The following is a 90,003-nucleotide window of genomic DNA, read 5'->3' as shown; positions in this document are numbered from 1 at the left end:
GTGAACCAAGCCGCAGACAGCGGCAGTCGTAGGCCGGTCACCACCGGCGAGAGGGGTCGGGTCACTGTGACCGCACCGATCGAGACCACCGCGGCGGCAACGGACGCGCAGCCAGAGGCTGTGCTCGCCGGAGTCGACAAGGGGCAGATCGAGGGCCGTTCCCTGGGACAGATCGCCTGGACGCGCTTCAAGCGTGACAAGGTGGCGGTCGCCGGCGGTGTCATCGTCGTACTGCTCATCCTGATGGCGATCCTCGCCCGGCCCCTCCAGTCGATGCTGGGGCTGGACCCGAACGCCTTCAACCAGGACCTGATCGACCCGAACACCTCGCTGCCCAAGGGCGACATGGGTGGCATGAGCGGTGCCCACCCGCTCGGTGTGGACCCGAAGTTCGGACGTGACATCGCCACCCGTGTCCTGGAGGGCTCCTGGGTGTCGCTGGTGGTCGCCTTCGGTGCCACCATCCTGTCGAACGTCATCGGCGCGATCCTCGGCGTCATCGCGGGTTACTACGGCGGGCGGGTCGACTCGATCATCAGCCGGCTGATGGACACGTTCCTCGCCTTCCCGCTGCTGCTGTTCGCCATCTCCATCTCCGCCACCCTGCAGGGCGGCGCGTTCGGTCTCAACGGACTGCCGCTGCACCTCGCCGTGCTCATCTTCGTGATCGGCTTCTTCAACTGGCCCTACCTCGGCCGGATCGTCCGAGGTCAGGCCATGGCCCTGCGGGAGCGCGAGTTCGTGGACGCCTCCCGCGGCATGGGAGCCAAGGCCCCGTACATCCTGTTCCGGGAGCTCATGCCCAACCTGGTCGGCCCGATCATCGTCTACTCGACGCTGCTCATCCCGACCAACATCCTCTTCGAGGCGTCCCTGAGCTTCCTCGGCGTCGGCATCCAGCCGCCGCAGGCGTCCTGGGGCGGCATGCTCCGCGAGGCGGTCACCTACTACCAGGTCGATCCCCAGTTCATGATCGTCCCGGGCCTCGCCATCTTCCTCACCGTCCTGGCGTTCAACCTGCTCGGTGACGGTCTCCGTGACGCTCTCGACCCGCGCAGTCGCTGACGACTGCCACCGAGAGACCGAAAAGTTTCCAACAATGGAGGGGAAAGCTCCCATCATGCGAAGGTCAGCGCTGGCCGCGATCGCGGCCATCGGCTCCGCCAGCCTGTTCCTCACGGGTTGCAGCAAGGCCGATGACAACAAGAACGACAACGGCACGAAGTCGGCCGGCGCCGACGCCGCGACCAAGGGCGTGGTGAACGCTTCGGACAAGAAGGGCGGGACGCTCACCTACGAGCTGTCCGACGTCCCGGACTCGTTCGACCCGGGCAACACGTACTACGCGTACATGTACAACCTGAGCCGTCTGTGGGCCCGCCCGCTGATGACCTTCCAGCCCGGCGCCGGCGAGAAGGGCAACACCCTCGTCCCGGACCTCGCGGCCGGCAAGGGTGTCCCGAGCGAGGGCGGCAAGGTCTGGACGTACAAGCTGCGTCCCGGCATGACCTACGAGGACGGCACGCCGATCACCTCGAAGGACGTCAAGTACGCCGTCGAGCGCTCCAACTTCGCGCGTGACGTGCTCTCCCTCGGCCCGAACTACTTCCAGCAGTTCATGGTCGGCGGCGACAAGTACAAGGGCCCCTACAAGGACAAGAGCGGCAAGGGCCTGTCCTCCATCGAGACGCCGGACGACACCACCATCGTCTTCCACCTGAAGCAGGCCTTCCAGGAGTTCGACTACCTGGTCGCCACGCCGCAGACGGCCCCGGTGCCGCAGGCGAAGGACACCGGCGTCGACTACGTCAAGAAGATCGTGTCCTCGGGCTCGTACAAGTTCGAGAGCTACGAGGAGGGCAAGCAGGCCGTCCTCGTCCGCAACGACAAGTGGGACGCGAAGACGGACCCGCTGCGCAAGCAGCTGCCGGACCGGATCGTCGTCAAGCTGAAGGTCAACGCCGAGACGATCGACAAGGACGTCCTCGCGGGCAACGCGATCGACCTCGGTGGCACGGGTGTCCAGGCCGCGACCCAGGCGCAGGCGCTCACCGACGCCTCGAAGAAGGCCAACACGGACAACACCTACGGTGGCCGTCTCGTCTACATGGCGATCAACACCACCGTGGCGCCGTTCGACAAGGTCGAGTGCCGCAAGGCCGTGCAGTACGCGATCGACAAGGTCTCGGTGCAGACCGCCGAGGGCGGCCCGATCCGCGGTGACATCGCCACCACGGTCCTCCCGCCGGACATCCCGGGCTACGAGAAGGCCGACGCCTACGCGTCCGCCGGCAACAAGGGTGACGCCGCCAAGGCCAAGGAGCAGCTGAAGGCCTGCGGCAAGGACAAGATCACCACCAACATCTCGGCCCGTTCGGACCGTCCGCAGGAGATCGACGCCGCCACGGCGATCATCAACTCGCTGAAGAGCGTCGGCATCACGGCCAACCTCAAGCAGTACCCGTCCGGTAAGTACTTCACCGACTACGCGGGTGTGCCGAAGTTCACCAAGAAGCAGAACATCGGCCTGGAGATGATGCAGTGGGGTGCCGACTGGCCCTCCGGCTACGGCTTCCTGCAGCAGATCCTGAACGGCAGCGCCATCGGCGAGTCCGGTAACACCAACCTGTCGCAGTACGACAACAAGGACGTCAACGCTCTGCTGGCGAAGGCGATCGGCACGCAGGACATGGCCGAGCGCAACAGCATCTACACGCAGATCGACAAGAAGACCATGGACGACGCCGTCCTCGTCCCGCTGACCTACTTCAAGGTCCTGCTGGCCCGCCCGACGAACTACACCAACCTGGTTTCCACGGCGGCCTTCAGCGGTCAGTACGACTACCTCAACATCGGCGTCGCGTCGAAGTAGCAGCCCCGGAAGGCAGGTGAAGGCATTGGTGCCCGTGGGCCGAGAGGCCCGCGGGCACCAGCGCCGATCCCCGTGATCTCGTACATCCTCCGCCGGACGTTCGCGGCAGTGATCCTGCTGCTGGTCGTCTCCGCGGTCACCTTCGCCATCTTCTTCCTGCTGCCACGGCTTGCCGGCCAGACAGCGGACCAGATGGCGCAGCAGTACATCGGCAAGAGTCCCTCAAAGGCGGACATCGCCGCTGTCAAGCACAACCTCGGTCTGGACCAGGCTGTCTACGTCCAGTACTGGCACTTCATCAAGGGGATCGTGGTCGGCGCCAACTACGACCTCGGCCCCACCACGGTGCACTGCGACGCACCCTGCTTCGGTTACTCCTTCAAGACGCACCAGGCAGTGTGGCCGGAGCTCACCTCCCGCCTTCCGATCACCTTCTCGCTCGCTGCGGGCGCCGCCGTGCTGTGGCTGGTCTCCGGTGTCGCGATCGGTGTCATCTCGGCGCTGAAGCCGCGCTCGCTCTTCGACCGCACCTTCATGGGCATCGCGCTCGCAGGTGTCTCGCTGCCCATGTTCTTCACGGGCAACCTGGCGATCCTGCTCTTCGTCTTCAACTGGCCGATCTTCGGGCGCGACTACGTCCCGTTCACCGAGAACCCCTCGCAGTGGGCCAACACCCTCATCCCGGCGTGGTGCTCGCTGGCACTGCTCTACTCCGCCATCTACGCGCGGCTCACCCGCTCGGGGATGCTGGAGACGATGAACGAGGACTTCATCCGCACGGCCCGTGCCAAGGGTCTGGGTGAGCGCACGGTCGTCGTGCGGCACGGTCTGCGGGCCGCCCTCACGCCGATCATCACCGTCTTCGGCATGGACATCGGTCTGCTGCTCGGCGGCGCCGTCATCACCGAGAGCGTCTTCTCGCTGCCCGGCATCGGCCAGTACGCGGTACAGGGCATCACCGACAACGACCTGCCCAAGATCCTCGGCGTGACCCTGCTCGCCGCGTTCTTCGTAGTCATCGCAAATCTTCTGGTGGACGTGCTCTACGCCGCTGCCGACCCGCGGGTGAGGCTCTCGTGACCGAACTCTCCAACACCAGTGCCGCAGTGGGCGAGCCCACCTCCGCCGGCACGGCGTCCGAGGCCTTCCTCCGGGTCCGTGACCTCAAGGTGCACTTCCCGACCGACGACGGTCTGGTCAAGTCCGTCGACGGGCTGACCTTCTCGCTGGAGAAGGGCCGCACCCTCGCCGTCGTCGGTGAGTCCGGCTCCGGCAAGTCGGTCACCTCGCAGGCCATCATGGGCCTGCACCGGCTGGGCACCCGCGGCAAGAACGTGCAGATGTCCGGTGAGATCTGGCTGGGCGGCAAGGAACTGGTCTCCGCCGCTCCGGACGAGGTGCGCAAGCTCCGCGGCCGCGAGATGGCGATGATCTTCCAGGACCCGCTGTCCGCGATGCACCCCTACTACACGATCGGCAACCAGATCGTGGAGGCCTACCGGGTGCACCACAAGGTCAGCAAGAAGGTCGCCCGCGCGCGGGCGATCGAGATGCTGGACCGGGTCGGCATCCCCGAGCCGGGCAAGCGCGTGGACAGCTACCCGCACGAGTTCTCCGGCGGTATGCGCCAGCGCGCCATGATCGCCATGGCGCTGGTGAACAACCCCGAGCTGCTCATCGCGGACGAGCCGACCACCGCCCTCGACGTGACCGTCCAGGCGCAGATCCTCGACCTGATCCGGGACCTGCAGAAGGAGTTCGGCTCCGCGGTCATCATGATCACCCACGACCTGGGTGTGGTCGCCGAGATCGCCGACGACGTCCTCGTGATGTACGGCGGCCGGTGCGTGGAGCGCGGTCCGCTGGCCGAGGTCTTCGAGAAGCCGCAGCACCCCTACACCTGGGGTCTGCTCGGCTCGATGCCCCGCATCGACCGCGAGACCTCGGAACGGCTCATCCCGGTCAAGGGCTCTCCGCCGAGCCTCATCAACGTCCCCTCGGGCTGCGCCTTCAACCCGCGCTGCCCGTACGCGGACCTCCCCAAGGGGAACGTCACCCGTACGGTGCGTCCCGAGCTCGAGCTGGCCGACGGCGGGCACTGGTCCGCCTGCCACCTCTCGACCGAGGACCGTACGCGGATCTGGACCGAAGAGATTGCGCCGAAGCTGTGAGTGAGACGAAGAAGACGGACGCAGGGGCCTCGGTCCCGCGGCAGGCGTCGGCTCCCGAGGACCGCGAGGTGCTGCTCCGGGTCGAGGGCCTGACCAAGCACTTCCCGATCAAGAAGGGCATCCTTCAGCGCCAGGTCGCGGCGGTGAAGGCGGTCGACGGCATCGACTTCGAGGTGCGCAAGGGCGAGACCCTGGGCGTCGTCGGCGAGTCGGGCTGCGGCAAGTCGACCATGGGCCGGGTCATCACCCGGCTCCAGGACCCGACCGGCGGCTCGATCCACTTCGAGGGCAGGGACATCACGCGGCTCAGCACCGCGAAGATGCGCCCGCTGCGCCGTGACATCCAGATGATCTTCCAGGATCCGTACGGTTCCCTCAACCCCCGCCACACCATCGGTTCGATCGTCTCGGCGCCCTTCCGGCTCCAGGGCGTCGAGCCCGAGGGCGGGGTCAAGAAGGAGGTCCAGCGGCTGCTGGAGCTCGTCGGCCTCAGCCCCGAGCACTACAACCGCTACCCGCACGAGTTCTCCGGCGGTCAGCGCCAGCGCATCGGCATCGCCCGCGCGCTCGCGCTGAAGCCGAAGCTCGTGGTGGCCGACGAGCCGGTCTCCGCGCTGGACGTGTCGATCCAGGCCCAGGTCGTCAACCTCATGGACGACCTCCAGCAGGAGCTGGGCCTGACGTACGTGATCATCGCGCACGACCTCTCGGTCGTCCGGCACGTGTCGGACCGGGTCGCGGTGATGTACCTCGGCAAGATGGTCGAGCTCGCCGACAGCACCAAGCTGTACGAGACGCCGATGCACCCGTACACCAAGGCGCTCATGTCGGCCGTGCCGGTGCCGGACCCGAACCGCCGGGGCGCGAAGAGCGACCGCATCCTGCTCAAGGGTGACGTTCCCTCCCCGATCAAGCCGCCGAGCGGCTGCCGGTTCCACACCCGGTGCTGGAAGGCCACGCAGGTCTGCAAGACGACCGAGCCGCTGCTCCTCGAGCTGAGGCCCGGTCAGCGCGTGGCCTGCCACCACCCGGAGGGCGCCCCGGACCAGGCTCCGCAGGACGTCGTCCTGCTCTCGGCCGCCCGGGAAGCGGCCGAGCTGGTGCCCGACGAGGTGACGGACAAGGCTCCGGCCGAGCCCGTCGCCACCGGTTCGGACAAGGCTCCGGCCGAGCCCGCCGCCGCCGAGGAGGCTGCCGTCACGGAGGAGCCCGCCGCCGAGAAGGCCGGCTCCGCGTCGGACTCCGCGGCCGCGGAAGCCGATCGTCAGGAGTCAACCGACCAGTAGGCCGTGACGACTTGGCAAAGTCATGAGCGTGTTCGAACGGGAGAGTGCAGAGTCCTGCGTGTCCGCCTGATCAGAAGTGATCGGTACACGTACGAAAGGGACGCTGATGGCACTCTCCCGTTCGGCACGTTTAGGGGCCCTCGCGACCGCGACGGCCTCCCTCCTTCTCGTCGCCGCCTCCTCCGCCCCCACCCCCGGTGCGGACGGCATCGGTGACACGTACTTCCCCCAGCTCGGCAACGGCGGCTTCGACGCCCGCCACTACGCCCTGGACGTGGCGTACGACCCCGGCACCGACCGCCTCGACGGCGTCACGACCCTCACCGCCCGCGCCACCCGCAACCTCTCCGCCTTCGACCTGGACCTCCAGAAGCTGGACGTCACGAGGATCGCGGTGAACGGCAGAACGGCCCGCTTCACGCGGGAGGGCGACGAGATCCACATCACCCCGCGGGGACCCCTGGCCAGGGGCAAGGACTTCACGGTGGCCGTCACCTACGGCGGAGTCCCCGAGGCCCTGAACGGACCGATCGTGTTCGGCTCCGACTACGGATGGATGAAGACCGCGGACGGCGTGTTCGTCGCCTGCGAGCCCAACGCCGCCTCCACCTGGTTCCCCTCCAGCGACCACCCGTCCGACAAGGCGACCTACGACATCCGCATCACGGCGCCCAAAGGCCTGACGGCGGTCTCCAACGGACGCCTGATATCCACCCGCGACAAGGGCGCGAACACGGTCACGCACTGGCGCGAGAGCCGGCCCATGGCCACCTATCTCGCCACGGCGACCATCGGGAAGTTCGACGTGAGGACCGGGAGGACCCCGGCCGGGACACCGATCTACGTGGCCGTCGACCCGGTGCTCGCGAACGGCAACAGCGTCGACGTGTACGCCGTCACCGCCGAGGCCACCGACTACTGGTCGCAGGTCTTCGGCCCGTACCCGTTCGAGGAGACCGGCGCCATCGTCGACGACATGCCCCAGGCGGGCTTCTCGCTGGAGGTCCAGTCGAAGCCCGCCTACTCGGCGGTGCGTTCGGAGTCGACCATCGTGCACGAGCTGGCCCACCAGTGGTTCGGCGACTCCGTCTCGGTGGAGCGCTGGAAGGACATCTGGCTGAACGAGGGCTTCGCGACCTACGCCCAGTGGCTGTGGGCCGAGCACAAGGGCGTCCGCTCGGCGCACGACTCCTTCCTCGCCGGGTACAACCAGCGGCCCGCGGACTCCGCCTTCTGGCAGACGAAGGTCGGCGACCCGCAGCGGGACACCATGTTCGCCTCGGCGGTCTACCAGCGGGGCGCGATGACGCTCCAGACGCTGCGCGAGCGCATCGGTGACGCCGCCTTCTTCAGGCTGCTGCCCGCCTGGACGAAGCTGCACCGGTACGGGAACGCGAACACCGCCCAGTTCATCGCCCTCGCCGAGAAGATCTCCGGGCAGCAGCTCGACGATCTCTTCCAGACCTGGCTGTTCACCACAGGCAAGCCCGCCCTCTAGACCTTCCTTCGTAAGGCGCACACCCCGCGACGGGTGAGAATGTGTGGGTGTTCCAGCATCTGTTCAACCCCTCCGTCCAGCACACGCTCGACCTGATCGGCATCTTCGTCTTCGCGATCTCCGGCTCCCTGCTGGCCGTCCGCAAGAACTTCGACGTCTTCGGGATAGCCGTCCTCGCGGAGATCACCGCGCTGGGCGGAGGGCTGCTGCGCGACATCATCATCGGTGCCGTACCCCCGGCGGCCTTCACCGACCTGGGGTACTTCACCACACCGCTCGTCGCCGCCCTCCTCGTGTTCTTCCTGCACCCGGAGGTGGAACGCATCCAGGTCGGCGTGAACGTCTTCGACGCGGCCGGGCTCGGACTGTTCTGCGTCACCGGCACCGTGAAGGCGTACGACTACGGGCTCGGCCTGACCGCCTCCGCCGCCCTCGGCCTCGCGACGGCCGTGGGCGGCGGCGTGCTGCGGGACGTCCTCGCCAACGAGGTCCCCTCCCTGCTGCGCTGGGACCGTGACCTCTACGCGGTCCCGGCGATGGTCGGCGCCACGATGGTGGTGCTCTGCATCCGCTACGACGCGCTCACCCCCCTCACCAGCGGCCTCGCCGTCGTCACCGCCTTCGTGCTGCGCCTGTTCGCGATGCGGTACCACTGGCGAGCTCCGCGCGCGTGGCACCGTCGCTCGACGGTGCGTGAGGAAGAGAGCTCCTGACCCGGTCGGCGTCGGCCGCCCGGTCGGCGCCGGCCGGGTCGCCGGTCGCGGGAGCGCGGCCGGACCCGGCGGCGCCCGTCCCGTCCGCCGCGCCCGACGTCCCGGAGTCGAGCTGCTCGGTCAGCCAGCGGAACACCTCCGGCACCTGGGGCCGCCACAGTCCCATGTCGTGGCCGCCCGCGCTGCGCGGCAGCAGCACCACCTCCACCCTCGTCGGCGGCTTCGCGACCGCCTGGACCGCGGCACCCGCCTGGTAGCCGTCGCCGGACTCGCCGGAGAAGTAGAGGGAGATCCGAGGGGGGACGCGGTCGGCTTGCAGCAACAGGCAGGGGTTGTTCCGGCGGCGCAGTTCGGGGTTGCGCCCGGCGAGCGAACTGCGTTCGCCCTTGGGGTCGTTGTAGCCGGACATGCTCACCGCGGCCCGGTAGCGGTCGGGATGGGCGACGGCCAGTTTGGTGGCGCAGTGCGCCCCGGCCGAGTAGCCGGCCGTGGCCCAGCCGTCCGGGGCGGACTCGGCCCGGAAGTTGTCCGTGACCATCCGCGGCACGTCGATGCTGAGCCAGCTGTCCGCGTTCACCGTTCCCGGGATGTTCGCGCAGCCGGTGTCCGCGCGGGCCAGCAGATTGGTGCGCGGCGCGACCAGGATGAACGGCGCGACGCGCCCGGCGAGCATCATCGGCCGCAGCTGCTCGTGCACGTGGGCGGATCCGAACCACGCCTTGGCGGAGCCGGGATACCCCGAGAACAGTTCCACCACGGGGAACTTCCGGTGCCGGTAGGCGGGCTCGTCGTACTGGGGCGGCAGCCAGACGTAGACCTCGGCGTTCACCCCCGACACCCGCCCTCTCAACTGGGTGATGCGCACACCGCCGGCCCGCCCCATGTGGGGTCCGTCGGCCGGCCGGAAGGTCTGCCGCACCCGGGGCAGGTCCTTCAGCGAGATGCCTCCGGTGCCGTCCGCGCCGAGGTCGGCGGCCCGCTGGACGTGGTTGCCGGTGCCGAGGAGGTCGGCCCAGTCGTCGTACAGGTTGTTGGCGTTGTTCACGAGGACGAACACGAGGCTGATCGCCGTTCCCTGGGCGAACAGCAGCATCAGAAGCCGGGCCGCGGCGCGCACCGGCGCCGGCCCGGACACCCGGGACCACAGGAGCAGGGGCAGCAGAAGGGCGACGGCGCACAGTACGAAGGAGGTCAGGAGGAACGTTGTCCCGGTGAGGCTCATATCCCATCAGAGGAGAACAGGGGCCGGTTGGTCACGGATGATTGAGGACACTTAACAAGAAATTGCCGAATCCTCACCTGGATGGCCGGAAGGCGACGGGGTGTCCGTGCGTCCGAAACGGTGAAAGCTACCGCTTAGTAATTTCCTGTTGTACGGTTCACGTATGGCAGAAGCAGCTTCGGTACAGGCCGTACGGGCCACGATCGGCGACAGCGAGTTCGACCGGGACACCGCCGTCACCCCGCGCGGGGCCGGCGTCTACGACGTCGACCTCTCCGCCGGGTGGACGATCATCAACGCCGTCAACGGCGGCTATCTGCTGGCCGTCCTCGGCCGGGCGCTCGCCGACGCCCTCCCGCACTCCGACCCGTTCACGGTCTCCGCGCACTACCTGACCGCGTCCCAGCCGGGCCCCGCGGTCGTCCGCACGGACGTCGTGCGCACCGGCCGGACGCTGTCGACCGGACAGGCGTCCCTCTTCCAGTACGACGACGAGGGCCGTGAGGTCGAGCGCATCCGCGTGCTCGCCTCGTACGGCGATCTCGACTCCCTGCCCGACGACGTCCGCACGACCGCGCTGCCGCCCGCGATCCCGCCCATGGACCAGTGCTTCGGTCCGCAGGACGCGCCCGCGCCGATCCCCGGCAGCTCGGCGATCACCGACCGGCTGTTCCTCAAGCTCGACCCCGCGACCCTCGGCTGGGCGCTCGGCGCGCCGTCCGGCAAGGGCGAGATGCGGTCCTGGTTCGGACTCGCCGACGGCCGGGACGCGGACCCCCTCTCCCTGCTCCTCGCGGTCGACGCCCTGCCGCCGACGGCCTTCGAGATCGGTCTCTCCGGCTGGGTGCCGACCGTCGAGCTGACCGTGCACGTGCGGTGCCGTCCGGCGCCCGGCCCGCTGCGCGTGTCGATCACCACCCGCAACCTCGCCGGGGGCTTCCTGGAGGAGGACGCGGAGGTCTGGGACAGCGCGGACCGTCTGGTCGCCCAGTCCCGCCAACTCGCCCGCGCCCGCCTCACCTGACCGGTCGCGGCTCCGCCCGGCCCTCCCGGCCGGCTCGTGCGACTCGCGCTCCGGAGCCGGCCGTGAGAGCGGCACGGGCCCGCCCGTGCCGCTCCCGGGGCTCCGGGAGCCGGCGGCCTCGGCTTCGCCCCCGGAAGCGCCGTCCCGTGCCCTCAGGCGGTCACCAGGGGGCGGCGGCCCATCCAGGCCGCCAGCCGGCCGTAGGCGTCGGCACCTTCGGGGACCGGCGCCACCGCGCCGAAGGGCAGCGCGGGGTCCTCGCGCCCCTCGTCGGGCAGCACGCGCTCGGCGATCGTGAGCGCGAACCCGGCCAGTTCCGGATCGAGTTCGAGGGGCCGGCCCAGTGCCTCCGAGAGGTCCCAGGTGTGCGTGACCGCCTCCATGACGTACCCGGCCAGCGCGATCCGGCCGGGGACCTCGCCCCAGGGCACCCGCACCACGGCGTCCAGCCGGGCGTCGTCCGCCCAGCCCGTGCGGACCAGCTCCCTGACCTCCTCGTACGCGGCGCTCCAGCCGTCGTCCGGCACACCGTCGGCGAACGGCCGCACCGCGAGCCCGTCGCCGCCCGCCCCGATCACGGCGATCCGCCGGGTGCCGCCGACCATGTGCGACAGCAACAGGCGCACGTCGAACTCGGTGCACGGAGTGGGGCCGTCCAACTGCTCCGGCCGCACGGTCGCGATCAGCGAGGCGATCTGCCCGGCGGCGCGGGCGTACAGGGGGCGGGGGTCCATGGCGTTCATGACGTACCTCTTCCGTGTCTCGGTGTGCCCCCACCCTCGGCGCATAACCTGACAGTTCCCGTCAACATTTGTGGACGGCTTCCGGTGGGCGCGATCCTGGGCGCGTGAAGTCCGACCGCCTGCTCTCGATCCTGCTGCTGCTCCAGACCCGGGGCCGCGTCCCGGCGCGCGAACTGGCCGACCGGCTGGAGGTGTCGGTGCGCACCGTCTACCGGGACATCGAGGCGCTGTCCGCCTCCGGAGTCCCCGTCTACGCCGAACGCGGGCGCCACGGCGGTATCGAGCTGCTCGCCGGATTCCGTACGGACGTCACGGGACTGACCGCGGACGAGTCGCGCTCGCTGTTCGTCCTGGCCGCGCAGGGCGCGCACGCCGCCCTCGGCCTGGACGCGGCGCTCGGCTCGGCGCTGCGCAAGGTGATGGCGGCACTGCCCGCCCCCTTCAGGCCCGCCGCCGAGGTCACCAGCCGACGGGTCCTCGTCGACGCCACGCGCTGGAAGGGCGGTCCCCGGCGGGCCGTGGACCTGGACGTGTTGCAGGACGCCGTCTTCTCCGACCGCAGGCTGCGGCTGCGCTACCGCCACGGCGGGGACGCCGAACCCCGTACGTACACCGTCGACCCCTACGGCCTCGTCTCCAAGGCCGGTGTCTGGTACCTGGTCGCCGACCGGCGCGGCGGGCCGCGGCTGTTCCGCGCCGACCGGGTCCGCTCGGCGACCCTCCTGCCGGATCCGGTGCGCCGCCGCCCGGGTGTCGAACTCGCCGACGTCTGGGAGGTGTTGCGCCGCCAGGTCGAGGAGCGGCCGGGGGGCGTCGACGTCACGGTCCGGGTACGGCGCTCCCGCCTCGACATGTTCCTGCGCCTCCACGCGGCCTCCCTCGCGCAGCTGCCCGAGGACGACGGCGCCGGTGAGTGGGTGACCGCGCGCCTGTGCCTCGGGTCGGTGCGCGAGACCCGCACGCTGCTGGCCTTCGGGGACGCGCTCGAGGTCCTCGCGCCGGCCGAGGCGCGGGAGGAGATGGCCGCGACGGCGGCGGCCGTCGGTGCGGTGTACGAGGGCGGTTGAGCCGCCGCGCTGGGCCGGCGCCGCACAGCAAGGCACAGCCCCGGCACAGCGTGGCCCTACGTGGATCTGGTGCTCTGGCTCCCGCCCGTCCGGCCGTCGTCGGCCGACCCACCTGATCCGACCGGGAGTTGCCCCATGAACCGTCGTGCACGACTCGTTCCCCTCGTCGCCCTTCTCGCGCTCTCGCCCCTCCTGGCGGCCTGCGGCTCCGGTGACACGTCGTCCTCGGACGGCAAGACCTCCGGGGGGCAGAACTGCACGCGTCCCTCCGGGATGCCGGGCGGTGCCTCCGGCCGCCCCACCGGTGCGCCGTCGGGCATGCCCACCGGGAAGGCGCCCTCCGGCATGCCGACCGGGAAGGCCCCGTCGGGCATGCCGACGGGGAAGGCTCCCTCGGGCATGCCGAGCGGCGCTCCCGGCGGAGGCGCGGGCGGCGGCCAGGGCGGCTGCGGGGGCGGCCCCGGCGGTCAGATGGGGCAGGGGCAGGGGCAGGGGCAGGGGCAGGGGCAGTCGGCCGCGCAGGGCTGACGCGCGATGAACCCCGCTTCCCCGTACGGCGGTGGTGACGCCGCGTACGCCGACAGGGCGCCGTGCGCGGGGGCCGGGACGGGGTGACGGCGCGGCGCGTCCGGGGAACGGGCGCGCCGCCGACCCGCGCCGACACACGGGCGCCGACGCCCCGGGAGGGGCCCCGCGCACGGCACGCTGTCGGCCGGTCTGCCGAGTCGGCAGACCGGACGGGCCGGCCGGTCAGCCGAGCCAGTGGCGGCGGCCGATGCTGATCAGCCGCATCTGTCGGCTCGCCATCCGGGCCACCCGTTCGCGTTCCGCCTCGGAGCCGTCCAGCGCCTCCAGGAACGCCGAGGCCGCCATCAGCATGTGATCGACGTACAGGCCCGCCAGCATCAGCAGATCGTCCTCGCTCCACCCCGCGTACTCGGGGTGCTCGGACAGTGCGTGCCCGACCTCCTCGGCGAACCGGGCCAGTTGCTCGCGGATCGCGTCCCGGACCGGCTGGACACCGCCGTGCCGCTCGCGCGCGATGAAGCGGACGTGCGCCGGGTGCGTCCCGACGTGACGGGCGATCAGCTCCACGGCACGGACGATGCGTTCGTCGCTGTCGCCGGCCGTGGAGACCGTGTCCTCGATCATCGGGTGCAGACTGCCGAGCGCCTCCTCGACCAGCGCCACGCCGAGATCCGCCGTCGAGCGGAAATGCCGGTAGAAGGCGGTCGGAGCGACTCCGACGGCACGGGTGACCTCGCGCAGCCCCAGGCTGCTCAGGCTCTGTTCCTCCAGAAGCCCCAACGCCGCGTCCAGCAGCGCCTGCCGGGTCTTCTGCTTCTGCGCCTGGCGGATGCCGAGAGTGTGACTCATGCCATGCAGTTAACAACTGTTCTCCGGAATTTTAAAGCCGTGAGCGCGCTAGACTCAAGAGTCAGTGAACAAGTGTTACTACAACCGTTCACCGAGTCGTCAAGTCCCGGAAACGGCGGGGCCTCACCGTTGAGGTCCCGGACGGACCGGGACCGGACTTCGAGACTTCTTCGAGAGGCATCTCATGCTGTTCCTCGTCGCCGCACTCCTGCTGCTCGGCGTCGTGATGGGCTCCGTGGCGCACGCGCCGCTGCCCGTCAGCCTCGTCGCCGCGGCCGTCATCGGCATCTGGCTGACCGTCTTCGCGCTGCGTGAGCGCGGCGCCCGCCGACGCCACCCCTCCGCCAACTGACCGTTGGTCCCGCACCTTTGCGACCGGCCGTTGGTCCCACCCTTCACCAACTGACCGTTGGGAGCTGACTCACGTCATGGAACTCACCGCGCGCACCACCGGCACGACCCGCACCGTCCGTACCTCCGGCACGATCCGCACGGCCGGAGCCGTCCGCACCATCGACGCCACCGAGACCGCCCGCGCCACCGAGACCGCTCGCGCCACGCGCCGGACCCGCGTCCAGGACGCGGACGGCATGGCCGTGGCCTCCTTCGTCCTCGGCCTGCTCGGCCTTCTCGTGCTGAACGTCTTCCTGGGCCCCGTCGCCATCGTCCTCGCCTCCGTCGCCCTCTGGCGCGGCACGGCCCGCCGGGGCCGCGCCTTCCTCGGCCTCGGCCTCGGGATCGCCGACCTGGCCGTCCTGATCGCCTTCATGCAGTTCGACAACACGGTGTCCTGGAGCTTCTGAGACGGCCGTGACGGCCGGGACTCCGGCCACGCCCGCGGCGAGCCGCGCCGGGCCACCGCACACGGGCCCGGCGCCGCGGGCGCGTCGTCACATCGCGCGAACCGGGCGGGCGGTCGTGCCCCCGGGGGCCGGACCGAGGGGGAGCGGGCCCGTAGAATCGAGCCCACCATGGCTTACCTCGACCACGCCGCGACCACCCCCATGCTTCCCGAGGCAGTAGAGGCTCTGACCGCCCGGCTGAGCGTCACGGGCAACGCCTCCTCCCTCCACGCCGCCGGCCGCACCGCACGGCGAGCGGTGGAGGAGGCCCGCGAGACCCTGGCGGAGGCCCTCGGCGCCCGCCCCAGCGAGGTGGTGTTCACCTCCGGTGGCACCGAGGCCGACAACCTCGCGGTGAAGGGCCTGTACTGGTCCCGCAGGGACGCCGATCCGGCCCGCACCCGCGTCCTCGCGAGCCCCGTCGAGCACCACGCCGTCCTCGACGCGGTCCACTGGCTCGGCGAGCACGAGGGCGCCACGGTCGACTACCTGCCCGTCGACGCGTACGGCCGTGTCCACCCCGGCGCCCTGCGCGAGGCCATCGCCCGCAACCCCGACGACGTCGCCCTCGTCACGGTCATGTGGGCCAACAACGAGATCGGCACCGTCATGCCGGTCCGTGAACTGGCGGACGTAGCGGCCGAGTTCGGCATCCCGTTGCACGCCGACGCGGTGCAGGCCTTCGGTCAGGTCCCCGTCGACTTCGCGGCCTCCGGTCTCGCCGCGATGACGGTGTCCGGCCACAAGATCGGCGGTCCCTACGGGATCGGCGCGCTGCTCCTGGGCCGCGAGTACAGCCCCGTGCCCGTGCTGCACGGCGGCGGCCAGGAGCGCCACGTCCGCTCCGGCACGCTCGACGTGCCCGCCGTCGCCGCCTTCGCGGTCGCCGGGCGGCTGGCCGCCGAGCGGCGGGAGCGGTTCGCCCACGAGATCGGCGCCCTGCGCGACGACCTGGCCGACGCCGTCGTCAAGGCCGTGCCCGACGCGATCCTCGGCGGCGACCCGGCCCCCGGTGGCCGGCTGCCCGCCAACGCGCACTTCACGTTCCCGGGCTGCGAGGGCGACTCGCTGCTCCTGCTGCTCGACGCGCAGGGCATCGAGTGCTCCACCGGCTCGGCCTGCACGGCGGGGGTGGCCCAGCCGAGCCATGTCCTCCTCGCCACCGGCACCGACCCGGACCTCGCCCGGGGCACCCTGCGCTTCTCGCTCGGCCACACCTCCACGCGGGCGGACGTCGACGCGGTGGCGCGGGCGATCGGCCCGGCGGTGGAGAGGGCACGCAGGGCGGGTCTCACCTGACCTCCGGCCGGTGAGGCCCGGTCCGTAAGGCTCCGGTCCGTAAGGCTCCGGGCCGGGAGGTTCGGGGCGTGAGGTCCGGAGCCTGGGGGCGGGACCGTCAGGCTCCGGGCGTGAGGTCCGGGGCGGAACCCGCAGCGGGATGCGCCGAGGCCGCGGGCGCGGACGGGCAGGCGCCGGGGCCGGAAGTCCGGACGGGGAGGCGCCGGGGCCGGGGAGTCGCCGTGACCGGACGCCGGGCGGCGGCGTCCGGGGCAGAGGGGCCTCGTCAGGCCGCCGCCGTCCGTGCCCGCCGTACGAGCCGTATGTACCGGTCCCAGTCCCAGTACCGTCCGGGGTCCGTGTGGTCCGTGCCCGGGACCTCGACGTGTCCGACGATGTGCTCGCGGTCCACGGGTATGCCGTACCGCCCGCATATCCCGGCCGTCAGCCGCGCCGAGGCCTCGTACATCGCGTCCGTGAACGACGAGGGGCGGTCGACGAAACCCTCGTGCTCGATGCCGACGCTGCGTTCGTTGTACGAGCGGTTGCCCGCGTGGAACGCCACGTCCAGCTCGCGGATCATCTGCGTGACATGACCGTCCCTGCGGACCACGTAGTGGGCGGCCGCTCCGTGCTTCGGGTCCTGGAAGACCTTCACCGCGCTCGCGAAGCTGCCCTGGGTGACATGGACGACCACGCGGTCGATCGTGTAGTCGTCGGGACGGTCGGCCCGCCGCCAGTTCGCCGCCGAGGCCTCCACCCACTGCGCGCCCCGGAAGTCCACCGCCCCCGCGACGCGCGGCTTCTCCACACCCGGCAGCCGCCACCACAGGTGCGACAGCTCCTCGCGGGCGAGTCCGGCCGCGCCCACGGCGGCCGCCAGACCGCCGACGATCAGCACCCGGCGGCCGACCGGCCTGTCGCCGTCCCCGGCTCCCGCTCCCCGGCTCAGTGGCCCGCCGGGCTTCCCCTTTTTCGCCCCCATGCGATCTTCAACGGATACTCGCGGGTCCCGGTTCCCGCGGCCCCGTACCCTGGAGGGGTTATGACTGACACCTCGCAGCGCCCCCTCCGCGTCCTCGCCGCCATGTCGGGCGGAGTGGACTCCGCCGTAGCCGCCGCCCGTGCCGCCGAGGCCGGGCACGACGTGACGGGTGTGCACCTCGCCCTCTCGGCGAACCCGCAGTCGTTCCGGACCGGCGCGCGCGGCTGCTGCACCATCGAGGACTCGCGCGACGCCCGCCGGGCCGCCGACGTCATCGGCATCCCGTTCTACGTCTGGGACCTCGCCGAGCGCTTCCGCGAGGACGTCGTCGAGGACTTCGTCGCCGAGTACGAGGCCGGCCGCACCCCGAACCCGTGCCTGCGCTGCAACGAGAAGATCAAGTTCGCCGCCCTGCTGGACAAGGCGCTCGCGCTCGGCTTCGACGCGGTCTGCACCGGCCACTACGCCCAGGTGATCGTCCGGGAGGACGGCACGCGCGAGCTGCACCGGGCCTCCGACATGGCCAAGGACCAGTCGTACGTCCTCGGCGTCCTGGACGACCGCCAGCTCGCCCACGCGCTGTTCCCGCTCGGCGACACGGTCACCACCAAGGACGAGATCCGCGCCGAGGCCGAGCGCCGGGGCCTGGCCGTCGCCAAGAAGCCGGACTCGCACGACATCTGCTTCATCGCCGACGGCGACACCCAGGGCTTCCTCGCGAGCCGGCTCGGCAAGGCCGAGGGCGACATCGTCGACGAGACCGGCGCCAAGGTCGGCACCCACGAGGGCGCGTACGGCTTCACGATCGGCCAGCGCAAGGGACTGCGCATCGGCACCCCGGCCGCCGACGGCAAGCCCCGCTACGTCCTCGACATCTCACCGGTGAACAACACGGTCACGGTCGGCCCGGCCGCCTCCCTGGACGTGTCCGCGCTGACCGCGATCAAGCCCCGCTGGTGCGGCGCCGCCCCGGAGGGCCCCGGCACCTACACCGCCCAGCTGCGCGCCCACGGCGGCGAGACCGAGGTGAGCGCCGGCATGGTCGACGGCGAGCTGCGGGTCACCTTCACCGAGCCGGTCCGCGGTGTCGCCCCCGGCCAGGCCATCGTCCTGTACGACGGCACCCGCGTGGTGGGCTCGGCGACGATCGCGACGACCACGCGCGCGACGGCGGACGCCTAGACCGGCCGGCGCGGCCGGCGCGCGAGGGATTCCCGTGGCCGGCCCGGCGGGTCCGTGAGGGACCCCGGTGAGCGCCCCCGGGCCGGGGCCCGTCTAGCCGCCCGTGCCGAAGAACTCCGCCAGCACCGGCGCGAGCACCTGGGGATCCACCACGTGGGTCTGCCCCTCCAGCGTGCGGTACGAGCCGTTCGGCGCCGCCTGAGCGATGCTCCACGCCGCCTCGCGCATCCACGCGGGGCTCGCGTCACCGGCGACCGACAGCAGGGGCACGGAGAGCGCGGCCAGCCGTTCGCGGGGCACCCGGTTCTCGCCCATCGCGGCGTCGTCGTACGCCAGGGTCGGTGCGATGGCCTCCATACCGGGCCAGGCGTGGGACATGCGCACTCCGGCGATCATCTCCGGGGGCGTGCCCACGTGGGTCAGGAACAGCTCCACCGCGTCGCTGTGCCGGCCCTGGCCGAGCAGTTCCGCCAGCCGTCCGGTGTACTCCGCCCGTTGCTTGCCCGCGATCTCGTCGACGGCGAACGGCGTCTCGTAGACGGCGACCTCACGGACGGGCAGTCCGCTCATGGCCGCCTCCAGGGCCAGCGCGCCGCCCGACGAGATGCCGTAGAGGGCCGCGCCGCCCCCGAAGGTGTCGATCAGCGCCGCGATGTCCTCGACCTCCCGGGCCACCGCGAAGGGAGCGGTGTCCCCGCTGTCGCCGCGGCCCCGCCGGTCGTAGGTGACGGCGCCGAAGCGGTCGGAGAGGGCCTCGGCGAGGGGCGCGAGCGTGGCGCCCGTGCACATGGCGCCGCCGACCAGGACGACCGTCGGGCCGTCACCGTGGCGTTCGTACGCGATGGGGGTCCCGTCGCGCGAGATGGTCTTCTTGTCCATGTCTGTAGAGACTGCCGGGCGCACGGGAACTCATCGCGTCACCACGCCCGCGCCCGCCCGGATCTCAGGACACGTCGGCCTCGTAGAAGCACAGGTGGTCCTTGATCTCGGCGACGTCGGGCTTCGGATCGGGATAGGCCCACACGAGATCGGCCGCTCCGGGACGCGACCAGTAGGACGCGGTGCCCTTGAACGGGCAGTACGTGTGGGTGTCGGAGGGCGTCAGCAGGTCCAGACGGACGTCCTCGGGCGGGAGGTAGTAGCGCACCGGACAGCCCGTCTCGCGCAGCACCAGGGGGCGGTCGCTCTCCGCCAGGACCTGGCCGTCGTGCGTGACGCGGACGTGCCGCGTGCCCTGCTCGATGGTGATCGTGTGTCCTTCAGCCATGTACGGAAAGCGCTCGCGGGCCCCGATTCGTTCCCGCGTACGGTGAGGGCATGAACATCTGCGTCTTCCTCTCCGCCGCCGACCTCGACGACCGCTACACGCGCCCCGCCCGGGAGTTCGCCGAACTCCTCGGCAAGGGTGGCCACACGCTCGTGTGGGGCGGCTCCGACGTCGGACTGATGAAGGTCGTCGCCGACGGGGTGCAGGAGGCGGGCGGACGGCTGGTCGGCGTCTCCGTGGACTTCCTGTCCGACAGGGCCCGTCCGGGTGCCGACGAGATGGTCGTCGCCCGTGACCTGGCCGAACGCAAGGCGCTGCTCCTGGCGAAGGCCGACGCGGTGGTCGTCATGGTCGGCGGCACCGGCACCCTCGACGAGGCGACCGAGATCCTGGAGCTGAAGAAGCACGGGAAGACCGAGAAGCCGGTGGTCCTGCTCAACACGGCCGGCTTCTACGACGGCCTCAAGGAGCAGTTCCGGCGGATGGACGCCGAGGGCTTCCTGCCGCGTCCGCTCACCGACCTGGTGTTCTTCGCCGAGGAGCCGGTGGGCGCGCTGGCCTACCTGGAGGAGAGCGTCGGCATCCGCTGAGGCACCGGCCTCCCGCCCGGGGACGGGACCCGGGGCGGGATTCGGAGAGGGGATCCGGAGACGGGACCCAGGGACGGGATCCGGGGACGGGACCCAGGGACGGGATCCGGGGACGGGGGCACCCGTCAGGGCCGGGTCCCGTGCCCGCCGGGCGTCCGCGCGCGGTTCGAGACCGGCCCCCGGTGATGCGAGCATGGCGTCCATGCCTACACATGTGATCACCGGGGCCGGTTCCGGCATCGGCGCGGCCGTCGCCCGCCGTCTGCACGCGCGAGGGGACGAACTCGTGCTCCACGCGCGCGACGCCGGCCGCGCGAAGGACCTGGCCGCCGCGTTCCCCGGGGCGAAGACCCTGGTGGGCGACCTGGCGGACCCCGACAAGCTCTCCTGGGCGTTCTCGCACCAGGCGCTCCCCGGCCACGTCGACTCCCTGCTGCACATCGCGGGCGTGGTCGACCTCGGACCGGTCGGCGAACTGACCCCGAAGGCCTGGCGCCACCAGCTCAACGTCAACCTGATCGCCCCCGCCGAGCTGACCCGCCACTTCCTGCCCCAGCTCCGCCTCGCCCAGGGCCACGTGGTCTTCGTGAACTCCGGCGCCGGTCTGAACGCCCACGCCGACTGGTCCGCCTACGCCGCCTCCAAGCACGGGCTGAAGGCCCTCGCCGACTCCCTGCGCCACGAGGAGCACGCGGCCGGGGTCCGGGTGACCTCCGTCTACCCCGGCCGCACGGCGAGCCCCATGCAGGCCAAGGTGCACCAGCAGGAGGGCAAGGAGTACGACGCCTCGCGGTGGATCGACCCGGAGTCGGTGGCGACGACGATCGTGATGGCGCTCGACCTGCCCCGGGACGCCGAGGTCAACGATCTGACGGTGCGCCCGGGACGCTGATCCGCCCGCCGGATTCCGTAGGCTTCCGGGGTGAGCGAAAACAGCGAGTTCAGGTTCGGCGCCGCCACCGGGGTCGGCTCCATGCCGGGCGGTGACGCGCGGGAGGCCGCCAAGACCGTCACCGGTTCCTTCGAGGACTTCCCCTTCCTCGCCGAACTGCCCGCGCGCGGGCCCGGGGCGGACATGATCGGCCGGACCGCGGGGATGCTCGTCGAGCTGTACGCGCGCGTGGAGCCCAGCGGCTGGCGCTTCGGGGACCGGCCGGGCCGGGACACCAAGCGGGCCAGGTCGTGGCTGGGGGAGGACCTCGACGCCCTGGAGGAGTTCACCCAGGGGTACGCGGGCCCCCTCAAGGTGCAGGCCGTCGGTCCCTGGACCCTGGCGGCCGCGCTGGAGCTGCGGAACGGCGAGTCCGCCCTCTCCGACCCGGGCGCCTGCCGCGACCTCGCCGGATCGCTCGCCGAGGGGCTGCGCCTGCACCTCGACGAGGTCCGCCGGCGGGTGCCCGGGGCCGAGGTCGTCCTACAGCTCGACGAACCCTCCCTGGTCGCCGTGCTCTGCGGCCGGGTACCCACCGCCAGCGGCTACCGCACCCACCGCGCGGTGGACCGCCAGATCGTGGAGGCCACCCTCCGGGACGTCATCGGGGTGAACGGCGGCGGCCCCGTCGTCGTCCACAGCTGCGCGCCGGACGTCCCCTTCGCCCTGCTGCGCCGGGCGGGCGCGGCGGCCGTCTCGTTCGACTTCTCCCTCCTCACCGAACGTGACGACGACGCGATCGGGGAAGCGGTCGAGGGCGGTACCCGGCTGTTCGCCGGTGTCGTCCCCGGCACGGACGTCCCATTGTCGGACCCTGCCGGTAGCGTCATGGGTGTCAGGACGTTGTGGCGCAGGCTGGGACTGCGGCCGGGTCTGCTCGCGGAGGCGGTCACGCTCACTCCGTCGTGCGGACTCGCGGGGGCCTCCCCCGACTTCGCGCGCAGGGCGCTGGCCCACTGCGTCCGGGCGGCGAGATCCCTCGCGGACAACCCAGAGTAACGGGAGGACACAACGGTGGCCGGCGACATGCACGCAGAGCCCACATCGGTACCCGCCGAGGCACGGGAGCGGCACGCGCGGCTCGCCGAGCAGGTCGAGGAGCACCGGGTCCGGTACTACGCGGAGGCCGATCCCGTCATCAGCGACGCGGAGTTCGACACCCTCCTGCGTTCTCTCGAAGCGTTGGAGGACGAGTACCCGGAGCTGCGGACACCGGACTCGCCGACCCAGAAGGTCGCCGTCGAGTACGAGACCGACCTCGCCAAGGTCGAGCACCGCGAGCGCATGCTCTCCCTCGACAACGTCTTCGACGACGCAGGGCTCGCCCTCTGGGCCAGTCGTGTGGCCAAGGACGTGGGCTCGTCGGACTACCACTTCCTGTGCGAACTCAAGGTCGACGGTCTGGCCGTGAACCTGACGTACGAGGACGGCAGACTCACCCGCGCGGCCACCCGGGGCACCGGCCGGACCGGCGAGGACATCACGCCCAACGTCATGACGATCGCGGAGATCCCGCACCGCCTGAAGGGCGATCACGTTCCCCGGCTCGTAGAGATCCGGGGCGAGGTCTACTTCCCGATGGAGGCGTTCGAGGGGCTCAACGCCCGTCGTGTGGAGGCTGGGGAAAAGCCGTACGCCAACCCCCGGAACTCGGCTGCGGGTTCACTGCGCCAGAAGGATCCCAAGGTCACCGCGACACTGCCGCTCCACATGGTCGTCCACGGCATCGGTGCCCTTGAGGGGTTCGAGGGGCTCGGGCGGCTCTCCGAGGCGTACAGCCTGCTGAACTCCTGGGGACTGCCCACCACGCGGTACGCCAAGGTAGTCGACGACCTTGACGAGGTAAGGGAGTTCATCGCGCACTACGGAGAGAACCGCCACTCCGTGGAGCACGAGATCGACGGGGTCGTCGTCAAGCTCGACGAGATCCCCCTCCAGGGGCGGCTCGGCTCCACCGCGCGCGCACCCCGCTGGGCGATCGCCTGGAAGTACGCGCCCGAGGAGGTCAACACCAAGCTCGTCAACATCCGTGTCGGCGTGGGCCGTACGGGCCGGGTCACTCCGTACGCGCAGGTCGAACCGGTCACGGTCGCGGGCTCCGAGGTCGAGTTCGCCACCCTGCACAACCAGGACGTGGTGAAGGCCAAGGGCGTGCTCATCGGGGACACGGTGGTGCTGCGCAAGGCCGGTGACGTCATCCCCGAGATCCTCGGTCCGGTCGCCAGCCTGCGTGACGGCACCGAGCGGGAGTTCGTGATGCCGGCCGAGTGCCCTGAGTGCGGTACGGCCCTGAAGCCGATGAAGGAGGGCGACGTGGACCTGCGCTGCCCGAACGGTCGTTCCTGCCCGGCCCAGTTGAGAGAACGGGTCTCCTATCTCGCAGGCAGGGAATGTCTCGAAATCGACCATTTCGGCGATGTGGCCGCAGCGGCGCTGACCCGTCCGCTGGCGCCCACGGCCCCGCCCCTCGTCGACGAGGGCGACCTCTTCGACCTCACGATCGAGCAGTTGCTCCCCATCAAGGCGTACGTTCTCGACCAAGCCAGCGGCCTGCCCAAGAGGGATCCCGAGACCGGTGAGGAGAAGATCGTCACGGTCTTCGCCAACCAGAAGGGCGAGCCGAAGAAGAACGCGCTTGCCATGCTGGACAAGATCGCCGAGGCGAAGAGCCGTCCGCTCGCCCGTTTCATCAACGGACTCTCCATCAGGCACGTGGGTCCGGTGGCCGCCGAGGCGCTGGCGCGCGAGTTCCGTTCCATCGACCGCATCGAGCAGGCCACCGAGGTGGAACTCGCGGCGGTCGACGGGGTCGGCGGGATCATCGCGACCTCGCTCAAGGAGTGGTTCGCCGAGGACTGGCACCGCGAGATCATCCGCAAGTGGAGGGCGGCCGGCGTCCGGATGGAGGACGAGGGTGCGGGCGAGGACGAGGGGCCGCGTCCGCTCGAAGGCCTCACCGTGGTGGTCACGGGCACGCTCGAACACCACACGCGGGACGGGGCGAAGGAGGAGTTGCAGAGCCGTGGAGCAAAGGTGACCGGTTCTGTTTCGAAGAAGACATCTTTCGTTGTAGTAGGTGACAATCCCGGCTCGAAGTATGAAAAGGCGATGCAGTTGAAGGTTCCGGTCCTGAACGAGGAGGGCTTCTCCGTCCTGCTCGGGCAGGGGCCGGAGGCGGCGGCGGAAGTCGCGCTTCCGGTCGAGGAATAGCGGCTGAAGACCACCCGTTCGGCGCATATCGGCGGCATACGGGTGGCTGGGTCGTAAACGGGCAACCGTCGACGACCGCTGCCCGTGGGAGCCTTCCGCGGCCTACTGTTGACGTGTGCGCCCACCGTGTCCGGCCTCGGTCGGCGCATCCCCCGCTCGCCACGAGCCGGGGGAAGGGTTTTCCGACGCGGCACCGTTGGCAGTCGTCGCCGGCAACGGATCGCGTGGCGTGGGCACCGCCGGCAGTGAGAGGGACGGGAATGGAACCGACCGAGAGCGCCGCTCCCGACTCACGGCTGCGCCTGCGCCGGACGACCGGCGCGTGGCTGACGGGCCTGCGGACGGGACGGCCGTCGGAGCGCTCCGTCCGCAGCGGACCCGGCGCCGCTCCGCCCGCCGCTTCCGGCGCCCTCACCGCAGAACGCGGCACCGGCCTGCCCGGCCAGGACCCCGAGCGCCACGCGTCCTGGCCCGCGCTGCCGTCGGCGGTCGTGGCCACCGCCGCGTTCGTCCTGGGCGCGGGCTTCTACCGGGCGTTCAGCGGTCATCACGCGCTCTTCCCGTGCGGCACCGTCGGCTGGTCGCTGGCGCTGCTGACCGGAGTCATCGTCGGCCACCTGGTCGCCCTCGGCCGCGCCCGCTGGTGGGGCGGCACCGGTTCCGGCGCCGCGCTCACCCTCGCGGTCCTGCTGCTCTACGGCTGGGTCCCCGCCGGGATGGTCAGCCTCACCGTCGTCGTCCTGGTCGGCACGGCCCGCCGCAACCGCTGGCGCCAGGGCGTCCTGCACGGGGCCGTCGACATCCTCGGCATCGGGGCCGGAGCCCTGGTCCTCGCGTCGTTCGGACGGTTCCCGAGCGTCGAGACCCCCTGGGACCCCGGCGCCTGGACGTTCTACGCGGCCCCCCAGGTGGTGCTGGTCGCCGGCGCCTACCTCGCCGTCACCCGCGCCCTGCTCTGGTACCTGAACACGCCGGGCGGCGGCCTGCCCACCGTCGCCCGTACGGCCCTGGTCAGACAGGGGCTCGTCGCCGTGGCGCTGCTCGGCATCGCGCCGCTGATCTGCGTCGTCGCGACGGCCCAGCCGATGCTGCTGCCGCTGTTCTCGATCCCGCTGATCGCCCTGGACTCCACCCTGTGGATAGCCCGCGCGCGGGCCGAGGAGCAACTGCGCGACCCGCTGACCGGGCTGCCGAACCGTCAGTGGCTGCTGGAGCGCACCTGGACGGCGCTGGACGACGCCGAGCGCATCGGCGCGCGCTCCGCCCTGATGCTCATCGACCTGGACCGCTTCCGTTCGGTGAACGACACGCTGGGACATCTCGCCGGTGACCGACTGCTCCTCCAGATAGCCGAGCGGCTGCGGCTCGCGCTGCCGCGCGGGGCGGAGGCCGCGCGGCTCGGCGGTGACGAGTTCGCCGTCTTACTGCCGGTCGCGGACTCCACCACGTCGGCCACGCGGGTCGCCCGCAATCTGGTCGCCGCCCTCGGCTCACCGCTCGACCTGGACGGACTCACCCTCGTCCTGGAGGCCAGCGCCGGGCTCGCCGTCTTCCCCGACCACGCGCTCGACGCGGAGGGGCTGCTGCGCCGGGCGGACATCGCGATGTACCAGGCGAAGCGGGACCGTACGGGCGTGGAGGTCTACGAGTCCAAGCGGGACTCCAACACTCCCGACCGGCTGGGCCTGCTGGGCGATCTGCGCCGGGCCCTGGACACCGGCGACGTGGAACTGCACTACCAGCCCAAGGTCCGCTTCGACGGACAGGTGGCCGGACTGGAGGCCCTGGTCCGCTGGGTGCACCCCGAGCGCGGCAAGGTGCCGCCGGACGAGTTCATCGCCATCGCCGAGTCGTCCGGGCTGATGCCCCACCTCACCGAGTACGTCCTGGAGACGGCCCTCGGACAGGTCGCGCGCTGGCGTGCGCAGGGGCTGTACGTGCCGGTCGCGGTCAACGTGTCGCCCCGCGACGTCCACACGCCGGGCTTCGCCGGTGCCGTCGCCGCCCGTCTGGCCCGGCACGGAGTCCCCGCGGGAGCGCTCCAACTGGAGATAACGGAGCACGTGCTCCTGGAGGACCCGCAGCGTGCCGCCGACACCCTCGCGGCTCTCACCGGGCACGGCGTGAAGATGTCGCTGGACGACTTCGGCACCGGTTACTCCTCCCTGGTCCATCTGCGCCGGCTCCCGGTCAGCGAGCTGAAGATCGACCGTTCGTTCGTCGCACGGCTCGCCGTGGACGCGGAGGACGCCGAGATCGTGCGCTGCACCGTCGACCTCGCCCATTCCCTGGGGCTCCTCGTCGTGGCGGAGGGCGTCGAGGACGACGAGACGTGGGAGCGGCTGCGGGACCTGGGCTGCGACGCCGTCCAGGGGTGGCTGGTCGCCGCGGCGATGCCGCCCGAGGAGGCCACGGCGTGGCTGCTGGCCCGGGGCGTCCGCGGCTGGCAGCGCCCGCGCGCCGCGCTGCCCGCGGCGGAGTAGCCGTCCCCGGCCTCCGGCCGGGTGTTCCCCCACCCACGCACCACCCGTTCGTCCCCGTCCGACAAGCCGGGCTCTCCCGTTCGGGCGTATCGCCGTCGGCGGCGATCGGCCGTGCGTCCCACGGACGCGCGGCCGCCGACGGCGGGACACCCCGGAGAGAGCCCACCTGCCCGGGAGACAGTCACGGGCGGCGGCGCGGGCGGGGAACGTCCGGCCGCGGGCCGGGAAGTCCCCGCCCCCAGGGCAAACCCGGGCGCGGGCATCGGCCCGGGCCCCATAGGATTGGGCCAAACCACACGCACTCACCCCAGAGGATCGCTGCATGCCTGGCATCACGCGCGAGGAGGTCGCCCACCTCGCACGGCTGGCGCGTCTGGAGCTGAAGGGCGAAGAGCTCGACCACTTCGCAGGCCAGCTGGACGACATCATCGGCGCGGTCGCCCGCGTCAGCGAGGTCGCCGACCAAGACGTACCGCCGACCTCTCATCCGCTGCCGCTGACGAACGTCATGCGCGTGGACGAGGTCCGTCCGTCGCTCACCCCCGAGCAGGCGCTCTCCGGCGCCCCGGCCCAGGAGCAGCAGCGTTTCAAGGTGCCGCAGATCCTGGGGGAGGACTAATCACCATGACGGACACCAACGTCAACATCATCAAGCTCACCGCGGCCGAGACCGCCGAGAAGATCGCGGCCGGCGAGCTGACCGCCGTCGAGGTCACCGAGGCCCACCTCGCCCGGATCGAGGCCGTCGACGAGAAGGTGCACGCCTTCCTGCACGTCGACCGCGAGGGCGCCCTCGCCCAGGCGCGCGCCGTGGACGCCAAGCGGGAGTCCGGCGAGAAGCTCGGCCCGCTCGCCGGCGTGCCGCTCGCGCTCAAGGACATCTTCACCACCGAGGGCATCCCGACGACCGTCGGCTCGAAGATCCTCGAGGGCTGGATCCCGCCGTACGACGCGACGCTCACCAAGCGGCTCAAGGCCGCCGACGTCGTCATCCTCGGCAAGACCAACATGGACGAGTTCGCCATGGGGTCCTCCACCGAGAACAGCGCGTACGGCCCGACCGGCAACCCCTGGGACCTCACCCGGATCCCCGGCGGCTCCGGCGGCGGCTCCTCCGCGGCCCTCGCCTCCTACCAGGCGCCCCTCGCCATCGGCACCGACACCGGCGGCTCCATCCGCCAGCCGGCCGCCGTCACCGGCACGGTCGGCGTCAAGCCGACGTACGGCGCGGTCTCCCGCTACGGCATGGTGGCGTTCTCCAGCTCCCTCGACCAGGGCGGCCCCTGCGCCCGTACGGTCCTCGACGCCGCCCTGCTGCACGAGGTCATCGCCGGGCACGACCCGCTCGACTCGACCTCCATCGACGCCCCGGTCCCGCCGGTCGTCGAGGCCGCCCGCAACGGCAGCGTGGCGGGCATGCGCGTCGGCGTCGTCAAGCAGTTCCGCGGCGAGGGCTACCAGGCCGGTGTCATCCAGCGCTTCGACGAGTCCGTCGAGCTGCTGAAGGAACTGGGCGCCGAGATCGTCGAGCTGGACTGCCCGTCCTTCGACCTGGCGCTCTCCGCGTACTACCTGATCGCGCCGTCCGAGTGCTCGAGCAACCTGGCCCGCTTCGACGGCCTGCGCTACGGCCTGCGGACGGGCGACGACGGCACGCGCTCCGCCGAGGACGTCACCGCCCTCACCCGTGAGGCCGGCTTCGGTCCCGAGGTCAAGCGCCGTGTCATGCTCGGCACGTACGCGCTCAGCTCCGGCTACTACGACGCGTACTACGGCAGCGCCCAGAAGGTCCGCACGCTCATCTCGCGCGACTTCGACAAGGCGTTCGAGCAGGTCGACGTGATCGTCTCCCCGACCACGCCCACCACCGCCTTCCCGATCGGCGAGCGCGCCGACGACCCGATGGCGATGTACCTCGCGGACCTGTGCACCATCCCGACCAACCTGGCCGGGAACTCCGCCATGTCGCTGCCCTGCGGTCTCGCCCCGGAGGACAACCTCCCGGTCGGCCTGCAGATCATCGCTCCGGCCCTCAAGGACGACCGCCTCTACAAGGTGGGCGCCGCCGTCGAGGCCGCCTTCGTGGAAAAGTGGGGGCACCCGCTGCTTGAGGAGGCTCCGTCGCTGTGAGCAAGGCAATGTCCAAGGCCAAGGGCTTCAAGAAGTCCAAGTCCGGCACGTATCTGTCCATGGCGGGCACGGCGTTCGGTGCCATCGGTGTCGCCAAGCAGGTCAAGAAGGCCCGCAAGGAGAACGACACGCTGCGCCTCATCGACGCGGCCCTGTCCGCCGCCGCCATCGTCACCGGCCTCGCCATCCTCTACCGGGAGCTCAAGCGCCTGGGCGACGACGACGTCCTGCTGGGCTGAGAGGGAAGTTTTCACCGTGACCACCACGATCGACCTGGTGTCGTACGAGGACGCGCTCGCGTCGTACGACCCCGTCATGGGCCTCGAGGTCCATGTCGAACTCGGCACCAAGACGAAGATGTTCTGCGGCTGTTCGACCGAGCTGGGCGCCGAGCCCAACTCGCAGACCTGCCCGACCTGCCTCGGCATGCCCGGCGCCCTCCCGGTCGTCAACGCGACCGGTGTGGAGTCCGCCATCAAGATCGGCCTCGCGCTGCACTGCGAGATCGCCGAGTGGTGCCGCTTCGCCCGGAAGAACTACTTCTATCCGGACATGCCGAAGAACTTCCAGACCTCGCAGTACGACGAGCCGATCGCCTTCAACGGCTACCTGGACGTCCAGCTGGAGGACGGCGAGGTCTTCCGCGTGGAGATCGAGCGCGCCCACATGGAGGAGGACACCGGCAAGTCGACGCACGTCGGCGGTGCCACCGGCCGCATCCACGGCGCCTCGCACTCCCTGCTCGACTACAACCGCGCGGGCATCCCCCTCATCGAGATCGTCACCAAGCCCATCCAGGGCGCGGGCGAGCGGGCCCCCGAGGTCGCCAAGGCGTACGTCGCCGAACTGCGCGAACTCATCCGGGCGCTCGGCGTGTCGGAGGCCCGCATGGAGATGGGGCAGATGCGCTGCGACGTGAACCTCTCCCTGCGCCCGCACGGGCGGGAGAAGTTCGGCACGCGCTCCGAGACGAAGAACGTCAACTCCCTGCGTTCCGTGGAGCGGGCCGCCCGCTTCGAGATCCAGCGCCACGCCGCGGTGCTGAACTCGGGCGGCACGATCATCCAGGAGACCCGCCACTTCCACGAGGACACCGGGTCCACGACCTCGGGCCGCGTGAAGGAGGAGGCGGAGGACTACCGGTACTTCCCGGAGCCCGACCTCGTTCCCGTCGCCCCGTCCCGTGAGTGGGTCGAGGAGCTGCGCGCCGGGCTGCCCGAGCAGCCGCTGGCCCGCCGCAACCGGCTGCGCGAGGAGTGGGACGTCAACGCCCACGACATGCAGTCGATGCTCAACGCCGGTGCCATCGACTCGATCGTCGCGACGATCGAGGCCGGCGCCGACTCCGCCTCCGCCCGCAAGTGGTGGATGGGTGAGCTGGCCCGCAGCGCCAACGAGTCGGGCACGGCCCTGGAGGACCTGCCGATCACCCCGGCGCAGGTCGCCCGGGTGTCCGAGCTGGTCGCCGCGGGCGATCTGAACGACAAGCTGGCCCGTCAGGTCATCGAAGGCGTCCTCGCCGGCGAGGGCACCCCGGACGAGGTCGTCGAGAAGCGCGGCCTGAAGGTCGTCTCGGACGAGGGCGCCCTGACCGTCGCCGTCGACGAGGCCATCGCCGGGAACCCGGGCATCGCCGACAAGATCCGCGGCGGCAAGGTCCAGGCCGTCGGCGCGCTCGTCGGCGCGGTCATGAAGGCCACCCGCGGCCAGGCCGACGCGGCTCGCGTCAAGGAGCTCATCCTGGAGAAGCTGGGCGTCACCGAAGGCTGACGTCAGGGTTTTCCCACATCCCGGGGGGTGCGTCGCTCGCGACGCACCCCCCGGGGTCTGTGTCGGCGTGCTCAGGTCAACGCGCTACGCTCCCGCGCCATGAGTGGAAGCACCGACTCCGAGACGTACGACCGCACGACGCAGGACCGTGGGACGCGTGACACCGGGGTCCCGGCCCCGGAAGCCAGGGACCGGGACGAGCAGGATCAGGAAGACCGGCGGGACCGGGAGGACCAGGACCCCGGCGGCCGGGACCGCGAGGACCGGGACGCGGGCGGTCCGGACCGCGACGAGGACCATGACCCGGCCGGTCCCGACGCCGAGGATCTCGGCGAGGACGAGGACGGGGATCTCGACGGGGCCGAGGATCTCGACGAGGACCCGGAGGCGCGCCGGGCGCGCTGGACCGCGGTCGCCACGGGAGTCCTGCTGACCGTCGCGGGGCTCGCCGCGTCGGTGATGCGCACCGCGGGCTCGGGCACCGCGCTCATCCCCCTCTCCTACGCTTCCGGGGCCGTCCTGTGCGCCGGAGCGTCCGTGCTCGGGGCCAGGGGCCGCACCCGGCGGGCCCTGTGGCTGATGATCGTCGGCGTGATGGTCATGGCCGTGGGTGACCAGCTGGACTGAGCCGTGACCTGCGAAGTGACACGCGCCACGCGCACATGCTGTGACATCGGTCGCAGTCCTGTGAGTAACCCCACGAATGGGGCAAAGGATCATTTCAGGCTGCAAGAGTGATGGCGCATTAGTCATGTGTTCTTTGCGGGCAGTTCCCGATAAAGATCCACAAAACCCCCGGGGAGCTCGCTCGTGGCAGCCCTTGCACGGTGGTGCGTCCAGCATCGCCTCGTCGCCGTTCTGCTCTGGCTTCTGGCCTTCGGCGGTGTGACCGCCGCCGCCGCCGTGACGGGTTCCGCGTACTCCAACGACTACGAGGTCCCCGGCACCGAATCGGGCCGCGCGACGCAGCTCCTGAACAGCGGCTTCCCCGGGTTCGGCGGTGACAGCGACACCGTCGTCTGGCACACGGACTCGGGCACGGTGCGTTCCGCCGGCGTCGAGCAGTCCATGACCCGGGCCCTGGACAAGATCGAGAAGCTCCCCGGAGTGGCCTCGGTCGACAGCCCGTACCGGCACCAGGGGTCGGGCGAGACCGGCGCGAGCGGCCGGATCAGCCAGGACGGCCGGACGGCGTACGCGACCGTCACCTTCGCCGACCGGGCCGAGAACCTCGACAAGGGCGAGGTCCAGGCCGTCGTCGACGCCGCGAAGACCGCCGAGGCCAAGGGGCTCGACGTCGAGCTGGGCGGTACCGCCGTCGCCCTCACCAAGCCGTCCGGCGGGCACACGGCCGAGATCGTCGGCGTGGCCGTCGCCGCCGTGGTCCTCTTCCTCGCCTTCGGCTCCCTCGCCGCCTCCATGCTGCCCATCGCCACCGCCCTGGTCGGCGTCGGCACGGCGTACTTCGGCATCGTCCTCCTCGGACACGCCATGACCGTCGCCGACTTCGCCCCCATGCTCGGCATGCTGGTGGGCCTCGGTGTCGGGATCGACTACGCGCTGTTCATCGTGACCAGGCACCGGCGTGGCCTCAAGCGCGGACTTCCGGTGGCCGAGGCGGCGCAGAACGCCGTCGCCACCACCGGACGCGCGGTCGTCTTCGCCGGCGCCACCGTCTGCATCGCCCTGCTGGGCATGCTCATCCTGCGGCTCAACTTCCTCAACGGCGTGGCGATCGCCGCCTCCCTGACCGTCGTCCTCACCGTCGCGGCCTCCGTGACCCTGCTGCCCGCGCTGCTCTCCTTCATCGGGCCGCGCGCGCTCAGCCGCCGCGAGCGGCGGCGGCTCGAGGAGCACGGCCCCGAGCCGGAGGTGGCCACCGGGTTCGCCGCCCGCTGGTCCGCCTTCGTGGAGCGCCACCCCAAGCTGCTCGGCGTCGTGGCCGTCGTCGTGATGGCCGTCCTCGCCCTGCCCACCCTCTCCCTCCACCTGGGCACGTCCGACCAGGGCAACGACCCGAAGACGACGACCACCCGGCAGGCCTACGACCTGATCTCCGAGGGCTTCGGTCCCGGCGTGAACGGGCCCCTGACCCTGGTCACCAAGGTCGGCGGCGCGGAGGACAGGCTCGCCCTGGACAACCTGGACGCCACGCTGCGGGCCACCGAGGGTGTCGCCTCGGCGACCCCGGTGACGTACAACGGCGCCGGTGACACGGCCTTCCTCACCGTCGTCCCGGCCTCCGCGCCCCAGTCCCAGAAGACCAGCGACCTCGTCGACCGGCTGCGCACCGACGTCCTGCCGCGCGCCGAGTCGGGCACCGGCCTCGACGTACAGGCCGGCGGTGTGACGGCGAGCTACGACGACTTCGCGGACGTCATCATCGGCAAGCTCCCGCTCTTCGTCGGAGTCGTGATCAGCCTCGGCTGCGTCCTGCTGCTGCTCGCCTTCCGTTCGATCGGCATCCCCCTCAAGGCCGCGGCCATGAACGTCGCCGCCGTCGCCGCCGCCTTCGGAGTCGTCGTCGCGATCTTCCAGTGGGGCTGGGGGAGCGAACTGCTCGGCCTCGGCCGCGCGGGCCCGATCGAGCCGTTCCTGCCCGTGATCATGGTGTCGGTGCTCTTCGGGCTCTCCATGGACTACCAGGTCTTCCTGGTCAGCCGGATGTACGAGGAGTGGCTGGAGACCGGTGACAACCGGCGCGCCGTGCGGGTCGGCCTCGCCGAGACCAGCCGGGTGATCAACTCCGCCGCCGTCATCATGATCTCGGTCTTCCTCGCCTTCGTGCTCAGCGGCGACCGCGTCATCGCGATGTTCGGCATCGCGCTGGCCTCCGCCGTCGCCCTGGACGCCTTCGTCCTGCGCACGCTGCTCGTCCCCGCCCTCATGCACCTGCTCGGCGACGCCAACTGGTGGCTGCCGCGCGCCCTCGACAAGAGGCTGCCGCGCATCAGCATCGAACCGCCGGAGTGCCGTGCCGCGCATGAGAGGCTGGCCGAGGCCACGGACGCCGAGGCGGCGGCCGTACTGGGCCGCGCGGCGGCGGGCACCGGACCGGGCGACCTCGAGCCCGAGGACGCCGGGGTGACCGAGGCCGGGGGGACGGACGTGACGACGAAGGAGCGGTGACGGGATGTACGCGATATCCCTGGGCGAGGACGGCGCGGAACTGCGGCCCCTGGAGCCCTGGCACGCCGAGGAGTTCCTCGCGCACCTGGACCGCGGGCGCGAGTTCATCGGGAGGTTCATCGCCTTCGGAGCCGGGTCCACGGACGTTCCGTCCGCACGGGCGCAGCTCCAGCGGTACGCCGACATGCGCGCCGCCGGCACCGGGTCGCTGCACGGCCTGTGGCTGGACGGGAAGCTCGTGGGCGGGGTGCTCTTCCTGAACTTCGACGCGGACCAGGGCAACTGCGAGGTCGGCTGCTGGCTCGAGCCCGCCGCCTCCGGGCGCGGTCTGGTCACCCGCGCGATGCGGATCCTCATCGACCACGCGGTCGAGGAGCGCGGGATCCACCGCGTCGAGTGGGTCGCCGCGGCGGGCAACGTCCCGAGCCTGAACGTGGCCCGGCGGCTCGGTATGAGCCGGGACGGGGTGCTCCGGCAGAAGCATCCCCACCACGGGGTCCGGCACGACCTCGAGGTGTGGTCCGTGCTCGCGCCCGAGTGGCGTGCCGCACGCGCGGACGCCGACGGCGAGGACCGTTAAGGAACCTCTCAGACAGCGTCCGTACGGTGCCCGCATGGGAACCAGGACAGTTGACGAGGCCGGGGCCGAGACCGGTACCGAGGCGAAGCGCGACGAGCGGGACGTGGACGTCACCGGGACCGGCGCGGCCGGAGCGACCACGGACGAGGGGACCGGGGCCGGGGTCCCGGCCGACGCCACGGAGCGGGACGGGACCGACGAGGACCTCGACGAACGGGACGGGACCGACGAGCGGGACGGGGCCGGTGAGGACCTCGCCGCCGTCGAGGACTCCGGGGCGGGAGGGGACGGCGGTGTCGGCCAGGGTGCCGCCGCCGTGGTGTCCGCCGCACTCGGCCTGGTGTCGCTGACCGGGAGCTGGGTCTCCACCGTCGCGGCCGCCCGCGAGACCCTGGTCGGCCAGCTCCAGACCTCGTCCACCGCGAGCGTCGCCAAGCAGGTCAAGGAGGTCTACGGCGACGCCTGGGCGACCACCGCGCTCGTCGGCGGCCTCTTCGCGCTGGCCGCGCTGATCGTCGGCGTCCTCGTGCTGGTCCGGCCCGCGTTCGGCGCCCCCGGCAAGCCGCAGGCCGCCTGGATCAAGTCCGTCGCCTGGGCGGGCGTGTCGCTCGGCGTCGTCGGACTGGTGCTCGCGGTCGCCAAGTACTCCGACCTCATCCTCGGACTGCCTTCCGCGGGCTGACCCCCGACGACCGGGACGACTCTGAGGGGCCTTAGGGCCGGCACGGGAAACCGGCCGCCGCCCTAAGGCCCTTCGCGTTCCCGAGATGCGGAACTCTCCCGATGTGGCGCACCCCCCTGGGAGACGAAGGTTGAGGCATCGCGAACGAGCGAGACCGAAACCGACTCTTCACCAGGGGACACGAGATGTTCGAGTACGAACTCCAGCAGATCCGGTCCGCGGAACTGATCCGCGAGGCCCAGAACCACCGGCTCGCCAAGGAAGCCGCGAGCGGCCGCCGGGCCGCCCGCCGCGCCGCCGCCCTCCGGTCCGCGCACGACGGCACCGACGAGCGGGCCCATAGGAACCGTCTCCGCCGGCACTGGTTCGCCCGCGCCGTATGAGCGCCGGGACGTCCGCGGACGGCCGCGCGGCATCCGGCCGTCCGCGGGACGCGCGGGACGACGGCCGTACGGGGGTCGGCCGTCTCCCGCTCGCCGACGGCCGGCCGCCGTACGCGGCACTGACCGCCGTCCCGCCGACGGACCCCTGTGCCATGCTCGGGCCCGTGGAGACCAGATCCGTCAGCCCGGTGTTCGTCGGACGCGCCGACGAGCTGGGGGTGCTGAACGACGCGCTCTCCCGCGCCACCGCGGGAGAGCCGCAGGCGTTGCTGCTCGGCGGTGAGGCCGGCGTCGGCAAGACCCGCTTCCTGGAGGAGTTCTCCGCCGCCGCCACCCGCGAGGGCGCCGTCGTCGCCTGCGGCGGCTGCGTCGAGATCGGCGCCGACGGCCTCCCCTTCGCGCCGTTCTCCACCGCCCTGCGCGCCCTGCGCCGCGCCCTGCCCGACGAGCTCGCCGCCGCGGCCGCTGGACAGGAGGAGGAACTCGCCCGCCTGCTCCCCGAACTCGCGCGGACGACCCGGGGACGGCAGTACGAGGAGGACGGCGTGGCCCGCCTCTTCGAGCTCACCGCCCGCCTTCTGGAACGCGTCGCCGCGGACCGCACGGTCGTCGTCGTCCTCGAGGACCTGCACTGGGCCGACGCCTCCACCCGCCATCTGCTCGCCTACCTCTTCCGCACGCTGCGCAGCGGCCGCCTCGTCGTGATCGCCACCTACCGTGCCGACGACATCCACCGCCGCCACCCCCTGCGCCCCCTGCTCGCCGAGCTCGACCGCCTCCGCACGGTCCGGCGCATCGATCTGGGCCGCTTCGACCGGGCCGAGGTCGGCCGCCAGATCGCCGGGATCCTCGCCCGCGAACCCGACACCGCCCAGGCCGACGAGATCTTCGCCCGCTCCGACGGCAACGCGTTCTTCGTCGAGGAACTCGCCGTCGCCGCCCGCGAGGGCTGTCCCACCGGGCTCACGGACACCCTGCGCGACCTGCTCCTCGTCCGTGTCGAAGGACTGCCCGAGAGCGCCCAGCGGGTCGCCCGGATCGTCGCCGAGGGCGGCAGCACCGTCGAGTACCCCCTGCTCGCCGCGGTGGCACGGCTCGCCGAGGACGACCTCATCGAGGCCCTGCGCGCCTGTGTCGGCGCCAACATCCTGATCGCCTCGCCGGGCGGCGAGGGCTACCGCTTCCGCCATTCCCTGGTCCGCGAGGCCGTCAGCGACGACCTGCTGCCCGGCGAGCGCTCCCGCTTCAACCGCCGCTACGCCGAGGCCCTGGAGGCCGCCCCGGCGCTCGTGCCGGCCGACGAGCGCGTCACCCGCCTGGCCAGCTACTGGTACCACGCCCATGACGCCGCCAAAGCCCTGCCCGTCGTCCTCGACGCCTCCGTCGAAGCCCGCCGCCGGCACGCCCACGCCGAGCAACTGCGGCTCCTGGAGCGGGCGATGGAACTGTGGGAAGCGGTCCCCGACGCCGTGCGGGCCGAACTGCGCCCCATCGACTACGTGGAGGCCTACCCGCCCCCACTGCCCGAAGGGGACGGGGAGCCCCCGGGCGGCCGTGACGTCGCGGCCACGCCCCTGAGCTACCTCGACCTGATGGCGGAGGCCGCCGTCGCCGGCCGGCTGTGCGGGGAACGCGAACGCGCCCTGAAGACGACCAGGCGGGCGCTGCACCTCCTGGAGGACGAGAGCGACCCGCTGCGCGCCGCCTGGTTCTGGATCCAGCGCTCCCGGCTCGTCCAGGCACAGGTCCGCGGCGACGGCTGGAAGGAACTCGCCACCGCCCAGGACCTGGTGCGCGGTCTGCCCCCCTCCCAGGTGCACGCCGAGGTCCTGTCCATGGTCGCCTCCTGGTGCATGGTGCACCAGCCGGGCCACAGCGCCCTCTCCGCGGCCGAACGCGCCGTGGAGTACGCGCACATGGTGGGAGCCAGGGACACCGAGCTGAACGCCCGGCTCACCCTGGGCGGCCTGATGGTCGACGCGGGGGACGTCGAGGCCGGGCTCGCCGAGATGTACCGGGTCAAGGAGCGGGCGGAGCGGCAGGGCGCCGCCTACGTCGAGGGCCGTCTGCACGTCAACCTGCCCTCCCACCTGGAGTCCGTCGGCCGCTCCCGCGAGGCCGTCGCCATCCTGCGCGAGGGCGTCGAACTCGCCTGCCGCAACGGCCTGCTGGACACCCAGGCCTGGATCTGGGGCAACCTCTCCGAATCGCTGTACGCGCTCGGCCGGTGGGACGAGGCCACCGAGGCCGCGCGCGACGCCCTGGCCGTCGGACTCGACGGCAAGGCCTCCGGCGTGGGCGCCTCCCGTCTCGTGCCCGTGGCCCTGGCCCGCGGCGACCTCGCCGAGGCCGGCCGTCAACTGGCCGCCGCACGCCGTCACTTCGGCACCCATGACCCGATGCCCCAGCACTCCCTGCCACTGCTGTGCGCCACCATCGGCATCGCCGCGGGCGAGGGCCGTCTCCTCGACGCCCGTACCGCCCTGGAGGAGGCACTGGCCGCGGGTTTCCCGCCCGGCACCCAGCGCTACGCCTGGCCGCTGCTGCTGGCCGCCGTCACCGCGGAGACCGGCACCGGCACTCCGCCCGGCGCCGACCCCGGCCGCGCCCCGGCCCTGGAACGCGTCCGCACGGCCGCGAGGGCCCTGGCCACCGGAGCGCCCGTCTGGATCGTCCACGCCGCATGGGTGCACGCCGAACTCCGGCGGGCCGACGGCGTGAGCACCCCGGACGAGTGGTCCGAGGTGGTCGAGGCCCTCGAACCCCTGGAGCGCCCCTACGACCTCGCCCGGGTCCGCCTCCGCCTCGCCGAGTCCCTGCTGCTCACGGGCGCGGACGACGAGGAGCGCGCCCGCGCCGCGGAACTCCTCCGGCTGGCCGGAGCCGCCGCCGGACACCTCGGCGCCCGCCCCCTCGCCGACGCCGTCGCCCTGCTGGCCCGGCGCGCCCGCCTCACCCCCGAGTCCGTTCCCGGAGGGTCCCGTACCGCTCCCGCCGACCCCGCGGCCGCGCTCGGCCTCACCGGCCGCGAGCGCGACGTCCTGCGCCTGGTCGCCGCCGGCCGCAGCAACCGCCAGATCGCCGAGGAACTCTTCATCTCCCCGAAGACGGCGAGCGTCCACGTCTCGAACATCCTGGCCAAGCTGGAGGTCTCGGGACGGGGGGAGGCGGCGGCGCTGGCCCACAGACTGCGGCTCTTCCCGCCGGACGCACCCGGCACCCCGGCCGCCCGGGCGGCCGGCTGAGGAGCGGCCCGGGGACGTCCTACCCGACCTCCAGCTCCAGGAGCCGGTCGTCGCCCTTCACGGGGGTGCCGCGGCCGTCGGTCTCGCTCGTGGTCAGCCAGAGCTTGTCGCCGCCCGCGGAGACGACCGTGCGCAGGCGGCCGTACTCGCCCTTCAGGAAGGACTCGGGGGCCGCGGACGCCTTGACGCCGTTCAACGGGATCCGCCACAGGCGCTGCCCCTTGAGAGCCGCCATCCATATGGACCCCTCGGCGTAGGCGATCCCGCTCGGGGAGGCCTCGTCGGTGTGCCAACGGGCCACCGGGTCGTGGTACTTCGGGTCGTGGCCGATGCCTTCCACCACCGGCCAGCCGTAGTTGTCGCCCGGCTTGATCTGGTTCAGCTCGTCCCAGGTGTCCTGGCCGAACTCCGAGGCCCACAGGCGCTGTCTGCCGTCCCAGGCGAGACCCTGGACGTTGCGGTGCCCGTACGAGTACACGACCGAGTCGGGGAACGGATTGCCCGGCGCGGGCTCGCCCTCCGGCGTCATGCGCAGGATCTTCCCGCCGAGCGACTCCTTGTCCTGGGCCAGGCCCCGGTCACCCGTCTCGCCCGTGCCCGCGTACAGCATCCGGTCCGGGCCGAAGGCGATCCGGCCGCCGTTGTGGATCACGCCCTTGGGGATGCCCTTGAAGACCGTGTCCGGTGCGCCCAACTGCTCGCCGGACGGCTTCCGCTCGTCGTACAGCATGCGGACGATGCGGTTGTCGGAGGCCGTCGTCAGGTACGCGTAGATCATGTGATCGGAGGCGTAGTCCGGAGAGAGCGCGATGCCCAGGAGGCCGCCCTCGCCGGCCGGGGCCACCCCGGGGACCTCGCCCAGCAGTGTCTTCCCGCCGGTCTTCTCGTCGATCCGGGTGATCGTCCCCTTGTCCCGCGAGGACACCAGCAGGCCGCTCCCGGGCAGCGGTGCCAGGCCCCAGGGGGTGTCGAGGCCCTCGGTGACGGTGCGCAGGACCTTCACCGAACCCTTCGCGGGCGGCGTCTCCTCGGGGGCGGCGCTCCGGGCGGGCGCCGATCGCGACGGCGTGCTCCCGGTGCCCGCGGACACGCTCGGGCCCGCCGGTTCCGGACGGCCGCCGGAGGAACAGCCGGCCGTCACCAGGAGCGCGGTCGTGGCCAACGCGACCGTCACTGCTCGAACCTGCACCATGAGTGTCCCTTCGACGCGGCGGTCCCCCTTGTTCATACGCCGCTCGCGGCCCTCGGGTTCCCGGTCCCGGCCGGGCGGTGCGTCCAGGGCTCCGAGAGCACCGCTCAGTCCCAGGATCCCAGCGCCCCCGGCAGCCCCGCCACCTCGGCGAGGTCCTCCGCGGTCAGCCGCAGTCCGGCCGCCCCCGCGTTCTCGGCGGCCCAGCGCTCCCGCTTGGTCCCCGGCACCGGGACGACGTGCGGACCCTGTGCCAGGACCCACGCCAGCGCCACCTGCGCGGGGGTGACGGGACGGACGCCGTCCCCGTGCCGCCGCGCGACACGCCGCAGGCCGACGACGATGGGCTGGTTCGCGGCCATCATCTCGGCGGTGAAGCGGGGATGGCGGGCCCGCAGGTCGTCGGGCTCGAAACCCTCGCCCGGGGTCAGCGTGCCGGTCAGGAAGCCGTTGCCGAGCGGCATCGCGGCGAGGAAGCCGACGCCGCGCGCCGCGCACCACGGCAGCAGCGCGTCCAGCGCCTCCGCCGACCACACCGACAGCTCGGCCTGCACGGTGCTCACCGGGAAGACCTGCTGCACCCGCTCCAGCAGCCGGATCGTTCCGTCGTGCAACCGCGCCCCCGCCCGGCGGCCGGACCGGGCACCCACCGCGCACAGCCCGAGCGAGCGCACCTTTCCGGCCGAGACGAGTTCGGCCATCGCGCCCCAGGTCTCCTCGACCGGCACCTCCGGGTCCGTGCGGTGCAACTGGTAGAGATCGATCACGTCCGTCTGGAGCCGGCGCAGCGACGCGTCGCACGCCCGTCTCACGTAGTTGGGGCGGCCGTTGGCCACGAGGTGCTGATCGCCCACCAGCAGACCGACCTTGGTCGACACGAAGGCCTCGGAGCGTCGCTCCTTGAGCACGCGCCCGACGAGCAGTTCATTGGTGAAGGGCCCGTACATGTCCGCCGTGTCGAGCAGCGTCGACCCCCGGTCGAGTGCCGCGTTCACCGCGCGCAGCGACTCCTCGCCGCGCTGTTGTGACCCGGTGTAAGCCCAGCTCATCGGCATGCATCCGAGTCCGACCGCCCCCACTTCGAGCGCCGCGGCCCCGATCGTTCTGCGCTCCACCTGGCCGTGATCCTCCTTCTGCTGGCCCCCAACCTAACCTCTGCGCGCATGGGCGCCTGGCATAACCTCCTGACCATGACCTTTGATGTCTGGCTCCCCTTTCACGCGGACGAGATCGACGGACTCCCCGAAGGGCCCGACTACCGTTTCTGGGACGGCGGCCGGGAGTTCCCCGCGGATCCCGCCGACTGCGCGTTCTACGTCGTGCCCTACATGAAGCCGTCCGAGGTCTCGCAGCGGCCGATGGCCGAAATGACGTCGGTCAGGGCCGTGCAGACACTCTCCGCCGGCGTCGACCACGTCCTTCCGAGCCTCGACTCCCTTCCCCCCGGTGTGGTGTTGTGCAACGCCCGCGGGGTGCACGAGGCGAGCACCGCGGAACTCACCCTCGCCCTGGTCCTCGCCTCGCTGCGCGGGATCCCCGACTTCGTGCGGGGCCAGGACAAGCAGGAGTGGCGCTCGGGGTTCCGTCCCTCGCTGGCCGACAAGTCCGTTCTCATCGTGGGGTACGGGTCGATCGGGTCCGCGATCGAGGACAGGCTCGCGCCGTTCGAGCTCGCGCGGGTCGCGCGCATCGCGCGCTCCGCCCGTGCCACGGCGCGCGGCCCCGTGCGCCCCCTGGCCGAACTCCCTTCCCTGCTGCCCGAGTTCGACGTGGTCATCCTGTCCACGCCGCTCACGGACGGCACCCGCGGCCTGGTGGACGCCGGCTTCCTGTCCCGGATGAAGGACGGCGCGCTCCTGGTGAACGTGGCCCGCGGTCCCGTCGTCGACACGGACGCGCTGGTCGGCGAGCTGAAGAGCGGGCGCATCACCGCGGCCCTCGACGTCACCGACCCCGAACCGCTGCCCGCGGGGCACCCGTTGTGGCATGCGCCCGGTGTGCTCATCAGCCCCCACGTCGGCGGGCCGACCTCGGCGTTCTGGCCGCGCGCCAAGCGACTGCTGGCGGATCAGCTGACCCTCTTCGTGAACCGGGAACCGCTGCGCAACGTGGTCCTTACCACCGGCACCTGAGCAACCGCCCGTCGCCCTCCGTCCGCTTCGGGCACCCTCCGCAGTCCTCCGGATGCGGGCAGTGCCGGCATAGTCCCTGGTCGTCACGGAGAGTAGAGGAACTATGTCCCTGAGTGACGATACTGGTGTATCGTCCCGACAGGGGCTGCGCCGCGCACCGTTCGGCGCCGGGGACGGACATTGAGACTGCGAGGGGGGCGACGGGCGATGCACGGCCTATGGACCACCGATCCGACGCGGCGGGGCCGCCGCCGACGACCCTGGCGCGCGGCCACGCACAGCCGCGGCCACGGCAGCCATCACCACCGCAGACATCAGAGCCGCCGGAGGCACGCGCACCCGGCGTGCCGGGACCAGCGGGACTCCGGGGCACGGACCGGGTGGGCCCGGTGAGCTCCCCAGGGGCGCTGCTGACCCGTCGGGCGGTCTTCGACGGCGGGACGGGCCTGTTCTCGCAACTCGTGCTGGCCCTGGTGTGCGCGGCCTACGCCGTGGGTTCCGCGCTCGGCTGGGGCTCCACGAGCCTGGCGCTGGTCATGGGCGACTTCGGGCTGAGCGTCGCGGCGGGCGCCGCGGCGGTCTCCTGCTTCCTCTACGCCCGTAGCCGCCGCAGCCGCTTCCGGCCCGCGTGGCTGCTGTTCGCGCTCTCCTCGGCGATGGCCTCGCTCGGAAACCTGGTCTGGGGGTGGTACGAGGTCGTCCTCGACCGCCCCGTGCCCACCCCGAGCTACGCCGACCTCTTCTTCCTCTGCTTCGCGCCGCCCGCCATCGTGGGACTGCTGGTGCTCGCCAAGCGGCCCGTCACCAGGGCGGGCTGGGTGTGTCTCGGGCTGGACGCCTGGCTGATCGGCGGATCGCTGCTCACCCTGTCCTGGAGCCTGGCGCTCGCCCAGGCCGCGAAGTTCGACGGGCCGAGCGTCGCGCACACCGCGCTGTCGCTCGCGTACCCGCTGCTGGACATCGCGCTGGTCAGCATGGTTCTCGCGCTGCACTTCAGGCGCTCGTCGGTGAACAGGTCGGCGGTGAACACGGCGATCGGGGCGCTCGCGCTGACCGTGATGTGCGACGCGCTGTTCACCTCGCCCCTCCTGCACAACAGCTACCACTCGGGCCAGCTCCTCGACGCGGGCTGGTTCGCCGGCTCGCTGCTCCTCGCCTACGCGCCCTGGGTCGTCACCCGGCACGGGAACGAGCCCGAGGAGCACGGCATCGACGCGTACGGACCGGACCTGGGCGACCCCGACCCGCGCGGACCCGACGGGCAGGGTTCGGAGGAGCACGCGCGCGTGGCCCACGAGGGCATCCCGGGGCAGCGCAGGGAAGGGCAGCACGGGCCCCCGGGGAGCCATGCGTCGCCCGCACCCCGGGAGACCCGCCCGCCGTACGGACCGGGAGCCGGGCAGGAGGGCCCCGGGTCCCACGAGGACCGGGAGCGGCACGAGGAGCCGGACGATCCCCACGGGCGGCAGCGGGGCGGACCCGCGAACGCCCAGGCCCCCGGACCGGACCGCTCCCCGGCGGCGGCGCGTCCGATCACCGGATCGCTGGCCGCGCTGACGCCCTACCTGGCCGCGGCCGTCTGCACGCTGGGGATCCTCTACAACATCCTGAACGGGCGCAGGGTGGACCGCGTGGTGCTCGTCACCGCCGGTCTCGTCGTGCTCGCCCTCGTGGTGCGCCAGGGCATCATGCTGCTCGACAACATCACCCTCACCCAGGAGCTGGCCCAGAAGGAGAACCACTTCCGCTCCCTGGTGCAGGGGTCGAGCGACGTCATCATGATCGCCGCCCCGAACGGCATCCTGAGATACGTCAGCCCGGCCGCCGCCGGGGTCTACGGCCGTGACGCCGAGGAACTCGTCGGCTCCGAACTCGCCTCGCTCATCCACCCCGAGGACCTCGGCTGCGTGGTCCACGAGGTGCGGCGGTTCCTCGCGGCCAGCCACAGCGAGGAGCCCACCACCCGGATCGAGTGCAGGTTCCGCTCCGGCGACGGCGGCTGGCTCAACGTGGAGTCCACCGTCAACCGGCACCACGGCGGCCTCATCTTCAACAGCCGTGACGTCACCGAACGCGTGCGGCTCCAGGCCCAGTTGCAGCACAACGCCGAGCACGACCCGCTCACCGACCTGCCCAACCGCGCGCTGTTCACCCGGCGCGTCCAGCAGGCCCTGTCCGGGCGCCGCTCCACCGACCGGGGCACCGCCGTCCTCTTCATCGACCTCGACGGCTTCAAGGCCGTCAACGACACGATCGGGCACCAGGCCGGCGACGAACTGCTCGTCCAGGCCGCCCGCAGGCTCCAGGACTCCGTCCGGCACGGCGACACCGCCGCCCGGCTCGGCGGGGACGAGTTCGCGGCCCTCATCGTCGGTGACGGAGGACGTGACCGCACCGCCCGTGAGCAGCAGGTACGGGAACTCGCCGACCGTCTGCGGATCAGGCTCTCCCAGCCCTACTGCATCGACGGCAACGATGTCCGGGTCGCCGCGTCCATCGGCGTCGGCTTCGCCGAGCCGGGCCTCGGCGCCGGGGAACTGCTGCGCAACGCCGACCTCGCCATGTACCGCGCCAAGGCGGCCGGAAAGGGCCGTGTCGAGCTGTACGCGCCCCAGATGCAGCAGGACGTGGTCCGCAGGGCGGAGCTGGCGACCCGGCTGCGCTCCGCGCTCCAGGACGGCGAGTTCGCCCTGCTGCACCAGCCCGTGGTGTCGCTGGAGGACGGCCGGATCGCGTCGGTCACCGCACAGGCGCGCTGGCGTTCCTCCCAAGGGGTGCTTTTCACGCCCGCCGAGTTCCTGCGGGTGGCCGAGGACAGCGAGAGGACCGCCGAGCTGGGCCGCTGGATGCTCGACGAGGCCGTCGGACAGGCCGCCGAGCGCACCGCCGCGGGGATCGCCGTGCCGGTCACGGTCCGGATGACCGCCCGGCGTCTGGTGGACCGCTCGATGCCGCTGGGCTCCGTGGAGTCCCTGCTCACCCGGCACGGGCTCGCCTCGGGCGGACTGATCATCGAGCTGTCCGACACCGATCCGAGGGTCCCCCTGGACGAGCTGGAACGCCGGCTGAACGCGCTCAGGCGCCTCGGCGTGCGGATCGCCCTGGACGGCTTCGGCAGCGGCTACGCGGCGATCACGGCGCTGCGGCGGCTCCCGGTCGACGTACTGCGTCTCGACCGGAGTCTGGTCGAGGGGGTCGTCGAGTCCGCCCGGCTGCACAAGATCACCAGCGGGCTGCTGCGGATCGCCGCCGATCTGGGGATGCAGTCCGTGGCCGACGGGGTGGATCTTCCGGAACAGGTCGTCGCCCTGCGCGCGATGGGCTGCACCCACGGGCAGGGCATGGCCTTCTCCGGGCCGCTGGACGAGTACCGGCTGCGCAGAGCGCTCTCTTCCGGCCACTATCCCGTGCCGAACGGCCCTGTCGAGCCGGTGTTCGCCGGTGGAGGCGGTGCGGGGGTGTATACGAGTGGTGTGCCCGCCGTCCTGGGAGGCGGAACAGCTCTCCGCTCACATAATGAGACGCCCGTCCCACCCACTTGACAGTCGGTGCGTGCCGGGGGGAGGGTCAATGCCATGCGCACCCGAATTCTCGTACTTGGAAAGCGCGTCGGCTGAAGCCAGGTGGTCCCCGGGAAGGTCCGGGACACCCGGCGACCGCACCCGGCGCGCTCCCCTCGCTTGCCTCCCGGCACGAGGGGTTTTTTGTTGCACAGGCATCAGTCGTACACCGCACAAAAGTCGCAAAAACCCTCAGCATCGAGAAGAGAATGCCGATGACCGAGCAGGCCACCGGGGCCCACCATCCGCAGCCGCGGCCCCGTTCCGGAGGACAGCAGTCCGCACCCGAGCACGTCACGGGCGCGCAGTCCCTCATCCGCTCGCTCGAGGAGGTCGGGGCCGAGACCGTATTCGGCATCCCCGGCGGCACGATCCTTCCGGCCTACGACCCGCTGATGGACTCCAAGCGGGTGCGGCACGTGCTCGTGCGGCACGAGCAGGGCGCCGGCCACGCGGCCACCGGATACGCGCAGGCCACAGGCAAGGTCGGCGTCTGCATGGCGACCAGCGGCCCCGGCGCCACCAACCTGGTCACCCCGATCGCCGACGCCAACATGGACTCCGTTCCGCTGGTCGCGATCACCGGGCAGGTGGTCTCCTCCGCGATCGGCACGGACGCCTTCCAGGAGGCGGACATCGTCGGCATCACCATGCCGATCACCAAGCACAGCTTCCTGGTCACCAAGGGCGAGGACATCCCCCGGGTGATCGCCGAGGCGTTCCACATCGCCTCGACCGGCCGCCCCGGACCGGTCCTGGTCGACATCCCCAAGGACGTCCTCCAGAAGAAGACCACCTTCTCCTGGCCGCCGGTCATGGACCTGCCCGGCTACCGTCCGGTGACCAAGCCGCACGCCAAGCAGATCCGCGAGGCGGCCAAGCTGCTCAGCCAGGCCAGGCGGCCCGTGCTGTACGTCGGCGGCGGCGTCCTCAAGGCGCACGCCACCGCCGAGCTGAGGGTCCTCGCGGAACTCACCGGAGCGCCCGTCACCACCACCCTGATGGCGCTCGGCGCGTTCCCCGACAGCCACCCGCTGCACGTGGGGATGCCGGGCATGCACGGTTCGGTCACCGCCGTCACCGCGCTGCAGAAGGCCGACCTGATCGTCGCCCTCGGAGCCCGCTTCGACGACCGCGTCACCGGCAAGCTGGACAGCTTCGCCCCGTTCGCCAAGATCGTCCACGCCGACATCGACCCGGCCGAGATCGGCAAGAACCGCGCCGCCGACGTGCCGATCGTCGGGGACGCCCGCGAGGTCATCGCCGATCTGGTCCAGGCGGTCCAGAAGGAGCACAGCGAGGGCAACGCCGGCGACTACACCGCCTGGTGGAGCGACCTCAACCGCTGGCGCGAGACCTACCCGCTCGGTTACGAGCAGCCCGACAACGGCCAGCTCTCTCCGCAGCAGGTCATCGAGCGCATCGGACAGCTCGCCCCGGAGGGCACGATCTTCGCGGCCGGCGTCGGCCAGCACCAGATGTGGGCCGCGCACTACATCCAGTACGAGCAGCCCTCGACCTGGCTGAACTCCGGCGGCGCCGGAACGATGGGGTACGCGGTCCCGGCCGCGATGGGCGCCAAGGCCGGACAGCCGGACCGCACGGTCTGGGCGGTCGACGGCGACGGCTGCTTCCAGATGACCAACCAGGAACTCACCACCTGCGCCCTGAACAACATCCCGATCAAGGTCGCCGTCATCAACAACGGTGCCCTCGGGATGGTCCGCCAGTGGCAGACCCTCTTCTACAACCAGCGCTACTCCAACACCGTGCTGCACAGTGGCCCGGACGCGGACGGCAAGCAGCCGAGCGCCGGCACCCGCGTCCCCGACTTCGTCAAGCTGTCGGAGGCCATGGGCTGCTACGCGATCCGTTGCGAGAGCCCGGAGGACCTGGACAAGGTCATCGAGGAGGCGAACTCGATCAACGACCGCCCGGTCGTGGTCGACTTCATCGTCCACGAGGACGCGATGGTGTGGCCGATGGTCGCCGCCGGCACCTCCAACGACGAGGTCATGTTCGCCCGGGACGTCCGCCCCGACTTCGGCGACAACGAAGACGACTGAGAGAGAGCCGAGTCAGACCCATGAGCAAGCACACCCTCTCCGTCCTCGTCGAGAACAAGCCCGGTGTCCTCGCCCGGATCACCGCCCTGTTCTCCCGGCGCGGCTTCAACATCGACTCCCTCGCCGTCGGTGTCACCGAGCACCCCGAGATCTCCCGCATCACCATCGTGGTGAACGTGATCGAGGAACTCCCGCTCGAGCAGGTCACCAAGCAGCTCAACAAGCTCGTCAACGTCCTGAAGATCGTCGAGCTGGAGCCCGGTTCGGCCGTTCAGCGGGAACTCGTTCTGGTGAAGGTGCGCGCCGACAACGAGACGCGCTCCCAGATCGTCGAGATCGTTCAGTTGTTCCGTGCCAAGACCGTCGACGTCTCCCCGGAGGCCGTCACCATCGAGGCCACCGGCGGCGCCGACAAGCTGGAGGCCATGCTCAAGATGCTGGAGCCGTTCGGCATCAAGGAGCTGGTCCAGTCCGGCACGATCGCGATCGGACGCGGGGCGCGTTCGATCACCGACCGGTCGCTGCGCGCGCTGGACCGTTCGGCCTAAACCGGAGAACACCGGTGCACGGGCGGGCCGCCCACCCCGGCCCGCCCGTATGCCGAGACCCGAGAACCTCACTTCACCCGCCCGCCGTACGGTGGGACGCAACACCGGAAATACCGGAAAACAAGGAGAACCCCAGTGGCCGAGCTGTTCTACGACGACGACGCAGACCTGTCCATCATCCAGGGCCGCAAGGTCGCGGTCATCGGCTACGGCAGCCAGGGCCACGCCCACGCGCTGTCCCTGCGTGACTCGGGTGTCGACGTCCGCGTCGGTCTGCACGAGGGCTCCAAGTCCAAGGCGAAGGCCGAGGAGCAGGGCCTGCGCGTGGTGACCCCGGCCGAGGCCGCGGCCGAGGCCGACGTCATCATGATCCTGGTCCCGGACCCGATCCAGGCCCAGGTCTACGAGGAGTCCATCAAGGACAACCTGAAGGACGGCGACGCGCTGTTCTTCGGCCACGGCCTGAACATCCGCTTCGGCTTCATCAAGCCCCCGGCCGGTATCGACGTCTGCATGGTCGCCCCCAAGGGCCCGGGCCACCTCGTGCGCCGTCAGTACGAGGAGGGCCGCGGCGTCCCCTGCATCGCGGCCGTCGAGCAGGACGCGACCGGCAACGCCTTCGCGCTCGCCCTCTCGTACGCCAAGGGCATCGGCGGCACCCGCGCCGGCGTCATCAAGACGACCTTCACCGAGGAGACCGAGACCGACCTGTTCGGTGAGCAGGCCGTCCTCTGCGGTGGCACCGCCGCCCTGGTCAAGGCCGGCTTCGAGACGCTGACCGAGGCCGGCTACCAGCCGGAGATCGCGTACTTCGAGTGCCTCCACGAGCTGAAGCTCATCGTCGACCTCATGTACGAGGGCGGCCTGGAGAAGATGCGCTGGTCCGTCTCCGAGACCGCCGAGTGGGGCGACTACGTCACCGGCCCGCGCATCATCACGGACGCCACCAAGGCGGAGATGAAGAAGGTCCTCGCCGAGATCCAGGACGGCACGTTCGCCCGCAACTGGATGGACGAGTACCACTCGGGCCTGAAGAAGTACAACGAGTACAAGACCCAGGACGAGAACCACCTCCTGGAGACCACCGGCAAGGAGCTGCGCAAGCTCATGTCGTGGGTCAACGACGACGAGGCGTAAGCCGCACGACGAGGGGCCGGGGCGGCATGCTCCGGCCCCTTCGTCGAACCCCGGGTAACCCCCGTGGGCGCGGTGTTGGACATCCCGTCCAGCCACGGACGGGTGATCCTTCCGCGGAGGCGCAGGACGACCTCTCCGGCGCCACTACACTGCTCCACATCACCAACGCGTCAGGCCCACAGCGTCGTGCGTCTTCCACGCGGCTCGAGCGACCCCCCAAGAAGTGCAGGTACATTCCGGGGCCGCTAAAACCCTCCACCGCCTGCGGCCGTCGGGACGGCCGTCCGCATTGGACTTGTGAGGACTCACGTGAGCTCGAAACCTGTCGTACTCATCGCTGAAGAGCTGTCGCCCGCGACCGTAGACGCCCTGGGCCCGGACTTCGAGATCCGGCACTGCAACGGCGCGGACCGTGCCGAGCTGCTGCCCGCCATCGCCGACGTCGACGCCATCCTCATCCGCTCGGCCACCAAGGTCGACGCCGAGGCCGTCGCCGCCGCCAGGAAGCTGAAGGTCGTCGCACGAGCCGGCGTCGGCCTGGACAACGTCGACGTCTCCGCCGCCACCAAGGCCGGCGTGATGGTCGTCAACGCCCCCACCTCCAACATCGTGACCGCGGCCGAGCTGGCCTGCGGTCTGCTCCTCGCCACCGCGCGCCACATCCCGCAGGCCAACACGGCGCTGAAGAACGGCGAGTGGAAGCGCAGCAAGTACACCGGTGTCGAGCTGGCCGAGAAGACCCTCGGTGTCGTCGGCCTCGGCCGCATCGGCGCGCTCGTCGCGCAGCGCATGTCGGCGTTCGGCATGAAGGTCGTCGCCTACGACCCCTACATCCAGCCCGCGCGGGCCGCGCAGATGGGCGTGAAGGTCCTCACCCTCGACGAGCTGCTCGAGGTCTCGGACTTCATCACCGTGCACCTGCCGAAGACCCCCGAGACCCTCGGTCTCATCGGCGACGAGGCCCTGCACAAGGTCAAGCCGACCGTGCGCATCGTCAACGCCGCGCGCGGCGGGATCGTCGACGAGGCGGCGCTGTACTCGGCGCTCAAGGAGGGTCGCGTCGCCGGCGCCGGCCTCGACGTGTACGCGAAGGAGCCCTGCACGGACTCCCCGCTGTTCGAGCTCGACGAGGTCGTCTGCACCCCGCACCTCGGCGCCTCGACGGACGAGGCCCAGGAGAAGGCCGGCATCGCCGTCGCCCGCTCGGTGCGCCTCGCCCTCGCCGGTGAGCTCGTCCCCGACGCGGTCAACGTCCAGGGCGGCGTCATCGCCGAGGACGTCAAGCCCGGTCTGCCGCTCGCCGAGAAGCTCGGCCGCATCTTCACCGCCCTCGCGGGCGAGGTCGCGGTCCGCCTCGACGTCGAGGTGTACGGCGAGATCACCCAGCACGACGTCAAGGTGCTCGAACTCTCCGCGCTCAAGGGCGTGTTCGAGGACGTCGTCGACGAGACCGTGTCGTACGTCAACGCCCCGCTGTTCGCGCAGGAGCGCGGCGTCGAGGTCCGGCTGACCACGAGCTCGGAGTCCCCCGACCACCGCAACGTGGTCACCGTGCGCGGCACGCTCGGCGACGGCCAGGAGGTCGCGGTCTCCGGCACGCTGGCCGGCCCGAAGCACCTGCAGAAGATCGTCGCCGTCGGTGAGTACGACGTGGACCTCGCGCTCGCCGACCACATGGTCGTCCTGAGCTACGAGGACCGTCCCGGCGTCGTCGGCACCGTCGGCCGCATCCTCGGCGAGGCCGGCATCAACATCGCCGGCATGCAGGTCGCCCGCGCGGCCGTCGGCGGCGAGGCCCTCGCGGTCCTGACCGTCGACGACACCGTGCCGCAGAGCGTCCTCACCGAGCTCTCCGAGGAGATCGGCGCGACGTCGGCGCGTTCGGTCAACCTGGTCTGAGGCCGCGTCGCGACGGCTTCCCGTACGACGGCCGGGGGCCGGGACACCAGCTGGTGTCCCGGCCCCCGGCCGTTTCCGTCCGATCACGCGGAGGGGGTCGTCTCCGGCTCGATCAGGCCCTCGCGGTAGGCGATGGCCACGGCCTCGGTGCGGCTCGCGGCGCCCAGCTTGGCGAGGATGTTGGAGACGTGGACGCTCGCCGTCTTGCCGCTGATGAACAGCTCCTCGCCGATCTGGCGGTTGGTACGGCCCCGGCCGAGCAGCCGCAGCACGTCGCTCTCCCGGGCGGTCAGCGCGGCGATGCGCTCCCCGGCGGCCGGTGCCCCGTCGAGGCGGCCGCGCCGGACGAGCGAGTCCAGGGCCTCGAGCAGCGGCACCGCCCCGAGGCGCACGGCGGTCTCGCGGGCCGCGCGGGCCTGCTCCGCGGCCTCCTCGCGGCGGTCCGCGGCGAGGAGGGCCTCCGCGAGCCGCCTCCTGCACCGGGCCAGTTCGTACGGGTCGCCGTAGCCGAACGCCGTCACGGCCAGGTCCCAGGCCGCGACGTCCGGGCCGGTGCGGGCGCGCAGCCACTCGGCCTCGGCGCGGGCGAGCCAGGCCATGCCCTCGGGCCCCTGCCGGGTGCCGTCCTCGCCCCGGGCTGCCGACCCCCGGGCGAGCTCCACCAGCTCGGCCGCGGTCCGGGCCCAGCGGTCGGCGCCCGCCGGGTCGCCGGACAGCCGGGCCTCCTCGGCCGCGTCCGCGACCGCCGCCAGGGCGAGCGCGGCGAGCCGCACCACGACGTCGGGCCGTCCGGAGCCCGAGGTGTCGGTGAGCGTCCCGACCGCGGTGCGCAGCCGTCGTACGGAGTCCTCGGCGTCGCCCTCGAGCGCGGCCGAGTCGGTCAGCACGATGTTCGCGATGAGCGCCGACATCCAGTCGAAGGGCCGGTCGAGCAGCGCCCGGGCCCCGGCGACGGCCGCGTCGTGCTCGCCGCGGGCCAGCGCCACGTACAGTGCGGGCCCGGTCGCGAACCCGGCCGCCACCGGCAGCAGCTCGGCGTCCTCGGCGGCCGCCCGGGCGCACTCGTCCCAGCGGCCCAGCGTGTACAGCACCAGGGACTGGAGGTAGCGGAGCTCCAGGGCGTACGGCGAGGAGAGGAGTCCGGTGCGGCGGGCCCGGTCCACGCCGTCGCCGAGCCAGGTCAGGCACTCGTCCAGGGCGCCGGATTCGTAGGCGCCGAGGGCCAGGTTGAACAGCGCCCGCATCTCCACCGGGAAGTTCCCGGCGCCGTGGGCCAGTTCACGGGCCCGGCGCAGGCGTTCGCGGCCCTTCGGGGTGCGCCGGTTGTCCGCCTCCATGCCGACCAGGGAGATCGTCAGGTCGGCCTGGGCGTCGGCCAGCCGGAGCTGTTCGGCGGTGGCGAGCGCCTGCCGGGCGACCCGCTCGGCGTCCTCCTCCCGCCCCACGTAGCGGGCCGCCATGACATGGGTCGCCGCCGCCCACACCCAGGTGTACGAGGGCGGCTCGGCGGGGATCATCGCGAGTGCCTCGCTGCTGTAGGCGAACGCGTCCTTCAGGCTGTCGATCCGCATCAGGTTGCCCGCGAGGGTGTACCGGACCCGGGCGGCGAGCTCGGAGTCGGCGTCCGAGCCGGCCCTGGCGAGCGCGTCGCGGGTGAGGTGGACCGCGCGATGGCTCTCCCCGGCGCGGGCGGCGGCCGCCGAGGCGCGCAGGGTGAGGGCGACCGTGCCGCCCTCGGGGCGGGCGCCGGAGTCCACCGCGGGCCACAGTTCGAGCGCGGCCTCCAGATGGCGCAGCTCCTCGGCGGGCGCGCCGACGCGCTGGGCGTGATCGGCCGCTTCGAGGGAGGCGGTGAGCGCGTCGGCCAGGTCGTGGCTCTCGCGCGAGTGGTGGGCGCGCTCCGCCGCGTTCTTCGCCGAACGGGCGGCTCCCGCGAGCAGTCCGGCGAACTGGCCGTGCAGCCGGACCCGTTCACCGGGCAGCAGGTCCGCGTACACGGCCTCCCGGGTGAGCGCGTGACGGAACGAGTACGTCGCGTCGTCCCCGGGCACCAGCAGTTGGTGGCCGACGGCCTCGCGCAGCGCCGACTCCAGCTCCTCCTCGGGGAGTTGTACGGCGCCGCGCAGCAGTTCGTGCTCGACGCGGCGCCCCGCGACGGCCGCCGTGCGCAGCACCTGCTGGGCGGTGTCGGAGAGTTGCTCGATGCGGATGAGGAGGACGTCGGCCAGCCCGCTGGGCATGGCGGGGGAGACGGGGGCCTCGTCACCGGGCAGCGCGGCGAGCAGCTCCTCGGCGTAGAAGGCGTTGCCCTCGGCGCGCTCGACGATGCGGCGGACCGTGACGTCGGAGACCGGGCCGGTGCGCAGCGCGCGCACGAGCCGGGCCACGTCGGCGTCGGCCATCGGCCGCAGCTCCAGCCGGTCGACGGCCGGCAGCCGGATCAGCTCGGCGAGCAGGGGGCGCAACGGGTGGCGGCGGTGCAGGTCGTCCGCGCGGTACGAGGCGAAGACCGCGAGGCGCCGGGCGGGGCCGTCGGGGGAGGGCCGCTGGAGCACGCCCCGGCTGAGCAGGAAGCGGAGCAGGTCGCGGGAGGACTGGTCCGCCCAGTGGAGGTCCTCGAGGACCAGCAGGAGCGGGGTGATGTCGGCCAGGTCGGCGAGGAGGGCCGCGACACCCTCGAAGAGCCGGAGCCGGCCGCCGGGGTCGGGTGCGCCGTGTCCCGGACCGGAGCCGGTCAGCCGGTCCACCGCCGGGTGGGCCGCGAACGCCGGGGCGAGGCGGTCGTCGGCGGCCGCCGCGCCCAGGATCTCCGTGAACGGGAGGTACGGCAGGCCCACGTCGCCGAGGTCCACGCAGTGTCCGGTCAGGACCGTCGTCCCGGCGGCGGTCGCGTGCGCCGCCGCCTCCGTGAGCGTGCGGGTCTTGCCGACACCGGCGTCCCCGGCCACCAGGACCGCGCGCGGCTCGCCGTCCCTGGCGCGCTCCAGCACGCCGGTGAGCCGGGCGAGTTCGTCACCCCGGCCGATGAACGGCGTACCGAATGTCTGTGTCACAGGCCCATCCTGGCACGCTCCGCCGACAACTCCCCGGCGTCGCCGTCCTGATCGGGAGGGGTGGGCCCGGGAGTCGACTCGACGGGCGTCCCCGGGCACGCGGGCCGGAGGACGTCCGCGCGCATGCCGGTGCCGGGCGGGCCGGAGTGCTCCGGCCCGCCCGGCGTCCGGGCGTCAGGGCGGTCCTCCGCCCGGTGGGCGGGTGTCAGTGCTCGGCCGCCGGCGCCTGGAGCGGCTGGGCGGTCCCGGCGTCGAGGGCGTCGCCGTCCTCGCGCACCGTCACCTTGCGCAGGCTCACCGTGGCGAGGACCGCGGCGCCCAGCAGCAGGACCGCGCCGGCGACGGCCGCCGCCTGCATGCCGTGGGTGAACGCCTCCCGCGCGGCGGCGGCCAGTGCCTGTCCGGCATCGCCCGGCAGCTGTCCGGCCACGGCCAGCGCGCCGCCCAGCGTCTCGTGCGCCGCGGCCGGGACGCCGGCCGGGACGTCGTGGCGGTAGACCGCCGTGCCGATGGAGCCCAGGACCGCCATGCCGAGGGCGCCGCCGAACTCGGCGCCGGTCTCCAGCAGGGAGGCGGCGGCGCCCGTGTTGCCGAGGGGGACCGTGCCGAGGGCGAGGTCCATCATCTGGGACATCACGGTGACGATCCCGGAGGCGAGGACACCCGCGCCGGCCAGCACGAGCCACAGCGAGTCGGTGCCGGCGCAGGCCAGCAGTCCGTAGCCGCAGGCGGCGATGACGAACCCGCCGGAGACGACGTGGGCGCGGTGGACGCCCTTCTGCACGAGCTGGGCCGCGACCGGCGCGGCCACACCGACCAGGACGGTGGGGAGCAGGGACCACAGGGCGGCGGCCATGGAGCTCTTGCCGAGCACCGACTGGAGGTACTGGGTGGTGAAGTACGCCGAGCCCATCATGCCGAAGGACGAGACGAGGTTGAGGACGACGGCGGGTGCGAAGCCGCGGCCGCGGAACAGGGCGGGGGAGATGAGCGGGGACTTCGCGGTGCGCTGGCGGTGGACGAACAGGGCGGTGAAGACCAGGCCGACCAGGACCGAGACGACGTACTCGGTCCGCCAGCCCTCGGCCGGGATCTCCTTGACGCCGTAGATCACCGGCAGGACGGCGGCCATCGACAGCGGCACGCTCAGCAGGTCGAACCGGCCCGGCTCGGGGTTCTTCGACTCGGGCAGCAGGATCGGGCCGAGGACCAGCAGCAGCACCATCGCGGGCAGGTTGACCAGGAAGACCGACCCCCACCAGAAGTACTGGACGAGCACACCGCTCATCACCGAGCCGAGGGCGATACCGCCGGTCATGACGCCGGACCACAGACCGATCGCCTTCGTGCGCTGTCCGGGGTCCGTGAACATCGTCCTGATGATCGCCATGGTCGAGGGCATCAGGGTCGCGCCGCCGACGCCGAGGACCGCGCGGGCCGCGATCAGCATCTCGGCGCTGTCGGCGTAGGCGGCGAGCACGGAGGCGGAGCCGAACGCGGCGGCGCCGAACAGGAGCAGCTTGCGGCGCCCGATGCGGTCGCCGAGGGAGCCCATCGTCATCAGCAGCCCGGCGAGCACGAACGCGTAGATGTCGAAGATCCACAGCTGCTGGGTGCCGCTCGGCTCCAGGTCCGCGCTGATCGAGGGGATCGCGAAGTAGAGGACGGAGACGTCCATCGAGACCAGGAGCAGCGGAAGCATCAGGACGCCGAGGGCGGTCCATTCACGGCGGCCGGCCAGAGCGCCGGGGGCGCCGGAGGCGGGAGTCGTGCTCGTCGGGTTCGTCATGCCAGGGACTGTACGCACGTCTTAAACGCTTGTCTAGTACGCTCGTATAAGACGTTCGTTTCACACGCCCGTCCTTGACGGTTGTATGGGACGCTTGTCTGAATCGAGGTAGGGTGGCCGGCATGGGACACCGTGAGGATCTGCTCGAAGGCGCCAAGCGCTGCCTGCTGGAGAAGGGCTTCGCGCGCACCACGGCGCGCGACATCGTCAAGGAGTCGGGGACGAACCTGGCGTCCATCGGCTACCACTACGGCTCGAAGGACGCGCTGCTCGCGCAGGCCTACGTGGAGCTGATCTCCGACATCGGTGAGACGTTCGGCGCGTTCGCGACCACGGACAGCGCGAGCGCGCCCGGCTCCCTGGAACGCTTCCAGGAGGCGTGGGAGAGCATCACCCGCTCCTTCGTCGAGGACCGGGCCATCTGGATGCTCACCTTCGAGGTGATCACCAACACGGACCGGCTGCCCACGGTCCGCGACCATCTGGCGAAGGCCTCGGACGAGGGGCGGCGCGGGCTCGTCCCCATGCTGGCCGGCGGATCGGAGGCCGACGTGGACGACGCCACGATGCGCTCGCTCGGCGGCTTCTACCAGGTCCTGCTCAACGGCCTCAGCGTGCAGTGGCTCTTCGACCCGGACTCGGCGACCGACGCCGCCGAACTCACCGAGGGGCTGCGCCGGGTGATCTCCGGAGCCGCGAAGGCGCAGGGCAGCTAGAGCAGTTGGAGCAGCCAGAGCAACCGGGGCGTCAGTCCGCCGTCGGCGCCGGCCGCTTCGCCGGGCATCCGGCCGGGACCGGGGGAGTGGCCGCCGCCGCGCGGTCCCGCAGGGCCGGGACGAGCGCCGCCGGCATCAGGACGCCCGTGGCGGCGAAGGCCGCCGCGGGGCCCGCTGGCGCCGCCAGGAGGCCGAAGCCGAGGGCGCCGACACCCATGCCGCCGTCGTAGGCGAGGTTCCACAGCGCGCTCACCGTGCCGTAGCCGGAGGCGGGGACCCGTGCGTACATCAGGCTGAGCGTGGCGTTCTGGGCGATGCCGAAGCCGGTTCCGAGGACGGCCACTCCGGTCAGGACGGCGGCGGCGCTCCCCGTGAACGCGGTGATCAGCATGCCGGCGGCCGAGAGCAGCAGACCCGGCAGCACGAGCCCCGCGGGCCCGCGCCGGTCGCCGTACCGGCCCGCCGCCCACCGGGCCGCGGTCGACGCGGCGGGCTGGACGAAGAGGGCCACCGCGACGACCCCGGACGAGCCGGCCGGGACCGCCAGGGGCAGGAACGTGACGATGATGCCGGTCGCCAGGGCCGTGGTCGCGAAGACGACGGCGGGTCGGACCAGGGCACCGGTGCGCAGCGCGGCCACCATTCCGACGGGTTCCCCCGGCGCCCGCTCCCGGCCGGGCAGGCCCGCCACCGACGCCACGGCGGCGAGCGCGGCCACGCCCGCGGCGAGGGCGACCGGGGTGAAGCCCACGCGCCCGGCCAGCCACACGCCCAGCGGCAGCGCGATCAGCGACGGCACACCGGAGACCACGCCCACCAGGGCCAGCCCCTCGCCCCTCCGCCCGGCCGGGATCAGCGAGGCGGTCAGCGCCCCTCCGGCCACCAGCGTGAGGGCGAAGCCGAGACCGCGGACCAGGCAGACCAGCACGATCCAGGCCAGGGAGTGCGACAGGGTCAGGACGAGCGCGGGCGCTCCGAGGAGCACGAGACCGGCGGTCAGCGCCGCCCGGTGGCCGTAGCGTCCGACCAGACGGGGACCGGCCAGTTCACCGAGCACGGTGGACAGCATCAGGGCACCCGTGGCGAAGCCGGCTCCCGACGCCGTCGCGTACGCGGGGACGACCGACAACAGCAGGAAGAAGCTCACCGAGGCTCCGATCATGCTCACGAAGCGGAGCATCAGGGGCCGGGTCAGCAGCGGCGGTCGGCCGACGGACCGCCGCGGAGGCGTCCGGGAGGTCCGGGGCGTCGAGGAAGGCGTCATGGGAACGACGCTAGGTTCCCGGCGGACCCCCGGTAAGCTCCAATTCCATGCCTCCCGAGTGGGCCGGTCTGTCGCCCGAGCTGTTGCTGTCCGTCGACTGGGACAGCGGTGAGCAGCTGCGCGCCCAGCTGGAGCGGCAGCTGCGCGAGGCGATCCGCACGGGCCGGCTCGGCGCCGGGGAGCGCCTGCCCTCCTCCCGCGGACTCGCCCGCGAACTCGGCCTGTCGCGTGGCCTCGTCCAGGACTGCTACGCCCAACTCCAGGCAGAGGGCTACCTGGTGACCCGGACCGGCTCCGCCACCCGGGTCGCGGAGGGGGCGCACGTGCCGCCCGCGCCCGCGTCCCGGGAACGGCCCGCCCCGCGCCTGATCGCCGACTTCCGGCACGGAGTACCGGACTTGGGGAGCTTCCCGCTCGCCGACTGGCTCTGGGCGACCCGTGAGGCGGCCCGCGCGATGCCGACGGCGGACCTCGACTACGGCGATCCGCGCGGGAGCTCGGTGCTGCGCGAGGTACTGGCCGGCTATCTGCGCCGGGTGCGCGCGGCCGCCGCCGACCCCGAGCGGATCGTCGTCTGCTCCGGCTACGCCCAGGGGCTCGGACTGACGCTGCGCGCCCTGGCGCTCGCCGGTGTGCGCGCGGTGGCCTACGAGGACCCGGGCGGACCCGCCACCGCGTCGGCCGCCGTAGGCGTCGCGGGCCTGCGGGCCGTGCCCGTCCCGGTCGACGAGGGCGGCGTCGACGTACGGGCGCTCGACGCGACCGGGGCCCGCGCGGTCATCGTCACCCCGGCCCACCAGTGGCCCACCGGCGTCGTCCTGGCCCCCGAACGCCGGACCGCCCTGATCCGGTGGGCCATGCGGCGGGACGCGTACGTCATCGAGGACGACTACGACGCCGAGTTCCGCTACGACCGGGAGCCGGTGGGTGCCCTCCAGGGGCTGGCCGCCGACCGGGTCGTCTCGATCGGCACCGTCAGCAAGTCGCTCGCCCCGGCCCTGCGCATCGGCTGGATCCTGTGTCCGCCCGCCCTCGCCGCCCCGCTGACGGAGGCCAAGCGCCTCGCCGACCGCGGCTCCCCGGCCCTCGACCAGCTCGCCCTCGCCCGGCTGATCGAGTCCGGGCGCCACGACCGCCATCTGCGCCGGATGCGCACGGTCTACGCGGCCCGGCGCGCGGCCCTGGTCGCCGCGCTGGCCGCGCACGCTCCCGGGGTCCGGCTCACCGGGCTGGCCGCGGGGTTCCACGCGGTCCTGCACCTGGAGCCGGCCGCCGACGAACGGTCCGTGATCGCCGCGGCCCGGGAGCGTCTCGTCGGCCTGTACGGCATGAGCGCGTGCCGCTCGGACGGGGCGGCGACGCCGCCCCGTCTGGTGCTCGGCTTCGGCGCCGTGGGGGAGCGGGCGATCACCGAGGGCGTGGCGGCGGTCGCCGGCCTGCTGACCGACGCGCCCCGCCCACCGCACCCCGGCTGAGCCGGCCCCACCCCTCCGGGGCGGACCCGCCCCCTCGGACCCGTCCCGCCCGGCCGCGGTTGAGCCGGATCAGCCCCTCCCGGGTCTGCCGGGCAGGCCCCGGCCGCCGGATCGCACCCCACAGGCTCCCCGCGCAGGGGCCCGCTAGAGCCGCGCGCCCTTCAGCGCCATGTGCAGCAGCAGCCGGTCCTCGCCGTCGTCCAGGTCGAGGCCGGTGAGCTGCTCCACGCGGGACAGGCGGTAGTAGAGCGTCTGGCGGTGGATGCCCAACTCGGCCGCCGTGCGCCCGGCCTGGCCCGCCCGGTCGAGGAACACCTCGGCCGTGCGCGCGAGTTCGCGGTGGGCGGTGCCCAACAGGGCCTTCACGGCCGGGTCGTGGGCCACGTCCGGCGGCAGGGCGGTGAGGAGCCGGAAGGGGCCGATCGCGTCCCACTCGGCGACCGGACCGAGCCGGGGCTCGGCCAGCACCGCACGCGCGGCCGCGGCGGCCTCGCGCCAGGCGGCCCCCAGCTCCCCGAGTCCTTCCCGGGCCGCGGCGACCCCGGCCGCCGCTCCGGCCGGGGAGGCGGTTCCCGGACCGCCGCCGGGGGCGGTCCCCCCGCCACGGACGCCCGCAGCCTCCCGCACGAACCGGCCGGCCGCCGTCAGGGCCGGGGTCAGGACGTCCGGCGAACGCAGCCGGACCAGCAGGGCCAGGCTCTGGGCGGTGGTGCCCCACGGGATGGTGCACAGCGCGGTCGCCCCCGGCACCGTGCGGGCGGACGGCGCGTCGTCCGGGTCGGCCGAGGGCCAGGGCGCCACGCACACCACCGTGTGCGGTCCCTCGCCGCGCGGGCCGAGCGCCGTACGCAGCTCGGCCACCGCCATGTCCCGCTGCCAGCCCCGCTCGGCGGTCAGGACGGCCCGCAGCTCGCGGGTGAGGTCGGCGCCGGCCTGGGCCTCGTCCGCGAGCAGCGCGCCGATGCGGGAGGCCACCTGCATGGCCCCGGCGAGCTGGGCGTCGGTGGGGCCCGGGTCGTCCTCGAGCAGCCAGACGTAACCGAGGACGACGCCCCGATGGCGTACCGGCAGACAGATCCGTCCCCGGTAGACCCCGGCCTCGGGGGTCGGCGGGATGCGCACGGGCCCGGTCGCGCGGGTGATGCCGAAGCCCTCGAACCAGGTGCGGACCGCGGTGGTGGACCGCCGGGTGAGGATCGAGCGGGTGCGCACGGGGTCCAGGGCGGACGGGTCGAGGTCGCCCTCGCTGTCGTACGCGCCGAAGGCGATCAGCTCGAAATCGCGGTTCTCCAGCGTCGCGGGGACGCCGAGGAGCGCCGAGATCTCGTCGACCAGCTCCTGATAGTCGCCTCTGTGTTCACCGCTCACGCCCGTATTCTCGCGCATTTCCGCGAGGCCTTCATACATATGTCTGAGATCTGGGGCAGGGATGCGTGACAGCTGTCGATGGCCCACGATCGGAGATATCCCTAGGTTTCACGGTGGTTCTCCGTGCCGTACCCGAAACGTCGGGATTCGGCCTCCTGCTGATCTCGTTGTGGAGGTGCCCCGTGCTGGGTCCCGTGATTCTCGCCGCCTCGCGCAGCGACAAGATGCGCCGTCTGATCTCGGCCGCCCCGGTGACCAAGCCGGTCGTCGACCGCTTCATCCCCGGTGAGACCGTCGACCAGGTCGTCCCGATCATCGAGGACCTCACGGGCAAGGGCCTCGAGGTCACGATGGACGTCGTCGGCGAGGACATCACGACCCCCGAGCAGTCCTACGCCGCCCGTGACGCCTACCTGGAGCTGATCGGCCGCCTGAAGGAGCTCGGCCTCGGCACGAAGGCCGAGATGTCGGTCAAGCTGTCGATGTTCGGCCAGGCCCTGGAGGGCGGCCACGAGCTCGCCCTGGCCAACGTCCGTCCGGTCGTCGAGGCCGCCGCCGCCATCGGCACCACCGTCACGCTGGACGCCGAGGACCACACCACCCTCGACTCGATGTTCGCCATCCACGAGGAGCTGCGGAAGGACTTCCCGGGGACCGGCTGTGTGATCCAGGCGTACCTGTTCCGCACCGAGGCCGACGCCCGCCGCCTCGCCGAGAGCGGCAGCCGCGTCCGTCTGGTGAAGGGCGCCTACAAGGAGCCCGCCGAGGTCGCGTACCAGCAGAAGTCCGAGACCGACAAGGCGTACGTCCGCATCCTGAAGATCCTGATGGAGGGCGAGGGCTACCCGATGATCGGGTCCCACGACCCGCGCCTCATCTCCATCGCGCAGGAGCTGGCGCGCAAGGCCGGGCGCAAGCTGGACGAGTACGAGTTCCAGATGCTGTACGGCATCCGCAGCGACGAGCACGTGCGGCTCGCCGCCGAGGGCCACCGCATGCGCGTCTACACCGCGTACGGCACCGACTGGTACGGCTACTTCATGCGCCGCCTGGCGGAGAAGCCGGCCAACCTGCTCTTCTTCGCGCGCTCGATCCTCACCAAGGGCTGAGACCGAACCACCCGCTCGACTCAAGGAGTTACGGAAACCATGGACGCTGTGACCCAGGTCCCCACCCCCGTCAACGAGCCGGTGCACGGCTACGCCCCCGGTTCGCCCGAGCGTGCCCGCCTGGAGGTCAAGCTCAAGGAGCTGGCCGAGAACCCGATCGACCTGCCGATGACCATCGGCGGCGAGAAGCGCATGGGCGGCGGCGAGCGTTTCGACGTCGTGCAGCCGCACAACCACAAGGCGCGCATCGGCACCTACGCCAACGCCACCCAGCAGGACGCCCAGGACGCCGTCGACGCGGCCCTCGCCGCCGCCCCCGCCTGGCGCGCGATGTCCTTCGACGACCGCGCGGCGATCATCCTGCGCGCCGCCGAGCTGCTGGCCGGCCCCTGGCGCGAGACGCTGGCCGCCTCCACCATGCTCGGCCAGTCGAAGACCGCCCAGCAGGCCGAGATCGACACCCCCTGCGAGCTCGTCGACTTCTGGCGCTTCAACGTCCACTACGCCCGCCAGATCCTCGCCGAGCAGCCCCCGGCGAACTCCCCGGGCGTGTGGAACCGCATGGACCACCGCCCGCTGGAGGGCTTCGTCTACGCGATCACGCCGTTCAACTTCACGGCGATCGCGGGCAACCTGCCCACCGCCCCGGCGCTCATGGGCAACGTCGTCGTGTGGAAGCCGTCCCCGACGCAGACCCACGCCGCCGTGCTGCTGATGCAGCTCCTGGAGGAGGCGGGCCTGCCCAAGGGCGTCATCAACCTCGTCACCGGTGACGGCATCGAGGTCTCCAAGGTGGCGCTGGTCCACCGCGACCTGGCCGGCATCCACTTCACCGGCTCGACCAAGACCTTCCAGTACCTGTGGAAGACGGTCGGCAACAACATCGAGAAGTACCGCTCCTACCCGCGCCTGGTCGGCGAGACCGGCGGCAAGGACTTCGTCGTCGCCCACCCGTCGGCGGACCGCGCGGTCCTCAAGACCGCCCTGACCCGCGGTTCCTTCGAGTACCAGGGCCAGAAGTGCTCGGCGAGCTCCCGCGCCTACGTCCCGGCCTCCATCTGGAACTCCGGTTTCAAGGAGGAGTTCGCGGCCGAGGTCGACTACCTGACCATGGGTGACGTCACCGACCTGTCGAACTTCATCGGCGCGGTCATCGACGAGCGCTCGTTCGCCAAGAACAAGGCGGCCATCGACCGCGCGAAGGCCGATCCGACCTGCACGATCGTCGCGGGCGGCTCGTACGACGACTCCGTCGGCTACTTCGTGCGCCCGACCGTCGTCGAGTGCACGGACCCGGAGAACGAGGTCTTCACGACCGAGTACTTCGGCCCGTTCCTCGCCGTGTACGTCTACGAGGACGACAAGTACGACGAGATGCTGACCCAGATGGAGTCGGCGTCCGACTACGCGCTCACCGGCTCGGTCATCTCCGGTGACCGCGCGGCGGCCGCGTACACGATGGAGAAGCTCCGCTACGCGGCGGGCAACTTCTACATCAACGACAAGTCGACCGGCGCCGTCGTCGGCCAGCAGCCCTTCGGCGGCGGCCGCGCCTCCGGCACCAACGACAAGGCCGGCGCCCCGCAGAACCTGATGCGCTGGACGCTGACCCGCGCCATCAAGGAGACGCTGGTCCCGCCGACCGACTACGGCTACCCGCACATGGGCTGACAGCCGAACGAGGCCGCCGGTCCCCGCACCGGCGGCCCGTCACCCGCTCCGCCCCCGCCCCACGGTCTCCCCCGGCCGTGGAGCGGGGGCGGTTCCACGTTCCCGGCCCGCACGGACGGGCGCGGCGCTATCCGGGGAGCTCCGTCCGCTCCCACCACTCGTACACGGGCAGCGTGCCCTCCGACGAGTCCGCGTGACGCGAGGTCGGCCTGAAGTGTTCGTATCCACCGCGGAACTCGATCTTCACGTCCGATCCGGGGTCCGGGGCGGGGACGATCCGTTCGGGCAGGTCTTCCGGTCCGCCTTCGAGCAGTGCTCTGGTCGTGTCGCTCATGACGTGACCGTTCCCTGCGCCGGAGCCCGATGTGGCACGCCGCGCGGAGGATCAGTCGTGCGGGTGATCCGCCTCCCCGTCGCCGGCCGTCAGATCCGGCCGAGGAAGTCCCGGATCAGGGCCGCGATCTGGGCCGCGTGCGTCTCCAGGGCGAAGTGCCCGGTGGGGAGCAGATGGATCTCGGCGTCCGGGAGGTCGCGGCGGAAGGCGAGGGCGCCCTCGGGGACGAAGATCTCGTCGCCGCCGCCCCAGACGGCCAGGAGCGGGACCCGGCTGGTGCGGAAGTACTCCTGGAACGCCGGGTAGAGCGCGATGTTGGAGCCGTAGTCGGAGATCAGGTCGAGCTGGATCTCGCCCTGCCCCGGACGGGCCATCAGGGCCGCGTCGTGCTCGTAGGCGTCGGGGCTGACCAGGGTCGGGTCCGCCACGCCGGTCAGGTACTGCCACCGGATCCCGTCCGGGCTGCTGATCGCCCGGACCGGGGCCTCCGTCTCGGGGGTGCGCTCCGCGATCAGCGCCAGCACCGGTGCCCAGGCGTCGGCGCCCAGCCCTTCCTCGTACGCGTTGCCGTTCTGCGTGACGATCGCGGTCACCCGCTCGGGGTGGGCGAGCGCCAGGCGCAGGCCGATCGGGGCGCCGTAGTCCTGGATGTAGAGCGCGTACTCCTTCAGGCCGAGCTGCTCCGTGAACCGCCCGGTGATCTCGGCGAGCCGGTCGAAGGAGTACGGGAAGTCCCCGGCGGCCGGGGCGTCCGAGCGGCCGAAACCGAGGTGGTCGGGGGCGATCAGGTGGTAGCGGTCGGCGAGCAGCGGCAGCAGGTCCCGGAACATGTGCGAGCTGCTCGGGAAGCCGTGCAGCAGGAGCAGGACGGGCGCGTCCGCGGGGCCCGCCTCGCGGTAGGCGATCACGTGGCCGTCGACGGTGGTGGTGCGGTGGTGGACCGGGTGGCTGCTCATGATCGGATCCCCTAACCCCTGAAAGCCTTCTTGGTGGTGAGAACAGTTCAGCATGCTCACGCCTAACTGGTCAAGATGTTTTTGGGGGTTAGAAGAGTGAAGGGGGTCTCTCGTCGTGCGCCGGCCGCGTGGAGGGGGGCGGCGCGCCTGTGAGAGGGCATCGCGTCCCGGACGAAATCCCAGGTCGCGGCCGTGTGACGCAATCCGCCGTCTCAGATAGTAGGAAGTCCGAGTAATTGTGGAGACAGATGGCCGGTCCTCGCCTAGCTTGGTAGGAGCCGAACGTCTCGCTCGACCAAGCGAATGGCGGTCGTGAGCCGGAGCCCCTGGCAGGCAACCCCTGCGGCACCGCTCCCCGCCCCTTCCGGCGTCTCGTAAATCCCTCACCGCACTTCCGGCCGCCCGTTCGGGCGCCACCGGGGGCAAGGAGTCGATTCATCATGGCCGAGACGACCGTCCGCCGAGTCCGTCACCTCTCTCGCACGAGCAGCGAGTCCGACCGCAAGAACGCCGCCGCCGCGCTCCAGCGCGCCCTCGACCGCAGGGACAACGGCGGAGCGACGGGCCACTGAGGCCCGCCGCCCTCCGAACCGGGAGCCGCACCCCGGGGGTGCGGCGCGGGGCGGTGCCCCGCGCCGCACCTCGGCCCCCGGCACCGGCCGCCGCGCGCTGTCGCGGTGTTCAGGTCCCGCGCCGTACCTCGAAGTGGTCGATGCGCTCGCCGCTCTGGGCCAGCGCCGACACCTTGAGCCGGGGCGAGGGACCCGCCTGCGCCTCCACCGAGAGGAAGGAGAAGCCGGTGTACCGGACCCGTGACCACTCCACGGTGTCCGCCTTCTTCCGACTCGACTTCGTCCAGTGGAAGGTCTCGACGGCCTCGTGCCGCGTGGCCTTGCCCTCGTGGCTGTCCTCGACCCCGTCGGGGAAGCTGTAGAGGCTCTTGCCCGCCCCGCCGGCCGTGACGTAGACGATCCCGTCCCGGGTCGGATCGGTCGAGGCGCCCACCGGCACCTGCCGGCCCACCTTGCCGCCCTTGATGGCGTCGGTGCGCTCGTACACGTGGTTGTGCCCGTTGATCACCAGGTCCACCTGGTGCTTGGCGAACAGCGGTACCCAGGCGTCGCGCACCCCTCCGTCGGAGGCGTGCGTCGACGTCGAGTAGGCGCAGTGGTGGAAGAAGACGACCACGAAGTCGACCTGCTCGCGCAGCTCCCCGAGCCGTTTGTCGAGCCAGGCCGTCTGCCTGCCCTCCGAGTAGCCCTTGTTGGCGGGGATCTCGTACGACACGTCGTTGGCGTCCAGCGCGACGACGCCGACGTTGCCGTAGACGAACGAGTAGGCGCCGGGCGCGTGCCGGGGGTCGAAGCCGTTGCCGGGGAGCGTCCAGCGCGCCGACTGGCCTCCGTAGCCGTTCGGCGAGTACCAGGCCTCCATGTCGTGGTTGCCGGTCGTCACCATCCACGGAACGGTCCTCGCGACCGTCTCGGTCTGCTTGAGGAACAGGTCCCAGGCGGCCGGGTCGTAGATGTCCGACTTCTGGCCGTGCCCGGTCCCGTCCGCGTAGCAGATGTCGCCCGCGTGCAGATGGAAGGCGGGACCGCGGCCGAGGAGCACCTTGTCGTTCGCCAGCGCGTCGGGGGTGACGCCCTGGTCGCCGAAGGCGGTGAACACGAACTTCTCGGGGTGCGCGGGCGCCGTGCGGAAATGGCCGATCGTGGAGTGCCGCTCCCCGCTCGCCGGGTCGAAGCCCTCGTGGCCGACGCCGTAGTAGTACGTCGTCCCCGGGTGCAGCCCGTCGAGCGCCGCGTGCAGGTAGTACTGGTCGAGGGCCGCCCGCTGCCCGGCGAGGCCGGGGGTGTGCAGATGGCGGACCTCGGCCTCGATCCGGCGGCTGAGGGTCCAGGGTGTCGGGCCCACCCGGATGTACGGCTTCCTGACCGCGAACGGCACCTGCCAGGAGATCCGCATCTGGGACTTCGGGTTCGCGCCGAAGGCGAGGTGGCGGCCGAACGGGACGACGGCGGCGCCGGGCACGCGGCTGGTGGCCGGGCTCGGCGAGGAGCCGGACGCCGTCCGGGAGGGGCCCCGGGTGCCCTGGGCGCAGCCGGCCAGCAGTCCGCCGCCCGCGAAGGCGCTCGCCGCCACGAGGGCCCGGCGCCGGGTGAGGCGTGTCCTCAGGTACTCGTACTGCTCCGCCATGCTCATGCCGCGCGCGAGCTCGTACGGGATGCCGACGTCGGGGACGGGGGACTCGGGGGAGGTCCCCGGGGAGGGAGCGGTCATGTCTGGAAAGTTCCCAGCCCGCACCAACGGCGTTCATACGTACGGGTGAACGTGGGTCGAAGGGTGGACGTGGCGCGACACCATATTGTCCGTATGGCGGACATCGTGTGTCATTCCATGGGACAAGGAGTACGGTGCCGTCATGTCTCGCAGCATCGATCTCGCAGTGATCCCCGGTGACGGCATCGGCCAGGAAGTCGTGGCCCAGGGGCTCAAAGTCCTCTCCGCCGTCCTCCCGCAGGACGTGAAGCTGGAGACCAAGGAGTTCGACTTCGGCGCCCGGCGCTACCACGCCACCGGTGAGACCCTCACCGACGCCGACCTCGAAGCCCTGAAGGGGCACGACGCCATCCTGCTCGGCGCGATCGGCGACCCCTCGGTCCCGTCCGGCGTCCTGGAGCGCGGCTTCCTGCTCAAACTCCGCTTCGCCTTCGACCACCACGTGAACCTGCGTCCCTCGAAGCTCCTGCCGGGCGTCGCCACGCCGCTGGCCGGTCAGCCCGAGATCGACTTCGTCGTCGTCCGCGAGGGAACCGAGGGCCCGTACACCGGCAACGGCGGCACCATCCGCAAGGGCACCGAGCACGAGGTCGCCACCGAGGTCTCCGTCAACACGGCCTTCGGTGTCGAGCGCGTCGTCCGTGACGCCTTCGCCCGCGCCCAGGCCCGCCCGCGCAAGAAGCTGACGCTGGTCCACAAGAACAACGTGCTGACCTTCGCGGGCCACCTGTGGACGAACATCTTCAACAAGGTGGCCGAGGAGTTCCCCGAGGTCACCACCGACTACATCCACGTGGACGCGGCGACGATCTTCCTCGTCACCCAGCCCGAGCGCTTCGACGTGATCGTCACCGACAACCTCTTCGGCGACATCATCACCGACCTGGCCGCGGCCGTCTCCGGCGGCATCGGCGTCGCCGCCTCCGGCAACATCAACCCCAGCGGCGAGTTCCCCTCGATGTTCGAGCCCGTGCACGGCTCGGCGCCCGACATCGCGGGCCAGGGCAAGGCCGACCCCAGCGCCACCGTCCTGTCCGTCGCCCTGCTGCTGCGCCACCTCGGCTACGAGGCCGAGGCCGCCCGGATCGAGGAGGCCGTCTCCGCCGACCTCGCCGAGCGGGTCGGCAAGCCCGCCCGCAGCACCGAGGAGATCGGCGACGCGCTCGCCCTGCGTGTAGCCGGCTGACCCGGCGCACCACCCACGTTCCGTGACAGCCGCCGGGTCGCATCCGCACCCGGCGGCTTTCGCCGTTCCCTCGCCGGGTGCCACCATCAATCCCCTGGGTCATTCCCTGGGCCGTATTCACACCGTTTCGTCCACGGTCCTCCGCGCGCGATAATCGAAGGCGGAGCCGCGGAACGAGGGAATGCTCGGACGTCCTAGCACTGGCCACGGACGGTCCGGGTGTGAGCGCGGCCCGTCACATACAACCGGTGAAGGACAAAACCACTCATGACGCAGCCCACGATCGAGCTCAAGCCCTCCGCCAGTCCGCTCGCCGCCGCCGAGCGCGAGGCGATCCTGGCCAACCCGGGATTCGGCCGCCACTTCACCGATCACATGGTGACCATCAAGTGGACCGAGGGCCGCGGCTGGCACGACGGCCAGCTCGTTCCGTACGGACCGCTCTCCCTCGACCCGGCGAACATGACCCTGCACTACGCGCAGGAGATCTTCGAGGGCCTCAAGGCCTACCGCCGGCCCGACGGCTCCGTCGCGACCTTCCGCCCCGACAAGAACGCCAAGCGCTTCCAGGCCTCCGCCCGTCGGCTCGGTATGCCCGAGCTGCCCGTGGAGACCTTCATCGAGGCCTGTGACGCGCTGGTCCGCCAGGACCGCGACTGGGTTCCCGCGCACGGCGGCGAGGAGTCCCTGTACCTGCGTCCCTTCATGATCGCGACCGAGGTCGGTCTCGGCGTGAAGCCCGCCAACGAGTACCTCTTCCTCGTCATCGCCTCGCCCGCCGGCGCCTACTTCGCGGGCGGCGTGAAGCCCGTGAGGATCTGGCTCTCCGAGGACCGCGTCCGCGCCGTCCCCGGCGGCATGGGCGACGCGAAGACGGGCGGCAACTACGCCGCCTCGCTGCTCGCGCAGAAGGAGGCCGCCGCCAAGGGCTGCGACCAGGTCTGCTACCTCGACGCGGTCGAGCACAAGTGGATCGAGGAACTCGGCGGCATGAACCTGTACTTCGTGTACGGCGACCGGATCGTCACCCCGTCCCTCACCGGCTCGATCCTGGAGGGCGTCACCCGCGACTCCCTGCTGACCGTCGCCCGCGACCTCGGCTACACCGCCGAGGAGGGCCGCGTCTCCATCGACCAGTGGCAGACCGACGCCGAGAACGGCACCCTCACCGAGGTCTTCGCCTGCGGCACGGCCGCCGTCATCACCCCCGTCGGCACGGTCAAGCGCGAGGGCACCGAGTGGCTCCAGTCCGGCGGCGAGCCCGGCAAGGTCACCCTCCGCCTGCGCGAGGCCCTGCTCGACATCCAGCGCGGCGTCACGGAGGACAAGCACGGCTGGATGCACCCCCTGGGCTGATCCCTCCCGCACCCCTGGCCGGTCCCCGCATCCCGACAGGGTTGCGGGGACCGGCTGTTCGTTCGACGCGTAGGGCCCCGGAGGCGCGGGTATCCACTCAGTCCACGGGGGGAGCGTGTCCTCCTGTGCGCCCGCACGGCCACGGGAGGGAGCGCAGGTGAGCGCAAGGTCGCCGCTGGCACGGCCGCGTCGGCTGTTACGGGCCCTGCGCACCCCGCGGCGCCCCCAGAGCCTCACGGTCCTCGGCCTGCTCGCCGCCGTCGCCGCCCTGCTGCTCTGGAGCAGCAGCCGGATGGACAACTACGGGGAGAACCTGACCCTCAACCTCGGCACCGACATCGTCGGCGTCGTCGTCACCGTCTTCGTGATCGGCCCGCTGATCAGCCGTGCCCAGGAGGGCCGCGTCCGCGAGCACACCCGGCTGGACTACGAATGGTTCAGCGCCCAGGTCCACGGCGCCACCTCGAACGTCAAGGTGCTCGACACCTTCTCCAGCGTCTTCGGCCCGCAGTTCTCCGAGCGGCTCTTCCGCGGCGTCAAGGCGGCCACCGGGCACGGCGCCCGCGTCCAGATCCTGCTCCTGGACCCGGACTCCCTGGCCGTCATCCTGCGCGGCCGTGAACTGGGCGAGCGGAGCGCCGACATCCGCCGCGACATCATGCGCAACCTGCGCACCCTGGACCGCTTCGCGCAGCGGCTGGACGAGGAGTCCCGTCACCTCCTCGAAGTGCGCCTGTGTTCCACGTCCCCCGGGGTGACCCTCTACCGCTGGGACGACCGTTCCCTCGTCTCGTTCCTCACCGTCGGCCGGCTCTCCGGCGAGGGCGTCCAGCTCGAAGTGGCCGTCCGCTCCCCGCTCGGCACCTTCGTCGAGCAGCGCTTCGACGAGCTGTGGCAGCAGAGCAAGCCCATGGAGGAGTTCACCCATCTGCCGCTGACCCTGGTCGACGCGACCGACGGGCGCAGGGCGTTCAGCTGCCGCTTCGTCCGTGCGGACGACGCCCTGTACGTCGCCGGGCACGACCTCGTGTCGTACATGGCACGCCACCGGCTGGACCAACTGTCGGCGCACAGCGACGCCTTGAGCGCCCCCGGCGCACACGAACTCGTCGTGGTCGACGACGAAAGCGAGCTGCACGCCTTACTCATCCAGCACTTCACGGAGAAGTACGATGCGACGGCGACGGCTTTCGTCGAACTGCGGCCTACGGCGCCGTTGACGGAATAGAGGCTCCGGCACCAATGAGTTCAACGCTCGACCCGGCTCCCACGAGCACCCGATCCCCGGACACGAGCCCCCGCTTTCGTGCCTTCACCCCCCGTGACCTCGACGGCCTGCTCCAGCGGGTGTCGCTGCCGCCCGACGAACGCCTCGCCCTGCGGGCCGTGGCCGCCGTCCTGCCGTTCCGCACGAACAGCTACGTGGTCGACGAGCTGATCGACTGGACGGCCGTGCCCGACGACCCGATCTTCCGGCTGACGTTCCCGCAGGCCGAGATGCTGCCCGAGTCCGACCTCAAGCAGATGACGGACCTGCTCCGCCACGAGGCCCCGAAGGCCGAGGTGCTGCGCGCGGCCCACGAGATCCGGATGAGGCTCAACCCGCACCCCTCCGGTCAGCTCGACGCCAACGTCCCCGTGCACGAGGGGCGCCGCCTCACCGGCCTCCAGCACAAGTACCCGGAGACGGTGCTGGTCTTCCCGCGCCAGGGCCAGACCTGCCACGCCTACTGCACGTACTGCTTCCGCTGGCCCCAGTTCGTCGGCGAGTCCGACCTGCGCATCGCCACCGACGACATCGCCGCCACGTCCGCCTATCTGCGCGCCCACCCCGAGGTCACCAGCACACTGATCACGGGCGGCGACCCGATGGTGATGAGTACCGAGGTGCTGCGCCGTTACGTCGAGCCGCTCCTGGAGATCGACACGGTCCGCTCGATCCGCATCGGGACCAAGTCGCTCGCCTTCTGGCCGTACCGTTTCCTCACCGACCGCGACGCCGACGACCTGCTGCGGCTGCTGGAGAAGGTGGTGGCGAGCGGCCGGAACCTCGCCCTGATGGCCCACTTCACGCACCCGCAGGAGCTGCGGCCCCCGGCCGTGCGCGCGGCGATGCGCCGGGTGCGCGACACGGGGGCCGTGATCCGCTGCCAGGGTCCGCTGGTCAGGGGGATCAACGACAGCGCGGAGGCGTGGGCCGAGCTGTGGAACGAGACGACCGCGCTCGGGGCGGTCCCGTACTACCAGTTCGTCGAGCGGGACACCGGCCCGCAGGGCTACTTCGGGGTGCCGCTGGCCCGCTGCCACCAGATCTTCCGCGACGCCTACGCCCAGGTGTCCGGCCTCGCGCGGACCGTGCGCGGCCCGGTCATGTCGGCGATGCCCGGCAAGGTCTGCGTGGACGGGACGGCGGAGGTGGCCGGGGAGAAGGTCTTCGTGCTCCACCTCATCCAGGCCCGCGATCCGGACCTGGTGGGGCGCCCGTTCTTCGCCGCCTACGACGAGCGCGCCACCTGGTTCAGCGACCTAAAGCCGGCTTTCGGCGCGAGCCGGTTCCTGCCCGGGCTCGACCTGGTGTGACACCGGCTGAGCCGAAGCCGATCTAGTCCTCACGCACAGCGACACACTTGGTCGTCCGACCGACGTGTCAACTCACCTGATGCCGCCAATCCCTGGAAGGACGCTGCCGTGAATCTGTCGTCAGCCCAGCTGGGCGTAACCGCTGTCTGGCTACTCGTCGCTGTCCTGCTTGCCATAATCGTTGCACTCGTTGCATCGCTCCTGAAGATCAAAGAGGGTGCCGGGGTCACCGCCATCGTCACCTCTGCGGCTGTCGCTTTCGGGGGCGCGATGGGTCTGCTCGTGGTGACGTTCAGCGCTGTGGGTCTGTTGCGAGGCTGATCTCTGTCTGGGCGGACGCCGGGTTGTTCGTGCCCGAGGCTGCCTTCGGGGTAAGGGCCAGGTAGGCGGCGCCGCCGACCAGGCCCGACAGGATGAAGCTACATCCACCCCGCCCGTCAGGGACAGCAGCGGGCCCTCGTAGGAGGGCAGGGAGACGGCCAGCAGGCCGACGACGGCGCCCAGCGCCCAGGACGCGGTGGCCCGGACGTTCCAGCCGGACCGGTACCAGTAGACGCCGCCGCGGGAACGGCGGTTGAAGACCTGGAGGGCGTCGGCGTCGTAGATCCCGCGGCAGCGGACGAAGCCGATCAGGGTGATGACCGCCCACGGGGTGCCGATCGCGGTCAGCAGCAGCACGAACGACGTCATCGCGGACTGGGCGTTCCAGGCGTAGTGGCCGACGAACACGCAGAGCATGGCGACGACGGCGACGGCGCAGGTGGCGCGGGCGCGCGAGGCGCGGGGCAGGATCGCGTCGAGGTCGAGGCCCATCGAGTAGAGCATCAGGCCGGCGTTGCCGACCGAGCCCGCCGAGGCGGCCAGCAGCAGCGGGATCAGGTACCAGGTGGGGGACGCCGAGACCAGCGGTCCCGCGTAGTCGAGGGCCGCGCGGGCCCCGTACGCGGTGAAGGTGCCGAAGAGCTGGGGGACCAGCAGACCGGCGATCAGGCCGAGCCAGGTGCCGTGCAGGACCGTGCGGGAGGAGTGGCGCTCGGGCGATATGTAGCGGGTGTAGTCGCCCAGCAGCGTGATGAACGCGATCGGGCCCGACAGACCGGCCGCGACGGCCGCGAGCAGCCAGGTCGGCCAGTAGGAGCCGAGCAGGTAGCCGCCGGCCTCCGGGAGCGCGGCCGTGCTGAAGTGCGGGGCGTACGCGACCACGCCGGCCACCAGCAGGGCCGACATGCCGATGGCGAGGGCGCGGGACATGGCGAGCAGCACCCGGTAGCCGTAGACGGCGCCCGCGACGGTGGCGGCGGCCAGCACCGTGTACACCACGGCGTACGACAGCCCGTCCGCGTCGAGGCCGAAGAGGCGGCCGAGGACGCCGACCATCACGTCGCCGCCGATCCACACGGTCAGCGCGGTGTAGCCGAGCGCGAGGAGCAGGCCGACGACAGAGCCGACCAGTCGGCCGCGCACGCCGAACTGCGCGCCGGAGGAGGTGGAGAGGTTGGTGCCGGTCCGCAGCGAGACCAGCGCCAGCGGCGCGGTGAGCGCCGTCCCGACGACCGTGCCTGCCACGATCGAGCTGATCGAGGACCACCAGTCGAGCCCGAACGAGGGCGGCAGCCAGCCGAAGATGATCACCCCGAGGCAGAGGTTGGAACCGAGCAGGATCGACACGAGGTCGCGCGGCCCGCTGGTGCGTTCCTCGTCCGGAATGGTGTCGACTCCGCGCTGTTCGATCGGCATGGCTGGTCTCCTTCGACGGCCGCCTGGCGTGGTGCGGGAAAGCATCAAGAGTTTGAGCGACGTTCAATGTGACGTCTTCGATGTCCCCTCGTCAATGATTCCCTTCCATGAATCCGGCGTTTAGAGTGATGCTCTAAACGAAGGAAGGCGAGGAGGTGTCGGGGCGTGCGACTGACCCCCACGGAACGTGACCGGCTGCTGCTGTTCTCGGCCGCCGAGCTGGCCCGTGCCCGCCGGGCGCGGGGACTGCGGCTCAACGTGCCGGAGGCCACCGCGCTGATCGCGGACACCGTCTGCGAGGTGGCCCGCGACGGCGGACGGCTGGCCGAGGCCGTCGAGGCGGCCCGGTCCGTCCTCGGCCCGGGCGACGTCCTGCCCGGTGTCGCGGACATCGTCACCGAGGTGCACGTGGAGGCCGTCTTCGACGACGGCTCGCGCCTCGCGGTGGTGAGCGACCCCATCGGCGGCGGCCTCGGCGAGCGGGCGCCCGGCGCCCTGCTCCCGGGCCCGGAGCACGCCGAGCCCGAGGCCGCCGTCCGGCTGACCGTGACGAACACGGCCGCCGTCCCGGTCTCCGTCACCTCCCACTTCCACTTCTTCGAGGCCAACCCGCGCCTCGACTTCGACCGTGCCGCGGCCTACGGCATGCGGCTGGCCGTGCCCGCCGGCTCCTCCGTCCGCTTCGGTCCGGGGGAGAGCGCCGAGGTGGGGCTGCTGCCCATCGGCGGGGCGCGCGTCGCGATCGGCTTCGCCGGTCTCGTCGACGGGCCGCTGGACGCCCCCGGGGCCAGGGAAGAGGCCCTGCGCCGGGCCGCCGCCTGCGGCTACCTCGGCGTACCCGAGACCCGTGACCAGGAGACCGAACGATGAGCCGCCCCGGAGGCCACCCCGCCGAGGCCCGCCGCCTCACCCCCCACGAGTACGCCGCCACCCACGGCCCCCGCGCCGGGGACCGCATCCGGCTCGGCGACTCGGGGCTGACCGTCCGCGTCGAGTCCGACGCCCAGCTCCCCGGGGACGAGTTCCTCGCCGGATTCGGCAAGACCGCCCGCGACGGACTGCACCTGAAGGCCGCCGCCGTCCGCGAGACCTGCGACGTCGTCGTCAGCAACGTCGTGGTGATCGACGCCGTCCAGGGCATCCGGAAGGTGTCCATCGGCATCCGCGGGGGCCGCATCTGCTCGATCGGGCGGGCCGGCAACCCCGACACCCTCGACGGCGTCGACGTCGTGGTCGGCACCGGCACCTCCATCGTCTCCGGCGAGGGGCTCATCGCCACCGCCGGAGCCGTCGACACCCACGTGCACCTGCTGTCGCCGCGCATCATGGAGGCCTCGCTCGCCTCCGGCGTCACCACGATCATCGGCCAGGAGTTCGGGCCCGTGTGGGGCGTCGGCGTCAACTCGCCCTGGGCGCTGGGCCACGCGTTCTCCGCCTTCGACGCCTGGCCCGTCAACATCGGCTTCCTGGGCCGGGGTTCGTCCTCCCACGCCGCTCCGCTGATCGAGGCGCTCGCCGAGGGCGGGGCCAGCGGCTTCAAGGTCCACGAGGACATGGGCGCGCACACCCGGGCCCTGGACACGGCCCTGCGGGTCGCCGAGGACCACGACGTCCAAGTGGCCCTGCACAGCGACGGGTTGAACGAGTGCCTGTCGGTCGAGGACACCCTCGCGGTGCTCGAGGGCCGCACCATCCACGCCTTTCACATCGAGGGCTGCGGCGGCGGCCACGTCCCCAACGTCCTGAAGATGGCGGGCGTCCCGAACGTCATCGGGTCCTCCACCAACCCCACCCTGCCCTTCGGCCGGGACGCGGTCGCCGAGCACTACGGCATGATCGTCTCCGTCCACGACCTGAAGACCGACCTGCCGGGCGACGCCGCCATGGCCCGCGACCGCATCCGCGCCGGGACCATGGGCGCCGAGGACGTGCTGCACGACCTGGGCGCCATCGGCATCACCTCCTCGGACGCCCAGGGCATGGGCCGCGCCGGCGAGACCGTGCGCCGCACCTTCGCCATGGCCGGGAAGATGAAGGCGCAGTTCGGCGCCCCCGAGGACCACGACAACGAACGCGTCCTGCGCTACATGGCCAAACTGACGATCAACCCGGCCGTCGCGCACGGCCTCGCCCACGAGGTCGGCTCCATCGAGACCGGCAAGCTCGCCGACATCGTGCTGTGGCGCCCCGAGTACTTCGGCGCCAAACCGCAGCTCGTCCTGAAGTCCGGCTTCCCCGCCTACGGCGTCGTCGGCGACCCGAACGCCGCCACCGACACCTGCGAACCCCTCATCCTCGGACCGCAGTTCGGGGCACACGGCGCGACCCCCGCGGAGATCTCCGTGGCGTTCGTCGCGCAGGCCGCGCTCGACCAGGGCAACGACACCATGCCCACCCGCCGCCGCCGCGTCGCGGTCCGCGGCACCCGCGGCATCGGCCCCGCCGACCTGCGCCTCAACTCCCGTACCGGAGCGGTCGACGTGGACGGGGACACCGGACTGGTCACCCTCGACGGCGAACCGCTGCGCTCCGAGCCCGCCGACTCGGTCTCCCTCAACCGCCTGTACTTCTTGTGACCGACACAGCCCACAGCCGACACCGCCCACAGCCGACACCGCCCGTAACCGACACAGTCCGTAACCGACACAGCTCGTAAGGATCCCCCATGTCTGCTGCCGCCGACGGCTTCCGCATGCCCGCCGAGTGGACCCCGCACGAGCGCACCTGGATGGCGTGGCCGGGCCCCAACCCCACCTTCGACAGCCCCGAGGACCTCGCCGCCTCCCGTGCCGCCTGGGCGGCGGTGGCCCGCGCGGTCCGCCGCTTCGAGCCCGTCACCGTGGTGTGCGGCCCGGGCCAGTCCGCGCCGGCCGCCGAACTCCTCGGCCCCGGCGTCGACACCGTCGAGCGGGAACTCGACGACGCCTGGATGCGCGACATCGGCCCCACCTTCCTCACCGACGGGCAGGGCGGACTCGCCGCCGTGGACTGGACGTTCAACGGCTGGGGCGCCCAGGAGTGGGCCCGCTGGGAGCACGACTCCAAGATCGGCGCCGAGGTCGCGGGCCTGGCCGGCGCGAAGACGTACGCCTCCCGGCTGGTCAACGAGGGCGGCGCGATCCACGTCGACGGCGAGGGCACCGTGCTGCTCACCGAGACCGTGCAGCTCGGCCCCGAGCGCAACCCCGGCTGGACCCGCGAGCAGGTCGAGGCGGAGATCCACGCCCAGCTCGGCACCGAGAAGGCCATCTGGCTGCCGCGCGGACTGACCGGCGACTACCCCCCGTACGGCTTCGGCACCCTCGGCCACGTCGACATCGTCGCCGCCTTCGCCCGGCCCGGCGTGATCGTCGCGCACTCCCAGCAGGACCCCGCGCACCCCGACCACGAGGTCAGCCGGGAGGTCATCGGGCTGCTGAGGGCCCAGACCGACGCGCGCGGCCGCGCCATCGAGGTCGTCGAGGTCCCCGCCCCGACCGTCCTGGAGGCCGACGGCCACTGGGCCGACTACTCCTACATCAACCACTACCTCTGCAACGGCGGCGTCGTCCTGTGCGGCTTCGACGACCCGCGCGACGAGACCGCGGCGGACATCTTCCGGCGGCTCTTCCCCGAGCGGACCGTGACCCTGGTGGACGCACGTACGATCTTCGCGGGCGGCGGTGGCATCCACTGCATCACCCAGCAGCAGCCGAAGGTCTGACGACGGGAGTCAGGGATGGCCGGTGCGCGGAGGAACGCGCCACCGCGCGAGGAGGTCCTCGCCGCCGCCATGGAGATGATCGCCGAGCGCGGTCTGGAGAAGCTCACCATGGCGGCGCTCGGCCGTGAGGTCGGCATGAGCAGCGGCCATCTCCTCTACTACTTCCGCTCCAAGGACGAGCTGCTGCTGCGCACCCTGGAGTGGAGCGAGGGCCGCCTCGGCACCGAGCGCGGCCGGCTGCTCGCCGCGCCCACGACCGCCCGCGAGCGCCTGGACGCCTACGTCGACCTGTACGTCCCCGACGGTCACCGGGACCCGCACTGGACCCTGTGGCTGGAGGTCTGGAACCACTCCCAGAGCGCGGACGACGACGCCCGCGAACGGCAGGCCGCCATCGAGGGAGCCTGGCACCGGGACCTCGTCGCGCTGCTCGCCGAGGGCGTCTCGCGCGGCGAGTTCCGTCCCCTCGACGCGGACCGCTTCGGCGCCCGGCTGCGCGCCCTGCTGGACGGCTTCTCCATCCACGTGGCGATCGGCCTGCGCGGCACCAGCCGCGAGCAGGTACTGTCCCACGTGAAGGAGTTCCTCGACACGTCGCTGGGCTGAACGTCCGCCGTCCGTCGGTCACGTAGCCCAGTGCTCGCATCCTGAGACACCGTGTGATCGCGGAGGCGGAATGTGCCAGACTGCCCCCGTGCTCTCGTTCGCCATGATTATTGGCAGCAGGCGCGCCGGTCCGCAGTGACCGCCACGCACGACCAGGTGCGGGCGGACACCGTCGTCCTCGACCCGCGCGCAGACCTCTCGCACCCGCGAGGGGTTTTTCGCGTTTCTGGCCCACCTTCAGCCGGGAGCGCGGCGCGCGCGGGATCATTGGGGACGGTGGAGCCGGTCATTCCGGTAGACCGAGTTTCAATACAGGAGCCTTGAGACCATGACCGAGACCAGCGAAGTCGACGATTCCTTCCACGTCTTCGACACGACGCTGCGCGACGGCGCGCAGCGCGAGGGCATCAACCTCACCGTGGCGGACAAACTGGCCATCGCGCGGCACCTGGACGACTTCGGGGTGGGCTTCATCGAGGGCGGCTGGCCCGGCGCCAACCCCCGCGACACCGAGTTCTTCGCCCGCGCCGCCCAGGAGATCGACTTCCGGCACGCGCAGCTCGTGGCCTTCGGCGCGACCCGTCGGGCCGGCGGCAAGGCCTCGGAGGACCCCCAGGTCAAGGCGCTCCTGGACTCGGGCGCCCCGGTGATCACGCTGGTCGCCAAGTCCCACGACCGGCACGTGGAGCTGGCGCTGCGCACCACGCTGGAGGAGAACCTGGAGATGGTCCGCGACACCGTCTCCCACCTGGTCGCGCAGGGGCGGCGGGTGTTCGTGGACTGCGAGCACTTCTTCGACGGCTACCGCGCCAATTCCGCCTACGCCAAGTCCGTGGTGCGGGCCGCCCACGAGGCCGGCGCCGACGTGGTCGTGCTGTGCGACACCAACGGCGGCATGCTCCCCGCCCAGGTCCAGGCCGTGGTCTCCACCGTCCTGGCCGACACCGGGGCCCGGCTCGGCATCCACGCCCAGGACGACACCGGCTGCGCGGTCGCCAACACCCTGGCCGCCGTCGACGCGGGCGCCACCCACGTCCAGTGCACCGCCAACGGCTACGGCGAGCGGGTCGGCAACTCCAACCTCTTCCCTGTCGTCGCCGCCCTGGAACTCAAGTACGGCAAGAAGGTGCTCCCGGAGGGCGCGCTGCGCGAGATGACCCGGATCTCGCACGCGATCGCGGAGGTGGTCAACCTGACCCCCTCCACCCATCAGCCCTACGTGGGAGTGTCGGCCTTCGCGCACAAGGCGGGCCTGCACGCCTCCGCGATCAAGGTCGACCCGGACCTGTACCAGCACATCGACCCCGAACAGGTCGGCAACACCATGCGCATGCTGGTCTCCGACATGGCCGGCCGCGCCTCCATCGAGCTCAAGGGCAAGGAGCTCGGCGTCGACCTCGGCGGCGACCGCGAACTGGTCGGCCGGGTCGTCGAGCGCGTCAAGGAGCGCGAGCTCAAGGGCTACACCTACGAAGCCGCCGACGCCTCCTTCGAGCTGCTGCTGCGCGCCGAGGCCGAGGGCAGGGCGCGCACCTACTTCGAGGTCGAGTCCTGGCGGGCCATCGTCGAGGACCGCCCCGACGGCAGCCACGCCAACGAGGCCACGGTCAAGCTCTTCGCCAAGGGCGAGCGCATCGTCGCCACCGCCGAGGGCAACGGTCCGGTCAACGCCCTCGACCGCGCCCTGCGCGTGGCCCTGGAGACGATCTACCCGCAGCTCGCCAAGCTGGAGCTGGTCGACTACAAGGTCCGCATCCTGGAGGGCAAGCACGGCACGCAGTCCACGACCCGCGTCCTGATCTCCACCTCCGACGGCACGGGGGAGTGGTCCACGGTCGGCGTCGCCGAGAACGTCATCGCCGCGTCCTGGCAGGCACTGGAGGACGCGTACACCTACGGGCTGCTGCGGGCCGGGGTGGAACCCGCGTCGTGACCGCCCCGAACGCCGGAGGGCGGGGCCGCCCCACCCTCCGGCGTTCACGGCGTCCCTGCTCCTCCGTTCCGCCGGACGGCTACCGCAGCTGCCATTTCTGATTGGCGGCCCCGGTGCAGGACCAGATCTGCGCCCGCGCCCCGTTCGCCGACGAGTTGTCCGTCACGTCGAGGCACCTGTTCGCCGCGGTGTTGACCACAGCACCCGTCGAGGAGTTGTACGACCACCGCTGGGCGCCCGAGCCGTTGCAGTCGTAGAGCTGGACCTTGGCGCCGTCGGAGATCGACCCCGACGTGACGTCGAGGCACTTCCCGAGCGCACGCACCGATCCGTCGGCCCCCACGGTCCAGGACTGCGCCGCGGTCCCGTTGCAGTCGTAGAGCTGCACGGCCGTGCCGTTGGCGTTCGACGCGCCCGCCACGTCGAGGCACTTGCCCGCCAGCCCGACGAACGCCCCCGTCCGACCGTCCCCGCCCGACGGCGTGCCGGACCAGGTGAAGGTCGCCGAGGTCCTGCCGGGCAGCGAGTACGTCGCGTGTTGCCCGCCCCAGTTGACGGTGACCGTCTTCGCCCCCGTGCCGTCGTTGTAGGCGATCAGCGCCTTCGACCCGTCGGGGTTGCGCCAGGCGACGTTCGGGACGGCCGACGACGCGGTGGAGGCGATCCGCTGCGCCCCGGGCCGGACGAACTTCGTCAGGTGCCCCATCGTGTAGTACTCGACCGTGTAGTCGACGGTCCCGCTCGCCCCGTCCCCGTTGTGCACGGTGATCAGTCCGGTGCAGGTGCCGCAGCCCCCGTTGTGCGGACCCTTGTTCTGGTCCACGGCGAGCGACCACTTGGTCACCGACTTCGCCCAGTTGCGGGTGTAGTCGACGATGTTGAGCATGTCCTCGCGCTGCTGGTTCGCGATCCAGGTGCCACCGGAGTGCTCGGTCCCGAAGGCGTCGAGGCCCGGGTACTGGTTGTGCACGCTCGTCTGCTTGGCGATGTCACCGCCGTACCCGTGCCAGGCGATCCCGCCGAAGTTCGGGTGCGAGCGGACCGCCGCGTCGTCGACCGTCGCCGCGGCGTAGGAGTCGTACACGTCCCAGTTCCAGTCGTGGGCGAGCACCTTGGTGGACAGCCCGGCCGCCTGGAGCTTCGGCAGCAGCTCGCTCTTGGTGAAGTAGGCGAGCCCCGAGGCGTTCCAGCTCATCGACGGGTAGCCCGAGCAGCAGGTCGGCTCGTTCTGGGCGGTGACGTACGAGACGGGGACGCCCTGGTCCCGGTACGCCTGGAGGTACTTCACGAAGTACGAGGCGTACGCGCCGTAGTCCTCCGCCTTCAGCCAGCCGCCGTTCAGCGACCCGCTGTCCTTCATCCAGGCCGGCGCCGTCCACGGCGAGGCCATCACCGTCAGGGAGGGGTTGAGCTGGAGCGCCTGCTTCGTGAGGGGCACCACGTCGGCCAGGTCGTGCGCGATGGAGAACTGCGCGAGGTTCGGGTCGCTCTGCCCGGCCGGCACGTCGTCGTAGGTGTAGCCGTAGCGGGCGAGGTCCGAGGCGCCCATGGGGTTGCGCAGGAAGGACAGCCCGATCCCGTCCGTCGGCGAGAACAGCTTGCGCATCGTCGCGTCGCGGGTGCTCTGTGACAGGGCGCCGCTGCTGTTCATCAGCCAGGCCGCGGTGTCGGTGAAGGACGCGCCGCCGCCGGTGAAGGTCTGGTACCGGGTGTTCTCGTCGACGGTGATGTTCTCGCCGTTGCCGCCGCTGCCGGACTGGAAGGCGAACGGCGCCTGGGCCTGGAGCCCGCGCACGACATGGCGTCCGCCGTCGTCGTCCGTCGTCGTGAGATAGGCGGTGACCTGCTCGCCCGCGGCGTGCGCGGGCGCGGCCGCGGTGAATCCCGCGGTGGTGAGCAGCCCGGCGAGGATCAGCCGGGCCGCCCGAATGGATCTCCTCATGGAGCGCCGCCCTTCTGGAGGTGGGGGTGGGTGGCGTGCGAGGCGTGAGTAAATGACGGCTGCGGACCCGCGTCAAGGGGGTGCGCGTTCAGATTCTGAAGGAACAACTGCCCTGATCCGGCCGTGACTTGAGTCTGTACCGGTTCTGGCGTGAAGTCTTGACGGGTTGCCGGGACACCAGTTAACTCACGCCGTGATCTAAGTCGTGAGACCGGAAGGCGCACGAAGAGAACCCGAACGGAAGCAGCACCCCGTCGGACGTACGTCGTCAGAAGAAGCACGTCGTCAGAACCACGTGAGAGTCGAGGGGAACCCCATTGACCGGGCTCGATCGGAATTCCGTACGAAGAACCGCTCTGCTGGCCGGTGCCGCGCTGATCGCCGGACTGCTTCCGCTCGCCTCGGCGGGAACGGCGGCGGCCGATGAACCCGCGCCCGTCCCGGTCGACCGCTTCGAGGGCGAGGTGCCCTTCGCGACCCAGCCCGCCGAGGGCATCTTCACCTGGGGCGGCGACAGCGACGATCCGCCGAAGCTCGCCCTGACCGCGCGGTCCGACGCGCCCGAGGGCGCCAAGGTCCTCACCGGCGACTACGACATCAGCGGCTACGGCGGCTTCACCCACGACTTCGCGGCCGGTGAGCCGGCCCACGACTGGTCCGCGCACAAGGGCATCCGCTTCTGGTGGGACGGCCGGAACACCGGCAAGAAGCTCGCCTTCGAGATCAAGGACGGCGGAGCGAACGGCGAGGCGTCCGAACTGTGGACCACCTCCTTCACCGACGACTTCACCGGCTGGAAACAGATCGAGATCCCCTTCGCCGACTTCGTCTACCGCACGGACTACCAGCCCGTCGGCGGGATCGACCACGTCCTCGGCCTGACCCAGATGTGGGGCTACGCCCTCACGCTCCCGGTCGGCGCCCCGGGACAGTTCGCCCTGGACGACGTCGAGCTGTACGGCAAGGCCGACCAGTCCCTGCGGGCCTCCGTCACCACCGACGCCGCGGTCCACCCGGTACGGGAGGGTGCCACGGCCGCCGTGAAGGTCTCCGTCGCCACCACCGGCTCCGCCCCGATCGACGAGCCCGTGACCGTCGCGTACGAGAGCGCGGGCGGCACCGCCACGCCGGGCCGGGACTACACCCCGGTCCGCGGCGAGATCACCTTCCCGGCGGGCACCGTGTCCGGAGCCAGTCGCACCGTCAAGGTCCCGACCCTGCGCGACAAGTCCGCCGAGGCGGCCGAGACCATCTCGCTCAAGCTCACGGTGACCGGCGCCAAGGCTCCCGCCGAGACCCCGCAGGTCGTCGTGGACGCCCACGGACTGCCGTACCTGGACCCGAAACTGCCCGTGCGGAAGCGGGTCGCCGATCTCCTCTCCCGGATGTCCCTGGAGGAGAAGACCGGGCAGATGACCCAGGCCGAGCGCGGCGCGATCGGCACGGGCGGCGACATCGCCTCCTACGACCTCGGCTCGCTGCTCTCCGGCGGCGGCTCCACGCCGACCCCCAACACCCCCGAAGCCTGGGCGAAGATGATCGACGGCTACCAGCTGCGAGCGCAGGCGACACGGTTCCAGATCCCGCTGATCTACGGCGTGGACGCGGTGCACGGCCACAACAACCTCGCCGGCGCGACGGTCATGCCCCACAACATCGGCATCGGCGCCACCCGTGATCCCGCGCTCGCGGAGCGGACGGGAGCGGTGACCGCGGCCGAGGTCCGCGCCACCGGCATCCCCTGGGACTTCGCCCCCTGCCTGTGCGTGTCGCGCGACGAACGCTGGGGCCGCTCCTACGAGTCCTTCGGCGAGGACCCGGCGCTCGTCGAGTCCATGGAGACGGTGGTCCAGGGGCTCCAGGGCGCCCGCGACGGCAAGGACCTGAAGCGCGGTGACAAGGTCCTCGCCACCGCCAAGCACTTCGTCGGCGACGGCGGCACCGGGTACGGCACGTCCACGACGGGCTCGTACACGGTGGACCAGGGCGTCACCAAGGTCACCCGACAGGAGCTGGAGGCCGTCCACCTGGCCCCCTTCAAGACCGCGATCGACCGGGGCGTCGGTACGGTCATGCCGTCCTACTCCTCGCTCGACATCGTCGGCGACGGCCTCGGCCCGGTGAAGATGCACGCCCGCGCCGACATGATCAACGGTGTGCTCAAGGGCCGGATGGGCTTCGACGGCTTCGTCATCAGCGACTGGAACGCCATCGACCAGCTCCCCGGCGACTACGCCTCGCACGTCCGCACCTCGGTCAACGCGGGCGTGGACATGATGATGGTGCCGTACTCGTACAAGGACTTCCGCACGACGCTCACCGACGAGGTGGAGGAGGGCCGCGTCACCCGGAAGCGGATCGACGACGCCGTCTCCCGCATCCTCACCCAGAAGTTCGAGCTGGGCCTCTTCGAGAAGCCCTACGCGGACACGAGCGGCGCGTCGCGGATCGGCTCGGCCGCGCACCGGGCCGTGGCGCGGCAGGCCGCGGCCGAGTCCCAGGTCCTGCTGAAGAACGCCGGGGGCGTACTGCCCCTGAAGAAGTCCCAGAAGGTGTACGTCGCCGGTTCGAACGCCGACGACCTCGGCAACCAGACCGGCGGCTGGACCCTCACCTGGCAGGGCTCGTCCGGCCCGATCACCAAGGGCACGACGATCCTCCAGGGCATGCGGAACGCCGGCGGTGACGTCACCTACTCCAAGGACGCCTCGGCACCGACCTCCGGATACGACGTCGGTGTGGTCGTCGTCGGCGAGACCCCGTACGCGGAGGGGGTCGGCGACGTCGGCAACGGCAACGACCTGGAGCTGACCGCGGCCGACAGGGCGGCCGTCGACAAGGTGTGCGCGGCCATGAAGTGCGCGGTGCTGATCGTCTCGGGCCGCCCGCAGATCGTCGGCGACCGGCTCGGTGACATCGACGCCCTCGTCGCCTCCTGGCTGCCGGGCACCGAGGGCGACGGCGTCGCGGACGTCCTCTACGGGAGGCGCGCCTTCACCGGGCAGCTCCCGGTCACCTGGCCGAAGTCCCAGTCCCAGCTGCCGATCAACGTCGGTGACGCCTCCTACGACCCGCAGTTCCCGTACGGATGGGGTCTCACGACGCTGACGAAGTCGCCGAGGGGCGGTGCCGCCACGCTGCACGAGCTCGCCCTGGTGGCCGCGGCGGCGGAACGGTCCGGCGCGGACCAGGTCGCCCGCAGGGTCGTGACGAAGGCCCGGCTGCTCGTCCAGCAGAAGATCGGTTCGTCGGTCACCGCGGCGAACGCGGGACACTTCGCGGACGCGGACCACCTGCTGCTGACCGGCCACTACGCGAAGGCGGTGGCCGAGCTGACGAAGGCGTACCGCGCGGGGTGAGGAAGCCGTAGCGCGCGGACCGGGGGAACGGACGGAGGGCCGGCCGGGGCTGAGCATCAGCCCCGGCCGGCCCTCCGTCCGCCTCCGTCCGCCTCCGGCGCCTCCGTCCGCCTCCGGCGCCTCCGTCCGCCTCCGGCGCCTACGGCGTCTGCGGTGCGGCCGCCGGCGCGGCGCTCTCGAGTTCCCTCGCGAGCCTGCGGGCCCGCAGCGCCTTGATCACGGTGTGCACGCGGAACGCGGTGACCGCGAGCACCACGACGCCGAGGAACGCGCCGAAGGCCGATCGGTCCCGGGCCGCGGCGTGGAAGAGGAGGCCGCTGAAGGGGAAGCCGACGACGATGAGCAGCGGTTCGCGCACCCAGAACGGGAGAACGCGAAGGAAGAGTCCGACCATCCGGCCGCTTCATCAGGTTCATGCCATCCTTGGCCGTGACGGAGGCCGCACTTCCGGAAGGTGGAACCGAATCGTTCCATGACGCCGGCCCGGTCCCGCGCGGCGCGACGGACGGGGCGGGTGCCGAGGCGCCGGGCCGGGTCCCGGTCGCGGGGGCGCCACTCTCCCGATGTCCCGTTTCGCTCCGGTTCGGGTAGCTTCAAAAGCATGAGGGCCGCACGCACCCGAGGACGTCCAGGCCTGTTGGTCGCACTGATGCTCGCGGCCCTGGCGATGGTGTGGCTCCCGGCGCCCCGGGCCCACGCCGCCGACGACGTCTCCACCGTGGCGGCGGCCCTGCGCGAGGGGCCCGTCTACGTGGACCCGGCCGCCTCCGGCCAGCTCTCCGCGGCGGAGGCCGACGCCCTCGCCGCCAAGATCAAGAAGGCGGACAAGCCGGTCTTCGTCACGGTGCTCCCCGCGAACTACCCCACCCAGGACCTCTTCCGGAACCTGCGCACCGCCACCGGTATCACCGGCCTCTACGCGATCAGGCTCGGCGACCGCTTCGACGCCCGCGCCGACTCCGTGGTGATGTCCCGCTCGGCCGTGCAGAACCTCGTCACCAGCGTCCAAGGCGTCTCGGACGCGAACACCCAGCTGAACGAGTTCACCGACCGCGCGCTCGCCGGTGTCCACGGTTCGGCCCCCGCGAGCTGGGGCGGTGGCATGGACAGTGGAGGTGTTCCGACGGGAGCGCTGATCGCGGTCGGCGCGGTGGCCGTCGTCGGCGGCGCGGGCGCGTACGCGGTCGTGCGCCGCAACCGGCGCCGCGAGGAGGAGGAGCGGCGGGCCGCGCTGGAGCGGCTCCGCGTGGTCGTGGACGAGGACATCACCGCCTTCGGCGAGGAACTGGACCGGCTCGACTTCCATCCCGCGGAGGCCGGCGCCGACGACGCGATGCGCGCGGACTACGAACGCGCGCTGGACGCCTACGAACAGGCGAAGTCCTTCATGGCCGGGGCCCGGCGCCCCGAGGACGTGCGCGCCGTCACCCAGTCCCTGGAGGGGGGCCGCTTCTCCCTCGCCGTGCTCGCGGCGCGCCGCGAGGGCCGTCCGGTCCCCGAGCGCCGCGCGCCCTGTTTCTTCGACCCCCGGCACGGTCCGTCCGTCGCCGACACGGCCTGGACGCCCGCCGGGGGCGCGCCCCGCGAGGTCCCGGTCTGCAAGGCGGACTGGATGCGTCTCGTCGGCGGCGAGGAACCGGCGGTCCGGGAGGTCGAGACGGAACACGGCCGCCGCCCGTACTGGGACGCGGGCCCGGCGTACGGCCCCTGGGCGGGCGGCTACTTCGGCGGCGGCGTGCTGCCGGGCCTGCTCGTCGGGACCGTGCTCGGCGGCATGATGGCGAGTCCCGGGTACGGAGCCGCCTACGGAACCGGTTACGGCTACTCCGGCGGCGGCCCCGACGGAGGCGACGTCTCCGGTGCCGACTTCGACCCCGGGGACTTCGGGGGCGGCTTCGGTGACGGCGGGGGAGGGGACTTCGGCGGTGGCGGCGGGGACTTCGGCGGCGGCTTCTGAGGGGGACGGCTTCCGCGGGGGCGGCGTACGGGCGGCCCCGGCGCGCACGGGGCGGCCGCGCTCCGCGCGCACGGCGGCGCCGAGCGCCCCTGTGCGGGGGCTCGGCGCCGGGGGAAGCGTGCGGCGACGCGGGGCCTGCGGCCCGGATCTCAGCCGGCGTTCCGGATCGCCGAGATGTCGAAGTTCAGCTTGATCTTGTCGGAGACGAGCACGCCGCCGGTCTCCAGGGCCGCGTTCCAGGTGAGGCCCCACTCGGAGCGCAGGATCTCGGCCTTGCCCTCGAAGCCCACGCGCTCGTTGCCGAACGGGTCCTTGGCCGCGCCGTTGAACTCCAGGTCGATGCTGATCTGCTTGGTGGTGCCGAGGATCTCCAGGTCGCCGGTGATCCGGTAGTCGTCACCGCCGAGCGCCTCCGCCTTGACGGAGCGGAAGGTCATCGCCGGGAACTCGTCGGTCTTGAAGAAGTCGGCGCTCTTGAGGTGGCCGTCACGGTCGGCGGACCCGGTGTCGATGCTGTCCATCTTGATGTCCAGGGACGCCGTCGACCGGGCCGGGTCGGTGCCGTCCAGGTGCAGCGTGCCCTCGAAGTCCTTGAACGAGCCCTTGACGTTGGTCACCATCGCGTGCCGGGCGACGAAGCCGATCGTCGAGTGGGCCGGGTCGATGGTGTAGTCGCCGGTCAGGGCGGCCAGGTCCGGGTTGACGGCGGTGGCCGTGGCGACGGCGGAGGTGTTCTCGGCGGTGTCGGTGGTCTTGCGGCCGAAGATGCCCATCAGATGCTCCTTGGGGGGACGGGCCGAGGTTCAGGGGAGAGCCACGGCGTCATTCTGTTGAATGTTCAACGAGGTCAACACGGGCAACCGTAGACCTATTCCGTTCAAGTTTCAACAGTGTCCGGAGTGTGCTCGGTGCGTGACGGTGGGTCGCGCACCTCCGCCTCGGCGGTGTGTCCGGAGCCCGGAGGCCGCTCCCGCGTGTCCGCGTACAGTCGGCCCGGCAGCGGATGCGGCGCTATGTCCGTGCGGCCGCCGGGGTGGCTCCTCCGGGGTGCGCGGGCCGCCGAACGGGGGGCCGCGTCACTCCGGTGATGGCATGTGCCACTCATGAATATGAGGCGGCACTCGGTGGAACGGTTTGTGAGACCCCCACAAGCCCGAACCCCTCCGGACAGTCGGATCGCCTGCATGTGATGGTGGTTCTGTTCAGGGGCACCAGGAAAACGGTCCGGAGACTGTGCAGAGTCGACGGGCCTGTTTCCTCGGCGGGCTTCGTATGGTCACTACATGACCGTTTTGGACGAGGCCGACACCGCGAACTCCGTGATCCCCACGGGCGAACCGACCGACGCGCGTGGCCGCGTGGCGGAACTGCACGCCATCCGTGCGGAAGCGCTGCGGGGTCCCAGCGAGAAGGCGACCGAGGCGCAGCACGCCAAGGGCAAGCTGACCGCCCGGGAGCGCATCGAGCTGCTGCTCGACGCGGGCTCGTTCCAGGAGGTCGAGCAGCTGCGCCGGCACCGGGCGACCGGGTTCGGCCTGGAGGCCAAGAAGCCGTACACGGACGGTGTGATCACCGGCTGGGGCACGGTCGAGGGCCGTACGGTCTTCGTCTACGCGCACGACTTCCGGATCTTCGGCGGGGCGCTGGGCGAGGCCCACGCCACGAAGATCCACAAGATCATGGACATGGCCATCGCGGCCGGTGCCCCGCTGGTCTCCCTCAACGACGGCGCGGGCGCCCGGATCCAGGAGGGCGTGAGCGCGCTCGCCGGCTACGGCGGCATCTTCCAGCGCAACACCAGGGCCTCCGGCGTCATCCCGCAGATCAGTGTGATGCTCGGCCCCTGCGCCGGCGGCGCCGCCTACTCCCCGGCGCTGACCGACTTCGTGTTCATGGTCCGCGAGACCTCGCAGATGTTCATCACCGGCCCCGACGTGGTCAAGGCGGTCACCGGCGAGGAGATCACCCAGAACGGCCTGGGCGGCGCCGACGTGCACGCCGAGACCTCGGGCGTGTGCCACTTCGCCTACGACGACGAGGAGACCTGCATCGCCGAGGTGCGCTACCTCCTGTCGATGCTGCCGCAGAACAACCGCGAGAACCCGCCGCGCGCCGAGTCCTCGGACCCGGCCGACCGCCGCAGCGAGATCCTTCTGGACCTGGTCCCGGCCGACGGCAACCGCCCCTACGACATGACCAAGGTCATCGAGGAGCTCGTCGACGACGGCGACTACCTCGAGGTCCACGAGCGCTGGGCCCGCAACATCATCTGCGCGCTGGCCCGCCTCGACGGCCAGGTCGTCGGCATCGTCGCCAACCAGCCGCAGAGCCTGGCCGGCGTCCTCGACATCGAGGCCTCCGAAAAAGCTGCACGCTTTGTCCAGATGTGTGACGCTTTCAATATTCCGATCATCACGCTGCTGGACGTGCCCGGG

71 protein-coding genes and 1 pseudogene are annotated in these 90,003 nt (G+C 71.7%); 53 read left to right on the top strand and 19 right to left on the bottom strand.

Features of this window, described 5'->3' with window-relative positions:
* Window positions 1-66: 66 nt before the first annotated feature.
* From CW362_RS18070 to CW362_RS18040, 7 genes are all read left to right on the top strand, one after another.
* Window positions 67-1,065 carry an ABC transporter permease gene (locus tag CW362_RS18070; protein ID WP_103550521.1) on the top strand — a complete coding sequence of 333 codons (999 nt, stop codon included), beginning with the start codon at window positions 67-69 and terminating at the stop codon, window positions 1,063-1,065.
* A 55-nt stretch (window positions 1,066-1,120) separates the two neighbouring features.
* Complete coding sequence (locus CW362_RS18065) at window positions 1,121-2,872, top strand: ABC transporter substrate-binding protein (RefSeq protein WP_446459444.1); 1,752 nt, start codon at window positions 1,121-1,123, stop codon at window positions 2,870-2,872.
* Between the two features lie 72 nt (window positions 2,873-2,944).
* Window positions 2,945-3,952 carry an ABC transporter permease gene (locus CW362_RS18060; protein WP_103550519.1) on the top strand — a complete coding sequence of 336 codons (1,008 nt, stop codon included), beginning with the start codon at window positions 2,945-2,947 and terminating at the stop codon, window positions 3,950-3,952.
* Window positions 3,949-5,043 (top strand): ABC transporter ATP-binding protein, encoded by a 1,095-nt coding sequence (locus CW362_RS18055; protein WP_103550518.1) that lies wholly within the window; start codon window positions 3,949-3,951, stop codon window positions 5,041-5,043. The genes CW362_RS18060 and CW362_RS18055 overlap by 4 nt, the downstream gene beginning before the upstream one ends.
* Window positions 5,040-6,329 (top strand): ABC transporter ATP-binding protein, encoded by a 1,290-nt coding sequence (locus tag CW362_RS18050; RefSeq protein ID WP_103550517.1) that lies wholly within the window; start codon window positions 5,040-5,042, stop codon window positions 6,327-6,329. Before CW362_RS18055 ends, CW362_RS18050 begins: the two co-directional genes overlap by 4 nt.
* A 106-nt stretch (window positions 6,330-6,435) precedes the next feature.
* Window positions 6,436-7,827, top strand: coding sequence for a M1 family metallopeptidase (locus CW362_RS18045; protein WP_103550516.1), 1,392 nt, complete (start codon window positions 6,436-6,438; stop codon window positions 7,825-7,827).
* Window positions 7,828-7,874: 47 nt separating this feature from the next.
* Entirely contained in the window at window positions 7,875-8,540 is a 666-nt protein-coding gene (locus tag CW362_RS18040) for a trimeric intracellular cation channel family protein (protein WP_103550526.1), read from the top strand.
* Here the strand turns inward: CW362_RS18040 and CW362_RS18035 are convergent.
* A complete protein-coding gene (locus tag CW362_RS18035; RefSeq protein ID WP_103550515.1) occupies window positions 8,440-9,762 on the bottom strand; it encodes an alpha/beta hydrolase in 1,323 nt (440 codons plus the stop codon). The genes CW362_RS18040 and CW362_RS18035 overlap by 101 nt on opposite strands.
* Window positions 9,763-9,925: 163 nt before the next feature.
* On the opposite strand from CW362_RS18035, the gene CW362_RS18030 reads away from it, so the two are divergent.
* Window positions 9,926-10,786 (top strand): thioesterase family protein, encoded by an 861-nt coding sequence (locus CW362_RS18030; RefSeq protein WP_103550514.1) that lies wholly within the window; start codon window positions 9,926-9,928, stop codon window positions 10,784-10,786.
* A gap of 152 nt (window positions 10,787-10,938) precedes the next feature.
* On the opposite strand, the gene CW362_RS18025 is transcribed toward CW362_RS18030, so the two are convergent.
* The gene (locus CW362_RS18025) at window positions 10,939-11,529 is read right to left on the bottom strand and encodes a TIGR03086 family metal-binding protein (RefSeq protein WP_103550513.1); all 591 of its coding nucleotides are present in this window, start codon (window positions 11,527-11,529) and stop codon (window positions 10,939-10,941) included.
* Between the two features lie 104 nt (window positions 11,530-11,633).
* On the opposite strand from CW362_RS18025, the gene CW362_RS18020 reads away from it, so the two are divergent.
* Window positions 11,634-12,596 carry a helix-turn-helix transcriptional regulator gene (locus CW362_RS18020; protein ID WP_103550512.1) on the top strand — a complete coding sequence of 321 codons (963 nt, stop codon included), beginning with the start codon at window positions 11,634-11,636 and terminating at the stop codon, window positions 12,594-12,596.
* 135 nt (window positions 12,597-12,731) lie between these two features.
* Window positions 12,732-13,124 (top strand): hypothetical protein, encoded by a 393-nt coding sequence (locus CW362_RS18015; RefSeq protein ID WP_103550511.1) that lies wholly within the window; start codon window positions 12,732-12,734, stop codon window positions 13,122-13,124.
* A 222-nt stretch (window positions 13,125-13,346) separates the two neighbouring features.
* On the opposite strand, the gene CW362_RS18010 is transcribed toward CW362_RS18015, so the two are convergent.
* Entirely contained in the window at window positions 13,347-13,973 is a 627-nt protein-coding gene (locus CW362_RS18010; protein WP_103550510.1) for a TetR family transcriptional regulator, read from the bottom strand.
* A 184-nt stretch (window positions 13,974-14,157) separates the two neighbouring features.
* Between CW362_RS18010 and CW362_RS43790 the strand changes: the two genes are divergently transcribed.
* The 3 genes from CW362_RS43790 (at window position 14,158) to CW362_RS18000 (ending at window position 16,114) form a co-directional block, all read left to right on the top strand.
* Complete coding sequence (locus tag CW362_RS43790) at window positions 14,158-14,325, top strand: hypothetical protein (RefSeq protein ID WP_167455623.1); 168 nt, start codon at window positions 14,158-14,160, stop codon at window positions 14,323-14,325.
* A 238-nt stretch (window positions 14,326-14,563) separates the two neighbouring features.
* Window positions 14,564-14,776 carry a DUF4190 domain-containing protein gene (locus CW362_RS18005; RefSeq protein WP_162684116.1) on the top strand — a complete coding sequence of 71 codons (213 nt, stop codon included), beginning with the start codon at window positions 14,564-14,566 and terminating at the stop codon, window positions 14,774-14,776.
* A 168-nt stretch (window positions 14,777-14,944) separates the two neighbouring features.
* Window positions 14,945-16,114, top strand: coding sequence for a cysteine desulfurase family protein (locus tag CW362_RS18000; protein ID WP_103550509.1), 1,170 nt, complete (start codon window positions 14,945-14,947; stop codon window positions 16,112-16,114).
* A gap of 265 nt (window positions 16,115-16,379) precedes the next feature.
* Here CW362_RS18000 and CW362_RS17995 read toward each other — a convergent pair whose 3' ends face one another.
* A complete protein-coding gene (locus CW362_RS17995; protein ID WP_103550508.1) occupies window positions 16,380-17,078 on the bottom strand; it encodes an N-acetylmuramoyl-L-alanine amidase in 699 nt (232 codons plus the stop codon).
* Window positions 17,079-17,138: 60 nt separating this feature from the next.
* Here CW362_RS17995 and mnmA point away from each other — a divergent pair, with 60 nt between their 5' ends.
* Window positions 17,139-18,260 carry a tRNA 2-thiouridine(34) synthase MnmA gene (mnmA, locus tag CW362_RS17990; RefSeq protein ID WP_103550507.1) on the top strand — a complete coding sequence of 374 codons (1,122 nt, stop codon included), beginning with the start codon at window positions 17,139-17,141 and terminating at the stop codon, window positions 18,258-18,260.
* A 93-nt stretch (window positions 18,261-18,353) separates the two neighbouring features.
* Here the strand turns inward: mnmA and CW362_RS17985 are convergent, their stop codons facing one another.
* The gene (locus CW362_RS17985; protein WP_103550506.1) at window positions 18,354-19,139 is read right to left on the bottom strand and encodes an alpha/beta fold hydrolase; all 786 of its coding nucleotides are present in this window, start codon (window positions 19,137-19,139) and stop codon (window positions 18,354-18,356) included.
* A 64-nt stretch (window positions 19,140-19,203) separates the two neighbouring features.
* A complete protein-coding gene (locus CW362_RS17980) occupies window positions 19,204-19,527 on the bottom strand; it encodes a DUF427 domain-containing protein (protein WP_103550505.1) in 324 nt (107 codons plus the stop codon).
* A gap of 50 nt (window positions 19,528-19,577) precedes the next feature.
* On the opposite strand from CW362_RS17980, the gene CW362_RS17975 reads away from it, so the two are divergent.
* The 15 genes from CW362_RS17975 (at window position 19,578) to CW362_RS17905 (ending at window position 38,660) form a co-directional block, all read left to right on the top strand.
* On the top strand, window positions 19,578-20,117 hold the full coding sequence (locus CW362_RS17975; protein ID WP_103550504.1) for an LOG family protein: 540 nt from the start codon (window positions 19,578-19,580) through the stop codon (window positions 20,115-20,117).
* Between the two features lie 193 nt (window positions 20,118-20,310).
* The gene (locus CW362_RS17970; RefSeq protein WP_103550503.1) at window positions 20,311-21,009 is read left to right on the top strand and encodes an SDR family oxidoreductase; all 699 of its coding nucleotides are present in this window, start codon (window positions 20,311-20,313) and stop codon (window positions 21,007-21,009) included.
* 30 nt (window positions 21,010-21,039) lie between these two features.
* On the top strand, window positions 21,040-22,047 hold the full coding sequence (locus tag CW362_RS17965) for a methionine synthase (RefSeq protein ID WP_162684115.1): 1,008 nt from the start codon (window positions 21,040-21,042) through the stop codon (window positions 22,045-22,047).
* Window positions 22,048-22,062: 15 nt separating this feature from the next.
* Window positions 22,063-24,258: an NAD-dependent DNA ligase LigA gene (gene ligA / locus CW362_RS17960; protein ID WP_103550502.1), complete on the top strand. Its 2,196-nt coding sequence runs from the start codon at window positions 22,063-22,065 to the stop codon at window positions 24,256-24,258.
* Window positions 24,259-24,518: 260 nt separating this feature from the next.
* On the top strand, window positions 24,519-26,741 hold the full coding sequence (locus CW362_RS17955; RefSeq protein WP_103550501.1) for a putative bifunctional diguanylate cyclase/phosphodiesterase: 2,223 nt from the start codon (window positions 24,519-24,521) through the stop codon (window positions 26,739-26,741).
* A 322-nt stretch (window positions 26,742-27,063) separates the two neighbouring features.
* Entirely contained in the window at window positions 27,064-27,360 is a 297-nt protein-coding gene (gene gatC, locus CW362_RS17950; RefSeq protein ID WP_037622623.1) for an Asp-tRNA(Asn)/Glu-tRNA(Gln) amidotransferase subunit GatC, read from the top strand.
* Window positions 27,361-27,365: 5 nt separating this feature from the next.
* Window positions 27,366-28,871: an Asp-tRNA(Asn)/Glu-tRNA(Gln) amidotransferase subunit GatA gene (gene gatA / locus CW362_RS17945; protein ID WP_103550500.1), complete on the top strand. Its 1,506-nt coding sequence runs from the start codon at window positions 27,366-27,368 to the stop codon at window positions 28,869-28,871.
* Between the two features lie 8 nt (window positions 28,872-28,879).
* Window positions 28,880-29,110 (top strand): hypothetical protein, encoded by a 231-nt coding sequence (locus CW362_RS17940; protein WP_103550499.1) that lies wholly within the window; start codon window positions 28,880-28,882, stop codon window positions 29,108-29,110.
* A gap of 16 nt (window positions 29,111-29,126) precedes the next feature.
* A complete protein-coding gene (gene gatB, locus CW362_RS17935) occupies window positions 29,127-30,641 on the top strand; it encodes an Asp-tRNA(Asn)/Glu-tRNA(Gln) amidotransferase subunit GatB (RefSeq protein ID WP_103550498.1) in 1,515 nt (504 codons plus the stop codon).
* Between the two features lie 99 nt (window positions 30,642-30,740).
* A complete protein-coding gene (locus CW362_RS44070; protein WP_206300980.1) occupies window positions 30,741-31,268 on the top strand; it encodes a hypothetical protein in 528 nt (175 codons plus the stop codon).
* 183 nt (window positions 31,269-31,451) lie between these two features.
* Entirely contained in the window at window positions 31,452-33,770 is a 2,319-nt protein-coding gene (locus CW362_RS17925) for an MMPL family transporter (protein ID WP_103550497.1), read from the top strand.
* Window positions 33,771-33,774: 4 nt separating this feature from the next.
* Window positions 33,775-34,350 (top strand): GNAT family N-acetyltransferase, encoded by a 576-nt coding sequence (locus tag CW362_RS17920; protein WP_103550496.1) that lies wholly within the window; start codon window positions 33,775-33,777, stop codon window positions 34,348-34,350.
* Window positions 34,351-34,384: 34 nt separating this feature from the next.
* Complete coding sequence (locus CW362_RS17915) at window positions 34,385-35,032, top strand: hypothetical protein (protein WP_103550495.1); 648 nt, start codon at window positions 34,385-34,387, stop codon at window positions 35,030-35,032.
* A 185-nt stretch (window positions 35,033-35,217) separates the two neighbouring features.
* Complete coding sequence (locus tag CW362_RS17910; RefSeq protein ID WP_103550494.1) at window positions 35,218-35,415, top strand: hypothetical protein; 198 nt, start codon at window positions 35,218-35,220, stop codon at window positions 35,413-35,415.
* A 152-nt stretch (window positions 35,416-35,567) separates the two neighbouring features.
* On the top strand, window positions 35,568-38,660 hold the full coding sequence (locus CW362_RS17905) for a helix-turn-helix transcriptional regulator (RefSeq protein WP_103550523.1): 3,093 nt from the start codon (window positions 35,568-35,570) through the stop codon (window positions 38,658-38,660).
* Window positions 38,661-38,679: 19 nt separating this feature from the next.
* On the opposite strand, the gene CW362_RS17900 is transcribed toward CW362_RS17905, so the two are convergent.
* Window positions 38,680-39,852 carry a PQQ-dependent sugar dehydrogenase gene (locus tag CW362_RS17900; RefSeq protein WP_240657851.1) on the bottom strand — a complete coding sequence of 391 codons (1,173 nt, stop codon included), beginning with the start codon at window positions 39,850-39,852 and terminating at the stop codon, window positions 38,680-38,682.
* Window positions 39,853-39,956: 104 nt separating this feature from the next.
* Complete coding sequence (locus CW362_RS17895) at window positions 39,957-40,964, bottom strand: aldo/keto reductase (protein WP_103550492.1); 1,008 nt, start codon at window positions 40,962-40,964, stop codon at window positions 39,957-39,959.
* Between the two features lie 75 nt (window positions 40,965-41,039).
* On the opposite strand from CW362_RS17895, the gene CW362_RS17890 reads away from it, so the two are divergent.
* The 6 genes from CW362_RS17890 (at window position 41,040) to serA (ending at window position 51,191) form a co-directional block, all read left to right on the top strand.
* On the top strand, window positions 41,040-41,981 hold the full coding sequence (locus CW362_RS17890; protein WP_103550491.1) for a 2-hydroxyacid dehydrogenase: 942 nt from the start codon (window positions 41,040-41,042) through the stop codon (window positions 41,979-41,981).
* A gap of 218 nt (window positions 41,982-42,199) precedes the next feature.
* Window positions 42,200-45,523, top strand: coding sequence for an EAL domain-containing protein (locus CW362_RS17885; RefSeq protein ID WP_103550490.1), 3,324 nt, complete (start codon window positions 42,200-42,202; stop codon window positions 45,521-45,523).
* 233 nt (window positions 45,524-45,756) lie between these two features.
* Window positions 45,757-47,607, top strand: coding sequence for an acetolactate synthase large subunit (locus tag CW362_RS17880; protein WP_103550489.1), 1,851 nt, complete (start codon window positions 45,757-45,759; stop codon window positions 47,605-47,607).
* Window positions 47,608-47,627: 20 nt separating this feature from the next.
* A complete protein-coding gene (gene ilvN / locus CW362_RS17875; protein ID WP_037622651.1) occupies window positions 47,628-48,155 on the top strand; it encodes an acetolactate synthase small subunit in 528 nt (175 codons plus the stop codon).
* A gap of 135 nt (window positions 48,156-48,290) precedes the next feature.
* Complete coding sequence (gene ilvC, locus CW362_RS17870; RefSeq protein WP_103550488.1) at window positions 48,291-49,292, top strand: ketol-acid reductoisomerase; 1,002 nt, start codon at window positions 48,291-48,293, stop codon at window positions 49,290-49,292.
* Between the two features lie 309 nt (window positions 49,293-49,601).
* Window positions 49,602-51,191 (top strand): phosphoglycerate dehydrogenase, encoded by a 1,590-nt coding sequence (gene serA / locus CW362_RS17865; RefSeq protein ID WP_103550487.1) that lies wholly within the window; start codon window positions 49,602-49,604, stop codon window positions 51,189-51,191.
* 83 nt (window positions 51,192-51,274) lie between these two features.
* On the opposite strand, the gene CW362_RS17860 is transcribed toward serA, so the two are convergent.
* Entirely contained in the window at window positions 51,275-54,244 is a 2,970-nt protein-coding gene (locus tag CW362_RS17860) for an ATP-binding protein (RefSeq protein ID WP_103550486.1), read from the bottom strand.
* Between the two features lie 205 nt (window positions 54,245-54,449).
* Window positions 54,450-56,033, bottom strand: a complete 1,584-nt coding sequence (locus CW362_RS17855; RefSeq protein WP_103550485.1) for an MFS transporter — start codon at window positions 56,031-56,033, stop codon at window positions 54,450-54,452.
* A 122-nt stretch (window positions 56,034-56,155) separates the two neighbouring features.
* Here CW362_RS17855 and CW362_RS17850 point away from each other — a divergent pair, with 122 nt between their 5' ends.
* Window positions 56,156-56,749, top strand: a complete 594-nt coding sequence (locus tag CW362_RS17850; protein ID WP_103550484.1) for a TetR/AcrR family transcriptional regulator — start codon at window positions 56,156-56,158, stop codon at window positions 56,747-56,749.
* 31 nt (window positions 56,750-56,780) lie between these two features.
* Here the strand turns inward: CW362_RS17850 and CW362_RS17845 are convergent, their stop codons facing one another.
* Window positions 56,781-57,911, bottom strand: a complete 1,131-nt coding sequence (locus tag CW362_RS17845) for an MFS transporter (RefSeq protein ID WP_240657852.1) — start codon at window positions 57,909-57,911, stop codon at window positions 56,781-56,783.
* A 149-nt stretch (window positions 57,912-58,060) separates the two neighbouring features.
* Between CW362_RS17845 and pdxR the strand changes: the two genes are divergently transcribed.
* Window positions 58,061-59,488 (top strand): MocR-like pyridoxine biosynthesis transcription factor PdxR, encoded by a 1,428-nt coding sequence (gene pdxR, locus CW362_RS17840; RefSeq protein WP_103550482.1) that lies wholly within the window; start codon window positions 58,061-58,063, stop codon window positions 59,486-59,488.
* A 144-nt stretch (window positions 59,489-59,632) separates the two neighbouring features.
* On the opposite strand, the gene CW362_RS17835 is transcribed toward pdxR, so the two are convergent.
* Complete coding sequence (locus CW362_RS17835) at window positions 59,633-60,895, bottom strand: PucR family transcriptional regulator (RefSeq protein ID WP_376453726.1); 1,263 nt, start codon at window positions 60,893-60,895, stop codon at window positions 59,633-59,635.
* Between the two features lie 143 nt (window positions 60,896-61,038).
* Here CW362_RS17835 and CW362_RS17830 point away from each other — a divergent pair, with 143 nt between their 5' ends.
* Together CW362_RS17830 and pruA are read left to right on the top strand one after the other, a co-directional pair.
* Complete coding sequence (locus CW362_RS17830; RefSeq protein WP_103550480.1) at window positions 61,039-61,965, top strand: proline dehydrogenase family protein; 927 nt, start codon at window positions 61,039-61,041, stop codon at window positions 61,963-61,965.
* 39 nt (window positions 61,966-62,004) lie between these two features.
* A complete protein-coding gene (pruA, locus tag CW362_RS17825; RefSeq protein WP_103550479.1) occupies window positions 62,005-63,636 on the top strand; it encodes an L-glutamate gamma-semialdehyde dehydrogenase in 1,632 nt (543 codons plus the stop codon).
* A 127-nt stretch (window positions 63,637-63,763) separates the two neighbouring features.
* On the opposite strand, the gene CW362_RS17820 is transcribed toward pruA, so the two are convergent.
* On the bottom strand, window positions 63,764-63,970 hold the full coding sequence (locus CW362_RS17820) for a DUF5988 family protein (RefSeq protein WP_103550478.1): 207 nt from the start codon (window positions 63,968-63,970) through the stop codon (window positions 63,764-63,766).
* Between the two features lie 89 nt (window positions 63,971-64,059).
* Complete coding sequence (locus CW362_RS17815; RefSeq protein WP_103550477.1) at window positions 64,060-64,926, bottom strand: alpha/beta fold hydrolase; 867 nt, start codon at window positions 64,924-64,926, stop codon at window positions 64,060-64,062.
* Between the two features lie 440 nt (window positions 64,927-65,366).
* Between CW362_RS17815 and CW362_RS45300 the strand changes: the two genes are divergently transcribed.
* Window positions 65,367-65,498 carry a hypothetical protein gene (locus CW362_RS45300; protein WP_103550476.1) on the top strand — a complete coding sequence of 44 codons (132 nt, stop codon included), beginning with the start codon at window positions 65,367-65,369 and terminating at the stop codon, window positions 65,496-65,498.
* Between the two features lie 109 nt (window positions 65,499-65,607).
* Here the strand turns inward: CW362_RS45300 and CW362_RS17805 are convergent, their stop codons facing one another.
* Window positions 65,608-67,209: a purple acid phosphatase family protein gene (locus tag CW362_RS17805; protein ID WP_103550475.1), complete on the bottom strand. Its 1,602-nt coding sequence runs from the start codon at window positions 67,207-67,209 to the stop codon at window positions 65,608-65,610.
* A 142-nt stretch (window positions 67,210-67,351) separates the two neighbouring features.
* Here CW362_RS17805 and CW362_RS17800 point away from each other — a divergent pair, with 142 nt between their 5' ends.
* The 5 genes from CW362_RS17800 to CW362_RS44545 all read left to right on the top strand — a co-directional run bounded on the left by CW362_RS17800 (window position 67,352) and on the right by CW362_RS44545 (window position 72,652).
* Complete coding sequence (locus tag CW362_RS17800; protein WP_103550474.1) at window positions 67,352-68,395, top strand: 3-isopropylmalate dehydrogenase; 1,044 nt, start codon at window positions 67,352-67,354, stop codon at window positions 68,393-68,395.
* Window positions 68,396-68,662: 267 nt separating this feature from the next.
* Window positions 68,663-69,751, top strand: a complete 1,089-nt coding sequence (locus CW362_RS17795) for a branched-chain amino acid aminotransferase (RefSeq protein ID WP_103550473.1) — start codon at window positions 68,663-68,665, stop codon at window positions 69,749-69,751.
* Between the two features lie 157 nt (window positions 69,752-69,908).
* Window positions 69,909-70,979, top strand: a complete 1,071-nt coding sequence (locus tag CW362_RS17790) for a hypothetical protein (RefSeq protein ID WP_103550472.1) — start codon at window positions 69,909-69,911, stop codon at window positions 70,977-70,979.
* Between the two features lie 14 nt (window positions 70,980-70,993).
* Window positions 70,994-72,331 carry a KamA family radical SAM protein gene (locus CW362_RS17785; protein WP_103550471.1) on the top strand — a complete coding sequence of 446 codons (1,338 nt, stop codon included), beginning with the start codon at window positions 70,994-70,996 and terminating at the stop codon, window positions 72,329-72,331.
* Window positions 72,332-72,439: 108 nt separating this feature from the next.
* Window positions 72,440-72,652, top strand: a complete 213-nt coding sequence (locus CW362_RS44545; RefSeq protein WP_240657849.1) for a hypothetical protein — start codon at window positions 72,440-72,442, stop codon at window positions 72,650-72,652.
* On the opposite strand, the pseudogene CW362_RS17780 reads toward CW362_RS44545, so the two are convergent.
* Window positions 72,624-74,068 (bottom strand): annotated as a pseudogene (locus CW362_RS17780) (cytosine permease). The gene CW362_RS44545 and the pseudogene CW362_RS17780 overlap by 29 nt on opposite strands.
* A 165-nt stretch (window positions 74,069-74,233) precedes the next feature.
* On the opposite strand from CW362_RS17780, the gene ureA reads away from it, so the two are divergent.
* The 5 genes from ureA (at window position 74,234) to cimA (ending at window position 80,310) form a co-directional block, all read left to right on the top strand.
* Window positions 74,234-74,938 carry an urease subunit gamma gene (gene ureA, locus CW362_RS17775; protein ID WP_103550469.1) on the top strand — a complete coding sequence of 235 codons (705 nt, stop codon included), beginning with the start codon at window positions 74,234-74,236 and terminating at the stop codon, window positions 74,936-74,938.
* Window positions 74,935-76,644 carry an urease subunit alpha gene (locus CW362_RS17770; protein ID WP_103550468.1) on the top strand — a complete coding sequence of 570 codons (1,710 nt, stop codon included), beginning with the start codon at window positions 74,935-74,937 and terminating at the stop codon, window positions 76,642-76,644. Before ureA ends, CW362_RS17770 begins: the two co-directional genes overlap by 4 nt.
* 89 nt (window positions 76,645-76,733) lie before the next feature.
* A complete protein-coding gene (locus CW362_RS17765; protein WP_103550467.1) occupies window positions 76,734-77,771 on the top strand; it encodes an agmatine deiminase family protein in 1,038 nt (345 codons plus the stop codon).
* Between the two features lie 15 nt (window positions 77,772-77,786).
* A complete protein-coding gene (locus tag CW362_RS17760; protein WP_103550466.1) occupies window positions 77,787-78,377 on the top strand; it encodes a TetR/AcrR family transcriptional regulator in 591 nt (196 codons plus the stop codon).
* A gap of 328 nt (window positions 78,378-78,705) precedes the next feature.
* Complete coding sequence (gene cimA, locus CW362_RS17750; RefSeq protein WP_103550464.1) at window positions 78,706-80,310, top strand: citramalate synthase; 1,605 nt, start codon at window positions 78,706-78,708, stop codon at window positions 80,308-80,310.
* A gap of 79 nt (window positions 80,311-80,389) precedes the next feature.
* Here cimA and CW362_RS17745 read toward each other — a convergent pair whose 3' ends face one another.
* Entirely contained in the window at window positions 80,390-82,252 is a 1,863-nt protein-coding gene (locus CW362_RS17745) for a ricin-type beta-trefoil lectin domain protein (RefSeq protein WP_103550463.1), read from the bottom strand.
* A gap of 317 nt (window positions 82,253-82,569) precedes the next feature.
* Between CW362_RS17745 and CW362_RS17740 the strand changes: the two genes are divergently transcribed.
* Complete coding sequence (locus CW362_RS17740) at window positions 82,570-85,611, top strand: glycoside hydrolase family 3 protein (protein WP_103550462.1); 3,042 nt, start codon at window positions 82,570-82,572, stop codon at window positions 85,609-85,611.
* Between the two features lie 139 nt (window positions 85,612-85,750).
* Here CW362_RS17740 and CW362_RS17735 read toward each other — a convergent pair whose 3' ends face one another.
* The gene (locus CW362_RS17735) at window positions 85,751-86,005 is read right to left on the bottom strand and encodes a hypothetical protein (protein ID WP_103550461.1); all 255 of its coding nucleotides are present in this window, start codon (window positions 86,003-86,005) and stop codon (window positions 85,751-85,753) included.
* 207 nt (window positions 86,006-86,212) lie between these two features.
* Here CW362_RS17735 and CW362_RS17730 point away from each other — a divergent pair, with 207 nt between their 5' ends.
* Window positions 86,213-87,568, top strand: a complete 1,356-nt coding sequence (locus CW362_RS17730) for a hypothetical protein (RefSeq protein ID WP_103550460.1) — start codon at window positions 86,213-86,215, stop codon at window positions 87,566-87,568.
* Window positions 87,569-87,717: 149 nt separating this feature from the next.
* Here CW362_RS17730 and CW362_RS17725 read toward each other — a convergent pair whose 3' ends face one another.
* Window positions 87,718-88,341 (bottom strand): YceI family protein, encoded by a 624-nt coding sequence (locus CW362_RS17725; protein ID WP_103550459.1) that lies wholly within the window; start codon window positions 88,339-88,341, stop codon window positions 87,718-87,720.
* A 510-nt stretch (window positions 88,342-88,851) separates the two neighbouring features.
* On the opposite strand from CW362_RS17725, the gene CW362_RS17720 reads away from it, so the two are divergent.
* Window positions 88,852-90,003 (top strand): acyl-CoA carboxylase subunit beta (locus CW362_RS17720; RefSeq protein WP_103550522.1); only part of this gene is annotated, 1,152 nt, incomplete at its 3' end.

The sequence above is a fragment of the Streptomyces populi genome (genome assembly GCF_002911015.1).
In the GTDB taxonomy this organism is placed as follows: domain Bacteria; phylum Actinomycetota; class Actinomycetes; order Streptomycetales; family Streptomycetaceae; genus Streptomyces; species Streptomyces populi.
The sequence above is the reverse complement of the archived record's forward strand: the minus strand, read 5'-3'. Positions and strand labels throughout refer to the sequence as shown.

Bases quoted from the DNA above. Each gene is read 5' to 3' on its own strand.
- CW362_RS18065 (WP_446459444.1), top strand. From the start codon at position 1,121: ATGCGAAGGTCAGCGCTGGCCGCGATCGCGGCCATCGGCTCCGCCAGC.
- CW362_RS18045 (WP_103550516.1), top strand. From the start codon at position 6,436: ATGGCACTCTCCCGTTCGGCACGTTTAGGGGCCCTCGCGACCGCGACG.
- CW362_RS18035 (WP_103550515.1), bottom strand. From the start codon at position 9,762: ATGAGCCTCACCGGGACAACGTTCCTCCTGACCTCCTTCGTACTGTGC.
- CW362_RS18030 (WP_103550514.1), top strand. From the start codon at position 9,926: ATGGCAGAAGCAGCTTCGGTACAGGCCGTACGGGCCACGATCGGCGAC.
- CW362_RS18025 (WP_103550513.1), bottom strand. From the start codon at position 11,529: ATGAACGCCATGGACCCCCGCCCCCTGTACGCCCGCGCCGCCGGGCAG.
- CW362_RS18015 (WP_103550511.1), top strand. From the start codon at position 12,732: ATGAACCGTCGTGCACGACTCGTTCCCCTCGTCGCCCTTCTCGCGCTC.
- CW362_RS18010 (WP_103550510.1), bottom strand. From the start codon at position 13,973: ATGAGTCACACTCTCGGCATCCGCCAGGCGCAGAAGCAGAAGACCCGG.
- CW362_RS43790 (WP_167455623.1), top strand. From the start codon at position 14,158: ATGCTGTTCCTCGTCGCCGCACTCCTGCTGCTCGGCGTCGTGATGGGC.
- CW362_RS18005 (WP_162684116.1), top strand. From the start codon at position 14,564: ATGGCCGTGGCCTCCTTCGTCCTCGGCCTGCTCGGCCTTCTCGTGCTG.
- CW362_RS18000 (WP_103550509.1), top strand. From the start codon at position 14,945: ATGGCTTACCTCGACCACGCCGCGACCACCCCCATGCTTCCCGAGGCA.
- CW362_RS17995 (WP_103550508.1), bottom strand. From the start codon at position 17,078: ATGGGGGCGAAAAAGGGGAAGCCCGGCGGGCCACTGAGCCGGGGAGCG.
- mnmA (WP_103550507.1), top strand. From the start codon at position 17,139: ATGACTGACACCTCGCAGCGCCCCCTCCGCGTCCTCGCCGCCATGTCG.
- CW362_RS17985 (WP_103550506.1), bottom strand. From the start codon at position 19,139: ATGGACAAGAAGACCATCTCGCGCGACGGGACCCCCATCGCGTACGAA.
- CW362_RS17980 (WP_103550505.1), bottom strand. From the start codon at position 19,527: ATGGCTGAAGGACACACGATCACCATCGAGCAGGGCACGCGGCACGTC.
- CW362_RS17975 (WP_103550504.1), top strand. From the start codon at position 19,578: ATGAACATCTGCGTCTTCCTCTCCGCCGCCGACCTCGACGACCGCTAC.
- CW362_RS17970 (WP_103550503.1), top strand. From the start codon at position 20,311: ATGGCGTCCATGCCTACACATGTGATCACCGGGGCCGGTTCCGGCATC.
- CW362_RS17955 (WP_103550501.1), top strand. From the start codon at position 24,519: ATGGAACCGACCGAGAGCGCCGCTCCCGACTCACGGCTGCGCCTGCGC.
- gatC (WP_037622623.1), top strand. From the start codon at position 27,064: ATGCCTGGCATCACGCGCGAGGAGGTCGCCCACCTCGCACGGCTGGCG.
- gatA (WP_103550500.1), top strand. From the start codon at position 27,366: ATGACGGACACCAACGTCAACATCATCAAGCTCACCGCGGCCGAGACC.
- CW362_RS17940 (WP_103550499.1), top strand. From the start codon at position 28,880: ATGTCCAAGGCCAAGGGCTTCAAGAAGTCCAAGTCCGGCACGTATCTG.
- CW362_RS44070 (WP_206300980.1), top strand. From the start codon at position 30,741: ATGAGTGGAAGCACCGACTCCGAGACGTACGACCGCACGACGCAGGAC.
- CW362_RS17920 (WP_103550496.1), top strand. From the start codon at position 33,775: ATGTACGCGATATCCCTGGGCGAGGACGGCGCGGAACTGCGGCCCCTG.
- CW362_RS17915 (WP_103550495.1), top strand. From the start codon at position 34,385: ATGGGAACCAGGACAGTTGACGAGGCCGGGGCCGAGACCGGTACCGAG.
- CW362_RS17910 (WP_103550494.1), top strand. From the start codon at position 35,218: ATGTTCGAGTACGAACTCCAGCAGATCCGGTCCGCGGAACTGATCCGC.
- CW362_RS17905 (WP_103550523.1), top strand. From the start codon at position 35,568: ATGCTCGGGCCCGTGGAGACCAGATCCGTCAGCCCGGTGTTCGTCGGA.
- CW362_RS17900 (WP_240657851.1), bottom strand. From the start codon at position 39,852: ATGGTGCAGGTTCGAGCAGTGACGGTCGCGTTGGCCACGACCGCGCTC.
- CW362_RS17890 (WP_103550491.1), top strand. From the start codon at position 41,040: ATGACCTTTGATGTCTGGCTCCCCTTTCACGCGGACGAGATCGACGGA.
- CW362_RS17885 (WP_103550490.1), top strand. From the start codon at position 42,200: ATGGACCACCGATCCGACGCGGCGGGGCCGCCGCCGACGACCCTGGCG.
- CW362_RS17880 (WP_103550489.1), top strand. From the start codon at position 45,757: ATGACCGAGCAGGCCACCGGGGCCCACCATCCGCAGCCGCGGCCCCGT.
- ilvN (WP_037622651.1), top strand. From the start codon at position 47,628: ATGAGCAAGCACACCCTCTCCGTCCTCGTCGAGAACAAGCCCGGTGTC.
- CW362_RS17855 (WP_103550485.1), bottom strand. From the start codon at position 56,033: ATGACGAACCCGACGAGCACGACTCCCGCCTCCGGCGCCCCCGGCGCT.
- CW362_RS17850 (WP_103550484.1), top strand. From the start codon at position 56,156: ATGGGACACCGTGAGGATCTGCTCGAAGGCGCCAAGCGCTGCCTGCTG.
- CW362_RS17845 (WP_240657852.1), bottom strand. From the start codon at position 57,911: ATGATCGGAGCCTCGGTGAGCTTCTTCCTGCTGTTGTCGGTCGTCCCC.
- pdxR (WP_103550482.1), top strand. From the start codon at position 58,061: ATGCCTCCCGAGTGGGCCGGTCTGTCGCCCGAGCTGTTGCTGTCCGTC.
- CW362_RS17835 (WP_376453726.1), bottom strand. From the start codon at position 60,895: ATGTATGAAGGCCTCGCGGAAATGCGCGAGAATACGGGCGTGAGCGGT.
- pruA (WP_103550479.1), top strand. From the start codon at position 62,005: ATGGACGCTGTGACCCAGGTCCCCACCCCCGTCAACGAGCCGGTGCAC.
- CW362_RS17820 (WP_103550478.1), bottom strand. From the start codon at position 63,970: ATGAGCGACACGACCAGAGCACTGCTCGAAGGCGGACCGGAAGACCTG.
- CW362_RS17815 (WP_103550477.1), bottom strand. From the start codon at position 64,926: ATGAGCAGCCACCCGGTCCACCACCGCACCACCACCGTCGACGGCCAC.
- CW362_RS45300 (WP_103550476.1), top strand. From the start codon at position 65,367: ATGGCCGAGACGACCGTCCGCCGAGTCCGTCACCTCTCTCGCACGAGC.
- CW362_RS17805 (WP_103550475.1), bottom strand. From the start codon at position 67,209: ATGACCGCTCCCTCCCCGGGGACCTCCCCCGAGTCCCCCGTCCCCGAC.
- CW362_RS17800 (WP_103550474.1), top strand. From the start codon at position 67,352: ATGTCTCGCAGCATCGATCTCGCAGTGATCCCCGGTGACGGCATCGGC.
- CW362_RS17795 (WP_103550473.1), top strand. From the start codon at position 68,663: ATGACGCAGCCCACGATCGAGCTCAAGCCCTCCGCCAGTCCGCTCGCC.
- CW362_RS17785 (WP_103550471.1), top strand. From the start codon at position 70,994: ATGAGTTCAACGCTCGACCCGGCTCCCACGAGCACCCGATCCCCGGAC.
- CW362_RS17770 (WP_103550468.1), top strand. From the start codon at position 74,935: ATGAGCCGCCCCGGAGGCCACCCCGCCGAGGCCCGCCGCCTCACCCCC.
- CW362_RS17765 (WP_103550467.1), top strand. From the start codon at position 76,734: ATGTCTGCTGCCGCCGACGGCTTCCGCATGCCCGCCGAGTGGACCCCG.
- CW362_RS17760 (WP_103550466.1), top strand. From the start codon at position 77,787: ATGGCCGGTGCGCGGAGGAACGCGCCACCGCGCGAGGAGGTCCTCGCC.
- cimA (WP_103550464.1), top strand. From the start codon at position 78,706: ATGACCGAGACCAGCGAAGTCGACGATTCCTTCCACGTCTTCGACACG.
- CW362_RS17745 (WP_103550463.1), bottom strand. From the start codon at position 82,252: ATGAGGAGATCCATTCGGGCGGCCCGGCTGATCCTCGCCGGGCTGCTC.
- CW362_RS17735 (WP_103550461.1), bottom strand. From the start codon at position 86,005: ATGGTCGGACTCTTCCTTCGCGTTCTCCCGTTCTGGGTGCGCGAACCG.
- CW362_RS17730 (WP_103550460.1), top strand. From the start codon at position 86,213: ATGAGGGCCGCACGCACCCGAGGACGTCCAGGCCTGTTGGTCGCACTG.
- CW362_RS17725 (WP_103550459.1), bottom strand. From the start codon at position 88,341: ATGGGCATCTTCGGCCGCAAGACCACCGACACCGCCGAGAACACCTCC.